Below are 115,343 nucleotides of genomic sequence, written 5' to 3' on the forward strand. Positions count from 1 at the left end.
CCTCAATGATGGCCGGGTTATCCTCTAGCTCGGTTTTAATATCCGTGAGGAATCCTTCTGCCTGGTCGGAACTATCAGAGAGGATGATCGGGTAATGTTTGTACTCATATACCACCGAGTGCAAAGTGTCCTTAAAGGTGAAGTTTGTCGACTTCGCATGCCCACGTGAGGCGGCTGTAGCACGGCGGCAGCCTTTCGCCCTTGATATCTTCTTCCCATCCGGCAAAGGGTTCAGGCCCTTCATGACTCCTTGAGTCCATATACTATCCAGCTCTTCGTGAAATTGCGGCGATTCCCTGACGAAGTAGTGGGGCAGATAAGCCCGCCCGAAATACCCCAGGTCAATGGCTCCTAGCTTCTTGCGCAAGCCATCCGGGCCTGTCAGTTCTGCGCCGCTTTGGTACTCCCTTAGCAACGTTTCCCGGTATTCGCGGTGGCTGCTCATTACGCATGACGTAGTTTTCAAAGAGCTGCTTCTGATACTCCAGACTGAGTAGTTCTTCTTTGTCTGCCTCATCCTCCAGTTGCCGGAGGTACTCGTCCAGGTTAATCATCGGCCATCATCTTTTCCTTCGCTTTTTGCAGTACCGCCTTCAGTTCTCCGGCAAGTTGAGGATCGGCCTTGATGGCTGCCATGAGTTCTGCCTCCATCCCTTGGAATGCTAGTTCGATCTTCTTCTGCATGTCCTGGCGGACGCGGTCTTTATAGACCTTTGTTCTGGAGAGCGCGACCATAACGCGGGGCCGCCTTATCCAGCGGCATGTAGTCCCATTCTTCCTGTGCTTGCGCCATCTTCTTCGTCAGCTCTCCGGCCATAATTTGTAGGCCGCCTTCGGTGTAATCGACGTCCGGATTTTTCCGGATCATCTCGACTAGCGCCTTTGTCTGTTCTTGCGCCTCCATAAGCCGCTGCGTCGCGTTCCCGACTCGGAGCGCATAGCGACCAATGGAACTCTTGGATACCTCGAATCCCTGGGCCTCCAGATACTCTGATATCTCCCAGTAGGTGTACCGTGTATCAAGAAGCATCGCGTCGACCTGATCCTTGATATGCAAAGGCAGGTCGTCAACTTTAGAGCGCGTGCGGTTTCTTCGTTTGCCGCTCATTAGATGGCGACTCCCGGATCATCCGGAGTTGAGCCCTCCAGTAAATCGATGCCCTTTACCGTTAGCCGGATTACGGCATCATTGGCATAAGCATTGTACGAATTCACACGCTCATTCGAATATTCGATGTAGCCCTTCTTGAATAAGTAATCCAGATGCTTGGAGATATCCGGGCTGATGATTACGCCATCGTTGACCATGACATTGACCAATTGCCTGCATAGGAGCGAATTGTTATGTCCTTTTGCGAGCGAGCGCATGATATAGCCCCGAACCGCTTTATTATGTTGCACACCGTGATAGGTTTGTTCATCCATCTACCTCTGTCCTCCCAGCATGCTATCGTGTATTTTGTCGAGCTTCTTGTCGACGTTGTTCATCGTTCTAATGAAATCCTCCCGGGTCGTGTAGATGAACGGGAGATCGGAACGTAAGTCATCCAATTCTTTTTCAATTCATCCACATCTTGAGCGTTTTTATTGATTTGCGTTTTGAGTTCTGCCATCGTCGTTTTTAAAAAGTAACCAATTGCTCCGATGCCTAGCATCGTCGCCGTCTGTATGATCCAATTCCACTCCACTAGCCAGCACGCTCCTTGAGCTCCAGCACCTTGGATTCAATCGTGCTCATGATGTACCCCTCTGCGTCGCCCAGGGTGTCATGTAGGGCCCGCATGTATTCGGGCTTGAGCTGGCGGACAATTTCCGAATACGCTTGAGGGGCAAGTTCCATTAATTCTTCTCTGGGTGACCATCCTTCCTTGACAGACTCCCGTAAATGACTGGCGACGGTCTGTTCAATTTGGTGGACGGTCTTGGTCGCAACATCATCCAATCGTTCAATAGCTGCCTGAACCAGCGCACGTTGCGCATCCGCATCAATTTTCGCCGTCTCTGCCGACAGCTTGGCGCTAGCCCGGCGTATGTAGTAAATCGCAAATGAAGACAGTAGAGTCAGGCCCGCCAGCGCCACATTCAATAACATCTCGTTAATTGCATCTTGCATCATGTAAGAGCCTCCTTTTTAGGCAATAAAAAAACCAGTAGGGCATAAGCCTCTACTGGTAGATTACCAAGTGTTTTCTTGCATGTCTGGAAGGGATTCCCCGATTTTTCGCCCCTCATTTTAGCTCGTCATCATCGAAAAGTTGGAGTTGATTCTCATCCCTCCGTGGAGAAACTGGAAGGATGCCGTCACAAATTTCTCTCACTCTACGTTCACTCAGTTCATACTTCTGTGCGATCTCTCGATGGTTATATCCATCATACTCTTGAATGATCCGCCTGTCACGTACCCGGCGGAAGAAGAAATCCAATGTGGGGATGTACACATGATCCCCTCCGGCCTTGCTGGCCAGCGTAATTAGGTTATCTAATCCTATCCATTCAGCATACTTACGGTATGGCATGGGCAGCATATCTGGCGTTAGCTCATCGAGCCATTCCATCCGGCGGATCACCTCCTCATATTATAGCAGGAGCTGAAAAAATCAATTTCTGCTCGTTGCGGCCTCCTTACGATACTGAATGGTCAGCATACGCCAGAAATCATAACTCCCGGTTTTCGTTTTCAGTTCATTCGCGTAATAGGCTGCCGCCTCTTTGGCCCATGAAGGAGGCTCGATGTCGCGCTTCTCCTCCAGCTCCTTCAGCCTCTTATCCTGCTTCTCTACGGTCTTGAGCAATTTGTCAAAGGCTTCTCTTTCTTCTTTGTTCATTCCTTGTTCATCCTTTCTGAGAAATGAGTTCACAAGTTCTTTAAACTGATGCCATCCAGTCCACTTGCCATTGTCATACATCAATCTGGGACATATTTTTCCGCTCCAATCGTAATGACGTCGCAGCCGTTCAACTCCCCAGCCCCTTTCAAGGAGCATCTTAGCGACAAGTTCAGCAGAATTCCGTAATGTTTGCTGATAGTTCCCAGATTCGCATATTTCAATTGCGATAGATGTACGATTGCCGCTTGCAGCGTTGCTGCCATCACCAGCATGCCATGCATTCTCAACGAGTGGGATACATTCAATAGCTTCGTGCTCGTCCACCACAATATGGTAGGATGCCGTTCGATCATTGTCTGGATTCGTCAGCCAACCACGTTCGTTCTTGGCGCTGCTCCCAGAATTACCTGTGTTATGAATAGTGATGGTGGTCGCATTCATCGGGTAACCAGGACGACGATTCTTCATTGTATTTTTCGGGATATGATCTTGACGATAAATCACGTTTAACTCTCCCTTCCTTTGCCAACTATTTTGATAATGGATTGAAAAGAATCTCCATTTTTCCGGACTCTTTATCCAAGTTGATAGACGAGACGGGACGCTCCCCCGGTTGTTTTTGTAATTGGTGGAGAAGGCTCTCCAGGCTGACCGCTGCTGATCTGGCCGTCAGGGCAGCGGTCGAGAAAAGTACAAAACATCGATCCGGATCGGGCGGTACGGCGACAAGGCTCGGCTTCTGGACGGGCTTTCTTGCCATCAGTTTACCGCCCGTTGCACAATCGATTTAATCATGTGGCCGTTCCCGATCTGGATTTCGTTATCGAGTAGTCGGCGAACGCGATAACGCAAGGTTGAAGACAGGCGATGCTTCTCAATTACTTCGGCCTCCACGAGCTTCCGTCCGTCCCGCTGGTACCCGCCGAATCGATTGGGCACAAGTTTTGGAACGCGCACAATGTCGCCAACATTTGCCGATTCTCGCATAATGTTGATTTCTTTGACCCGTATCATAACATCCCGTTTGAGGGCTGCCAGTTGTTTGTTCGTGATTTTTGATACATATAAACTATAGTCACGAAGCCGGACGACGCGAAGGGCATAATCAAATTTTGCGCCATCGGCACATTCTAGGGCCAAGGCTTCCACACAAGCGAGACGATTTGTCCATTCAAACTTTTTAGGCTGCTGCACGGTCATTCCTCCCATTAAAATTTTTAGCAGTACCATTCGCCGCCTTTTCGCAGGTATTTACCGTTATGGCCCAGTTGTGGGGCAAGGATAGCCGTTTTTCCTTTGTAATCCCTGGCCCTGGGCTTCAGCGCATCGAGCCGTTTACGCTCCGCTTCAAGTTGCTGCGGCGTCAGTGTGTAAGTCGTTATTTTCTTATAGTCGTATTCGGTCATTGTACAGGCCTCCTGCATCTTAAATCAGTCCATTAAATCGATAGTTCAAGGCCAGTGGGTCTTCGCCCACATCCAACAGCATTTTTCCGAGATACTTTTTCCCTTTCGGGCTCTTGGTTCGCTCGAACAAGCGGCCCGCTGTGGCTACGGATAAAAAACCAATCAATTCGGAAAAATACTCGCTTGTGTACACGATCGGTAATTGCTTTCGATACCGATAATCAACAATGCCATAAAACTCCTTAATCCAAGTGTCTTTTTGGCTTTCTTTGCAAATATCATCGACGAGAAGCAACTCGCAGTTGTAAATTCGCTTTCGGATTTCCTCCACCTTATACGCCTCGTCAGGGCTGTTGTAGTAGGAAAACCATTCCGTGAAGCTTTGTACCCAATTGAAAAACAGAGGATATATGCCCAGTTCGATGAGCGGCGCGACCGTAGCCGTAACCAGGTGCGTCTTGCCGCTGCCGGATGTGCCCAAAAGCCCGAACCAAGGAACGCCTTTCAAGCTTTGGCCCTTCTTGATCCGAGCGACCAATCCATCCGAATATTCCCGCGCCAACTCGTATGCATCTATGACGCGTTGATCCAGGCCGTCCAAGTTGAAATTGTCAAAGGTCTTTAATTGCGCATCCTCGCTCATATTGGTGGTTTGCATGATCCGCTTCAGCTTCTTGCGTTCCATGCAGGCACATTGATAGGCCACGTTGCGAGCAGGGTCGTGGATGACGCCCTCGTCCCGGCATTTCGGGCACTCATAAGCCGAGTTTTCGGCGGAAGGCAGCTTCGGCGCTGATATCGATATCGCGTTTGCCTTGGCTGCCTGCCTGGCTGCCTGGATGCGTTCGAGCAAGTCCGGCATGACCTCTTTCAGACCTTGCATGAGCGGCACCGCCTTTCTTCAGAAGGTTGCGGAGAATGCCCCGGGTGTAGTTCTCTTTGATATTTGGATATTTCTCGATATGGATGGAGAGCGCTCTGATTACAAGACTAGGCTCATAACGCTCCCAATACTCGTATTCACGCTGCTTGATTCCCTCGGATATTTTCCCTGTTGCTCGTGTCCAGCGTATCGTCTCCCAATAGGCAAAAATGATTTGCCGTTGCGCTGGAGAGTAGCGTTCAAGAGCGTCTGGCATTGGACTCCACTCCTCCCCGTCGCTTCATTGCTTTCAGAGCTTCGATGACCTTGCTGGCCTGGGCAGGTGAGAGGTAGCTCGTATGACTTACGCCCTGCTGCTTCTCCAGGAAACGACGCAAACGGCGAGGGTCAGATTTCCAGCCTAATTCCTCGGCCAGCTTGTTAATTTGCCAGATTTGATTCGGCGTTGCCCGGGATGATGGCTTGGCTTTACCCAGCATCTGATTCAATCGTTCGATTACTTTAATGCCCTGGGCCTTGCTTAGCGCCTTAATGCTCTCCGATCCGGTCATAGTCAAGACCAGGTCATGCAGCTCGTCGTTATTCATTCGGGCCTGCCTGGCAAGCCCGAATATGTTCTTGATTTGTGGATAGGTGATTTTGTCCATAAGGGCCCTCCTCACTCAGAAAAAGCTTCTAGGCCGACACTAATGCTGTCCTCGACGTACACCGAATTGCGTATCGTATCGATTTCTTCCGGGGTGAGATGGCCGAAGAAGCGTTCAACCAATTCGCCATGCTTCGCCAGGCGAATGGCGTCGAGCTCCTCTTCAAGCTCACCAGTTATGCCTACACTTCCGAGTAGCTGCTTGTCCTTCAGATAGTCGCCCTTTAGCTTCTTTTTTACTGCCTTTACTTTGTTGCTATCGAGCCCAAGGCCGCTCAGCACGTCATCAATAGAAGTGTCAAAGCAGTATTCGCCTTTGTAAAGGGCAATGAGCGCTTCCTTGAAACGTGCTTCTGTCTCGAATTTAACCTCATACTTCCGGCTGACTTTGGCTGCCACCACATCACCAAGCACTTCAACCAAGCGTTCATAATTATCAATTTCAAACTTTTCCTTGTATGTCAGGTTGAATCGGCCCTTGCTTCCAGGGATCTGATAGTGAGATAGGTTCTTATTGTCCATGACAAATATTCCAGCAGATGTAAGGGTGGCCTTCAGTTCATCCAGCCGCTTCTTGCTTCGCTTCATATCCTGTTCCAATCGGAGTGCTTCATCAACAAGGGGAACCAGTTCCGAATTCATCGCCCGTCCCCCCCTTCAAATGCATTGGCCGCTCTCCGTTCCGTAACATTGGCCTCCAGATTCTGAATGCACTGGGAGCACACAAACCGACCGGAATACACAACTAGCTCTTTATCGCTCCGGCAGAATAGGCAACTTCCTTGCGTCCGCTGTAACAGGATTGTGCCGTCTTCGCTATCGACGATAATATTGAACTTTTCGCCGCCTGATAGGCCATACTCCCGGCGTATTACGGCCGGGAGTGTTACGGAACCACTCTTGCTTAATTTTTTGTTATACGACTGCATACAACGCATCCTCCTCAATCATGTCTTCTACTGGCGTACCGTCCTCACAGGGGATTGCAATCCGATGCAGGTCATACAATGTAACAGCCTGCTCCAGCGTTAGCTCACCGATTAAAAGCGATAGTCTAGACGGCTTCTTCATGCTGCTGCTCCTCCATAAATGTATTGACAAGCTTGCCAGCAAGTTCACGATAGAGCCAGCACGCTTCCATAACGGTCATTTCCTCGCCGAGCCGCTGCCGCATATCCATCAATGCCTTTTCATAGGGAGTCCTGCTGCGGATGCTCTCACCGTCAACGACATAATCCGGCGAATCACGCAGGGCAAGGCGAACATCGTCTTCTGTCAGCCCGGATACGATGGCCGCTGGACGAACCGGGACGGGGAGCGTCACATGCTGCAAAAAGGAGAACAGGCGTGCAACCGGATGATTCGAATATTCATATGTCAGCATTGTCTCCGCCCCCTATAGCATCATCATGGAAGTAGCACTTCTGACAACGTCGAGCGTAATCATTCCATCCTTCAGGCTTGCTTCGTCCAGACACTTCTGGAGCAGCTTGGACAGCCAGCGAATGCCGCCCTTTGACGTGCGGGTAATTAAGCTGGCAATATATTTTCGGGCATCTTCGGTTGCTTGAAAGTCTTTCATAACGGTCATTATTTCGTCCTGCGTTAATCCTTCCGTCTTATACAGATAATCAATGCGGCTGTCGATTTGGCCGTAGTTTTCACCGACCGTTCGCTTCTTGAGCTTTTGCTCCACCCACACCGGGCCAGCTATGATAAGGCTGTTGCCAAATTCCTTCGTTTCATCATGTATTGTCCGGAGGATCTCGATCTTCGTGATATTCTTGGCAGGCATGAGCTGCTCGATTTCATCCACAATCAGCACGCGCGGCTGCTGTTGCAGTGTTTCAATGATTTCTTCCAGCATTTCTTCACCGCGTGCTTCTATCGTGGTTCCGATGGCCTTGCCGATTGCCTTCAGCAGTCCCCAGCGCGACATCATGCCGTTGGCCCGGATGAAGACGGCCTTCGGATTATGCTTTACATACTCCTTCAGCGCATGGGTCTTTCCTGTTCCCGCATTGCCAAGAACAGCTCCGATGCCATTCATTTTCTCCGTTGCAACACATAAGCCTAAAATATTTCCTGCATCCTTCGTCCGAACAAAATCCACATTCCCCATGAATGATGCATAGGACTTCGAACGGGATGCATTCATTTCGTCCATGTACTGCTCCAACCGCTGAAGAAATTCTTCGCTTGCTTTTCCTTCTTTGCGGAAGCTCCATATGTAGGTGTGTGACTTGCCGATCGCATCCGCAATGTCTTGCTGCTTAATGCCTCTCTTTTCGATAAGCTCCGTTAAGAACTGTTGCAATACTTCAATTCGCTGAGAGCGATTAATATCCACCAATGCCATAGTCATGTTCCGTTCCTCCTTGTCACTTCACGTTTTGTAAAAACGCCTCGCCCATCTTGCCGAAGAAACTGCTTGCTTCCGATGCTGCCGCCACTTCCAGTTGTTCATCCAGGGCTTTCTTCTCACTCGCTAACTTCGTGGCGCGGCCAAAGCGTACAACCTTATTCGATTGCAACTTGGCCTTGATATTCTTGCCGCATACGATATCCAGAATCTCTTCATCATCGGTATAATCTTCAAGCACCATCCGCCGAGCCTCGGCGGCCGATATACCATACCCGTCAAGCGCCTCCTTGGTTGCCTTGCGGGCCTTGGCCTTGCGCCGTTGTAACTCTTTGTGCTGTTCTTCCGTAGCGAACATAGGAAGCAGTTCCTTCGCTTGAGCCTTACAGTGCAATTCGCCATTATGGTAGACATACAGTTCATCTAGCCGATTCGGGTCATAACGTACCGTGACCGATTCACCCTGAAGGTTGTAGAGTGCCTCGTCGTGAAATACGACTCCGAATTTCTTGATGTCTCCGCCGGGCAAGATGGCTGCCTTGTCGGATTTCATCATCAACAAATCCAGTTCTTCCTCACGCACACTGTCATAACGGAATTTGGCTTCGGATTGATATACTTCTAGCGGCGTTTTTCCTTTTAGCCCAGCATGCGGCGTATTGTTGTACTTATTCATGTACCCCTCAACGATGGTAGCAACTTGTTCAACAGTCAGCCCGGAGATAAAGAGATCTCTCTCATTCAAATCATGGGGGCGTTCCGCCGGGCTTTCGCCGCAAAATCCCAACACATAGCGGCTCATCCGGTCACTGAATGTCTGGAAAGCCCGCTCAATCGGTTTCGCCTTCGCATTATAGGGGAGGGCAAAACGCGTCCCAATGTCCAAGGACTTGAACAATCCTTCCTGCTCAAGCGAAAAGTCGATTCGTGACGAGTGGTGTATACCACCATTTAAGTGTCTGTTCTTATACTCTTTTCCGTTGTCCATATATACGAAGCCCGGCAATCCTTGGATAGGAGAGTTCTCCTTCGGAAGGATGCCATGCCGGACAGCCAGTCCTACCGTTTGACTGCTTCCATGTGTGCCAATGCACCAACCAACCATGGCCCGCGAACGCATGTCCATCCATGCCGACATCGTAAAGCGCTTGATTCGATTGCGGTGCGGAATGAGAATGGCAATGGTATGACCATCACCGACCCATATCTCATTGACTTTAAGCAGTTCCAGATCGCGAGTGGCTTGCGGCAGGCATTTCGCCTCTAGCGCCTTCATGCCTTCTCTGGCGAGCACTTTTTCCGGCTTCGGTATCCGGGCGATCTCCCGGTACATCGTTGCCTGTGATATAGGCTCCCATCCTTCCTGCTTACACTTCTTGAGGTACTGCTCGTATACGACCGAACCTTTCGGCTGGAAAGATTGATTGTAGAATCCGCGTATGAACATGATCTCCGGCTTGGTCAGCTTGGTTGAACGCCCCCGGTTTTCATGAGGCTTGCGCATGAGAGCGGTTAAGCCGCCCTTCTCGTAATCATCCATCCAGCGATACAGGGAACGCTTGCTTATCCCTTTTTCCTTGCATAGTGCCTCAATGGCTTCGCCCTTCTCTCCATGAGGGAGAGCCTTGACCTGTTCTATCCAGTCAATCCGCTGGAATGCTTCCAGCAAATAGCGTTCCATCTTGTCTTCGCCGTAGATGAGCCGAAGCTCGCCTAACGTATATCGCTTTTGTTCATCCTCAAAATGTGCATTTTCAGCCGATTCAACCGACTGAACCTTTTGCAAGTATTCCTGCTGCATCTCCGTTGGGAGAGAGGTTAAATCAATCAAATACTGTTCCCGGTTCAAGTGGTTTGTTACCACCTTGAAGCGAAAACTTCCTTTTTGAAGGCGTATGCGGATTGCCCTTTCCGTTAATCCATATAAGTCTGCTACATCCTTCGTTGGCAGCCACACACTCACGAAAATCCCCCCTTTATTTCTCCGCTGATGTCGGATATACTGGGGGAAAGAGTAAAGCTTACGAGTTCGGGAAAAGGGTGCGTTCATCGCGAAATGGGGCATCCTTTTCGAGTCTCTGCTTGTACTCTTTTTTTCTTGCTCCCCCATAGCTATCCATGTCATGCGCTACGTTCCCTTATGATGTCTTTCAAGCCTAGCACCTGCGCAATCTTAGGTAGATAGCTTTTACCGGAACGTTCTCCAATCATAATCAGGTAGATGTAGTTGCTGCTGGTTCCAACTTCGGCAGCCAGCTCGTATTGCGTTTTCCCTGTTTCCGCCAGCCCTTTCTTTATCATGATGCCGATAGGAGACAGCTTCCGCTTTTTAAGCTTCCGCTTATTCATGATGGTTCACCCCCTTCTATTGCTGTCACCGATGGTTCTTCTGGAGCCGTCTCCTGATTTTCCATCGCTTCATGATGAATCGTTTCCAGTTGCTCTTGCAGTTGGCTAAGATGCCGTTCCAGCCCAACCAAGTACACCAACTTGCTGTTCGCTTGCGCCAGAAACTGCTTGATTTCCGCTTCCAGTGCAATTCGCTCGCTGCGAATTTGCTTCAAGAGGCGGCCATTAGTTTCTGAATAGGCATCTACCAAGATTTGCGCCGTCTCCGGTTTTAAACATTCCACTTGACTAACCGCACCAGCAACATGAGAAAATCCTTCCTTGTACATCGCGAGTAATCTTTTGTCTTCAATGAAACCTTCTGCTGTTCTGCTCAACTCTGTTCACCCCCTTCCTTGTAGGGTATCTTCCAGGTTTTTGCTATTCAGTTGTCAAGGAGCATGCTGCGGTCGCTGTACAAGGCAGCCGCTATTTTGCGTTTACAGGGTATATTGCATGATGCTGTTGGACACCATTGAAATTATCTTCAAATCACCATCCTTACTTTTTGGAATTTTTTCAGTGATTTATTGCTATTTAGTTGTCAAAGAGCAGGCGATTCATCTGTTTTTGCCTCTAGTTGTGTGCTAAGATTTTGATATGATTTACTATCTATCATCATATTACTGAAAATATCATGTGAGGTCAAGAGAAATATAGAAAATTTCATGTGAAAATAATCGATGAATGGTGATTGTATCGAAAATATCATGTGGAGGGTGGTTATTTTGAACACAATCGGAGAAAGAATCAAGTATTTACGAGATTTAAAAGGCCTTTCAATGGGTAAGCTTGAGAAGGCCCTGGGTGTTGCCGGGGGGAGTGTGGATAAATGGGAGAAGGATAAGAGCGTGCCAGGGGGTAAAGCTCTGATCAATTTATCGAATTATTTCAGTGTGTCTGTTGATTGGATTTTAAAAGGTGAAGAACCAGGGCTTGAAGAGAACGAAGCAAAGTCAGGCACACCATTTGAAATATCTCCATCTGACCTTGAGTTACTAGCGAAGTTCCACCAATTGACTGAGAAAGAACAAGGCAGAATTGAAGAACGCATCGAGATATATCTGTCAGAACGAAAGACTGACAGTTCTAGTAAACAATCGTACTCGACGAATGGAGACGGAAGAGAAGAAGCAGCCACTAGATCTGCTTAATTTTTTGGTTCGAATGATAGGATTTCATATCATTTATTGAGCACTGGCCTCTTAGAAATTATGGTATTATAGATAAAGAAAACGCAATTAAGGATCGGCGAATGGGTTTCGTCGATCCTTGGTTTTTATCTATTTTATTCCATTTCCGTATTTCCGATTAAAATTCCTAATTTATAGCTCCCGAAAATGGCGTTATCTTAATTGTATCAAGGGTTCGCGGACTTTTCCCATTAAAAAAATGGCTTGAGCACATATTTCCGATTAATCCAGACCGCAGGTTCAAGCATTCTAAGCTGTAGTTATCTTTACTGTGAGAGGGAAATCCTTTATTCGTGCGGGTCTAACGTATTTGTAACACCTCACTAACGATCTCTAACAATTCATTCACTCACTCAACAGCGGCGGCGAAATTTTATCCACATCTTATCCAGTGTCAAAATTCGTGAGAATATTTCCTACTCATCTCATCCCGTCTAATCCTTGATAATATCGGGATTTCCCCCGTTTTCCCACATCTTTTTATGACATCTCGTTTGTGTCACATTATTTGATAATCTACAAATCGGTTGGAAAATGAGCATCGGAACTCCTTTGCTCAAGGCCTCGAAGCAGGTGAGTCCGCCTGGTTTGGTAATTAATAGATCCGCTGCATCCAATAGCGTGTCAATCATGTCGACGAAGCCCAGAATCACGATATGTTGATGCTGAAAATGTGCGTTGCGCTGCAAGGCAAACCTTAGTGAATCGTTGTATCCGGTACAAATCAATATCTGAACGAACTCCCTCCATTTAATAAGCGAATGGGCCAACTCCTGAATTCCGCCCAGTCCCAGCCCTCCACCCATAATCATGACGGTAGGTAAGTCTTTCAAATGTAATCTTCTTCTTGCCTCTTGCTTGTCGGTTTTCTTCCAGAAATTCGACTTGACCGGTATTCCCGTCACCGCGATTCGATATTTAGGAATTCCCATCTTCCGTAATTGTTGATGAACGTCATCGTCGGATACCAGGTACAGGTCCACCTCGGGTTGGACCCACATTCCGTGAGCGTGAAAATCGGTGATCACCGTACAGAGGTTAATCGGATAGCCTCTTTTTTTTAAGCGTGCTATGGAAGAACTGTTAAAGGGATGTGTGCAGATGACCAAATCCGGTTGGATTTGGTCCAACATTTGTTCCAGCTTGCGATGAAACAACTGGTAGATCGTGAACTGAAGCCAGTCCGATATAGGCTGGCTTTGTTTTGATTCATAGATTTTTTTCCATAACCAAGGATACATCGTAATCAATTTTTTATACGAGTGAAAGAAGATAGCCGTGCTCTTCGGATGAAGCATCTTACCGATTTCAACAATTTGCGTATGTATGGACGGTTCCAACTGCGCAATGCCTTGCGCCAATGCTTCTGCCGCCTTCGTATGACCGCTCCCAAATAATTGGGAAAGGATTAATATCTTTTTTTTCATAATTCCTCTCATTCGCCCCTGAAGTTTCTCATTTATTTTGGTGCGATCAAGCGAAAATTATTCATTCATTCGAAGCGCGAACGTTAAGCTCTATCCTTTTGGTATACACGACCGGCAATTCGGAAAAAGTGTAGATAGATGGATAGGGGGAATTCGTATGTATCTATTTATTGTGAACAGAATATCCGGTAACGGTAAAGGAATGAAAACCTGGAAAAGAATCGAGCCAATACTTCACTACAGACAAGTTCATTATAAAGTCGAGTTTTCAGACAGCCCGTCCCATGCTGCCCTTCTTGTACGGCAATATATGATAGATCATGACAAGATGACAGCTTTTGTCATTGTAGGAGGGGACGGCACAATTCAAAGCGTAGCTCATGAAATCGCAGAAAGTAACATTCCATTGGGAATCATACCTGCAGGCTCCGGCAATGATTTGGCCAGGGGACTGCATATTCCTTTAAACGCAAAAAAAGCGCTCGAGTATTTAGGGCTTGCTGAACATATTGCCTTTTAGGCCACAGAGGCTGACGGCACAGATTCAGCAGCAGTCTGAAAATCGGCAAAAAGAGAACGCGCAGCTTGCGTTCGAGATTCATAACAAGCAGTTGCAGGGCAATGACCGTTTCGCTTGTCTCTCGAAGGCGTGCTCGAATACGCCCCAGTCCGTAGGAGCGTTTGCCTTCTCCGAATTTTCCTTCGATTGCGTTACGCATTGAAGCATCCTGTCTGGCCTGGTTCCGATCGGGTTCCGCTTCTTTCTTCGGACGCCCTAAGTTTGGACCACTCAAACGGATTCCATGCTCCTTACAATAGCGAAGGTTCTCCCGATTTCGGTAGATTTGGTCGGCTAGAATGGCTTCCGGATAACACCCATATCGCTGGACGAACGACTCCACGGAAGCTTTCAGTGTCATGCTTTCGTTGAAGTTATCCCAGGACAGCTTCTCCATCCGAGCGTAACCGTCCACCAGACTGATCGCCAGCTTTGCTCCAAACTCGACGGGAGCATTCACTTTCCCGCGGACAATCGGCCGTACATGCGGTTGGGAAAGACTGACGATTCGATCTTCCACCGAGTGTGTCCGTTTGTCGTACATCTCTTGCTGTTGACGATACAGCTCGGAAATGACGAGCAATTGCCGATACTGCTGCGAACCCAGTTGATTCAAGCTGCTTTTCGCTGCCAGCATTTCGATGATGCCAAGATTACGCGAAACATAACGAAGCTGTTTGCCAACCGCTTTCCGGATGGCTTTGGCACCCGTTCGCCGTTTCTTGGCGATCTCGAGGTAGCGTTTGCGGGCGGTTTGACGATACGTTCTCGGTTTCTTGGCCTTCCCGACGAAAGGCTCGTGCAGAACATCGATGATCGCTTCGAGTTTTTCCCGCGCCTCGTTCAATAATTTCAAATCGGTCGGATACGAGATGTCGGCCGGTGCGCAGGTCGCGTCGAGCATCAAGGTGCCTTTGTTGCATGGTTTCTCTTTGCTTTTGCCGTCTTCATTAACGGATGTTCCATCAGAGCCATGGCCGCTGCCTGGAGGATCTTGAGGATCGCTCTTGTTTTGTTCCTGCTTCTTTCGCTCTGCGTCCTCTTCCAAAATCCAATCGTTGATTCGTTCAATGACATCCGCACCCAATCGCTTGCGGAAATGGGTCAACAGCGAGTGATGGAACGGAGGCTTATCTTGGAACGCCGGCAGCCCAAGGAAGTACTGGTAGTACGGATTTTCGGCGATCTGCTGGACCGTCTCTCGATCATCGAGCTGCATACGTTCCTGAATGTACAGCGCTCCCAAAGCCATACGAACAGACAAAGGGATCTGACCGCGCATTGATTTCTTGAACGACTTCGCGTAGAATTCTTCTGCCCGCCACCACGGGATGATAGCGGCCAGTTGAACCCAACGGTTCTCCTTATTTAATTTACCGCCAAACGGCAAGTAGAAATCTTCGAACAACTGAAGCTGGCTTTCGGTTCTACGATACATGTCGGCTCACTCCACGTGCACGATTTTTTGCAAGAAATTCGCATTTTCCTTGCATTTTATTTCGAGTTAGAGTCCAGAAATCCTTGTAAAACCTTTGAAAAATGATTGTTCAGCAAGCCCTATTTATTGACGGGGACAACGAAAAAAATAGACATCGCCCGGATTGGAAGAAAATGCTATACCACCGTTATCGGTATCGGGATCGATGGGAAGGTCGCACAGACCGCTAACCTGTCACGCTATAAAAAATGGTTGAATCATTTGAAAATGGGTAATTTGTCTTACGTATTGAGCTTCATTCAAGTCGTATTGCGTTACAAGCCTGTCGATGTTCACATTAAAGTCGACGGTAAGGAAATGATCTATTCCGATGTCTGGCTAATCGCCGTCGCCAATTTACCTAACTATGCCGGTGGAATGAAGATTTGCCCGGAAGCTTGTTATACGGACGGTTTTTTTCATATTTGCATCGTTCAAGGAGTATCCCGCTGGACCTTAATGAGAATCTTTCCTAATGTATTTCGCGGCAATCACATTTTTCACCCCGCCGTAACCACGCTGCAAGGAAGAAAAGTAGAAGTCTATACGGAATCACCGATGATAGCACACGGAGATGGGGAAATGATCGGCGAGACGCCTCTTGAAGTGACCGTTTATCAGGATGCGATTCATGTTATTTACAATCCTCAGTTCATTCCGTCCTTAGCGTAACAAATAATCTGAAGCAGAAGAGTTACAGCCATGCCATCACCAATGACATGCTGTAACTCTTTATTTTTAAAAACCTTTATATTGTGGTTCCTCGTTTTCTAATTGCTTCACGCGGCTTTCTACTTGGTCCACGATTTGCTGCGTCTGCTGGGCAGCGTCTGTGTAGAGGGACTTTGCCTCTTGATTTTCAGTTGCCAATGCGAACTGTTCAAGACTGGCTTGTGCGCTTTTCAAGGAAGCCAGGCAAGTTTTCACTTGAGATCCTACCGTCATTGATGTCACCACCTTTCTGAAGTGCAGCGTTAAAATAATGACCCAACCCATTTTCCATTTATAACATACCGTATTGATTTTGAAATCATACATGGAAATTAATGATTGACCATTCAAGCCAATCGGGACCAACAATGGACAAAAATCATGTGATATCCGAAAGTTCGTCAAAAGTACCAACGCCGGACCTGTCATGGAAAATCTATAGTCGCATTTCGAACGCTGATTTAACAAATAATCTGGATCGACATGATGAAAGGAGGTAACTACGTGCCGCAATGGCTGGAGATCGCTTGGCGTACATTCATGGCAGTCATTGTTCTTTTCCTGATGACTAAGCTTTTGGGAAAAAGGCAAGTGACTCAGCTTTCCGTATTCGAATATATAACCGGAATTACCATAGGGAGCCTTGCCGCCTATGTTTCGATGGATTTGGAAGCCACATGGTATTTGGGGCTTGTCTCTTTAGGCGTATGGGTAGCTGTGGCATTAGGTATTGAATTTGTACAGCTGAAAAGTAAGACCATGAGGGATATTATCGAGGGCAAAGCGACGGTCGTAATTAAAGACGGAAAAATAATGGAAGACAACCTGAAAAAAGAACGGCTTACCATCGATGAACTGTTGGAGCAGCTGCGCCAAAAACAGGTATTCAAAGCGGCCGACGTTGAATTCGCGATTATGGAGCCGAGCGGAGAAGTCAATGTCCTGCTCAAGAGGGAAAATCAGCCGCTCACTGCCAAGCATCTTGGCATCAAGGTGGCACCGGAACAAGAACCGCAAACGGTAATCATGGATGGCAGTATTATGGACGAACCGCTTGCTACCATTGGATTGAACCGGCAATGGCTGAACACGGAACTGGAAAAAACGGGGGTTGCTCTCGAAAATGTGTTTCTTGGGCAAGTGGATGCGCACGGACAATTGTATGTCGATCTGTACGACAATCAAATCAAGGTTCCCGAGCCCCAAAAACGAGCTGTTCTATTCGCAACCTTAAAAAAATGCGAAGCGGATCTGGAAATGTTCGGACTGGCGACCCAGAACCGCGAAGCCAAACAAATGTATGAGCAGTGTTCGCAGCAGCTTCTAAACGTAATATCGGATCTAAAACCATTATTGCATCGGTAAGGAGAAAGGATATGGCGAATAACCAGAAGAAAAAATTGACCCCTGTGCAGCAGGAATACCAGGAACTTGCCAAGAAAAGAGAACCGGCGCGGCCGGTACTCAAAAATTGTGTCCGGGCCTTTATTTCTGGAGGAATTATTTGCTTCATCGGACAATGCATACAGGACATGTTCATTCATTGGGGAGGTTTCGACGAGAAGAAGGCGGGGAATCCGACCGTAGCCGTGCTGATCCTGACTTCCGTGATTCTGACCAGCCTCGGTGTATATGATAAAATTGCTCAGTGGGCCGGGGCAGGGTCGGCCGTACCGGTAACCGGATTCGCCAATTCGATGGCCTCGGCGGCGATCGAGCATCAGAGCGAAGGACTTGTATTGGGCGTTGGAGGCAAAATGTTCAAACTGGCCGGGCCGGTCATTGTATTCGGAACCGTAGCCGCGTTTATTATCGGGATTCTTACCTTAATTTTCAATCCCTCTGGAGGAGGTCATTGAAGATGCTCAAGGGACATCAAAGCTGGATATTCGAAAATCGGCCGACGATTCTTTCCACAGCTACCGTCGTTGGACCGTTTGAAGGACAAGGACCGCTTGCGAATGATTTCGACATCATTCACGGGGACCTGATGCTGGGGCAGGACAGCTGGGAAAAAGCGGAGAGGACGTTAGTGGAAGAAGCGGCCAAGCTTGCTATCGAAAATGCAGGCTTGACGAAAGAGCAGGTCAATTTCTTTATCGGAGGAGACTTGTTGAATCAAATCATCAGTACAAGCTTCGCCGCACGAACAATGTCCATTCCTTATATCGGCGTGTTCGGCGCATGTTCTACATCGATGGAAAGTCTGGCTCTCGCTTCCGCGCTTGTGAATTCCCGTTCAGCGAAGTTTGCGCTGGCCAGTGCCGGCAGCCATAACGCCTCTTCCGAAAAACAGTTCCGTTATCCGACCGAATACGGATCGCAAAAACCCCCAACCGCCCAGTTTACCGTCACCGGAGCCGGGGCGTCTGTCGTTGGGCAGCACGGAGAAGGACCATACGTCACATCGGCTACGATCGGCAGAGTCGTCGACATGGGAATCAATGACCCATTCAATATGGGAGCGGCAATGGCTCCGGCAGCCGTTGACACCATTCAGGCGCATCTTCGCGATTTGCAAATTCAACCTGGTTATTATGACCTGATTGTGACAGGAGATTTATCCAAGGTTGGATATGAGCTTGCCAACGATTTGTTCAAAAAACACAACATACCTATTCAGCAAACCGATTATAAGGACTGCGGAATGATGATGTACGATTACGATAAGCAGATGGTGCAAGCCGGAGCGAGCGGATGCGCATGTTCAGCTGTCGTCACATACGGCCATCTGTTGAACCGAATGCGAAAAGGCGAATTGAACCGATTGCTTGTGGTCGCTACCGGAGCGCTGTTGTCGCCGCTGTCTTATCAGCAAGGGGAAAGTATTCCATGCATTGCGCATGCCGTATCGATTGAGAATGGAGGGGCTAAGCGATGATTTATTTCTGGGCGGTCGTTGTTGGCGGTGCCATTTGCGTGTTCGGGCAAATCTGTTTTGATGTATTCAAGCTGACCCCCGCGCATACGATGACCCTTCTTGTTGTCCTGGGAGCGGTTCTGGATGGAATCGGACTATATGATCCGCTAATCAAATTCGCCGGAGCCGGGGCTACGGTCCCTATCACAAGTTTTGGCAACTCTTTGGTGCACGGGGCACTTCAAGAGCTGAAAAGCGACGGCTGGATCGGGATTATAACGGGCATATTCGAGGTTACCAGCGCAGGGATATCCTCAGCCATTATTTTCTCTTTCCTTGCCGCCTTGTTCGTAAAGCCGAAAGGATAAAGAACAATGTCCGAAGCAATTCGATGATGAATATCGATGGTTGGGACATAGCATAATAATGGTACTTAACTTGCGAATCGATAAGTATCCGGGAGAACCGGGTACCTTTTTTTTATCAAACGGAAAGGTAAGGTAACATGAAAAAGATTATTTTCCTTCTGATTGATTCATTAATGCCGAACATATTAGATGATTGCATACGCCATCGAACGGTACCTGCGCTAAAATTTTTGATAGATCGAGGAAAATATTGGTCCAATTGTGTGACTGTATTTCCAACGATGACGGCTACGGTCGACTGTTCATTAGTGACCGGTACTTTCCCTGACCAGCACCGGATTCCCGGGCTTATATGGTATGATCCCGAGACGAAAGAGATCGTAAACTACATTAACGGATGGAAATGCATAAAAAAGCTTGGCCTATCGAAGTGCGCTCAACATGTATTGTTCAATCTCAATGAAAAGCACTTAAGCACCCAGGTGTCGACGATATTCGAGGAACTGTACCGAAGAGGAAAGACATCGGCTTCGATCAATGCGATTGTTCACCGCAGTGTCAAACGGCATGCCATCAGCCTACCTTTACTTATGAATGTATCGACCGGCTTTCGATTTCGCAACAGCAGTACATTAGGACCTGATGTGATGACGTTGGGAGCCATGGTTGATTCAGAAATTAATAAAAACATCCCCAGGCCGATGCGGGGGTATAAACAAAAATGCGGAATCAATGACGCCTATGCCGCTCATGCCGTCAAAGCAATGATTCAATCGAATCAACTGCCCGATTTTATGCTCGTTTATTTTCCTGATAATGACCATGAAGTCCATAAAAAAAATCCCGCTCATGCTGAGGAAGCGCTCATTCGCGTAGATCGGCATATTCAGGAGATTTTGAATGCATTTGATTCATGGGAAGAGGCGGTTAACCAGTGTGTATTTATTGTAACCAGCGACCATGGACAGACAAGAATCGGGAACGAAGAACGATTTAATATCGATCTGGATCTGCTGCTTGATTCATTCCGCGTGCTGCAGTTGGGGGAAAAGGTTGGCAGCCATCACGATCTGGTGGTCTGCAATAACGAACGCATGGCTTATGTCTATCCTCTTCGCATAGATAAGCTCGCCAAGATCATCGAAATACTATCGAGCGAATCGCGGATTGACTTGATTGCGTGGAAAGAAAAAGGGCAAGTTACCGTCAAAGAGGGGGGATCGGGAAGAATCATGCAATATCAGCCTGATGGCCCGTATACCGATAGTTATGGCTCCGCATGGACCATAACGGGAGAAGAAGCGGTCGTTGATTTACGGATTCAGGAGCAAGAAATACAGTACGGCGATTATCCTGACGTGCTTGCCCGGTTATATGGGGCGTTACATTCTCAAGATGTCCCGATGATCGTGATCACCGCTCGGCCGCGCTATGAATTCAAAAGCCGCTTTTACCCGGTTCATTTGAATGGCGGCAGTCATGGCTCTTTGCACAAATACGATTCCGACATTCCGCTCATTGTAGCGGGCACGTCCCATGGCGTTAAAGAACCGCCCCGTTTGGTCGATTTGAAAGCTTATATTCTTGAGCTAATGGATGAGGGAAAAAATGATTAATTGTTAGAAATAATACTGAAACTTTCCACCCATGAATTTGATTTTCCCAAGGCAAAATAACATTAGATATTCGATAAAGGGGAACAGTTCATGTGGTTCAAATCCTTTGCACTCTCCATCTGGAGTGTCATTGATCCAGTGTACTATGCATGTACCAGATTGAAATGTATTGAACATGAAGATGGCAGCACGTTCCGAGTCAGACTTACTTCGTTCCGGGGCGGAGACGTACTCTTATCCGACGGCACCATCATTAAAAGAGGCGACATTTTGCTGAAAATTCATTTGCATAATGTCATGCTTTTGAAAAACATGCTTTCCATAAAAAGTGAGATTAAAAAAGGAAAGCTCCTCTATCGCCTTATTGAAAAATCGTTGCCTGATCTTGCCGAATATGTGCGAAATCATCCGAAGCACGATGATATTAAAGGAATTATCGGGATAACGATGTTAAATAGGGGAGGCAGCGGATTAGGGTTTGAAACGATACAGATACGCAGCGTGATGTACAAATGGATCAAGTACGTAACGATGATGCCGATCTATTTCGTCTCGGCAAACGATCCGTTAAGGAACTTAAAGAAACAAACCCCTGCCTATTTATTCATGTCCAAAAATGTACTAATGAATAAATACGGAACAAAATCACTGCCGAACTTGCATCATGGCCCAAAACTACTCTGACGCTTTATTGCCGCCAGAGTATTTTCTTTGTGCCGTGGGTAATTCAATCATGGAGAGAGTGTATGTATCAGTCTCACCGTGGCTTTTAGGGGCAAATGATCCGAGGCCGCAGGGAGGCTCGCAATGGCTTCCGTTGAAGCAATATGGAAATGCCGGCTGACAAATATATAATCCAGTCGAAATAGGGGGCGGCGGGACGGGAAGGTATAACAAGGAGTCATGCCGGCATGATGGCAAGCATCTGTAATGAGTTGCTGCAGTTTGTGCCAAGATTTCGTGCCCGGCCTCGTATTCAAATCGCCGGTTAAGATTACGGGGTGGTCCTCATTCCTAATTTTATCGGTAATAAAATCGACTTGCTTCGATCGGATGTATGGAACAAGACTTAAATGGGTGACATACATTTTGACGAGATGCCCCCGAATATGAATGCAGACTTCCAAGACAGCACGTTTTTCGAAATGGAAAGGGGAACTTTCCAAAACATGATTTTGCCGAGAAACGATCGGAAAACGGGACAAGACCGCATTTCCATACTGTCTAAGAACAGATCCGGTTGATGATGAAATGGACGCGCCAAAAAAAGAATCGCGCATGCCTAAACGTTCAGATAACCAACCCAATTGGTCCAGATAACCGCTTCTCCGGGAAAAATGTTTGTCCACTTCATTTAAAGCGATTACATCCGCTTGGCTATCTTCTAAGACTTGAGCGACTCGCTCCAGGTTCAGCTTCCCATCCATTCCTCTTCCATGATGAATGTTAAATGTTACGATATTCATTTCCATGTTTTCCGCACCTTCATACCGTTATTCCATTTATGATATATCCAGTTAGGTCGGAGAACATGCTGCGATAGCCCGATCATGCGGACCCATTTATGCTTTTTTCAGGACAAGCTCCAACTGCACGGACAGTTCGTTCTCCGTGTCCAGAAATTATGCTCCCGCATATCGACGGGTGGGAAGTTTGCATAATAACAGCGTACAGTCCAAGCATCCGGATCGTCCGCTCCAGATCGAGATTACGCTGCAAAGCAAAAACAGGTTCGCGGAAAGTGACCGTTTCCGACAATGGCTGCGGCATTCCTGAATCTGAGCAAAACCTTATATTTGAGCGGTTTTTTCGCGGGGAAAGGAAGAAACAGGAGATCCGCGGTCTAGGTCTCGGCCTTCCGTTCAGCAAGCTTATGGCACAAGCCCAAAAGGGCGATCTCGTCTTTCATCAAAGCTCGGAATACGGAACATCATTCGCTTTAATGCTGCCCCTTGCTGCCTCTCCGATGCAGGAAGAATTCACAACATGAATAGATTTTCCGCCCTCTTCTGAAAATAGGCCGCCTCAGACTGTCATCTGGGCGGCCGCTTTCGTTTGTATGCTTGCCTCTACCTTTGTTCCTTATTTGAATCGGCCGTACGCTCTGGCATAACGCAGAATCCGGCGATAGGCGGAAGGATTTAAGGTTCGGTAGACGTATATGGCTGGCCTTGTGTTCACTTCCAGGATCCAGGGCCGCATGTTTTTATCAAGCGCGATATCGAGTCCCAACTGTTTTAGACCTTTATAGTTTTTATTTAATTGCTTGCCTACCGATACTCCCATTTGGTTCAATTCATGGCGCAGCTTGCGAATGGAGGATTGATTCATACGAGGACGCAATAGGGTAGACAGCGATTCCATGCTCCCGCCATTACTGACATTCGTAACGATCTTATTGGCGGCTGCCTTGCGGCCGAGGATGTTCATTGCCTCCCATTGATTGTTCAGGTTCTTTTGAACCAATACCCGCAGATCGAATTTTCTCCCGCGGTGGCTCAGCAGATGAATCCCCCGTTGTACCAAATACTTCCGCTTCCCGATTCGGGACTTGATGCCGGACTGCAAATCGTTCATGGAGCGGAACACTTTGGTGGAAACTCCTTCTCTCAGCTCGAACGATGCTTTGGAGCGTTTTTTGGCGCGCATGACTCCTTTCCCGTGCGTACCCGTGTCCGGCTTCACATACACCATGTTGTAGCGGTTCAGCATCTCCTTCAAGCTGCTGGAATTGTATACGGCTGTTTTGGGGATGTACCGCTTCAACGATGAGTTTTGCAGAATGCGCGTCTTTTTCCATTTGCTGAATACATGTTGAATAGGCAAACTAGCATCACCCTTTTTCATGAATTTGATGTTATCTGGTTATTAGCAACGGATGTGATATCAATGTATGATGCCGATGACGATTAGGAATGGACAATTAACCTATGGGACGGCAATGGCGTAATAGGATGGCGGTTATAGAACTGGAGGGGCAGGATTATATATCAGCAGCGGCCGCACAAAAGAGAATGAAGAATGATTGAGAAAATATGTCCCGGTTTTACCGATGAGGTACAAGGTTTTGCTGATGAAGTAGAACCGGAGCCTGAAAAAATAATATGTTATGCGCTGCTCTCGGGATGCTGGGATCAGCAAATGCTGAAGGACGACCGCATTGCCTCCAGGCTGATTGGCGAGCATTTCCACAAGCTGTTCCAAAGCGCGGAGCGCAGAACGATCGTACCTGCCGTTAACCTTCAGCTTATCTGCCCTCCAATGCTGGATCCAGGCGATGATATTGCTCTTCCGTAAATAACGAATAGCGGGCCAAAACCTTTGGTATACGGAATCGCCTTATTTAGAGCGGATCGCATGGTAAGTACGTTAAAATCCGAAGATTCATTATTATACCTGCTAATGGCCGATAAATTATCCCAGACCGCCAGCTTGACGCTTAAAGTCGATCAGGAAGGAAAGCGCGAACCGGAAAAATATTTGGCCATGGACATTCAACAAGTAAGACGGACGATGAAAGTAGACGTCCAAAGCAACTGGAATATTAAAGTGACGCTGAAGGTGGAGTTTGATCCAAAAGTGAAAGTAGAGATCGTCAATCACGGAATCATGAACTGACCAGGAGCCTTATTAATTTGGAAAAGGGAGAGGAGGAGCGGTGGAAGCTCCTCTTCTCGCGTTATATAATCTGGCAGGTTACTCTGATTTTTCTGCCTGCTTATTGAACGTAAACGTTATGCCTGCGCCAACCTGGAAATTTAGCAGGCCGATCATGTCTTTCGTGTTTTGGCTCATTCCGCTTTGCACAGGTTGGGCTTCGTTAGGCGCACTCGGATCGTTTCCCATGGCTTCGGTCTCGAACGTTTGTTTTGCCTCGCTTAGCAGCACTCGGCTGCCATCGGGTCTGACGATATATTGCCTGATATATTCGCCTTCGCGAGCGGTAACCAGTCTTCCTTTTTTGTCTCCCTGTTTTTCTTCTTCTTGTTTCGCCGCATCTTTTAGTACGGCTTCAAATAATAAATCATTTTGTTGACTTTTCCGTAGGGTTGAAGACGGAAATCGATGGTTGGAATCAATACGCATGTGAAATCCTCCTGTCCCGATGTTCCCCTTCCATTGAATTGGGGGATGGTTCTATTATCGGAAGGAGGGCTTCGCTCCATTAGCTTTGAGGGGGAGATGATCCCAAGATGTATACTAAAATATATGAATTTCAAATAAATAACGGAACAATCTACTATTATGTGTTATATTTTGAAGAGAACAGCATCCGAATGACTTCACTAACGGAGAACGCTAACCATTAGCAGCCCGTTTTTATTTTTATCACTTTTCTTCCTAGATCTATCCTCCCAATGCTCATCGTGAGATTCGAACAGACCACTCCATAGAGCGCACACATCCATCAATGCGACAAGTATTTTTTTGGCCAAAGCTTCATAGTCATTTTTTTAAACTAATCAATGGAGGTTGTTATGCTGCTTAATGTTCAGAACCTGACCAAAGTTTTTTCCGGGAAAAAAAGTACGAAGACCGTTGCCAACGATAACCTTAGCTTCTGTGTGCAGGAAGGAGAAATTTATGGGTTACTGGGACATAACGGAGCAGGGAAAACGACCTTGGTCAATCAGATTATCGGACTGATGAAGCCGACTAGCGGCGAAATTTCGTTATTGGGCAGATCTGTAATCAAAGACCCTGCCTTTGCCCGTTCCATGTGCTCCGTCCAGCCGCAATCTCAATTGCCTCTCGGTTACTTGACGCCGGTACAGGCCGTATCCATCATGGGAAAAATGAGATCGGGCGAGAAGCAGGACGTAGCGAAGCGGATGAACATGCTTTTTGAAGCGCTTGATATCGGATAATGGGTGAACAAAGAAGGCGTTCATCTGTCAGGCGGGGTTCGCCGGCTGGTCGCCTTTTGCATGGCGGTGGTTGTGCCCGGCAAGCTGGTCATTCTTGATGAACCGACGAACGATGTGGATCCGATTCGGCGCCGCTATCTTTGGGATTTGATCCGCCAGTTAACTGTAGACGGAACATCCGTCATCTTGGTGACGCATAACGTGATTGAAGCCGAGAAAGCGGTGGACCGGGTAGCTATCTTGAATAAAGGCAGGTTTCTGGCGGAAGGCACCCCTGCAGAAATCAAAAGCACAGTAAACAACCTGATTCGGGTAGAGGTCAGCCATGTGACGAGCGTTCAGCAGCTGCAAACTCCCGCGTGGGCGTTATCCTCGCATTCTCACACTTCACGTTCCGTTTTTTCGGTTAATCCCGACTCCGTGCCCGATGTAATCGAATGGGCAAGAGACAAAGTAGACGAAGGTGAAATCATGGACTATACTTTATCGCCGACTACGCTTGAAGATGTTTATGTCGAGCTGACAAGCAAGGGGGAGATCGGTGCATGAAGATAGCGAACGATTTCAAGTATGTCTTTCAAATGCAGTTGTTTCGAAGTATCGGCCCGCTTATGTTTTTTACCGTCATTCAAATCTTCATGTCTCTGGGGATTGTAATCGGATTCAGGTATCTCTTTGATGATCTTGATAATCAGAGTCTGCTGTTTCTGGCAACCGGGGCTCCTACATTCATTCTCGTCCTCACCGGTCTTGTTATCTTGCCGATGCAGATCGGCAACGCCAAAGTAGAAGGCTATGTTGAATTTACCCGCACCTGGCCCGTTAACCGCGCCGTAATCATCGGAGCCGATACATCAATCTGGCTGGGAGTAACGATACCGGGATTATGCATCGCAACCCTGTTCGCGCATCTAATGTTTAATCCTGGATACGACATCTCATGGACAGTCATTCCGGCTCTGCTGTTAATTGCGTTAACATCCATCGGCGTAGGGTATGGATTTTCGTATTTGTTTCCGCAAGACGTGACATTTGCGGTATCCCAATTTATTGCATTCGGCGCCTTAATGTTTTCTCCTCTTAATTTTCCGATCGAGCGGCTGCCGGAATGGTTTCAGGCGGTGCATCACATTTTGCCGTTCTACTCCATGGCGGAGGTCATGCGCGCTTCATTGGCCGCGTCAACCTTCGAGGCTTCGATATGGAACTATGTCACCTTATGCATTTGGTGCGTAGCAGGATACGGCGGCGCGATCTGGATTCTGAACCGGAAGTAACTACGATGGAGTAAGGGGTGGCCTGCATGAGTGTGATTGCCGTAGTGGGGGCCGGAGTGATGGGTGTGGATGTTGCGTCCACACTCTCCTTTCACGGCTATAAGGTGATTGTAAAAGATATCGATGCGACAGCCTTGCAGCAAATACCACAAAAAATCGAACGCAATATTCGAAATTACCGCATGATTTCTTCGGCCTTGCGCGAATGGGACGCGGAAGACATCCTCAGCCGGATTACCGTAACGAATACATATGAGCATTTTTCACATGCCTCTTGGGTGATCGAAAACATTACCGAGGATTGGGAGGCCAAAAGCCGGCTGTACCGGGAATTGGGCGAGGTGTGCAGCGAAGACACATTTTACGGCGTGAATACAAGCTGCATCTCGCCAACCAAGATTGCCTCCTTGCTGGACAAGCCGGAGAAGGTGATCGGGATGCACTTCATGAATCCCGTCCCGCTCAGATGCCGGTTTTCGCCGGGCAGCTTCCGCCTATCCGCATCATGCGGCGCTGCGGTTCCGGGGACAATCGATCTCCTACTCGGAACTGGATGCCTGGTCCGACAGGCTCGCCGCGCTGATGAGCGCCCGCGGACTGGGACCGGATGCGGCAGCGGGCCTTCTGATGCCCCGCAGTCCGGAGCTCGTGGCATGCATTCTGGCGATTCTCAAGCTGGGGTCGGCCTATGTCCCGCTGGATCTGGCCAACTCTGACGACCGGCTTTGCTTTATGATCAAGGATGCGGACCTTCGGCTGCTGTGCACGCGGGAGGAGTATATATCCCGTGTTCCCGGCGACAGCCCTCTGCTGCTGGACAAGGAGCCCGGGGAAGGAAGCGGGGACTTGTCCGCCGCCGGAGCTTCCGCTCCTTCAAGCCAGGCTTATATCATGTACACTTCCGGCTCCACAGGCAAGCCCAAGGGATGCAAAATATCGCATCAAAATGTAATCAATCTGGTGTTTGGCCAAGATTTTATCGATTTCGGCGCTCATAAGGTCATCCTGCAGGCCGCATCTCCGGCGTTCGATGTGTCTACCTTCGAAATATGGGGACCGCTGCTTCACGGAGGAACGCTGGTGCTGCCCGGGGAGGGCGATCTGCTGGATGCGGGGCGCTTGAAGCGGCTGCTGGCGGAAGAGAAGGTGCAGAGCATGGTGCTGACCTCTTCGTTGTTTAACCGGCTTTGCGATCGGGATCCGGGTACGTTTGGCGCGTTGTCCCATCTGATTGTGGGCGGCGAGGCGCTGTCCGTGCCGCATATTGCCAAGGCGATGAACGCGAATCCCGGGCTGAGACTCATTAACGGATACGGCCCGGCCGAAAACTCCTTTCTAACCACCACCCATTTGATTGCCCCTGCAGACCTGGCCAGAGAACGCATTCCGATCGGCAAGCCGGTCGGGAATTCACGGGTCTACATCGTAGACAAGGGCATGAATCTGCTGCCGGCGGGCGCGATCGGGGAACTCTGCGTCAGCGGAGACGGAGTTGGCATGGGGTATCATGAGCGGCCTGAGCAGACAGCGCAGCAGTTCCTGCAGGACCGGTTCGTCCCGGGCGGCCGGATGTACCGGACGGGCGATCTGGCGCAATGGCTGCCGGACGGCACGATCGATTATCTGGGCAGGCTGGATACGGAGGTCAAGGTCAGGGGATACCGGGTAGAGCTCGGCGAGATCGAGCGCGCGTTGATGCGGCTGCCGGGGCTGCGTCAAGCGGCGGTTCAGTTCAGACAAGTGGGCATGGAGCGTCATGTCTGCGCTTATTATGTATCATCAGGCGCTTCCCGATCCGGAGAACGCAAGATGGAACGGGCCTGCGCCGGCCCGGCCGCTCAGCGAGCTGGAGGATCTGGTTGCCTCCATCTGCGCCTCTGTGCTCGGCATTAACAAGCAGGGAATTCAAGCGGACGACCAATTGTTCGAGATTGGTGCCAATTCGCTTAATATTTGCAGCAATCGGCACAGGAGGAACGAGTGCCGGAGGAATCGGTAACGGCACGATTGGAGAAGGAGAGGAATACGCTGCTTGCCACGGCGACGCTTATTCGAAGAATGGGGGAAAGGTAATGGCGGTCAAAACGGATTACACCGGATTGGAGATTGCGATTATCGGGATGTCGGGCCGCTTTCCCGGCGCCGAGAATGTGGAGCAATTGTGGAGCAATATGGTTGAAGGACAGGAATCGATTACTTTCTTCTCTAAAGAAGAATTGATCGCGGCGGGGGTGGAGCACGGTCTGCTGGAGGACCCGAATTTTGTGCGTGCCAAGGGCGTGATGCCGAGCCTGGAGCGGTTCGACGCCGAATTTTTCCAGTATACGCCGGGGGATGCCGCGCTGATGGATCCGCAGGTTCGCATCCTCCATGAAGTCGTATACCATGCGCTGGAGGATGCAGGGTATGCCTCCGCGCCGCCGCGGGAAACGATCGGTCTGTTTCTGGGGGCGACGAATAATTTCGCCTGGGAGCTGGAGAGCCTGCAGACCATCGTTGAGCACGGCGGACATCATATGACGGCGCTTCAATTCAATGATAAGGATTTTGCGGCCACCCGCATCTCCTACAGCCAGAATCTTCAAGGCCCCAGCGTGGCGGTCAGCAGCGCCTGCTCGACCTCGCTGTATGCGGTGGATATGGCCTGCAGGCATATTCTGACCGGCGCCTGCTCGATCGCGGTGGCGGGGGGAAGCGGCTTGTCGCTGCCCGGCCGCAACGGCTACCTGGGCCAGGATGGCCGAATTAATTCCCCGGACGGCCACTGCCGCCCCTTCGATCGGGATGCCGTGGGCACCGTCGAAGGCAACGGGGCGGGAATGGTGGTGCTGAAGCGCTTGAGGACGCTGTCAGGGACAGAGATCGCATCTACGCCGTCATTCGGGGAACGGCCTGCAATAATGACGGCAACCGCAAAGTAAGCTATACCGCGCCCAGCGTAGAGGGGCAGGCGGAGGTGATCCGAAGGGCGGTGGCAATGGCCAACGTGACTCCCGAGAGCGTGTCTTATATTGAAGCGCACGGGACGGGGACGATGATGGGCGATCCGATCGAGATCGCCGGCTTGACCAAAGTGTATTCGCCGGCCCGCATAGGCTCGATCGGCGTCGGTTCCCTGAAATCCAACATCGGTCATCTGGATGCAGGCGCCGGAGTATCGGCGCTTATCAAGACCGCATTGGCGCTGCAGCATAAAACCATTCCTGCAACGCTTCATTTTCGGAGCATTAATCCCCAGATCGACTTGGAGACTACTCCGTTCTATATCGTATCCCGCACCCAGAGCTGGGAGCGGAGCCTCTTGCCCGGCGGCCGGGACGAGTATGCTCCATTGCGGGCGGGAGTCAGCTCCTTCGGTATCGGCGGCACCAATGTACATATGTCAAGATCGCGAGCTGGTTCCCGATATTTCGCGTCAACGAGAGAGGGGGTGAGATGTGAGTTCACCGATAAAAATTGCCCAGGTGGGCACCTATTTGCCAGCCAAGATTCGATCCAACGAGGGGAAAGCCGCTAAATTTGGCTATGACCAGCATTTTTTGCATGAAAAATTGGGGTTTGCCAGCATTGCCGTGCGAGCGGAGGAGGAGACGACGCTCGATATGTGCTTGCAGGCCTTCCGCGACCTGAAGCGGAAGACGGAGCTCGACGTGAAGGAAATTCAACTCGTGACGGTGGTGACGCAAAACCCGACGCTCAAAATTCCGCACACCTCGGCGATGCTGCATAATCAGCTTGGGATGGACAAGGGCTGCATGACCTTCGATATCTCGCAAGGCTGCTCCGGTTATTGCCATGCGCTCTTTATTGTGAAGGCGCTGATGGAAGCGCAACACCTGGACCATGCGCTTATCTTCACCTGTGATTCGTACCGGAATCTGATTGATGAAGAGGATCGCAATGTAAGCATGATTTTCGGGGACGGCGCGACGGCTACGCTGCTGAGCCGGACGGCCGGTGAAGGATTTGAGCTTCGGGGCGCATCGTTCGGGACGGTTCCTGACAGTCATGATTGCCTGATCATTCAGGACCGATTTTTGCGGATGGAGGGAGGAAGAGTATTTCAATACGCTGCCCAGGAGATCCCGAAGAGCATCGCGGAGATGCTGGCACAGCATGGCCTGACGGCAGAGGAGGTGGATTTCTTCCTCTTCCATCAGGGGTCGAAATATGTCGTCGATTCGCTCGTGAAGCTGATGAGAATCCATCGGGAGAGAAGCGTATTTTCTTCCGGAACCTACGGCAATACGGTCTCTTCCTCCCTCCCTATTCTGCTGTCCGAATACCAGGGAGCGGGAGGGAAAGGCACGATTGTGCTCAGCGGGTTTGGCGTCGGTTTTACATGGGGACATTGTCTTTTAAAATATACGGAAACAGAGGAGTGACACACATGGCGGGATTGGCCGATCTATTGGAGGTATTGAATAAGGACGCGGGGTTCGCGAAGCTGCTCCAGGGAGCAACAGAAGACAACAGCTTGCTCTCGCTGGGCTTCGATTTGCTGGATGCGATGATGGTGGCGCACCTGCTTGGCGTTGAGTATGAAGCGGAGCTGCAGCTTACGAAAAATTCGACTCTGGGCGAAATTGTGGAGCAAATTAACCAGCATAAGCCTGAATGTGAAGAGAGATCGGTATGAGCGTGATCGATCTGTTCTGTATTCCTTATGCCGGAGGCTCAGCGCATGCCATCTATGGCAAATGGGTTGAAAAACTTGACCCCGGAATCAAGCTGCATCCTTTGGAATTGGCAGGGCATGGCCGAAGAATGGCAGAGCCCTTTCACGCGAATGTAGAGGAAGCGGTCCAAGACTTTTTGGACAAGATGCGTTCTTCGATTTTACAGCGTCCGTATGCCATATATGGCCATAGCATGGGAACGGGCTTAGCCTATGAGCTCGCAGTGGCGGCCCGGGCTTCCGGACTGCCGCAGCCAATGGCGCTATTTTTATCCGGCCGCATCCCTCCCCATCTGAAGTATGATGAAGAGCCCATGCACAAGCTGTCTGATGCGGACTTTTTGGAGAAAATCCGCAAGATAGGCGGAACGCCGGCACAGTTCTTTGAGTCCAAGGAGCTGCTGCAGCTCTTCCTGCCGATTCTGAGGCATGATTACCGTATGATCGAGCAGTACCGGGTGAACGGTAAGCCGCAGCCGGTGGATGGGGATATTATCTTTTTTCTCAGCGATGAGGATCAACATGTCAATTTGCCCGATATTTTGGAGTGGGAACAATACAGCAAGCGATTATTTGAATATCATTCCTTTCCGGGCGGGCATTTCTTCATTCATGAAGCATGGGAGCAAATCTGCATGCTGATTAACGGCAAGCTGCTGGGGCATGGCAGCGTAAACCAATCGAAAGGGTGATGTGCGTGAACGAAGTATTTGATGTGCTGGGCGATGTATACAATAAATATTGGCGCGAGATAACGTTGTTCCAATATCCTAACATCGAGGAACTGGTGCTCTCCAAGCTCCCGGGGAACGCGAGAATTTTGGATGTATGCTGCGGAACGGGGACCATCGCGGCCAAGCTGTGCGAGCAAGGGTTCACGGTAGAAGGGATTGATATTTCAAGCAAGGTGATTGAATACGCGCGGATCAACGCTCCCGAAGCGACGTTCACTGTGGGGGATGCACGCTCGTTCCGCTATGAGTCCCCTTTCGACGCGGCCATTACGACACTGGACAGCTTCAATGTGATGACGGATCCGAAGGATCTGAAAAATATTTTTATTCATGTTTATCAAGCGTTAAAGCCAGGGGGCATTTTCTATTTTGATATGAGAAATGAGGAAGGCTATCTTCGCTATTGGAATGGAAGCCAACTGTCCTTTATTGAAAGGAAGGGGTCGCCGCCTTTCACTCGGTGTATGACGAGGGCAGCCGGCTCGGACTGATGAAGGCGGCTTACTTTACCCGCAACGAGGCACAGGCATGGGATCGCAAAGATTTATATATTCCTCATAAATGCTACCTGGAGGAGGAGGTTGTCGCCCTGCTGGAAGAGGCGGGCTTCGGCCGCATCCAAACGGTTCGGAGGAGCGAGGGAGTGTACTCCGACGTGTGCGGCAGATCGCATTACACAAGCATGAAGGCAAGCTGACGATGGGCAGCGCAGCGAAATATACGATGAATACAGGCAGCACGATGTTCGTCAAGGATGGACGCAAGACGGATATGGGATCGCGGCCGGAGATCGTAAACGGAACCCTCTATGTTCCGCTTCTCTTCTACGCGGAAGCGCTGGATTACAACTTTGCGGCGGACGGAAAAAAGGGAACAGTGAGATTGACCAAAAGTAAGATGTGGCTTCAGAAGAGGAGAGGGGTGTCTCACAGGCACTGCAAAATGATGGAGATGACGAGGTAACAGAGAATGTGGATGCAGGAAAAACGGCGGCGCGCAAACCGATCGAAGATGGATGAAGCAGTGAAATGCTGCGTGGATGCATCAATTTCTGCTCTTTCAGCCGCTATTTGATGAAATTCCTGTAAAAGTACATTATTTCCAACGATTTTTGTCTTTTATCGATGGGATAGTCAGAAATTGATGCCGTTTTGCAGGATTCCCGGTAACGGAGTACACGTCATAAAGGAAAAGTGTAGTTTTGCAGTTTTTCGGCGAGTCGAGCTTTGAGAATCAGGGGGGCTATCACCCCCCTCTGATGTGATGATCATGGTTATGATTTAATCACTTGAATCCCTTTGACAATATTCCAAATAAAGAAGTATACGCTAATGATACCGCATAGCGCTACGGTGATAACCGAGCCAATCCCCAAGGTTACCTCTACCTCCCGCACGCTCAGGCTGATTACTCCCAACGCGGCGAACCCTACTATAGCTGTAACCGTTGGAAGAATATGCGTCCACAGTGCTCGTTTGGCATGGCTCTTGCTCTCAGAGTCTCCGACAATCCAGACGAGAATCGGGAATAAAATCGGAGCAAAGAGAACACTCCAGTAAGAAAGAGCAGATACTAGTTTGTTTCCGTTCATATCTATCACCTCAAGAAATAGCGTTGTTGTCCATGGCTTAAATATACAGCAGAAGATACTTGCACACTAATCGATCCAGCTTTCAAGAGGCTTATGAAATTGTAAGATTCCGAATGAGAGAGCAACATTTCAAAACTCTCCTTGTGATATAACTAAACGTGAATTCCAAACAAGGAGGTGAACCACAATGCGTAAGCTGAAAGGTAAATCGCTCTAGTAACCGGGGCAAGCTGCAGCCCTTCAAGAACGAACGGGTTGATTCAGGCAAGCTCGTGCCGCAGCAGATGTTTGAAAAGCGGGGTCAGCTTGTCGGCCATGCGCATAATCAGATACTTTTTTCTCAGTCCCATCGATTGGTTGGCCGGCCATGATGAAGATATGCCTCCTCGAACAGAAGTGTGATTCCTCATTGATCTTACCACAAGATTTCTGGAGTGCCTTCATTCACTTGTCTCGTCATAATTTCGTAACCGGAAAGATGATTTCACGTATAAAGTCTTAACCCCGATCCGACGATTGGCCGGGGCACGAATGAATCCATACGAGAAGCTGAGGGACATCCGATGAAATACGACATGACAGTTCAAGCCGAGAGTTGGTATCGGCAAGCGGAGCAGAAGGCCGCTCACTATTTTGCCTCCCTTTCTGCGCAGGTCAAGGCCAAGACTTATGCGCCTGCACTGACAGCAGATTTTGAAATATGGAAACAGGACCATATTCATTCTCCTTCATGGCTCTCCTTCTTGTCGAGAAGAGGGAGAAAACCGGACGCTTCGGATTATGATAAATATATACAATGGCTGAACGATGCCGGAAAATTGGACGCTTACTTGGATCGAAGCGTCTCCTACATGTATATGAGGGATCTGGGCAAAGCCCTGGATTCTCCTGACACGCAGACCCGAATTCAACGCTGCATTGCCGGCATCAAAAAGCACTTGCTTCATTCCTCCGCAACTAACGGGGGAGGGCAGCCCGAAGTTATGAGTCTGGCTAAGGCGTATCGGTGGGCGCAGAAGGAAGGGGTCGAAGACGCCGTGATATGGGTGATCGGGAAGCTGAGGAGCGTATCCGCCCATATTCCGGAAGGAATGGATGCGGAGCAAGCCCAGCGCAAGCTGATCAAAATCATTGTCGGGGTTGTTCTCCATGCCGCCGAAGAGATGGATGACGATATAGTGCCGGCCGAACGCGCCCGAAGACTGGATGAAGCCATCAGGCTAGGTTATTCTTATGGACTGACCTATCCCTTTATTGACGACCTGCTTGATTCCCAAGTGTTACAAGAGCATGAGAAGGAACAATATTCCGGTATGATACGTTCCGCCCTTGTCACGGGAACGGTGCCGGAATGGGAAGAATGGGCCGGCAAGAACAAGGATATGCTCCGTTTCATCCACTTGGAGCTTCGGGATGCTTTTGAGTATATTAAAGGCTATCAGCTACCGGACACGGAGAGAACATTTTTCGAGCAGTCTTATGTGTTTTTTCATTCCCAGGATCTGGACCGTGCAAAGGAACTGTCGAATCCGAATTACACCAATGAAGAACTGTACTTGCCTATCATCCTGAAATCCGCTTCTTCCCGATTGATCGTCCGCTCGGTCATTCGCGCGCCTGAGGATGAAGGCTTTCATCATCGCACCTTCTGTTATGGCATCTACAACCAGTTGGCCGATGATTTTGCGGATATGTTTGACGATATGAGAGACGGTGCCGTAACACCCTATACCTATTATTTAAAATACCGTGGTCAGCGCAAGGATCTGATCAATCCCTTTGAACTGTACTGGGCGGTCATTTCCCATTTGATCCATAACGTATATCACTCCGATGCCAAGTCCCGCGAGGTGATCCTGGATCGTGCCATCAACGGTCTAAAACGGTGCAAACAGCGCGTTGGAAACGAGAAATATAATGAACTTATGGATATGTTCGCCTCCGGAATTCCGGAATTCAATCGACTGATCCAACATATGGTTCGCAAAGCGGATGAGGTCGATTTTTTCGATAAATTGCTTCGTGACCAGATGGTAACCGCTCTAAAAAATGAGCGCAAAGAAAAGGAACAATTTTTCGATACAATCAAATCGGTTCGCCATCAGATTAACGAGCTGTTGCCGATACCGAAGCATCACGGAATTCCGGCGATGAAGGAAACGCTTATTGATGCCGCAAATTATAGTCTCGAGGGCGACGGCAAGCGGTTGAGACCGATACTGGCCTGGGTCATGGGCGTGCAGGAATATGGCTTGAAGGCTTCAGCGCTTGTGCCGCTGCTGCGATCATTGGAATATATGCACACCGCCTCCTTGATCTTTGATGATCTGCCTTCGCAGGATAATGCGGCTACGCGGAGAGGACGTCCAACCCTGCATCAGGCGCATAACAGCGCCACTGCCGAATTAACCGGCCTGTTCCTGATTCAGAAGGCCATTGAAGAACAAGCGTCCCTAGACGGGTTCGATCCGAACACCGTGCTTGCCTTGATGCGATATTCGTCCCAAAAGGCCGCCGAGATTTGCATGGGCCAGGCGATGGACTTGCAATCCAAAGGCCAAGCGTTGACGCTGGAGCAGATGAACATGATATGCTTTTACAAAACCGGGATTGCATTCGAGGCTTCTCTCCTCATGCCTGCCATTCTCGCTCAGGTGAACGAGACGGAAATGGAGGCGATGAAAAAATTCGCCTATCATGCGGGCATTGCGTTTCAGATTAAGGATGATCTGCTTGATTATGAAGGAGATCAGCAATTGCTCGGGAAGCCTGTCGGCAAGGATGCGGAAAACAACACTTCGACTTTTGTGACCATCCTCGGTCACGAAGGCGCCAGAAGAGAGATGTGGGAGCATTACTCCCTTGCCAGCGAAGCGTTGAGAGCGATGCCTCGCCCTATCGCTTTTTTGAAGCATTTATTGAATTATATGGTCCATCGCGACAGTTAAAAGCAGTAAGCAGCTCTTTTGCAAAAGCAAGAGCTGCTTTTTCTATCGTTTTAATCAGGCATCTGCGGGCTCTCGCGATGCATGTTCTTTTAAGATGGCGGAGATGCGTTCTCGCTCTTCGTCGGATGCGTGATAATAATAAATGACGTTAATCATCTGGTTGGAGCCGGCGATCTCCTCCGTCGTGATTTGATTGCGGCCCAAATCGCCTTTGGGGTCCGACTTGCGCATTCGGGTATAATGCAGCGCTCTTTCCCCGTCCAATTGAATGAATCCTTTGTCGTAATGATGCTTCTTCTTGCCATATTGCCGCCAAAGGCGTAGGCATGATTGATTTTATCCATTTTGTCTTTCCCGGCAATTTCGACTCGCCGGGGGGAATATTGAACATGACCTAACAGCCGAGATTGCCGCCGGTAGGGACGCCAAGCAAATTGGCGAATATCGTGTAGAAGCTGATTCGGTTATTCACGGCGCCAGGGTTTGCCCCATTGCATTCCTTCACGCCGTTGATCGATCGGATCGTCTCGCCGAATCCTGCGCCGTTCACCATTGCGTTATGCGGGGTCATCGTCCCTGCGCCGCTCTGTGTATTCCAGAACCACAAAGCCGTCTTCCAGGCTACGGAGGAATCCTGTGCCACCAGATCCGGATTGGTTAGAAGGGGGAGTCCCAGCGCAGCGCCGGCCGCGCCATAATTAAAGTTCCAGCTTAATTGAAGCGGACCTCGGCCGTAGTACTGCTTGCCTGGAGCGCATGGGTACAGGACGCTCGAATTATCGCAATAGAACGGATAGGTGGATGTATCCAGCTCTACGATGTACCGCAAATGTCCCGATTCTTGGGCAACGTTTCCTAGAAAAGCGGCTGCTTCTTGTTTTTTGATCGTGTCGCTCCCTGTATTGGCGAATGCGGGGTAGGCGGACAGGGCGGATACGAAGCCGGAGTACGTATAGAATGGATTGCGGTCAGGAAACATTTGGTTGAACTGCGCCTCGGTAACGACGAACCCGCCGCCGATACCGCTGCCCGTTGGCGTGCATGTTTTGCTGGCGCTTTGTGGAGAAGTAGTAACAGGAGTGGTGGTGTCATTCTGCGCGGCAACGGCATACGTGTACGTTGTCCCGTTGGTCAATCCGGTATCGGCGGCAGATAAAGCATTTGTCCAGCGATACCAGCTTCCGTTGCGATAAATATCATAACCTGTTGCGCCGGGAATCGAATTCCAACTCAGGGTGCAGGTTGCATTGGACGCGCTGACTTGCAGCGTAGGGGGGGATAAAGCTCCGAATGCGGTAAACGGAAATATAAGAACGGTTCCGATCATCATGACAAGCATGACGACGATTGGTTTAAGAACATTTCTTTTCATAGCAGACCTCCTTTTTATGCGAAGAGCCGTTACCTATTATTCAGTGAACTGGAAAAGGTAAACGCGGGTACAACCTTCACACCTTCATGTTCCATCACTCCTCCCTTGATTTTGACCCGAGCTTCCAGGCTAAATATGTTCGAATAAATGAAAAGAGCCCCGAATCTTAGTATAATTTTGCAAGAACAAAATGACCTAAGAAAAGGGGCGTCTCCGAGGTAAATATTAACACAACGAGTAAAAAAATCAAGAAAATTTTTCTGTAAAAGCTGCTAAGAAGCGAAGTCCCCGATCTAATTCCTTCATATCCCGGGCAGAGGTGAGCGAGATTCGCGCAAACTGGTTTTTTCGGTTCCTCCCGGGTCGGGAAGCGGACCGATTCCCTGCTTTAAGGCGCTTTCGTCGAACTCTTGCAAGTTTACGCTTACTTTTAAGCCCGATACCGTTTATAATAAATCAAGCACAAAGTATATAAGAAAAGGTGTCATGGATGAGCATATTAAACGTAGAACGACTAAGCCACGGCTTTGGTGACCGTGCAATCTTCAAGGATGTATCCTTCCGCCTGCTCAAAGGCGAGCACATTGGCCTAATCGGCGCCAACGGAGAAGGCAAGTCCACATTTATGAATATCATTACAGGCAAGCTTCAGCCGGATGAAGGCAAGGTTGAATGGTCCAAGCGCGTACGCGTCGGCTATCTCGATCAGCATGCCGTTCTGAGCAAGGGCTTAACGATTCGAGATGTCTTGAGGAGCGCCTTCCAATATTTATTTGACCTGGAACAAGAAATGAACGACATGTATGCCAAGATGGGGGACGTGTCTCCGGAAGAGCTGGAGAAGCTCCTTGAGGAAGTCGGCACGATTCAAGATACGTTGACGAATCAAGATTTCTATATGATTGACGCCAAGGTGGAAGAGACTGCCCGCGGACTCGGCCTGAATGATATCGGCCTGGATAAGGACGTCAACGATCTGAGCGGCGGTCAGCGCACGAAGGTGCTGCTGGCGAAGCTGCTGCTCGAGAAGCCGGATATCCTGCTGTTGGACGAGCCTACGAACTATCTGGATGAACAGCATATCGAATGGTTGAAGCGATATTTGCAAGCCTATGAGAACGCGTTTATTCTCATCTCGCACGATATTCCGTTCCTGAACAGCGTGATTAACCTGATCTACCATATGGAGAATCAGGAACTGACGCGCTATGTCGGCGACTATGACAAGTTCCAGCAAGTCTATGAAATGAAGAAGCAGCAGCTCGAAGCCGCTTATAAGCGTCAGCAGCAAGAGATTGCCGACCTGAAGGACTTCGTCGCACGCAACAAGGCGAGCGTAGCCACGCGCAACATGGCGATGTCGAGGCAGAAGAAGCTGGATAAGATGGAGATTATCGAGCTGGCGAAGGAAAAGCCGAAGCCGCAGTTCCATTTCAAAGACTCCCGGGCTTCCAGCAAGCTGGTGTTCGAGACCAGAGATCTGGTCATCGGTTACGATGAGCCGCTGTCCCGACCATTGAACCTCCGTATGGAGCGCGGCCAGAAGATCGCCTTGGTCGGTGCGAACGGCATCGGCAAGACGACGCTGCTGCGCAGTATTCTCGGCGAGATTCCGGCGATATCCGGCTCGGTTGAACGGGGAGACAATCTGGATATCGGTTATTTCGAACAGGAAGTCAAAGATGCGAACTATAATACGTGCATCGAAGAGATCTGGAACGAGTTCCCTTCCTTCACTCAATTCGAGGTGCGTGCGGCACTGGCGAAGTGCGGACTGACGACGAAGCATATCGAGAGCAAAATCGCCGTGCTCAGCGGCGGCGAGAAGGCGAAGGTTCGCCTCTGCAAGCTCGTCAATATAGAGACCAACCTGCTCGTGCTCGATGAGCCAACGAACCATCTGGATGTCGATGCGAAGGATGAATTGAAGCGCGCGCTCAAGACTTACAAGGGCAGCATCCTGCTCATTTCCCACGAACCTGAATTTTATCGCGATGTCGTGACGGAGACATGGAATTGTGAATCCTGGACGACGAAAGTATTTTAATGTAGAAGCGAGGCCGACTCTATCGCAATTGATGCGATAGAGTCTTTTTTACATATAGCAGCATTTGAGAGGGGTCCGGTATTCAAGAATCTTTCTGCACTTTCTCTATAATAGATGATAAAGGGTTCATTTTCCAGATCGTAGAATGACGTAAATAAGGGAGATAGCTCTGTAACATTGAGAAGTTATGGATAATAGGCTCGTCTATATCTATGAATAGACAACTATGAAGGAGGAGAGCCATGGGTTGCATCAAGTCGGACCAAGACATCATCGAGCAAATTCTAACCGGGCGCCAAGATCTATACGCAATCCTGGTCAACAAATACAAGCAGCAGATATACGGCTTGCTGAGCGGAATGGGGGCCAGCCATGAAGATGCTCAGGATACGGCGCAGGATGCGTTTATCAAGGCCTACCGGAAGCTTGCCGATCATGATCGGAGCCGGAGCTTTGTCGCATGGTTATATACCATTGCCATCCGTACGTATCAAGATCGATTCAAGCGTAAGCAAATGACGTTCGTCGAATGGGATCAGGAGACCCTGTTGGATGAGGCGATGCCGGAAACCTTATATCTTCGCTCGAATCGCAGCAGCAAATGCAGCACTTCATTCACAAATTGCCGCCAACCCAGCGAAGGGTCATATTGCTTCCGGTATACGAATGAATGCACGTACGAGGAAATATGCGAAATTACGGAGCTATCCATGCATCAAGTGAAAAATGCGCTTTATCGCGCCAAGCATGCGTTGAAAAAATGCATGTAGAAGGGACCGACCCATGCAGGCCAGTCCCGGTACATACAGCTTCGTCTTGCTATTATTCTACAAGCTTCCAGGAGTCATCGCTTCCCGGAATGCTCTGTGTCCACCACTTGGCTTGATAGAGCTTGCCTTCATAGCGAACCAAGTCGCCTCCTACATATATATTGCCCGGCACGTAATCGACACTGCCGTCTGCATTTGGAACCACTTCTTTTTGCCATGCTTGCGAGGTATCTGGCGCTTGGCCTTGCACCCACCATTTCGCCGTATATTTCTCTCCTTTGTAGATGACCGAATTGCCTTCGTAGTAGATCTTCGTCGGATCATACGTATCCGCAAGTCCATCAATAACGGTAATCTGGCGCTCTGCAGAGGCTTGCAGGCCTTGACTGTCTTCTACGCTGTACACCAGCTTGTAGGTTCCCGGAGTAGAGGAATCAACCGTTCCTTCGATCACAATGCGATCGGTCAGATCGCCATCCTCTTCATCCGTAGCGGTAACTCCTTCTCTCGGATCGAACTGCTCGCCAACGAGAATCGTTTTATCCGTTGTGCCGTGAATCACAGGCTTGTGATTGATCTTTTCTGCAACGGTGATAATGCGTTCAGTAACCGCTTGCTGCCCTTGGCTGTTCTCTACGGTGTACACCAGCTTATATGCTCCTGGAGTAGAGGAATCTACCGTTCCATCGATGACAATGCGATCGGTCAGGTCGCCGTCCTCTTTGTCCGTAGCGGTAACCCCTTCTCTCGGATCGAAGTGATCGCCAACGAAAATCGTTTTATCCGTGGCGCCATGAATCACGGGCTTTGAAGCTACCGGCGGAATGCTTCCATTTCCGAATGCTTTGAAAATATCGGTAAATTGATATTGCGCCGTTACGCCATTATTTTTTTCCAACATCGCATCCCGGTTCATCGACCAGAAGGAGGTCATCGCCAGCCCGTTCTCGATCGCATGATCGACAACCCATTGAGACCACTCTGTCGTAAAGACCGGATGTGCCGCGCCTTCAAAACCGATGGATGGCGTCGTTCCAATGATTCCATATGCCTCTTGATCGGTCAGATCGATGTTGGCAAATTGCTTGAAGTATTGCTTCACTTGGTTCTTCGTCGAATCAACGGCTCTCAGCGAAGCGGAACCATAGTTTTCGCCTGGCAGGAGCGTTCCGTTGCCATAACACATCGTCATGATGTTCACGACTCTGACATCCACGCCGGCAGACAGGTAAGCCTCCAATACATCCAATTGAACGGAAGTCAGACCGCTTGGCAGTACAGGGAGCGTTAATACGATATCGACTCCGGTTGCGTCTTGCAGCTTTTTAATCGCCTTCGCATTGGCGATATTCAGGGCTTTGTTCTGAGCGCCGCCCTCAATGTCGAGGTCTAATCGGGTCAGTCCATAGCCTTGAACAAGTTCCATATACGTATTGAACAACGTATCTGTATCTTGAGTCACTTCCCAGAACGTACGTTCAAACCGCCAAGGGAGATCGCGACGTCGCCGCCCATTTCGCGCAGTTCTCGGATAGACTGCTTAATTCCTTGATATTGGGCGTTGTCTGCATTCTTTTCATTCAGTTCGGGATATCCTCCCCAGCCCCATTGCACTTTACCATCAACGATTTTATTCGGAGTGGATTGAATAAAGCCAAGATTGAAGAATTTCACGCCCGTATCCTCGGAAATTCTGGCAAGGTTAGGGGCGCCGTTGTTGGAATAGCCCGGCTTGGTAACCCATGCCACCATATCGATGAACGGAGAATTGACTTGCTTCGGCCATTCGATTCCTTGACCAACCCCAAAGTCATGATCCGGAGCTGCCGCTTCGATAACTGTAATCATGCGTTCTTTTTGGGCCGTTAATCCTTGTGAATCCGTAACGGAGTAGGTCAGCTGATACTTCCCGGCCGCATTCGTGTTTACTTCTCCCGTCACGGTAATACGCGACGTTACATCTCCGTCTTCCGCGTCCGTAGCGGTTACGCCGGCCAGCTTATCGAAGACGTCGCCGACTTGAAGCGTCAGGTCCGTTACGCCATGCAATACAGGCGGTTGATTGTTGCTTGGCGCTTCGATAACGGTAATGATGCGTTTTTTCTCGGCCGTTAAACCTTGTGAATCCGTAACGGAGTAAGCAAGCTCATACTTGCCGGCCACATTCGTATTGACTTCTCCCGTCACGGTAATACGGGATGTCAAATTTCCGTCTTCGGCGTCCGTAGCGGTAACGCCGGCCAGCTTATCGAAGTGGTCGCCGACTTGAAGCGTCAGGTCCGTTACGCCATGCAATACGGGCGGTTGATTTTTGCTTTGAGCTTCATCGCCTAGAATGAGTTGTCTGTTCATCTCCGGGCTGTTATTCGAAACCCGCTGAACAAGCTCCATGCTTGTAATCTCGGCATCGCCCTTCAGTTTGAACGTATAGGATCTGCCGGGCTCAATCGTTTTGGCGTCATAAACCGATTTCAGATCGACGACGGTATAACCGTTCTCATTGGTTACGGTTCCCGCCAAGTAATCGCCGGCCGTGAACGATCCGTCGGCCTGGATGTAAAGCTTCGGCAGCTTAACCGTTTTCGCTCCTCTTTCCACGGCTCTCAGCACTTGATTCGATTCGGTCAAAGACTCGTTATTGAAGAGGGTGATTTCATACCCTTTATTGTTGCCCCAAGGCTCTGTATACGGTTTCACATCCACCGTAACGTCGAGCTTGGCATATTGGATTTCATGTGTTTTCAACGGCTGGCTTCCGAAGAGGCCTTCTTTCGTTGCCTTTGTTAATTTGTCACGCTTGGCAGGGTCCGTCGTAGGAGCATCATTGGAAGCCATCCAAGCAATAACGCCGCCCAGACCATTCTCAAGCACGTATTTCGTCTTCTCTTGAATGGATCTTTCATTGTCATACGTATAGAATACGCCGGTGGTCTCATCATACAGATATGGAGCCTTAGCCGCATCATCCCAATATTCTTTGAGATTCGGGTAAGTGGCCTTCAGCTTGTCGAGGTTGCGATAAGACCAAGTCCCTGTTCGGCGGCCGCCGTCCCCAAGGACGAGAGGGGATTCGCCAACCGCGCCGCGGGATGGAGTCTGATCTGCATCCTTGGCGGATAATGCGGCTTGACCGAATAACCCCGGATGATTCGGATCGGGTCCTTGCGACACTTGATCCCAGCCGCGAGTATAGTAGGCTGCCCCGATGACAATCTTGTTCGGTTCAGCACCTTGCTGAATCAAATAGTTCACGCTCTCATCGATAGAGAGGTTGTTGCCGGTCAGCGGGTCATTAGGATTCGGATATAAGCCGGTATGATGGCCGCTCACTTCATCCCATGCGCCGCGCATGTCATAAGTCATGATATTGGCAAAGTCCACAATATTAAATAACTTTGGCACATCAATGCCGATATCAATTTTTGCTTTGGGAGCGGGAAGGGCAACGGACAGTTCATACGTTTTGCCAAGCTCGGCTCCTTGTTGATTCAGTGCGTTTTTGAAGTCTTGCAGGAGCAAAATATAATTATTTTTATCCTCCGGCGTAGCGTATTTCGTGCCTTCATCGTTTTTATTATCGACAAGATCAGGCTGTCGAACTTCAGCCGGGAACTCCCAATCCACATCGACGAAGTCCATGTTCGTATACTTGATGAATTTCATAACATTCTGAACCAAATTCGCCCGTTTCGAAGCATCGGCCGCCACGACAGAGAAGTCGCCTGATTTCGACCATCCGCCAAGAGAGATGCCGACTTTCAGATTCGGGTTTTCTGCGCGCAATTGCTGCAGGGCGATAAGTGCGCCGGCATTGGCTGCGTCCCATTGTACGCCATCCTGGCCGACAGGCGCGCCTACAGCCGCATCCTTGTCGGTAAAGACGAGGTTGCCTTGGGCATCAAAATCAAGGAAGGCATAGTTCAAGTGGGTTAGTTGATCGGCGGGAATATCCTTGGGATAAAAGTTCCCTTGCCCTCCCCAGATCGACCAATCGCCATAGTACATGACATTCCGGATTTCCTGTGCTGAGTCCTGCTTGACATCAGGTTCCTTTGCTGCGGGAACAGTCGTTCCTGCATAAGCCGGCGCCAATGAAGAGACGAACATCATGATGGTCATTACCGTCATGGCGAACAATCTTCGGGCACTCTGCTTTCTCCTAGTCTTCATCCGTTATTCACTTCCTATCAATAGATTATATTAATAGGCAGCTAGGGAGGACTTGCGATGCGCATACGACGAATAGAGTGTGGTTTCTATTGGTCGGCAACTGGCTGGCATAGAATTTCTTCCTTAGCCCCTTTAGCTTTGCGTCACTAGATTTCCCTAGCTTTGCCTAGTAATACCGGGTCAAAAATGCATCCGCTTTTACTTTTAATTACAGCTATTTATCATGTATCTTGTATAACGATGCATGTTTGCACCGTTTAATATACAGTAATTTTACGTTTATTTAATGGGTCATGAGACTTATTTGTGAATAAATGGACATGAGTCTATTTTAGTATTCATTTGAAACATATCATGGTAACAATCGGATGCGATAAGGGGATGTATTCTGATTCCATATCGTTTGATGTTGTGCATCAGCCCAATAACTGCGCCATTCCCTTGGCATTCCTTGTTATACATTTTTACATATGTCAGATGTCCGAAAAGGTTTGGGCAATAGGTCTTAGGGAGGGGGTGAAGATATATCTTGGTTTGGATTAACTAGCCAGAGTTCGCATAATTATAACTGAATATAACTATCCTTATGGCACTAAATCGGTGGTATAATGCAGTTAATGAGGAAAGTAATACCTATTCAGAGGGATTCATCAAGTTGCCTCCACACTTGGATTTGTATTATAACGACAACGAAACCATGTAGGGGAAAATTTGCATTTCATCTTTACAGAGGATAGGAGTGTTACTACATGCTGACGCCACTGAAGGATAAGACGGTCGTCGTGACCGGAGCCAGCAAAGGAATCGGCAAGGGAATTGCGAGAACCTTCGCCGCACAGGGGGCGAAAATCGCAGTCGTCGCACGGAGCCTGACGAAAGCGGAGGAAACCGCGGTGGAAATCCGGAAGAACGGAGGCGTTGCTCATGCCTTCCAAGGCAATGTCGCCGATTTGGAGTCGATGAAGTGCGTTGCGAGCGAGACGGCCGGTACTTTCGGGGGGATCGACGTGCTGTGCGCCAATGCCGGTATTTTTCCGAATACGCCGATTGAGGAGATGACCGGCGAGCATTGGGATCATGTGATGAACACGAATGCGCGCGGAACGCTGTTTTCCCTTCAAGCCTGCCTGCCTTTTCTGAAGAGAGCGGAATACGGCCGGATCATTGTTACCTCTTCTATTACGGGGCCGGCCACCGGCTATGCCGGATGGTCGCACTACGGCGCAAGCAAAGCGGCTCAGCTTGGATTCATGCGCAGTGCGGCGCTCGAGCTCGCGCGTTACAATATTACAATTAACGCGGTCATGCCCGGCAACATTATGACGGAAGGCTTGGAAGGCCTTGGAGACCATTATCTGCAGGCGATGACGGCGTCCATCCCGCTCAAGCGGCTCGGAAGCGTCGAAGATATCGCTTACGCCGCTCTCTTTTTGGCTTCGAAGGAGGCAGGTTATATTACGGGCCAAACCATCATCGTGGATGGCGGTCAGATTATTCCAGAAAGTCTGGAAGCGATGGGGCAAACCTGATTCGATTACTATAGGACACAATTATCGAGACCCCGGGAAGAGAGGCAGGCACATGTCCTTGTCTTTTGAAGAACGACACATTTTATCATGAACCTCTGCTGGCCGAGCTCAAGGTAATCATCATAGCTTATATAAAGGGGAACGGAACAATCCAAGATGTACGTGGATAGCATCCAAACCCAGAGGTTCGAATCAGAGTGGCAGCAGTTTAGAGGCGCATATCACCGAAACGCAAAGCGAAGGAGTTGGCCAAATATCTCCGTGGGGAACGTCCAGATTATGCCTATCTCAAAACCTTGTTCGAGCATCTTAGAGCAGAACTGGAGGTTGAGGTTCCAAAAGCAGCAAAGAAGCTCTCCAATGTACCCCTACGGAAGAGGAGCTTAAACGCTACTACGACGTTGTTTGGCAGGTGAAAAACTTTCAAGACATGATCTACTTTGCGGGTGGTATCAGCTTCGCTGGTACTACTATCGGCGTAGTCACAGATGTAGACACCTTATATGCAACGGTTGAATATCAGGATTCGAAAGGAAACATTCAGACGGTAGAAATCGATTTTCCGAATGAAAGCAACAAGACCTTTGCAAAAGGAGACAAAGTTAAAGTTATCAATCAAGATAAGTGGGAAGTAATGGATTTCGGTTACTACAAAGCAACTGTAGCTCCTGTAGAATTTATTTCCAAGCTGACTGACGACTCAAAATAATTTCTGTAAACTCCAAATCTATTTAACTAAGAGAAAAACACAAACATACATGGGGGTGTCCCAAAAGTAGTATTTCACTACAGTGAGACAGCCCCCCTTGATTCTCAAAGCTCGACTCGCCGAAAACTGAAACATTACACTTTTCCTTTATGACGTGTACTCCGTTACAGGGAATCCTGCAAAACGGCATCAATTTCTGACTATCCAATCGATAAAAGACAAAAATGGATGAACATCATGTAATTTTGCAGGAATTTCATCAAATAGCGGTATAAAGAGCAGAAATTGATGTATCCACGCAGCATTTCACTGCTTCATCCATCTTCCACCAGTTTGCGCCGCCGTTTTTCCCGCATCCACATTCTCTGTTACCTCGTCATCTCCATCATTTTGCAGTGCCTGTGAGACACCCCCATTTTTTCTGTGCGACGGGCACTTCTATCTTTAATGTGCGAATCGCGAAAGCGTGATGCATGAGAGCTGCAGGATGAGTCGGCGTTCTACGACGGCTTAATTGCTATCGGCGCCATTTTCTCTCAGACATCTCCTGACACGGGAACGGTAACGTCTCGTTCTCTTTCTGTGAGACCATTGCTTTTTCGTCCGCCTTCTTTTTTCTGTGCTTCCGTATCATTCTTGTGCGGCGAGGCATTTGCGGGGGATGAACGTTCTCTGAAATCATCTGGATAAGAGGATGCTCCGGCATAGATAATTGCGTATTGTCTGCAGCGGTAAGTTGAACGGGGGAACTATCCGTTATTGATACGTATATCGTCTCTGCTTCGGCATTCAGGGCGGAGCGGATAGCAGGAAGCTATCCATAGTGAATCATTTGAAATATGCCATGGTTTGAAGTTCCGCGATGAATGCGGCAATCTGCGGTTCAAGGAACACGAGCACTTCCTCTTCCCTGGACATCTTCCAAGGGGACAGCCTGCGGACATCATCGTTAACAAAACCGGGATGAATCATAAGCTCCGTTATTCCTTCCCGCAGGATGTGCAAGATTTATCGCGATAGGATAAACATGTGCTCACAAGACATTATTTGACAAAGTATAACTGCGGCACTATCATAGAATCTAGAACTCCACATGATAAGTCTCATTTCTACATTTACCCGCCATCATGCTGCATCAGACTGCTTCAAACCATTCTTTCTCTATTGCTCACTGGTAACATGAAAGTTCCGTTTCATAAAATAAGCACTCGGGAGGAATCGGAATGGAAACCACGAAAGTACCAGATTATATTGAGAGCACTCAACAACAATGGGATGAGGAATACCGCTCCAAAGTATGGGACTACTTGACCGACATCACGGAATATGCCAGATACTCGGTCGTGTACGGCTACATCCGCAAATTCCTTGGCGAAGAAGGGATTCTCGATATGGGATGCGGCACTGGCATATTGTTCGATATGCTTCTTGACGAGGAAAAGGAAGGTTATCTTGGCGTAGATCTTTCGCAGGAAGCCATCAACATGGCGGCTGCCAAGATGACCAAGGACATTTTCCGTTGCGGAGACATCAATCAGTACATTGAATATTCCCGGTTCCTTACTCCAAATGGCGTAATCGTCTCATCACTGTATTCCCATAAAAACACGCAAGACCCGTCCTTTGCGATGATTGAACGCAAAATCGAAGAAATAGAGCAGTGTGGATATTTTGATATTGTGGACAAGGTTAGTCTGTTCAATCACAATGCTGGATTAAAGTGGTATCTTCATCTGTTGAAAAAGTAAATCATTGTTTGTCATATGCATCAGGATATGGTAAAATGTGGGTGTTGGATTTACATAGTCAAAGGAGGGTGAGTCCGTGAGTACCGTTGCCGCGAAGCCCAGGAGCTTGGGGGAGCTAATACAGTACTATCGCCAGAAGAAGAAAATGACTCTGTCGAAGCTGCAGGAAGCGGTCGGCGTAGATAAAGGCAGCCTGTCGAGAATTGAAAACAGCGAGGTCAAACGCCCTGATTTTCAATCCATCTTGTCAATCGCTGCGGTATTGGACATTCCCCATGACGCCATCGTAGAACAGTACATCGAAATTGGACATAAGTCTGAAGTCATGTACACTATATTACAGAACGAATTAACAACACTTGAACATCCTTCGCTGATACCGAAAATAGCCGCAAAGTTCCTTGAATCACCGAATGAAGACAGTCTGTATTTAGTAGGGAAATTGTATCGCGTTATCGACTCCATCGAAAATGACTCCATCAAACTTTCGTTGTATGACCTCATTCTTGATTACTCACGTTCCCATGGAATTATGCCTTACATAGCCAAAAGCATGTATCAACGTTATCTTATTGAACGAAATGATTTCAGCAGATTGAAGGAAACTTATTATAGCGGGAAGTATATTTTGCATTACATCGATTTCTTGCCGCAAGACGAGCAACTTGAGCTACACTACAAATTAGGGGTTCATGCTTATAATTTGAGATATTACAATGAGAGCATTGACCATTGTAAGAGAGTGCTGGCAGAAGATAGTGGTCAAAGTCTGCACAAAATATATTCGCTTGCTGTGCTTAGAGACGCGCATTTCGGCTTAGGGGAATACAAAGAGGCTGAGATGTACTCACTACAGTACAAACAGTTTAATTATCCGAACACACAAGAGCAAGTTGTTCTGATGGAAGCATTACTCAATGCTGTGAAGGGTAATACGGCTCAAGCCATTGAACAGCTATGGTCATTCCTCGATACTTGTAGCGATATCTTTGTTCTTTCTGCAACAAGGCATCTCATTCAATTGTACTTAGAACAGAACAACATCGAAGGCGTTAAAACCGTATTAGACAATAGCAAAATAAACTTATCCATATTAGATAATACAAATCCGTTGACTTATTATGGGTACGCTGAGTATCTTCGGCTTCAAGGGGAGTACTACTTAGCTATAGGTGATTATAACAACTATATAAGCCATTTGATGGAAGGGGCTTTATATTTCTCAAAGATTAACGATACTATCAAAGAGAAAGAATGTCTTAACATGATTGTACGTAGTCATATAGAACAAAATATCCCTATGCATAAGCCTACACTTGAAAAGTTAAGCACTTACTATATAAAAAGTGCTAAAGAAATGGAGGGTTAAGCATGAAGAACTTGATTAAAAAGCTATATTTCAAATCTCTTCTCTACACAGTTATCTTCGTAACAACAGCAGCGGCATTCTCTGGAGATACTGGAATCATTCATCCTTGGTAAAGCACCTTCATGGTGCTTTTTTTAATTTTGTTCATATCATGCCGGCTTTCTTCTCTTGGATAAAAGCACAAAAGTAGTACCAGGGGAGAAAATTGTGCTTATTACGTTCACAGTGATACCAATACGAACCGTAACTATTGTGTTAAACTAGTACGACACGTCAGGCTAAGCCTGGCCTGATCCAGCTTATTTTAATTTGGAGGCTTGTAAATGGCTAATGTGACCTTTTACCGGGACGAAGCGCTGCCTTTTCTGGAGGCAAAGCGATGCCATAAAAATAACCTGGCGTATCAGAAGCATTTTCACGAGGAGTATTCCATCGGTTTAATCGATGAAGGCGAGACGCAGGCATGGTATGATGGCGTCTTGTGGCGCGTAGAGACCAGCTTTCCACCGCTCATGCTCCATGCCTGCCAGCCTGCGGAAGATGCGCAATGGAAGTACAAAATGCTGTTCATCAAGCCGGAATGGTTCGCTCATCTTGAAATGCCCGACTCATGCGTATCAAAATCTGCTGCGCATCAATCATGCCAAGAGGGAATTGAAAAATCGGCGGCCTATTGCCGAAATTGCTGTGGACACCGGCTTCTATGATCAGAGCCATTTTGCCAAAGCTTTTGCCAAAATCGTCGGGGCACCACCACAAGCTTATGCCATGTCCGTATAGATAAGCGCAATTTTTTACAATCTTTCTCCTCCTGTCCTCTTGTACCATTGGATATATTAGACTAGAGGAGGGGACCGATTGATGGTGACAACGAGTAATTTGGAAAAAAAATTTGCCGAGGCGATGAAGTCCATTGCCCGCCGGCCCGATGTGAAGACTTATGTCGAGCAGACGCCGGCCATCTACCAGCTGCTGCAGCGCGCCGCGGCAAAGTATGTGACGGGGGACGAGCGGGAGGATGGTCTTGAGGCAGGACGACAGCTGGCTGATAAAGGGTACGCCATCTCGCTTGAATATATCGGCGAAAATACGACAGATGTCCAAGCATGCGAAGCGGCGGCACTGGAGCTGTCACTGCTCGTTCATACGCTGGCAGAGCGTGGAATACCGGCTCGCGTGTCGTTCGATCTTTCCCACATCGGCTTATCGCTTGACGGCGATCTGGCATATAAAAATCTGACAGCACTTGCCGCTCTAGCCCGGCAGGCCGGTATCGAGCTATTTATCAGCATGGAAGAGTCAGCCAAGACCGACGCGATACTCTCGATCTATGAAAGAGCTATAGCCGCATATGCGAACATCGGCATTACGCTGCAGGCCCACTTGAACCGGATGGCTCAGGACTTGAACGGCTTACAGCCCACCCCTGGCCGGATCCGCATCGTAAAGGGGGCGTACCAGGAACCGGGGCAGCTCGCGATACCGCGTTCATCCGCCCTAAATGAGCGATATGTTCAGCTTGTGGATCAGGCCATTCGCATAGGCCATCGCGTGTCGATCGCCACACATGATGAGTCTATCATTGATGAGGTCATCAAGCGGGGATGGATCCATGAGCCGGGCGTTGAGTTCGAGCTCTTATACGGGATTCGACCTGATTTGAGCAGCCGATTGAAGAAGGCGGGCTATCCTGTTCGCATCTATTTAACGTATGGCCGTGAATGGTATTTGTATCTATGCCACCGGATCGCCGAATATCCGCCTAATCTATTTCAAGCGTTCCTCGACATTACGGACGCCGGAAAGGTAGATCCATTGCTCGATTATGAATAAGTCTGACGATAACTTAATAAATGATAAGCGAAGGCTGCCGATAGAGATCGATCCGGCAGCCTTCGCTTATAAGAACTTGAGGACATTACCGATAACAATGTATGTGCCTGCGAGCCCCATTCTTTCATATCATATTGTTCTCAAGCGAAGTCCAGTCATCATCCTCTTATTCGTTCACCGACTGATTCCGCACCTTCTCGACATGAGAAGCTTTCACAAAGGCGAAGCGGTGATTGAAATAGATTCGATAGAACGTTTCCTTGCCCTTAATGTGCTTATTGGTCGCATATGGGTCATTCGTGTATACTGGGGCTTCGTAATAGTCTCCATTGACCTTATCGACGGCAACATACGATTGTCCCTGTGCAATCGTGTACTGCAGCGGAACAAGCTCATTCGGCTTCACATCTGCAGGATATGCCGCCTCTTCCGGATATGCCGCGCCATAGACTGGAATAGAAGCCGCGCCGGCTTTCGGGGTGATTAGCTCCCCTGTGCCAGCAACCGCATTACTTCCTTGCGGGTTATAAAACCAGGCTTTCTGTCCTCCGTGCCAAATTGCAGTCCAATTTCCAAGCTCACCTGCGAACGAGAAGGTCTGCCCTGTGGTAGCTTTAGCGCCTACGCTGAGCCCGTCTTTTTTATCTTGAGCGGCAAGGGCAGGATCATCAATCAGATCAGCGTCAAACCTAGGCTCCTTATACAAATAAACGAAGTTAGTCGGCTGAAGAGGAGCATCCTTCACATGTGGGAGATTAGATGTAAAATCAGGCTTGATCGTCACGATGTCCTTGAGGCGATGCACAGTGCCAAGCGGTGCCCCAACCAACTCCATGTAGTGCTCCCAATCCCAGAATGGGCCGGGATCCTGATGCATTACCCTTGTCGCTTCGGAGTAAGCCCCGGTATTTCATTGTGACCGATGATATGGGCACGATCAAGCGGAATATCATATTTCTCCGCCAAATAATGCACTAGTGCGGCAGAAGAGCGGTAAAGCCTTTCTGAGAACCAAGTTGCCCCCTTCCATTGCATAGCCTTCATGCTCGATTCCAATGGAATGTCGGCAAAATCCTGAGCGTAATACAATTCTTGAGAGCCGCTGTACTTGGCAACAGCTCCATACCAATCGGATTCCGAATCCGGCAGTTTGCCGACTGTTTCCTTCGCGTACTTCGCCAGAAGTGCAGCACCGCCTCTAATATTGCTCGCAGGATCCTGCTTCAGTCGGCTCGGATCAAGCTTCAATAGTTGAGCCGCTGCAGATAGGGTATGATGGCTGGAATCATCCGAAGGGGAAGGGGGGGCTTTGTCATCGGTACCCCTTGGAGCTTCCTTGCTCTGCTGCGATACGTCGGTCAAATGCATGACACCGTAGCCGCCTGATGTACTTGGCTCGCCATTATGATGTTCACACCGAGTAAGATTGTAGGAAACGGACATCAGAATATTCACAGGAACTCCGAACTCCTTAGCCGCGGATTCGAAGGCTTCTTGCAGCGAAATTGTTTCATCCTGCTCCGCATGTACTGAAGGCACGGCATTGAAAGGAACAGGAAGTGCAGGCGTGAATCCTGCCGCCGCCAATGAGGCGACAGCAAGTGTAAGCGACAGCTTTCTCCATTGGATTGTTTGAAGTAGTTTCAATCAATACCCTCCCGAATCATAATGATGGTACCGCTTTCAAATAAGCAGTGATATCTGGTTTTTCAAATCCCTTCCATCACCACCTTTCCATAATATGGGGAACAGTAACCATTATATTATCATCCAATTAAAAATCTATAAAACCGGAATTGCACAAAGGCTTCAAAATGTATTAAACGAATTACGACCAAGCGCGCTTATGAAGAGTTGGAGAAAGAGAAGCTAATCGACTCTGTCGTAGGCAAGGGTTGTTTCGTATCGGGAGCAAATAAAGATTTTATTCGGGAGCAGCGCATGAAACGACTAGAAGAGAAAATGATAGAACTCATTCGGGAAAGCAAGGAATTAAGCATGAGTCAACAAGATGTAGTCGATCATCTGACTTTATTGTTCGAGGAGGAAGAGGCACCATGAATGCAATAGAATTGCGTAATTTAACGAAAACATACCCTCAATTTACTCTCGATAATATAATCTTTGAATGTGAAACAAGGCTACATTACCGGACTCATTGGTCCGAATGGCGTTGGCAAAAGCACCTTGATCAAGATGATGCTCGGCATAATCCGTCCTGACTCCGGAAGCGTCAAAATACTAGGCTGCGATATGCCTAAACAAGAGGTTGACATTAAGCAGCGCATCGGCATTGTAGCGGATGATTGCTTCTATTATGAGCATCTTACGATTCGCGAGATGAAGAAGATGATCGCGCCTTTCTATAAGAAGTGGAACGAAAAAAAGTTTAACGGTTATCTTGAACAATTCGAGTTGTCTCCCAAGAAGAAGATCGAAGAGTTATCCAAGGGGATGAAAGTCAAGTTTTCCCTTGCCGTTGCCTTATCGCATGAGGCAGAGCTGTTAATCATGGATGAACCTACCTCCGGACTGGATCCTGTGTTTCGAAGGGAAATGCTCGATCTGCTTGCGGATATGATGCAGGAAGAGAGAAACTCGATTATTTTCTCTACTCATATCACAACCGATCTAGATCGCATTGCCGACTACATTGCTTTCATCAATCGCGGAAAGCTCGTATTCAATGGAGCGAAAGATGAAGTGCTCGAGAGATACGCCATCGTAAAAGGCGGCTCACAACTTCTCGATTCAGATATTCGGCACGTATTTGTCGGGATTCGCGAAACGGCTGTCGGTTTTGAGGGCTTAGTAGATAATAGACAGGAGGCTGAACGATTGTTCGGTAATTATGCTGTTTTTGACAAACCATCCTTAGAAGACATCATGTATTTCACCGCCAAGGGAGGACGCATTCATGCTTAACCTGCTTCGTAAAGACTTCATCGCTTTAAAAAGCTCACTATGGACGAGTCTCTTATATCTTGCTGTATTCAGTGTCGTTTTTATACCAAAGCATTCATCGTCTATTCACCTGGTGGGTATCTATACCGCTTTTACCACCCTTAGTCTCGGTACGATGATCGATATCAAAAACGATAATCATAATTTCCTGGTTACGCTTCCGATTATGCGCAAGCATATTGTGCAAGCCAAATACATAACAGCCATCATTTATATGCTTTTTGGAGTCCTTGCTTCTTACGGAGTTCACTGGCTTGTTAAACTAGCAATCCCAGAGCTTAATAAGCCGGATTTTACCGTGATGGATATATTGGGTCCAGCAGGCATCGTGCTTGTTCTAGCTTCCATCTATTTGCCGCTTTTTTACGCATTTAGCAAAAAAGGAACCTCTATTATCAATGTCGTATTCTTGATAGTCCTAATTGCTCTGGCGCAGCCTACGGCTATTTTTATGAATATGATAAACGAGAGGGGCTTTGGGAGTGCCCCAACCTTATTTTTGATCCTGATCGGTATCTTACTGTTATTCATTGCTTCCTGCTGCTTAACTGTAAATCTCTTCACTAGAAAGGACTTATAGGAGGCCGCACAGTTGGAAGGCCAAAGCGATAAATAAAACGCTATTTACAGAATGGTTCACTCCATATAACCAACCGGAATTTAATGCATTTCGGCCTTTTTCGCCGTCACCTTACTCCCATCTGTACTAATGGGGGCACTTTTCTAGACAATGAAATTGGCAATTCCGGGACGGAGCTGCAAAAATTCCTGGATAATGAGCATTAACTCAGGCTCTTGTTTGTGGACAAGAGCCTGTTTCCGGGCACGACATGAAACATGCAAATACGTTGCACAATAGAACCTGGAACTTGTCATTTGAGGAACCTGAGTCGGCTTCTATTGTTAACGGCGAAATAATTTCGCATGATGCTATCCTGTATATGTTTTTAAAAATGATAATGTTTTTTCAAAGCATTCCTTTGCCTCTGTTGTATCTAATTCAAACTGATATTCATGAGGAACCAGCTTAGTAGATGGGAAAAACAAGGTTTCAACAGGTACGTTCCTCGTCTCTAAACGATGTTGTAAATTTTTGGCTTTCTTTTCAAAAGAACCTGAATTTCCATCACTCAAAAATGTTGGAGGATAGTTCTCTGTCACTTGGCGACTTGTAGAAGCTTGATTGATTTCTTCGCTAGTTGCCCAATCCTTCATTCCTAAATAAGCCCAACCAATTTGATTAACAAAGAATGTAACGAATTTATTATCTGTATCTAGCATTCCTTGAATATCATATGGACCACAATATAGAACAGCTGCTTTTAACGATTGTTGTGGAATAGAAGGCTTCATATTCATTTCTGTGGCAAGCTTTGGATTTGTTTGTACGGCTACAAATTGTGAGGCAATTTGTGCCCCGGCAGAATCCCCGCCAATTACTACTCTAGATAAATCCATTTGATAATAGCTATCTTGTATTCTTTCTAAATAGCGATATGCCTCATCTAGCTGCTTTACTGGCCCTGGATAACGAGAAGCTGGAGCTACTTCATAGTTAATGGATACAACGACATATCCTTTGCTTGCCATCATTGTTGCCCAATCAGATGTTCCTGACTTATCTCCTCCTATAAATGAACCGCCATGAGTCCATATAATGGTAGGATATTTTTTATTTTTATCTTCTTTAGGCAAGAAAATATCTAACTTATTTGAACTGTATGTTGAGGGATAAGTCACATCTTTCACGATATCTACTTGAGCCGTATAACTCTCGATATCAGCAGGCCTTGGTGTAACCTCATTTAATCCAGGCATGTGATTTAAGAAAAAAATAAAAGGTTTAGGAGAGACATTAACAGCAATAACTCCTCCTAATGCAATAATAACAATAAGGGCAGCAATACCACCTAAAATATACTTTAATAATTTCAAAGCCTTTCCACTCCCTTTTATTTATATATTTTCTATCCTCTTATCATTTGCGGCTGAATAAAGTTGACTATTATATAATGTGAAAAAAAAGAACTATTCTTTTTATGATAATATAAAACCCAACTATTTTATTATAATTTTATAAGAAGAGAGAAAAAAGCAGCCAATAATTGGCTGTTTCAGAACCACGGAGGGTTTATGGAATTTGAAAATACTATTTCTAAGCTTGTTGACAGTCTAAAGCAAATAAACGGCGTGAAAGCTATAGTTCTCGGCGGTTCAAGAGCCAGAGGGACTCATAATGACAATTCAGATATCGATATTGGCATATATTACGATTCCAGGAATGGTTTAGATATTCCTGGGCTTCAAAAGGCTGCTACCGATATGGATGATGCTGGGAGAAATAACTTAGTTACGGAAATCGGTGAGTGGGGGCCATGGATTAATGGTGGCGGCTGGCTGGTTGTTAATCATTACTCTGTTGATTTTCTATATCGCGATCTGAATAAAGTATCTACCGTGATCCAGCAATGTCACTCGGGGGAACTTACAGTTGACTACCAGCCTGGTCATCCGCACGGATTTATCAACTCCATTTATTTCTCGGAGATTGCGTTATGCAAAGTGTTATGGGATCCTTCTGGTATTATTGGAGAAATGAAGACAAGAACGATTCCGTATCCAACTGAACTGAAAAAGGCAATCATCCAAAAGTTTTTTTGGGAAGCAACTTTTGCACTTGATACAGGGAGAAAGGGCATTTATAAAACTGATTTAGCGTACATCGCTGGATGTTGTTTTCGGTCGTTATCCTGTTTGAATCAGGTTTTGTTTGCAGTTAACGAATGTTATTTGATGAACGAAAAAGGGGCTGTTGCAATTGCAGATTCATTTCGAATGGCTCCAAGGCAATACTCCAAGAGAGTAAATAAAATAATCAGTCTAGTCACAGAGGAGCGGGAACATTTGGAAAAGTCTTTGAGTGAGCTGAGTAAGCTGATTGAAGAAACAAAGACCTTTGTAAAGTTCTAAATGTTATTGAACAAACGGGAACGTAGTTCAGTGTAAATTAGCTCAATAAGAACCCGACGCAACTACAGGATTTCCTTAGGCTGCATAGAACCGCTAGGGAACTATGCAGTGACGGAGTTCGGCTGCTCGAACCATGGTTTTTGATGTGACTAATGATAGCGGGAAAGCAAAAAAGAACCTGGATAGTTTTTTATCAGGTTCTTTTATATTGCATATAATCAGACACGGTGATATAATCAAATAGACTTTCACAAGTTTAACGGGCATAATTATTGCATCTTACAATTTAAGTGTACCATGCCGGTAAACTCTTGTCAAATGTTTTTTTCTTAATTTAGATGGTTAGGAGAGATATTGAATGAGTTCTTTGGTTCTCGGTTTTCAGGAAATGGAAAAAACACAGCTTTTGCTCGTTGGCGGAAAAGGGTTAAATTTAGGGGAATTATCAAAAATTCAAGGAATACAAGTACCAGAAGGATTTTGTGTTACAACAGTAGGATATCAAAAAGCCATCGAACAAAACGAAACGTATCATGCTTTGTTGGATCGACTAACAATGCTAAAAGTAGAAGATCGAGATCAAATTGGTGAAATCAGCAGGAAGATTCGACAAACCATTATGGAAGCAGAAATTCCTTCCGATGTTGTGAAAGCAGTTGCTCACTATCTCTCTCAGTTTGGTGATGAACATGCTTATGCAGTGCGTTCTAGTGCGACTGCTGAAGATTTGCCACATGCCTCTTTTGCTGGTCAACAAGACACCTATTTAAATATCATCGGCAAAGAAGCAATCTTGCAGCATATCAGCAAATGTTGGGCTTCCCTATTTACGGATCGCGCAGTAATCTACCGTATGCAAAATGTATTTGACCACAGTCAAGTTTATTTATCCGTTATCGTTCAAAGGATGGTTTTCCCACAGGCTTCAGGGATTTTATTTACCCCCGATCCAATTACTTACAACCGAAAGTTGCTATCAATCGATGCCAGTTTTGGACTTGGAGAAGCACTGGTCTCTGGTTTGGTATCTGCCGATTGTTATAAAGTACAGGAAGGGAAAATCGTCGATAAGAGAATAGCAACCAAAAAATTGGCTATCTATGGACGGAAAGAAGGCGGAACAGAGACCCAGCAGATCGATCCTGATCAGCAAAAGACTCAAACACTTACTGAACAACAAATTTTACAACTAGCACGCATGGGAAGACAGATCGAAGCTTATTTTGGTTGCCCACAAGATATCGAATGGTGTTTGGTTGATGATACATTTTATATTGTCCAGACTCGGCCAATCACTACTTTATATCCCGTCCCTGAAGCAAATGATCAGGAAAATCACGTATATGTATCTGTTGGTCACCAACAAATGATGACCGATCCCATGAAACCACTGGGATTGTCTTTTTACCTGTTAACGACTCCTGCACCCATGCGTAAAGCTGGTGGAAGGTTGTTTGTTGATATCACACATAATCTGGCTTCACCTGTTAGCAGAGAAAATTTATTAGATACCCTGGGACAATCCGATCCGCTCATAAAAGACGCACTTATGACCATAATAGAGCGAGGAGATTTTATAAAATCGTTACCAAATGATAAAGAAGAGCTGAGTCCCAGTAAAAGCAAAAAAGGTATGTCGTCTGCGGGTTTTCAAGCACAAATCGATAACGATCCGACAATCGTTACTGATTTGATTAAGAGAAGTCAAACATCGATAGAAGAGTTAAAACAAAACATCCAAACGAAGTCAGGATCAGATTTATTTGATTTTATTCTAGAAGATATCCAGCAATTAAAGCAGATTTTATTTGACCCACAAAGTTTGGGTGTGATTATGGCTGCTATGGATGCTTCAACATGGATCAATGAAAAAATGAACAAGTGGCTAGGTGAAAAAAACGTAGCAGATACGCTTTCTCAATCTGTACCAAACAATATTACTTCGGAAATGGGTCTGGCGCTATTGGATGTCGCAGATGTCATTCGTCCTTATCCAGAAGTAATTGATTATTTACAACATGTAAAAGATGATAACTTTTTGGATGAACTGGTTAAGTTTGATGGTGGACAGGAAACCCAAGACGCTATCTATGATTATCTCAGCAAATACGGAATGCGATGTACCGGAGAAATCGATATTACTAAAACTCGTTGGAGCGAAAAACCAACTACACTTGTCCCCATGATTCTTAGTAATATCAAAAACTTTGAGCCTAATGCTAGCAATCGGAAATTTGAGCAAGGCCGACAGGAAGCTTTGAAAAAAGAACAAGAATTATTAGATCGATTGAAGCAATTACCGGATGGTGAACAAAAAGCCCAAGAAACAAAACGAATGATCGACCTAATCCGGAATTTCATCGGTTATCGGGAATATCCAAAATACGGCATGGTTAATCGCTACTTCGTTTATAAGCAGGCTTTACTGAAAGAAGCCGAACAACTCGTACAAGCCAACGTTATTCATGAAAAAGAAGATATATACTATCTCACTTTGGAAGAACTTCACGAAGTCGTACGCACAAATAAACTAGATTACCAGATTATCAGCAAACGAAAAGACGAGTACAAATTATATGAAAAACTAACTCCACCACGTGTTATCACGTCTGATGGCGAAATCATTGTAGGTGAGTACAAACGAGAAAATCTCCCAGCAGAAGCTATTGTAGGTCTACCTGTTTCTTCCGGAGTTATAGAGGGACGAGCACGTGTCATCTTAAACATGGAAGATGCTGATCTAGAAGATGGAGATATATTAGTCACCTCCTTTACTGACCCTAGCTGGACACCATTGTTTGTATCCATAAAAGGCCTAGTCACCGAAGTTGGTGGACTGATGACCCATGGAGCAGTTATCGCGCGTGAATATGGCTTACCAGCAGTTGTCGGAGTGGAGAATGCTACCAAACTGATAAAAGATGGGCAACGAATTCGCGTGCATGGAACGGAAGGGTATATCGAAATATTGTAATGGCTGAATACGTCAAGTATGACATAAAATCAATAGTTGACACACATAGCTGACTGATAGTTTTCATGTGGAATTTAAAAATGTTGTTGACACGACACCAAATGGTGTCCAATTAGGAGTTAGTTATTTTAAGGAGATTGAAACCCCTAGTTTGTGATGAAATTAACGGCTGTCCCTTGGTAATACTATTTAGGAGAGGGTGTTGTGAACGAGAACAACCAGTTGCGGGATGTGTTTAATGTGATTGCAGATCCAACTAGGCGCCGACTGATTCGTCTGTTAGCAGAGGCAGAAGAGTTACCGCTTCATGAGTTAACGGCGCAGTTTCAAATGGGCCGGACAGCGGTCTCCAAGCATTTGACAATCCTTTAAAGAAGCCGGACTGGTACTTGACCGAAAAGCCGGCAGAGAAACGCGATTTAGGCTAAACGCCTCACCACGTCATGGAAAATGATTTTAAGCCCGTTGTAGGATACCGTTTTCAGTTTCGCACTCAGCCGAACGAATGGTGGGATGGAATTATTGAAGGCGAAGTTCTAATCGTGGACGCACCAAACTGTTTGTCCTATACTTGGGCCAGCGCAGGGGAGAAGCACACGGTTACCTGGACGCTGGAGGACTTAGGAGACGGGAACGGTAGATATTCTGCTCAAGCAGGAGCAGATAATCGAGCTCTGGTAAGATTGTTTGGTGATGAAGGTATAGGATTGAACACGATGTATCCCTCGCTTAACAGTTTCCAGCTATAGGTTAAAAAAGAAGCTGCCGAGAGAAGCCCTCGGCAGCCAGTTTATATTGGCGGAACTTATCTGTTGTAAATAAAGATCATTATGGCACGAGCGCGTCAGTTTCGCCTTAAAGCAGCCCTTGTGGTCCTTGAGGCCCTTGAGGTCCTTGCTGACCTTGAGTACCTTGAGGTCCTTGGTCGCCCTGAGGTCCTTGGTCACCCTGAGGCCCTTGAGCGCCAGTTGCTCCTTGAGGTCCCTGATCGCCTTGAGGTCCTTGGTCACCTTGTGGTCCTTGGTCGCCCTGAGGTCCTTGGTCGCCCTGAGGTCCTTGAGCGCCTTGGTCACCTTGAGGTCCTTGGTCGCCTTGAGGTCCTTGGTCGCCTTGAGGTCCCTGGTCGCCTTGAGGTCCCTGGTCACCTTGTGGTCCTTGGTCGCCTTGAGGTCCCTGGTCACCCTGAGGCCCTTGGTCGCCCTGAGGCCCTTGGTCGCCCTGAGGTCCTTGGTCGCCCTGAGGTCCTTGGTCGCCTTGAGGCCCTTGGTCGCCCTGAGGTCCTTGGTCGCCCTGAGGTCCTTGGTCGCCTTGAGGTCCTTGGTCGCCTTGAGGTCCCTGGTCGCCTTGAGGTCCTTGGTCGCCCTGAGGTCCTTGGTCACCCTGAGGCCCTTGGTCGCCCTGAGGTCCTTGGTCGCCCTGAGGTCCTTGGTCGCCCTGAGGTCCTTGGTCGCCTTGTGGCCCTTGTTCGCCCTGAGGTCCTTGAGGTCCTTGGTCGCCTTGTGGCCCTTGTTCGCCCTGAGGTCCTTGAGGTCCTTGGTCGCCTTGTGGCCCTTGTTCGCCCTGAGGTCCTTGAGGTCCTTGGTCGCCTAGTGGCCCTTGCTCGCCCTGAGGTCCTTGAGGTCCTTGGTCGCCTAGTGGCCCTTGCTCGCCCTGAGGTCCTTGAGGTCCTTGGTCGCCCTGAGGTCCTTGAACGCCTTGAGGTCCTTGAGGCCCTTGAACGCCTTGAACGCCCCGAGGTCCTTGAGTGCCTTGAGGCCCTTGGAAGCCTTGAACGCCGCGCTGTCCTTGAGGTCCTTGAGGTCCTTGAGCGCCTTGAACGCCCCGAGGTCCTTGAGTGCCTTGAGGCCCTTGGAAGCCTTGAACGCCGCGCTGTCCTTGAGGTCCTTGAGGTCCTTGAGCGCCTTGAGTGCCTTGAGGTCCTTGGAAGCCTTGAACGCCGCGCTGTCCTTGAGGTCCCTGAGGTCCCTGAGGTCCTCCTCCTTGAGGCCCTTGGACGCCTTGAGGTCCTTGAGGTCCTTGAGGCCCAACTGCTCCATCTGTCCGTGCAGCCTCCAAATGAGTAAAAATGGGATCGGCTACTACTCTAACCACTCCGGCGTTGGGTACAAGAGATACCCTCATACTGTCACCCGGAGCGAAATTCATTTGAGCTGTGAAGTTTACTGTGAAAGGCAGATCAGGTTGATCCGTATTTCGGATTAATATCTTTCCTGAGTTGTTAGGTCCTTCTAATACGACTACAATGAATTCCACAAGAGGGTTCGCCACAAGCAAAAGGCTGACGCTTATCGTATACACGCCACCCTCGCTGGCGACGAAGGTAGAAGTCGCTGGGTTGTACTCGCCGTTCAAATCATACTCAACGGTTTGAAAGAATAAATTGAACGGTCCTGGTTGTGTAATAATTTGATCTGCACTCGCACGAGCTCTAAATGCGGATTCGGCCAACTGGATGTCACCTCCGTATACTGATTCAGCTCCACTCTCAAAAAAAAAATTAAGATAGGGAAGCCATTAAATATAGTATGTGATAATGCGTGGCGAGCCTCGGCTTTTGAAGAGGTGAAATCGTATATTTGTGAAATGGCCGTAAAAGCTTCATTTGCCGGGTAACCTGTTTTTAACGAGAAAAGTAGGCTGGCACGAAGGGAGCAGTTTGGGGAAGCGCTCGGTCACAATGTCTGCAAAAGCATCTTCACCAAAGAAGCCTGGGGAGGAAATCGTGCTGTTCCTCGACGGAGACATGGTCATGTCAATGGGGGAGCTGATTCCGTTCATCCAGTCAGTTGAGCAAGGGATGGGCGTTGCCTTGAACCGACATTCCGGAGTAACAAACCGCAAGGATGTGGCGGGAAGCGACTCGCTATTCCCGACACCATTCGTACCGAGGTTGTTGGATTTTACTTTCTGATTAAACGCGAGCTGATGGAGTCGATCTGGTTTATGGACGAACCGTTTACGCCAAGCCATTTTGAGGATGACGATTACTGCTACTAGGCCAGATTGGCCGGATTTCAGTTAAAAATCGGGGGAGATACGTTCGCATACCATACGGCAGCGCCAGCTTTGGCCAGGAAAGCGAGGAACAGGGGAAGATGCCGATCCGCCGCAATTACGATGAATTTGTTGCCCGTTGGGACGTCAACCCGCACAGCTTTATTTAGCCGGAACGATGAGGGGGGATGACGGGGGAAGAAGACGGCCCGACGGGTTGGGAACCAAAGATCCCGCCCGGCTATGCGCCTATATTTCTAGCGCGTCAGGGGCATCCGCACGGCGATATGGTTTACCGGCGATTCCCCCGATCAAGGCTTCGATGTCCCGCTACGGGAAGGGGCTCTTGTCACCATTACTTGGCTTCCCGGAAGCAACCAAGACTTCGCCCGTTCACCCGCAAAAAAAAAGCCGTCTCCCAAGCGGCAGCCGGGCTCTTTGCTTTTAATCGCACTTGGGGGACAGTCGATTCATGGTGCGGGAACAGTCTGCTTGGTCCCGATATACAGCGTATCTTTCTCGGACAAACCGTACAGGTTTGCTTCCTCGACACCGTATTTTTCAGCCAAATTAAAAAGAACGACATGAAACCCGGCCGCTTCCAATCGGGCAACGAATCCTTTACGATTATAAATGCGTACATGATCGTCTTGGCCAAAGTGTTCTTTTCTTGCCTGCGGTGAGGTTACCGCCGGGTCCTCTAGAATCTCCTCGAAGTTTAAAGCGATCGGCACTTGCAGAATGCTCCAGCCGTTCGGTTTCAATACGCGGTAGATTTCCGCCATCGCTTTGCGATCTTTGGTAATATGTTCCAGTACATGGCTGCAAATAACGGCATCGAATGTTTCGTCAGCGTAAGGCATAGCCGTTAAGTCCACCCGTTCCATTTCCGTATCCTGAGGCATTAAATCGCCGCATGTATAGGAAATGTTCGGATATCCTTTTAACCATTCTCTTAAATTTTTCTCGGGTGCAATATGCAGTAATTTTTGCGGCCTTACGAGCAAATCCGTTTCTCTTTCAATATAGAATTTATACAACCTTTCCCTGTCGAAAGAGGAGCACACGGGACACATGGCGGTCTGCTTGTTCCACATTTCATACTGGCACTTGGGAAAATCGTAAATATCCGGCCACGGGCGAAATCGTACAATCGTATTATTGCAATAAGGACAATAGTAAGGACCCTGGTATTTGAGATGGTCAATCAAATGATTTTTCTCCTTTCCTAATTCGTATCAAGCCGTTTTTTAATGACGGCTGGCACCCCCGCAGCCATAGTAAAGTCAGGGATATCGGCTTTGACAAAGGCTCCGCCGCCAATCATAGACCAGCAGCCGATGCGGCATTTCTCCCGAACCGAGGAGCCGATGCCGATGTAGGCTCCTTCGCCTACGGCCACATTGCCCGCCAGATTCACGCCCGGGGCGATGGTGACATAATCGTCAATGACCGTATCATGACTGATGTTTGCGCTTCGATTGATGATCACATGGCATCCGATCCGGATATTATCGGTAAGGATGGCCCCTTCGCAGATCATGCTGCCTTGCCCCACGATATTTCTCCTCGACAAACGGACACGCGGATGGATCAGCGGCTCTGCGATGCGGAATCCCGACCGGATGGTATCGTAAGCGAACCGCTTCTTTAATGCCGGGGCTCCGACCCCTGCACAAACGATCTCGATCTCATGCCGCATTGCTTCGATATCACCAAGCGTTCCCAATACGGGAACTCCATTCACCAGTTGGCCTTTCATTTCAGGCCGTTCGTCCAGGAACCCCAGCACCCGCACTCCCAGCTCTTCGCAAAGCCAGTTGACCTCGCGGGCGTGTCCGCCCGATCCCCAAATGATGATCTTTCTCATATGGCATTCCCCTCAGTAATGCTTCCAAGCACCTTCACAATCCGCCCAACGGTGGCCTCATTCATTTCCTCCCAGAGGGGCAGACTGATTATACGGTCTGCAATCCGTTCCGTCACCTCAAGATCGGAATGGGGGTAGCTTTGAAACTGCTTCTGCTGATGGCATGCGGGGGAGAAGTAAGTCCGGGCTTCAATCGAATGGGAGGCTAACCGCCGGATGACTTCCCGGTTGCCGGGAGGGTCCGGGCTCAGCATAGAGAAAAATTGCAGGGGCACCCGGCCTTGCATCTTTTGGACAGACCATCCCCGCTGCATTAATTCCTGCTGCTGCAGTTCACGGCGATAATAGCCAATGATCGTTTTTCTTTTCTTCTGTACTGCCTGGAACCCTTCAAGAGTAGCCAAGGCGATAGCGGCGGTATATTCCGATATTTTGCTGTTTAAGCCTAACATTACGGATTCCCTGGAGCTGGAGAAGCCGAAGTTGCCGGCCCGGCGGATTCGCTGAATGAGATCCTGGTCCGCGCTATACACCAGCCCGCCTTCTCCGACGCCAAACGTTTTGGTCGCGTGAAAGCTGAACACCACGGCTCCACCGAAGCCTTTGCCGAATTGTGCGGCATCCTCCGCAACATCCTCCGCAACCGTCGTTCCAAAGCTGGCAGCCGCATCGATGACGACCGGAATTCCTTCCTGCAGCAGTTTATCGTATATGGATAAATCGATAGCCGAACCGAAAGTCGCGTAAGGGACGACGACCGCGATCTGCTCGCCCAGCCGCTCGACCGTTTCCGCCACTTGCGCTCTGTTCATTTGCCAATCGTCCGGTTCAATATCCAGAAAATATGGCTCAAGCCCGCACCACTCGGCGGCAAGAGGGGTCGCTGCAAAAGTAAAGCTGGGCATCACCGCATATTTTCCCCGGGGCCGCTTGCTTTGCGAAATCGCCAGCATCAGCCCGAGAGTAGCGTTATGCACCGTCACGGCTGCGCCGATGCCTCCGAACATTCGGGCAATCACGCGCGTTTCAAACAGATGATTTAAGGGTCCGTAATTGGAGTAAATCCGGCTTGCTTCTATTTTTTCAAAATAAGAAAGCAACCGCTCCTTTTTGACTAAATTCGGTCGCAAGACGGAATTTCATACATGAGGCAACCCCTTCTCACTGGAATCCTTTTTCCAACCAATGTGTATACCTTAGAGTATGAACCCCATGAACGGGGGGAACGGCGAATACCTGGCTCTCCGATTTTCGCGTGTCCTCATTCTATCGTATTCAAGATCGTATCGATCCGCTGAATGTCTTCTGCAAATTGCGGATATCCCTCGACGCGTTTGCGGTAAGCAAGAAGGGCGGTTTTGTACAACTCCTCCGTTTCCAGAAAACCCTCTTCTCTGGAGGCGATCATGATATCGAGCCATTCGCTGAACGCTTTAAAGCCAAGCGTGCTGTTGTTTTGGCTGGCATGTAATCGAAAGTAGCTGAGCGCTTCCGAAATATAAACCGCTTTTCCTTTGGACAAGAGCGATAACCAGGCAGCCATATCGTTAATCAGCGAGTATTGCTTCCCGCGGTATACCCCGAACGGTTCGGTAAGGTCCGCTTTTCTAAACAATACGGTCGTCGGTTCGCCGATAACATTTAAGCAGCGGGTTAATGCGATGTTACCCAGCGTTTTTCCATCCATCACTCTTGTCTCTTCGTAGAGGCTGACCGTTGCGGCGACAGGCGAAAGAAAGCTCCCCGATTCATTAATGGTTTGCCGGTAGGACGTGACGAGCGTGATGTTTTCGAATTCGTTAAAAAAGTAAAGCATTTTGGAGATCTTTTCTTTATGAAATACGTCGTCATCCATCAAGTAATTGATATATTTCCCCGAGGCCAGGTCGAAGCATTTGTGCCAGTTTTCAAGAAAAAGGTTTTTCTCGTTTTTATGGTATTTGATCTGGGGGTAAGACGGCAGATAAGCTGTTTCCAGCATTTGTTGCACTTCGTTATTGGAGCTGTCATCGCAAATGACGATTTCGATATTCGGGTAGGTTTGTTCAAGTACGCTGTCGATGGCGATTTTTAGCGTATGGGGCCGGTTATAAGCAGGAATCACGACACTAACCAACGGATATTCCAAGATAACTCCACCTTTCTTGAAAATGAGTTGTGTCCCGCATTGTATTATAGGATTTCTACCTCTCAGACTATGCGGTCTCAAGCGAATTGTGCGGCTTATACAAGGCTTTTGGGTGGACAAATAGGAGAGCAGCGGAATAGACTGCGTATGTGAAAGAAGAGAATGGATCGACACTTGGGCTCCAGCTTGTGTTCGACATTTGAGAAAGGGGAATCAACTCTTGTCATCGGACTTCATTCCTTTATTGACGGTTCATCTGTTTTTGACAGACAAGATTTCGAAGGATAAATTGAAAGAACCGATTTTGAGGTTGAAAGAAAACCACATCACCGTGAAAATGTATGGACCTGATGATCCATTAGTCGATGCCGGCCCCCGGAAGCCGCGTGTCTATGTGTCCATAGGAGATGAATGGGAACCTTTTACAACTCTAAGATCGCTGCCTATTCAGGAAAAAAAACGTTGGCTGCACTTCCATTCGCCGGATGAACTCGAATCGCATAAATTGTTTTATTGCTGGATCAGAGCGACGGATCCTCTCCCTGAAAACAAGGCCGTTCCTCCTACCCGTTTTTCTTCCGATACGCCTCTCATATCCGTGTTCACGGCCAGCTACAGGTCAAAAGAAAGAATTCAACGGCCTTATCGATCTCTATTAAATCAAACCTACCCGAACTGGGAATGGGTCATTGTGGACGATTCCGGAGATAACGAGAAAACTTACAAGAATGACTTGCTTCCTCTGAAAGACCCTCGCGTGCGCAGATACCGCCAGGATTCCCGCAATGGCTATATTGGGGCGCTGAAAAGGTATGCCGCAGGTCTTTGTACAGGGGAAATCTTAGTCGAGGTGGATCATGACGACGATCTGATGCCCGATTGCCTGGAGAAAATCGTTCGGGCTTTTCAGGAAAATCCCGAATGCGGCTTTGTTTTCGGGGATTGCACCGAGGTGTACGCAGAGAACCTTCATGCGCATTGGTACGGCTGGGATTGCGGTTTTGGATACAGCGTATCTTATCGGGTGTGGCTGCGTGAAATGAACCGCTGGCAAAATGCGCAGAGGCATACGACGATCAACGGCAATACCGTACGCCACTTGGTCGGGTTGCCGAATCATCCCCGCGCATGGTCTCGGGATTGTTATCATCTGGTCGGGGGTCATCGCGAGGAGTTGCTGGTGGCCGACGATTACGACATGCTGATCCGGACGTTTCTATGTTCCAAGTTTGCGGCCATTCCCGATTTACTCTATATCCAATATCGGAACGAAAGAGGAAACAACACCACTTTTCTAAGAAATAAGCAGATTCAGATCTTGGTCAGAGAACTGGAACGGGTTTACCACGATAGAATTCATTCGAGGCTGACCGAGCTGGATCTGCCGGAGCATCTGCCGTACAGCCGTATATGGGAGACCTCCGTATACGATCCCGCCCGCAAAACGGCTCATGTCATTCATGAAGACACTTCCCGAGTTTCGATATTGTTCCCGATTCCTTATTCTCATCCGGAAACGGAGCATACTCAATTAAGAAAGACCTTCCAAAGGGGGATGAAGTCGGGCTTTAAGAACATCGAGGTTATCGTTGTGGGCCGTATCCCCAAGGAAGTGGAGTTTTTCGCTTCGCAAGCGCCTGCGGGAGCGATCCGCTGGTGGCCGATGGAGCCGGACGATTCATTAGAGACTTGTATCCAGTATGCGAAGTACTGTGCATCCTGTAAAGAGAAAGTGGTTGTGATGCCTTAAAAGACCGGGCAGCATAAATGAAGCACACCCCTTAGAATGGACATTGGATAAAACCCGTGGTTACTCCGATGATTTCTAAGGGGTGTATTTTTATGGCGAGAAAAAGGACAGAAGAATCGTTCTTCATAAAATATATATTACCTCACTTTTGAAGAACTTTAAGAAGTCGTACGCACAAATGAACTAGATCACCGGATCATTAGCAAACGAAGAGCCGTATGAGCAAGTCCAGATATTCCACAGATCAGCACAGAAGCTCCACCTGCGCCTTATGAAAGAATTATAAGCATCCGAGAGAAAAACAACATCGATTTTTAAATTGTAGATGGTAAATTGATGTTAAAGCAAATAACGCCTGAAGCTGTAACAAAGGCAAATCATTCATCACCTCCACTGAAAGGTCTTTTTCAGTTTTTCTGAGACGAGATGATTAAATGTTGGTATATTTCATTTTTTTCATAGCTAACTTTGTAGTAGCTTACTTCTATATCTACGATAAAGCAGACTATATTAAACCTTTTTGGCAATCTGTTTTTGTGTTGATTATGGTTGCTCTTATGGATTTAATTAAGCACTACATGAATAAAAGAAAAAATCAATCGAAGTAGGAAGACAATGTTGTCTCTTATCAGATGGCAAGTTGATCACCATCCTTGATGGAGTTCATTGTGAAGTCCGTTGATTGTTGGATTAAACTCATCAGACCTTGGAATAGCCAGTAGGCCATTCCAAGGTCTTTGTTTAACTAAGGGGGGGTTCATACTTTAGTCAAGGTCATTGGCATTTTCTGGCAAATTACAAAGTAGAAAAAGATAAGAGGAGTGACGTATCAATGTTAAACAAGGTGGTTGTCATTTCAGTCCATAGAAGAAGGATGGTGCATGGAGAGATTGCAAACCAAAGAAAATATTTTGACTTAGAACGAAGTTGTTTTAATCGGTGATACCTAATACGGGAAGAAAGGTGTATATTGAGTATATTCTTCTTCGAGGGTGCAACGATTCGACGGAGCATGCGAAAGCGGTTGCCGCCCTGTTGAGGGGAAGGGGATCTTGGGAACATCTTTACCACGTGAACCTAATTCCCTACAATTCGGCAGAAGTGACGCCTCAAAGCTACTTGCCATCTGACCCCGAAAGGATCAAAATGTTCGTTCGGACATTGAAAATAAATGGTGTGAACGTTACGGTCCGAACTCAATTCGGATCAGACATTAATGCGGCATGCGGTCAGTTATACCGAACTGAATAGTCGACGTTTGAAATTTAACATACAATGCCTGCTGCAATGCATTTGCGACAGCTAAGAGAAACGGTTGCCGTGAAGAAGGCAGCCGTTTTCTGCTATGTTAAGAGGCGCAATAAAAAATTCATACAAAATTGTGCAGTAACTTTAAGGGATCTCGCAATGAATGGTCAATCGATATACTCTTTTAAAAAGAGGTATCCTTAAGGGCCCTCAGCAGACCGATTTGAAGCTCGCAAGGCATACGGTAACCTGCGGGTCGATGGATTTTTGCGAACATACGTGCTATAATCGATCCGCCATCTTGATTGATTTTTCCTTAGATTTGAAGCAATGAAAAGGCTTGTCCGATTTTCAAAACCATCATTTGGAGGAATGTAATGTGGCAACGATTGCGGAGGTCTCTCAGGACTTAGAAAGATTTACAGTTTTTGTTTCTAATTTAATCCCTTACTCTGATGATGTTCTATGCACACCAATAGTTGGTACATGGTCGATTCGGGACATTATTAGTCATATTATGGGTTGGGACAAAAACTTTAGCAAGACACTCACTCAGGTTATAAACAATGAAGAAGCAAAACTGGAAGAACATCACGATGTACAGGCCTTTAATGAAGCATCCGTGGCTTTCGGCAGAAAAATGAAACTGCAAGATTTACTACAGGAAGCAATCTCCCAACGCAAACAACTGACAGTAAAACTCAATATGGTGTCTGAATCAGCATTCGTCAGACAATTCCATAAGAGCGCGTATACGCTGGAAACTTTTTTGCAAGAAATGTTTATTAACCATGACAAGTACCACGAAGAACAAATAAGAAAATATCTTCAAACGGTTCGATAAAATAAGGTCAATCAGCGTCTTCTTATTGGGCAGTTTTCTCGTGTTCCCGGATGACAAAAGCATAAAGACATTTCATACCGCGTAAATCGCGGTTTTTTATTTTATATCCCCAGGCGGGTATAATAACTTTGACGGTTACAGTTTTTGCCATTCTGTTGTTATCAAGCGGAATTTTCACAAGTTCACGTTATTTGGAGCCTTGGGAAAAGAACCACTCCCTAATCATTACACAGAATAATAGCCGAGTTCAGCAATTTCTATCCGGAATGATGTACAGCAGGTTGACTTTGACTGCGAATTGACCGACCTAGAAAGGACAAGCGGATTGTTCTTCTTGGCGAAAACTCATCACATGGGTTAGGGGAGCTGTTTACTGGAAGCAACCCTGTCAGTACCATCGTCATAAATATCAAAGGAGGCAAAAACAGTATGAAAATCATTGTTACCAGTATATTCGTACAAAATCAAGACAAGGCACTGGAGTTTTATTCAGAAAAACTGGGGTTTCTAAAAAAGGAGGACGTCCCCATGGGGAAATTTAGGTGGATAACGCTTGTTTCTCCCGATGATCAAGAGGGTACCGAGCTTTTACTTGAACCGAATGACCATCCAGCCGCAAAGGAGTATCAAAAGAAGCTATTTGCCGAAGGCATCCCAGTAACAATGTTTGGCGTTGCAGATATTCGCAAAGAGTACAAACGATTAATGGAAAAAGACGTAAAATTCACTATGGAACCGACAGAAATGGGCAAGGTCACAATAGCTGTCTTCGACGATACATGCGGCAACCTAATTCAGATAGTGCAGAAGTAATTGATGACGAAGTTTGAAGCGCTGGTTTTTGCACTTCATGGATGGCTAACGGGGGGGCGTTAGTGTGAGATTACAGCATTTAGAAATTGAAAATCTGAAAACAAGAAGGCAATATAAAACCCTGATTCTTCTGCTTAATGTAGAAAAATCAGGGTTTTAACTTACTAAACCATTAAGGAAACCCCTGTTTTAGGGTCATAAAAAAGCTAAGGAAGAACCTCAGCACGACTGCAAAGTGATGATTCAGCAATTCATAAATAATGAATCCCGAAATTTATTCGAGCGACCATCCCAGCTATGGATCCGCCAAACTCTTACACTAGTTAAAAGGTGGGGGCGGTTTGACGCTTGCCAACTAACCGGCCATCTCCCTGCTTTACAAGCCCTTTCAAGTAGTCCAGGAGCAGGGGATAGAAATCCGGCTTGAAGTGAACGCCGTTGTCCGCGTAATGGATTTTGTTGGCCGCGAAGAGGGGTGACAAGTCCACGTATTCGACGTTGACTTCATCGGCCAACTGTTCAAGCGCTTGGTTGAAGTCCGTAATGTTCGCATACCGAGGCTCTAGCTTCTGGGCTTCCTCGGCGACTGCCGGGATCGACAAGATGTGGAGCTTGGCCTTCGGCAGCTTGTTCCGGATGCTGCCGATCAGTTGGCGATACCGCTCCACGAATTCCTGCTTGTTCGAGAACCGAATGTCATTGCTGCCCAGCAGAATGAATACATGCTCCGGCGCCTGGATGGCGAGTTTCTCGACGTTCAGGAGGGCGAGATCGAGCGTCGCGCCGCTCGGGGCGATGACATTCGCCGGATCCAGTTTGTTCAGATACGATAACGCCCCCAGGATGGAATCCCCCAGGAAAACACTGTCCCTGAACGCTGCTTTGTAGGCTTCGTTCGAATCGGTGACCGCCGGACCGCGCGGCTGATGGGCCAGATCCGTCCACTCCTTCAAATATCCCAGCAGGATTGGGTAGAATGCGTTCGTGAAATGAGAGCCGTCTTCATCGTATTGAATCTTATGCTGCCGGAAAATGGGGGCAAGATCGATGTAGTATACTCCCTTCTCTATTGCCATCTTCTGCAGGGCTGCGTTGAACGTTTCAATCTGCGGGTTCCTGAACGCACCGACCGGCGATGCGGCATCTACCGGCGTAATCGACAGCACGTAGACGCGCGTCGCCGGCAGCAGTTCCTTTATACGATCGACCAGCCGGCTATATTGCTGTAGGAACGTCTTTTTCGCTTCCTCCAGCGGTTCAGCGAGATCGTTTTGCCCCATTGACAGGAACACATAAGACGGCTTGCGGATCTTGATCTCTTCGACGTTGTCCAGCGTAGATTGGACTGTTGCGCCCAATCCTCCCATAACGTTCGCTTCAGGCAGTTGGTCATCGTTCGTCAGTCCGCCGATAATGGAGTCGCCTACGAACAAGCTGCTGCCGAACAATTCCTGGACGCTGCCCGCGGGCGCCTGCGTCCCAGCGAGCTGAGTCTGACCCTTGTCGTCGGCCGTGCTGCAGGCGACGAGGGTCGATAGTATCGCCGCGGACAGAAAAATGCTCACCCATCGTTGTACCATTTTCATACAATTACTCCTTTTTGCGCAAGTTACCCATATCATAGAATAGAGAAATCAATATCGGGTGCAGATGAGATCAATGGATGAGGCACATTTGCGGGACGGGACGAAGTTCGGTTTGACGCACACGCGGGGAAATGTTGTATCAAATGTCGACGAGGTTCAAGGGAGTTTTGAACATTGTGGTTCTCAAAAATCCTGAGATGCTTCATGCATGTATAACCATATTAAAGCGCTAAGGATTGAAGCCAATTTAAAGACGAGAATTCAGGATGGGTTAGACGATGGAAGTTGCGCTGCCACCATTTTACATTTATAAAATGTGACACATCGTATTGTCGAAGGACAAGAACATGTATAGATTATGATCCGCGTAATATTAAACCAGAATGGATATAAGCCGTTATCCAGATAAAAGGGCTAGAATAATGTAGGATGGAGGTGAGTACATGAAACATAAATTCATCAATAGCAAAATGCTAAAAGGAAAGCCCTTGTCACAGGATCACGTCCTATCTCGTCACGTTCCGGAAACCCATTGGTATCATGCTGCGACTCTTGCCAAGATGCTCAAATCCTTCCCTGTAATATATATCAAACCCGATAAAGGTTCCTCAGGAACGGGGATTATCCGGGTCAAGAGGCTTAATAACTCCGAAAGCCTGGTTTCATTCAAGGCATCCTCCAAAAAGTACCCCAATACAAAAATCGCATCCGAAGCAGCAAAGAGAATGCACCGCGGAAAAAAGTACATTATCCAGCAAGGGATTCCACTAGCGACCTATCGAAAGAAACCTTTTGATCTGCGGATTGTGCTGCAGAAACCCTCCAACCAGTGGTTGCTTACCTGGATGAGCGCCAAAGTCGCGCCTAGATCCAATTCCATCGTCACGAATGTGGCAAAAGGAGCTCGCGATGCAAAGATAAAGGAAGTCCTTCGAGGAGCCGACCAACAGCTAAACGTACCCACAGTTCTGAAAGAGTTAAGCAGTGTTTCCTACAAAATCGCACGTAAATTGGGTTCTCGTTTCCCCCTTCGAATCGTCGGATTGGATATGGGGATCGACAAGAAAGGAAAGGTATGGTTTATCGAGGCTAACACGAGACCTAGCTTTCACGGATTAAACAAGTTCGATCCCGTGCAATACCGAAGATATCTTCGTGCAAAGAAGCAGACAGAAGCAAATAGCTGAAAAGTTCGTGTATCCAAATTGGTGTCTACATTTTCCAACCAGCTGAGCCATCCACATTACGCGTACGAGTTTGGAGAAATCTTAAATCATTGGGAATCGTATATATTCAACAATCAGTATGTGTAGCAACAGCTCGTAATCAACAACCACATCAATGCCTTGCTCTTGGATCAGTTGATTTACATCTTTTCCTCCACACATATAGGGGTAGTACCAGCGTAGCCACCACCCGCGAACAAATGGATAAACTTGCAAGAACCCTCCGCTTCTGGAGAGTTCTTTTTATGAGCGATAAATGTACCAATGCAGCCCTGTTAGTCGGGGTACAGCCAACCAAACACGAAAAACGCACGGTAAGAGAAAATTAGAACAAACATGTTTTTTTAATGGATTGCGGTCGAATGCTTATACTGTACTCTTAAGTGGGTTATACAAGACCAGCATGGAACGGCAGGATATGAAAAGGGATTTTCCTTGCGATCCTAAATCAGAAACTCATACCACATATTTTCAAAGAACAAGCTGAAATTGATATACTTAAAGCATGGGGACAAGAATCGTATATCCAAAATACTGAGGTAAGAGTACATTATATTTTGGATAGATACGCTCAATATCTTGTCGAAATACAAAGTTACCCTTTGGCTTGGAAATTGACACCAGGCTACCCGCTAGAAATGGCTGTGGTATGGCATCTATTCGCATCAACGTTGAAGAATGTTCACAAAATAGTTTGGGTTTATCTATTGTAAATAGCTAGTTAGAGGATAAAATGAAAGGGAGCATGCAATTTGAATCTACAGCGTGTGGAACAACAGTTTCATTCACGTTTAAAATGGAATAGCGGACTACAAAGGCGTAGTCTACTAAAGCAAAGAGGCTTAAGGTTATAGCATTCCTGCTTGATAGGAAGCGATATAACTTTAGGCCTCTTTATGTTTATTTTCTGGTATGGGAAATGAGGAAATGGCAGAAGATCAACACAACTTGTCCTATCCAAACTTTATATCCAGAATATGGCGTCATCGTTTTCCGTTCCGCGTATTGTGATTACGGAGCAAGAAGTCATATAGCGTAGTGAAGTTTGTTTCATACCTCCTTTTAGCCGAGAACAGAATCGATGTTCAAAAGTGGATCAGAGCTGTAATGGTTGCTATGCTCATTGCAAGTAAAATGCTTCCAAAAAACTGAATCTAAGAAGTAGAGGAGGATACCCATGAGTATCGATAAAAAGATGATTGAAGAGATGGTTCGTAAAATCATCATGGAAAAAGTAGGGGCTGATGCTATTGAACAGAACGTTCATAGAGGTCCTGGAGGGATTACTTCTGTTAAAGTGCCAAATATGAAAGTAACAGAAGAGGATCGTCTCAATACAGGCAACCCTAATGATATCGTCTATTGTAAAGATCTTTTTTCGCTAAAGGAAAGTCCAAGACTTGGCTGCGGTATCATGGAGATGAAAGAAACAACCTTTGACTGGACACTTAACTATGATGAAATTGATTATGTGATTGAGGGACATCTGGATGTTATCATTGATGGTACAAAGGTGTCGGCTGGTCCAGGAGAAGTGATCCTGATTCCAAAAGGAAGTAAGATTCAATTTTCTGTGCCAGAATATGCACGATTTATCTATGTAACATATCCGGCTAACTGGGCAGAACAAGCGTAACATTCTAATTTCTACTCGCCGGAGGAAAAGCGGTTTATATCGGAGTATACGTATGAAGGGGAACTGACAAACTCGCTGAGTTTGAATCGGTATACGTATGTGCAGAATAATCCGCTGATCTTCGTTATGTGTGCGCCATCTTTGAATGGTTTTTTACAGTCAGTAAACTAAGCATTAGCTTTAAAAGAAGTGTCAGTATATCAGAACCACAATTTACAAAAGTTTTTTGGTTGGTTAATTTAAGCGAGTAATAAATACTTCAATCAAAATGTTGTCACAGTACAAGAACATAGTCCTTTAAGAAACTGCGCCCCGCGCGGTTTTTTTAATTTAAAGGATCAAGTTCTTGTCCTTTGCTCGAGACAAGAACTTGTACCGATTGTCATGAGTCTTAGTTTGGTAGAGTAAAACCAAAAAATGCAAATCTCCTTTGAGTTCACGACGGTCGTTCTACTCAAAGTTTAGAAATAGTACTTATTAACGTATGAAACCGTATAACATACTTCCCGTAATGATACTGAGTACATAGTTTTTAAAAATAACCCACCGAATTTTGAAAGAAAGATAACTCAATTTAGAGAGAGGGATGTTACTTGAAAAGAAACGTATGATTCGGCGGGCATAGTCCAGACTGTGCGATAGAAACGCTGCCGCTTCTTTTTGCACATGCATGCTGCCTTCGCGCAGATTGACGTTGATGCCATAGCCTTCCTGCCCTAGATAGGCAAAAAACGGCGCATAGCCGTCCACCTTTTTGTACGTCAGGGACACACCTTCTTTCCGGGTATGACTATTGTCGAACGGCGAGACGTCCAGGTCCAGGGGGAGCCAGGACAACGTTTTCCCTTCAGGGAGTGTGACCTGAACAGGGGTCAGCGGTGCGTTCAGAGCATGCAGCAAGTCCGCCGACTCTTCGAGCAGAATCGTCTGCCAATCGTAGCTGTGGGCGGCGGCTAAATCCAGCCGCTGCCGAAGAGTGGGAGAGGACGGGACATGTTTCAGGCCTAAGGATTTCGCGAAAAACCGGTCCTCCCGAAAGGGCTCGATCTGGTCGAAATCGCTTTTCCCCTGGCACAGCAATCCAAGATAAGCCAGGACCACATCCGGGTGAGTGACGGTAGGGTGCTGTGCACCGGGCAGAGAGTACCGAATGAGACGTGTGGCAATTCGAGTATGAGAAAGAAGCAGGCCAATGAGAGCCAAACCGGAGTGAGCGGTGAGCCACTCCACGGACTGATCGAGTTGAAAACGTATAGGGTTCATGTGTGCACCTCCCAGGTGAATTCAAGACATACGGGAATTCTTCCCTTTTCGTTAGTTTACTTCACCGGGGGCTTTTTTTTCTAACCTTTTCAGTTTTTTGTTTCACGGATTCAGGGATACTTCAATGTTCCAATCTTTACAATATCGTAACATATTATATATTCCTCCTATTTTATTTCGTGGTATGATTTACCTGAAAGAAGGATTACATCCAAATTGGGAGGGATAGTTTTGAAAACAAAAAGACCAAAATCGCTAGAGCGTGTATGCAAACCTTAAGCCAACCAGATCATGGAAGAGGCCAGCTTTATGAAGGCAACAAAAGTACAGGCCAATTTATCGTAGCGAGTTGCCAGCCGACGATTATGTTTGAGTTTGTTGAATAGGCATTCGACCAGATGACGCTCTTTATACAACCACCAGTCGGTTGTACGTTGGATCGTGCGATTCTTCTTACTGGGAATGACGGAATGGGCCCGTTTCTCTTCCAAAAGTGCAATGATTTTATCGGTATCGTATCCGCGATCCGCCAAAACCTGTTTCCCTTGTCTGTCTAGGGTTTGCAAGATCTCATAACCCGTTACGCAATCATTGATGTTGCCTGCGGTTACTTCGAAGCGCAACGGATTGCCAAGGCCGTCTACAACGGCATGAATCTTGCTGGTTAAGCCTCCGCGTGATCGTCCGATGGCTTCGAATTGCTGCCCCCTTTTGCCCCTGCGCCGTGTTGGTGAACACGAACGATGAAGCATCGAGCATAACGCTTTCGTCATCGGGATCGGCAGCCAGAACGTCTAGCATTCGATCAAAGATGCCTGCTTTCTCCCAGCGGCGGAAACGGCTGTAGACACTGCTCTAGGAGCCATAATATTCTGGCAAGTCTCGCCAAGGCGCACCAGAACGAATCACCCAAAGCATGGCATTGAACATTTTTCGGTTGTCGATTGCCGGACGTCCACCCTGTGGTTTCCGTTCCGGTGGCAAAAGGTCTTTGAGTCGTTCCCATTGGTCATCTCGTATCTCATATCGTCTTCTCATAGGATAAGTTTACCAGATATTTGGCTATTTTGATAGTTTGCATACACGCCCTAGTGAAAAAATGTACAGGAATTGCGTTAGCAAGTGTAATTGGATTTAGTAGTCTTGGTGTCTTCGCAACGAGTGTAAGTGCCGCTGAAAATAAGAACCAGGTTAATGTGAACCAATCACTTAAAGCAGAAGAAATAACGATTACTCAGTTACGGGTTACTATCCAGCATAAAGATGATCCCTTTATTAATCATGTTAAAATATTCATTGATAAACACCTGGAAGAATCGGAATTTTTATGGGGGAAAGTTAGTAATTCATTAAAAAGAGATATCGTGGATCTACTTACAGGAGATAAAAAAGACTACTCTTACAAAGTTAGTAGAGCTCTTATTGTGCACTTTTTAGAGGTCCCGTCCCTATTAAAATCATCAAGTGCAGAATTTAAAAAAGAAATCCTTCAATTACTCAAATACTTATAGATATATGTAATAAGGTCTACTCATCTAATGGAGTAGACCTTATTATATTCTTGGATAGGCGAAGTTTCCGGGAAAACCAGAATATCCGTAAGCGGTTACAAAACACGAACAGGGCCGAGGAAAACGGATTGAGCTCAAATTGTTCCTGTACAATCGCGGCCAGTCCGTCGATCGATTTGCGCATGTCTGTTGCGCCGCAAGCAAGATAAACAGGTGAAGCAGCGGTGAAATTCAGCATAACGGCGTAAGGGCGGCAACAACGTCACGAAGCAGTCCGGGTTCAAAACCGGGACGAACGTCGATCCGGGCAATGCCGACTTGGATCTGAAGGGACTCGGTTGCTTCGAATTTAGACCAAAATAAAAAGGGGAACTTTGTGTCACTGTACAAAGTAGAATAGAGATAAATTCAACCGACTGACATATGTACAAAATACGGGTTTTGTGAAACAGTATGGTCTGAAATAACGGGAGCTGCGATTTTAGCTCTATTAGCTAATCTCAAACTAACGCCCCCGTTAGCCATCCATGAAGCGCAAAAATAGCGCTTCAAACTTCGTCATGAAGTTACTTCTGCACTATCTGAATAAGGTTGCCGCATGTATCGTCGAAGACAGCTATTGTGACTTTGCCCATTTCTGTCGGTTCCATAGTAAACTTTACGCCTTTTTCCATTAATCGTTTGTACTCTTTGCGAATATCTGCAACGCCGAACATTGTTGCTGGGATGCCATCGGCAAATATCTTCTTTTGATACTCCTTTGCGGCAGGATGGTCATTCGGTTCGAGCAAAAGCTCGGTACCGTCTTGATCATCGGGAGAAACAAGCGTTATCCACCTAAATTCTCCGACAGGAACGTCCTCCTTTTTTACAAACCCCAGCTTTTCTGAATAAAACTCCAGTGCCTTGTCTTGATCTTGTACGAATATACTGGTAACAATGATTTTCATACTGTTTTTGCCTCCTTTGATATTGTGACGCATGGTGCTGTGCTAACAATCTGGCTGCAAGCAAAACAATCGACACATTCGTCATAGTCTGTTCCGATTTTATAAAATTACTCTATCCAACCTTTCAGCAAATTTTTAAGTGGTTCGTTGTTGAATATAACGACTCGATATTTTCCCTTTCGTTTTGATATTACGAGTCCTGCATCTTCCAATGCAGAAAGATGTTTAGCTATCGCTTGTCGCGAAATGGAAAGGTCGTGCTTCATAATGAGACGTACCGTAAGTTCATACAACGTCAGCTCGTTGCGTTCGGATAGTTCATCTAATATAAGCCGCCGAGTCGAGTCGCCAAGTGCTTTGAATATAGCGTCTTTGTCCCAATTCATATAGCGAGTATAAGCAACCATACGGTTGCATGTCAAGCATAAGCAACTGTATAGTTGCGTAATAAAGAAACCGTATCTTGCAATCTTAACAAGTTAGTTCGGACTCAATGTTACAATTTTAGGCATAAGAAAACCGCCTTCCTGAGAAGACGGTCAATTAAAATATTCATGCAGCGTATAACTCAAAGTAAATATGTTTCTCGTCCATTAGTTACTTTACAAGTCACCCGCTAACTATAACCTCCAAGATCAACTGAAATTTACGTAAGTGCCCCCACCCTTTTATATTTTATGCATCGAAAATATAGTTTTTGGGGCTGACAACTTTAATTAATGCTGAGGCGAAAGGGCGAGCAAATATTTCTCGAGAATGCGAAATCGTTGAGGGATGGATGAAGCGTATAATAGTTCATCACGCAACTCGCTGGCGACCGCGCCCCACAAGTCATGCAAAGACATATGCAAATTATACACTTCATGGGAAGGACTCTAAGAAAGGCGCCAGCACCACCGCATCTGAAATGTGCGCCCATCATGACCCGCTTGTTCGAGTTTTGCGTCACGAAATAATCAGACTGGGGACCGCAAACGACGATAGGGTGAAATTTCATGTCATGTCGGTGTCGATTATGTATTCGGAATTTGTCTTCACAGAGATCGATAATAAGATCGACCGCAGCTTCCGGAAGATTTAGTTCCTTGGCTCCCGGAGGGTTGTAACCTGAGTAGAACCACAAATAGTCAATAAACGTTGACAACGGCTTATGAGGAATATAGGTTTGGAATACCATGGTTGCCTTTACGGCTGGAACGTTCTCGCAATGATGCAAGGAAAGCCGCATCCTCCCTTTTGCAAATTCTCCATATCCAGAATACAGGTTTCGTTTTGTTTGCTATTCATCCAGTAATGAAATTCAATTATCAAAAAGAAAATCTCCCCAAATCAATGGGAAGATTTTCAGATATGACTAGTGACTAATGGATGCTGACGGATTTAACGTTGTACCCCAAATCGAAACTTTTATATTGCTGGTTAACGGAACGTTAGGTTCATCTAAAATTGTTCTCCACCATTCCCAGGCAAGACCTGTGCATTCTCTTGCAAAAATTTTTATGTTCTTGGCATTAGGCGGAAGTGGAATCTCTGTCGAGAAATGCGCTGTTTTATCTTGCCAATTTCCTTCCCAGTTTTTATGAGTAATGATTTCTTTTCCATTTTCATCAAAGGTAAACTCGTCCCAAGACACTTCAAACTGAGCTACATATGCACCGCTATGATCAAGCGTTATTTTACCTTTCGTATATTCGGTCGTTTTCGTCTCGATATAGTCTGTATTGTTGTGAACCGCAGCAATGGAATTGTCTTTCAAGAAGACACTTGTATAGGAAATAGGGTAACCTGGATTCTTGCTGCTAAATTCTGCATTGTCCTTGATTACATCTTGGATGACATTGAAGTCTTTCGTGACGACCTGGTTATGGGTTTGGGCATCGCCGCCTAATACGACAGCCGTAAACGAACTGTTTTCATAAATATCTTTGTACTGTCCGCTAGCTTGTATGCTCGGATTGTTGAGCAATAATTTAAATGCGGTTTGTACATCATTGCTCTTTGAGGTCGTCTCCAATTTCACGTAAATGGTTCTGCCATAAGCTACGTTAGATACCATCAGCGGCGGAGCCTCATTACTTACCCCTTTACGGACTAATTCAGCAAATGTCACACTGTCATCAAACAAGTCCGACGGATTGTTAGGAAGCGCTGCGCTTACGGTATAAAAGATTTGCTTATAAGCGGCTACCATCACTTTTTTCTCCCCGCTTGCGACCGCTTTAAAGTCGATTCCGAGCGTGCCGCTAAGCACTTTAGAATTCACATTCAGTTCAGTGGCAATTTGATTTTGGCTGTAAACCATGGATTCTGCGTACTGTAATCTCGCAGGCAGGGTATGCGTGTCGGAATACTTCTCGCTCCAAGTCGACACGAGTTTATCAACGGCACTGGAAACACTGCTGTAAGTTGGATTTTGAACGGTAATTGTATTTTCATCCTTCAACCCGGGTAAATCAATGGTAATATCTAATGGTTTTCTCGCGGCCAGAACCAGACTAGGCTGATTATCCGCAAAATCCTGGTTTGCAAGCTGTATTGCGCCCGGATAAGTACGATTCGTGATCGAATCAATAATTGAAATATCTACGGGCGAGGTTGTGAGCGATTTTTTCTCCCGTTCAACCACGATAAATTTATCACTGGAATGGATGCCTTCTTTGGGAACATAACTACTGATTTGATCGCCTTTTACGGCCAAAACTTCATTACGATCATAATTCAGGCTTGCGATCCCGGCATCAATGTCATTAAGTTCGTTTGCTGCAGCGTAGGAAATACTTGAATAAGTGAACACATTTAAACTGATTAATAGACTTGCAAGCACTTTTACTCCTTTCCCGCGTTTTGTTTGCCTCTGTTTTAATATCCTCATATAAGATCTCCTCCTTTATTTATGTAAAAATTGTATCGGTATTTTGGTATAATATTATGAGACTTCTAGAAAAATTACAAAGCCCCGTAACTTTTATAACACTAGTTATAATGTTTTTGAGGCTGGTTAAGATGGCGTAATTATGCCTATTCTCGGGCTTTCCGAATAATTTTTTAATCGTAAATGAAACATGATATTTCCAAAAAGACGAAGACTGAATGGATTGCAAATTTCCATTTTTACATGTGAGAAATGGAAATTTGCCTAGTAATCCATCCAATTCCGCCAATTCCATATGCCGGGATTCTCATTCATGATAGAACCAGGCGCGGTTCATAATCCCGGCTGATTCGGCGGATTGGCCTGGATATAGGCAATAAACTCACGGGATGCATAAGAAAGGTATTTATCCCGGGGATAAATAAGCGCCAACTCCCAAGCAATCTCCGGATGGGAAATCGAAACGGGATAAACGGCAAGATGATGCAGACGGTTCGCCATCGATCGGGGGATCAATGAAATTCCCAATTGAGACGCCACCATCTCGCAACAGATATCCCACAGGGAGGTCATATGAGCTACCTCGGGTTCGAACCCGGCCTGCAAGCAAGCTTGCCGAACGACGTCATGAAGGGCGAATTCCTTGGTGAACAGAATAAACGGCTCATTCTTTAATTCAACCAAACTGACGGATTTTCTTCCGACAAGCCAATGGTGACTGCTTACAATGACAACCAGCTCTTCAGTTAACAAGGAAACCGTTCCATACAGCCGAGTGTTCACCGGCAGCACCGTGACCCCAAAATCGATATTTCCTTGCTCCATCTGCGTCTCTACCTGCTTCGCGCTGTATTCTGCCATTTGAATCTCAATCCTCGGATATCTCTTCTTGAAGCCGGCAATAATTTTGGGGAATAGCAATGCGCCGATGGTAGGCATGATTCCCATCTTCACCTTTCCTCGTTGCACTTGAACCAGCTCATTAACAGAAGAAGATAACTCCTCCAGCAGCTGCAAAATGGTTAAAGCCTTTTCATTTACCAGCTTTCCTGTATCCGTGAGCACAACCTCCCTCTCGGAACGATCAAGCAAAGTAACTCCCAGTTCGTCTTCGAGGCTTTTGATCATCTTGCTGATGGATGGCTGAGAAACAAACAGGACCTGCGAAGCTTTTGTAAAATTTTTATGTTTGGCCACTTCGGTAAAATAATGAAGCTGTCGAATATCCATCTGATCCGGATCTCCTTCCCCTATAGGCAAAGCGGTATCCAAACCATTCATCCTCTGGCTCAAGATTATGATATGCCGTCCACGCAAAAAACAGCACCGGCGCGCCGTTAAACGCGTGGTGCTGTTCGGAAAGGCCAGCAATTAAACCGGATATACCGGGTGCTTGCGCTCAGAGAAGACGACAACCTTTGATGAATAAGCCTCTAATCGATTCACTAACTCATCGCGCAGCGAATCGGCTGGAATGATCCCGTCAATAATCATTTCGGAGGCTAGCCGGTAAATATCAATATCCTGCTTATATTTCTCCCGCTGTTCTTCAATAAAAGAGGCCCGCTCGTGTTCAGGCAGTTGAGCGATTTTATTGGCATAGACGGCGTTGACCGCAGCTTCTGGCCCCATCACGGCAATTTGAGCCGTAGGCAATGCGAGACAGCAATCCGGTTCAAACGCAGGACCAGCCATCGCATAGAGGCCTGCTCCGTATGCTTTACGGATGATCACCGAGATTTTAGGCACGGTCGCTTCGGACATGGCAGAAATCATTTTCGCGCCATGGCGGATAATTCCTGCCCGCTCCACCTTGGTGCCGATCATAAAACCGGGAACGTCGGCGAGAAACAGAAGCGGGATATGAAACGCGTCGCAAAGGGTAATAAATCGGGCTGCCTTATCCGCCGAATCGTGAAACAGCACGCCTCCTTTCACCCGCGGCTGATTGGCAATGATCCCGACCGGTCTTCCGTTCATTCGGGCCAATCCCGTAATCAGTTCGCCGGCAAACAGCTTCTTTATCTCAAAGAATGACCCCTCGTCAATGATCCGGTCAATCAGGTCATACATATTAAACGGGGCATTCTGATTGGACGGGATGAGCTCTTCTAATGATTTCTCAAAGTATTGCGGTGCCGCTGCCTCCACGACCGGCGGTTTTTCGGAAAAATTGGCGGGAAAATAGGAGAGATATCGTCGTGCCATCGCAATGGCTTCTTCTTCGTTTTGGGCCAGCACATCGCCGCATCCGGATACCGAGCAATGCATGCGCGCGCCGCCCATTTCTTCTAACGTCACCTTTTCTCCGATCACCATCTCCGCCATCCGCGGGGAACCGAGATACATGGATGCATTTCCATCCACCATAATCACGATATCGCAAAATGCCGGAATGTATGCTCCGCCTGCAGCCGAAGGACCAAAGAGCAGGCAGATTTGAGGAATTTTACCCGACAATTTGACCTGATTGTAAAAAATACGGCCAGCCCCGCGCCTGCCGGGGAACATCTCGACCTGGTCCGTAATGCGGGCGCCTGCTGAATCCACCAAGTAAATCAACGGCACTCGCATTTTGTCGGCCGTCTCTTGGATGCGAATGATTTTCTCTACCGTACGCGATCCCCAAGAACCGGCTTTTACGGTGGAATCATTGGCCATCACGCACACGATTCTCCCATTAATCTTTCCCATCGCCGTAACCACGCCATCCGCCGGAAGGTCTTCTGCCATGCAGTTGGCAAATAACGCATCCTCCAGCTCGAAACCCGGATCAAACAATAGCTTCAAACGGTCGCGAACAAATCGTTTTCCTCGCTCCGCATTCTTTTGATGATAAGCCCGCGCCCCCCCTTTGAGGATCCGTGAACTGCGTTCCTGCAGCTCCTCCCGATTTATTTCCATGGACATCCCCTATTCCTCCTTATCTCCAAATGCATGTTACTCGCCCTTAAATATGGGGGGACGCTTATCTTTGAACGCCTGCAGTCCTTCCAGGCGATCCTTTGTCGGAATCGTTACTTCATAGGCATTTTGCTCAATCGCAAGCCCGGTGCTCAGATCCGCATCACATCCCTTATCGATGGCGAACTTGGCCTCCGCCACGGCGATAGGAGCATTTCGAACAATTTGGCCCGCTATTTCCAGCGCTTTATCGAGAAGGGATTCAAGCGGGGCCACATACTCTACCACCCCCATGTCCCTCGCCTCTTTGGCACCGATTTTTCTTGCCGTGAAGATGAGCTCTTTGGCGCGCCCCTTCCCGATCAGCCTCGGCAACCGCTGCGTTCCGCCGGCGCCGGGAATAATCCCAAGCGAAGTCTCCGTAAGGGCGAAAGTTGCCGTTTCGGAGGCGATCCGAATATCACAGGCCAACGCCAATTCCATTCCCCCGCCCAATGCGGCTCCGTTCACGGCGGCAATGACCGGTTGGGGCAAGGCTTCTAGATCATTGATGCTCTGGCGAATCAAAGAAACCGTCCTGCGCACCCGGTTCATGTCCATTCCTGCGCGCTCTTTTAAATCAGCGCCTGCGCAAAAGGCTTTCTCTCCAGCCCCTGTGACCACGATACAGCGAACAGAGCGGTCAAATTTGCATGTCGCGACAGCATCCCGCAATTGTTCCAGCATCTTTATCGAAAGCGCATTGGCGGCTTCCGGCCGGTTTAACGTCATGAGCACAATACCATTTCCCATGCTGGACACCAATACGGCTTTTTCCACGCTCCCCCTCCTTCCCTGAACCGAATCATGAGCCTGCCTATCCGTTCGAGCTGCCGGCCTGAAGATTACGGCTTGGCAACTCTCTTCCTATCTTTTCCCGAATAAAACGGGCCGCGGAGAGCAGCTTTTCCCGATTTACCCCCGTGTGAATCCCCATCGCCTCCAGCATGTAAAGCAAATCCTCCGAAGCCACATTGCCCGAGGCTCCAGGCGCATACGGGCATCCGCCTAACCCGCCAACGGAAGCATCAAACGTCGTGATCCCCATGTCCATGGACACCAGGATATTAGCCAGGGCCGTCCCGCGCGTATCGTGAAAGTGCAGGGCCAGTTTTTTGGCATCAAACCGCTTTAAAAGAATGTCCAAAACCTCTTGCACCTGCTTCGGATTTGCTATGCCAATCGTATCCCCGAGAGATAATTCGCCAATCCCCATGTCGAACAACGTTTCCGCTACCCGGATCACCTCGTCGATGGACACAGGACCTTCATAGGGACAACCGAAGACAGTGGACACATAACCGCGGACTGACTTTCCTGCTGCAAGCGCTTCGTGCGCCACTTCTCTTAGAATGGGAAAGGTAGCGTAAATCGACTTGTTAATGTTTCTGTGATTATGGGTTTCGCTGACGGACATAAAGACGGCTGCTTCATCCACATCGGCTTCCAGCGCTCGTTCCAGACCCTGCCGATTCGGAACGAGAGCCGAATACACGATGCCGGATATCCGTTCAATTCCTGCCGCAACTTCAGCGGCATCTGCCAGCGCCGGGATCCACTTGGGATTCACAAACGAAGTGATTTCAATGGAATTGAGTCCGGTGCCGGACAATTGGTTGATCCAAGCGATTTTATCCTCTGTTGGAACAAAGACCTTCTCATTCTGTAATCCATCCCTCGGACCCACCTCTTTGATCGTCACACTCGCCGGCCAGTTCATCTCTCCAACCCCCAGCATACGTTTACTCCAGCTCGATCAATAGATCTCCTTCATTAACAAAGTCGCCTTCGTTCACGATGACTTCCTTTACCGTCCCGCCGGAACCAACCGTAATCGCGATCTCCATTTTCATCGATTCCAACACGGCCACGTTTTGTCCCGCTTCGACTTGATCCCCAGGCTTGACAAGAATTTTATATACATTCCCCGCCATAACCGCCACGATTTTGCTCATCTGAATAACCTCCTGTTCTACGAATAGCCTTTCGGTAACTCGCCGAGGCCCTCCCCGCCCGATCAAGTCATGTCTTCTCCATTACATATTTCGCAACGAAATTCGTTGTCGTATCGCCTGAACGGAATGCGGGATGCGCGATGACTTCTTGCAGCATCGGGATGTTTGTTTTGATCCCCTCAACCTGATAATCGGCCAGCGCCTGTCGAATCCGGTCAATCGCTTCGTCGCGATCCTTCCCTTTGACTATGAGCTTAGCAATCATCGGATCATAGAAAGGAGTGACCATGGAACCATCATGTACAGCCAACTCATGGCGGATTCCGTCTCCTTCAGGTATAGCAAACTTCGTAATCACTCCCGGAGATGGGAAGAACGTCTTCGGATCCTCCGCATAAATCCGCACTTCAATCGCATGGCCCTCGCGTGTCACATCGGATTGCCCAAAATTCAAGGAATGTCCGGCCGCAATTCGCAATTGCTCGGCAACCAAGTCCAAGCCGGTAATCTCTTCTGTAATCGTATGCTCCACCTGCAGACGAGTATTCATTTCAAGGAAATAGAAATTTTTATTCCCGTCCACTAAAAACTCGATGGTTCCTGCATTCCGGTATCCGATGGACTGAGCCGCCCTTACCGCCGCTTCTCCCATTTTGCTTCTCGTGAGTTCATCCAAATAGGGAGAAGGGGCTTCCTCCACTACTTTTTGATGACGGCGTTGAATGGAACATTCCCGTTCCCCTAAGTGGACGGTATTCCCATAGGAATCGGCCAAAATCTGAATTTCGATGTGCCGGGGATTTGCCAGGACCTTCTCTATATACATGGCCCCGTCTCCGAAGAAATCAGAGGCACGTTTCTGGTTCCCTTCAAATGCTTGCTTCATTTCCGATTCGTTATAAACGATCTGCATGCCGATCCCGCCGCCGCCGGCCGAAGCCTTGAGCATGACCGGATAGCCGATACGATGGGCTGCCCGTGCCGCTTCTTCCGCATCCGCTAATGGATAGGAAATGCCGGGGACGACAGGGACACCCGCTTTTTCCATGATATTCCGGGATTCGATTTTACTGCCCATGCGGGAGATGATATCCGCCGATGGACCGATGAATACGATACCGGCCTCCTCACAGCGGCGGGCAAATTCGGCATTTTCCGACAGAAGGCCGTATCCGGGGTGAATCGCATCCGCTTTTGAAAGACGGGCGAGTTCTAAAATTTTCTCGATTTTTAAATAGCTATCGGTTACTTTGGGATTTCCGACCTCGTAGGCCTCATCCGCCATTTTGACATGAGGGGCTTCCTTATCCACTTTCGAGTATATGCTGACGGTGGCAATGCCCAGCGATTGGCAAGTACGGATCACTCGAGCCGCAATCTCCCCCCGGTTCGCGATTAGAATCTTCTTGAACATAGCACCAACCCCCTTTAACAGCCGATCTGGCGTGCAATTACCATACGTTGCACTTCCGAAGTTCCTTCCCCGATCTCCAAAAGCTTGGCGTCCCGGAAAAACCGCTCCACCTGGTATTCCTTCATATAACCATAGCCGCCATGGATCTGAACGGCCTGATCGCAAGCCTTCATGCAGATTTCCGAAGCAAATAATTTGGCCATCGCCGCTTCCTTCTTAAATCGTCTTCCTTGATCCTTAAGCCATGCCGCTTTATACACCATGTTGCGGGCGAGTTCAATATTCATGGCCATGTCGGCCAGTTTAAACTGGATGGCTTGAAAGGAAGATAAGCTGTGGCCAAATTGTTTTCTTACTTTGGCATATTGGAGCGATTTTTCGTAAGCTCCTTGCGCGATCCCGACCGCCATGGCCCCGATCCCGATTCTCCCTCCGTCAAGCGTAGCTAAAAATTGCTTGTATCCATGTCCTTCTTTCCCCAGGAGATTTTTTCTGGGAACGGTTACATTTTCCAATACCAACTCCGTCGTATTCGATGCGTGAAGACCCATCTTTTCATAATTGCTAAGGACCGTAAATCCTGGCGCATCGGTAGGCACGATAAACGCGCTGATTCCATCCGTCCCTTTGGAGCGATCCGTTACGGCGGTGAGCGACAGGTTTTTGGCAAAGCTTGCGTTGGTAATAAAGCATTTGGAACCGGAAATGATCCATTGATCCCCATCCAGCTTCGCTGTCGTTCGGGTTCCGCCCGCATCGGAACCCGCATTCGGTTCCGTCAGCCCAAACGCCCCCAAGTATTCTCCTGTACAAAGGGGGATTAAGTATTGTTCCTTTTGCTCGTGCGTTCCGAATAAATGGATGGGCGCCCCGCCTAACGAAATATGGGCAGAATAGGTGATCCCCGTGGAGGCGCATACCCGGCTTAACTCTTCGACAGCGATAGCAAAGCTTATCGTATCTGCTCCCCCGCCGCCGTATTGTTCGGGAAAAGGCAGACCCATGACTCCCAGCTTCGTTAATTTTTCGAAAACCTCCTCCGGAAATTGCTTTGTGCGATCCCGTTCATCTGCGCCCGGAGCCACCTCGCCTTCCGCAAAATCACGCATCGTCTTCTTTATCAACGCTTGTTCTTCGGTTAAATCAAAATGCATGATTTCATCGCCCCTTTCCTTTAATCGAGTCCGATGCCGGTGTCCGTGCCGTAACCTTCCATCTTTTGCTTGACTCTCTGCAAGAAGCGGCCGCACACCAGACCGTCCAACACCCGGTGATCCAGGGAAAGACAGATGTTCATCATATCGCGAACCGTAATCTGGTTATCCAGGACGACCGGACGTTTTACGATGGCTTCGAGACTCAAAATGGCCACTTGCGGAGGATTGATGATCGGGGCTGACAGAACGGAGCCGAAAGAGCCTGTGTTATTCACGGTAAAAGTTCCGCCGGTGGTATCCTCTGCCGTTAACCTGCCCTCCCTCGTCTTCTTGGCCAATTCATTGACTGCTTTGGCAAGACCGGAAATGCTTTGTTGGTCGGCGTCCTTAATGACGGGAACGAATAGCGCTTGATCGGCGGCAACGGCAAGCGAGATATGAACCGCTTTCTTGACGATAATGCGATCATCTGCCCACTGCGAATTTAAGACGGGGAATTCCTTCAAGGCTTCGGCAACCGACTTGATAAAGAACGGCAAATAAGTTAAAGGGACGCCTTCTTTTTTCTGAAACTCCTCTTTGATCCGGTCGCGATAACGTACCAGATTGGTGACATCGCATTCCACCATAAGCCAGGCGTGGGGGATCTCCCGCTTGCTCTCCAGCATTCGCTTGGCAATCGTTTTGCGGATGGCGGTAACCGGGATCGTCTCTTCATTTCCTTGCAAAATCTCCAAGATGTCTTTTCTGGTGATGCGTCCGCCAGCGCCCGATCCTTCGATACGGGAAAGATCCAGGTTGTTTTCTTGCGCCAGCTTAAGCACGGCCGGCGAATACCGTTGGTTCACGTCGGCTTGTGCCGCCGCGTCATCGGCTCCCTGATCTTGAGCGGCAGTCTTTGCTTCAACCGGCGCGCCCGCTTGATCTTCAGCCGCAATATAGCAAATCAGAGTTCCTACCGCCACCGTTTCGCCTTCTTGAACGACAATGTCGGAGATCGTGCCGCTCACCGTAGAAGGAACCTCCGCAGTAACTTTATCGGTAATCACTTCGCATACGGGATCGTATTTTTTGACTTTATCCCCGATGTTTACGAGCCACTTGGAGATGGTTCCTTCCGTTACACTTTCCCCTAACTGGGGCATAACGATCTTCTCAGCCATATTCTCCTCCCGTTCCGATCATAATTGGGCCAGTTCTTTCATAGCCTGATAAACTTTATCCGGATTGAGCATGAAGAATTTCTCCATCGGCGAGCTATACGGCATTGCAGGGACGTCCGGACCGCACAGACGTTTGATCGGAGCATCCAATTCAAACAGGCATTCCTCTGCAAGCACAGCAGCTACTTCCGCCCCAACGCCTCCCTCTTTGTTGTCTTCATGAATAATGAGCACTTTACCGGTTTTTCGAGCAGCCTCCACAATCGATTCCTTATCCAGAGGATAGAGGGTACGCAGGTCCAGAATGTGAGCGCTGTATCCTTCTCGGGAGAGTTTTTCTGCCGCTTCCAACGCAAAATGCAAGGCAAGTCCGTAAGAAATCACCGTGAGGTCTTCTCCTTGCCGCTTAATATCCGACTTCCCAATGGGAACAATGTAGTCCGAGTCCGGCACTTCTCCCTTGATCGATCGATAGCATCGCTTATGTTCAAAGTAAAGAACAGGATCTTCATCGCGAATGGCCGCTTTAAGCAGTCCTTTGGCATCATAAGGAGTGGAAGGTGTAACCACTTTTATGCCGGGAATATTGCAGAACATAGCTTCGACGCTTTGCGAATGATAGAGGGCGCCGCGAACTCCGCCTCCATAAGGAGCACGAATGACCAAGGGGCAGTTCCAATCTCCGTTCGAGCGGTATCTCATCTTGGCTGCTTCATTCACGATTTGATTGATGGCAGGCATGATATACTCGGCAAACTGAATTTCTGCCACAGGGCGCAAGCCATAAGCGGCTGCCCCAACCGACACGCCTGCAATGGCCGCTTCCGACAGCGGCGTATCGATAACCCGTTGTTCGCCAAATTCCTCATAGAATCCCTGTGTAACCCGAAACACTCCCCCGCGTACCCCGACGTCTTCTCCTAAGACAAATACCCTATTATCTCGCTGCATTTCCTCCCGAAGAGCTTGGGTCACGGCATCAACATAAGAAATTACGGCCATTTCTCACTCCCCCTATTCTGAATAGACGTGCTTCAGGGCATCTTCCGGAGCCGAATCCGGGGCATTCTCCGCATAATCCGTGGCCTCATCGACTTCCATGAGCATCCGGTCATGGATTTCCTTCTCGGTAGGTTCATCTAATATCCCCACATCTTTGAGATAATTGCTGAAGGATACGAGCGGATCCTTCTTCTTGGCTTCTTCCACCTCTTCACGGGAACGATAGGTTCGATCATCGTCGTCGCTGGAATGAGGGACTAAACGATAGACGACCGCCTCGATAAGCGTTGGCCCTTCTCCTCTTCTCGCTCGATCGGCCGCCTCTTTCACAACCTTATATACTTCCAAGGGATCATTTCCATCCACGCTGATGCCGGGAAACCCGTAACCTTTTGCCCGATCCGCGATACTTTCGCAAGCCGCCTGCTTTGCAAAAGGGACAGAGATGGCATACTTGTTATTCTCGCAGAAGAAAATGACAGGAAGCTTATGCACCCCCGCAAAGTTCGCCGCTTCGTGAAACTCCCCTTGATTGCTGCCCCCGTCCCCAAAGGCCGTTAACACGACAAGCTTTTCTCCTTGCATTTTTCCAGATAAAGCGATTCCAACAGCATGCGGCACTTGACTCGATACGACACTGGACCCGGAAAGAATATTCAGTCTTTTACTCCCGAAATGCCCTGGCATTTGACGTCCGCCGCTGTTGGGATCTCCCGCCTTGGCAAAAGCAGACAGCATCAATTCCTGTGCCGTCATCCCGAAAACAATGGCCATCCCCATGTCCCGATAATACGGACACAGAAAATCTTTCGTTCGCTCCAACGCATAAACCGCTCCTATCTGCGCTGCTTCATGACCTTGGCAAGACACGAGAAAAGGGATCTTTCCCGCACGATTTAGAATCCACATCCGTTCATCTACTTTTCGCGCCAAAACCATATTCCGATACATTTCAAGAACCTGTTGATCCGATAAACCTAGGGCTTGGTGCCGGTTCTCGACTTGGCCATTTCCGGTTTTAATCATAACCGTATCCCTCCGACATTTGTGCCGCTGCATACTGCGGTTCCCTTTATTTTACATACCGTCATTCCCATCGTGAAATATATATTGTGCATAGAAACTATGCCTAAAAAATATAGGCAGTTTCAGTACGCCCATTATGGGCGTTTAGGTTGAAACTCCTGAACGGGGCTGGGAAGAATGCTATTTGAAAAAGTTTTATATAACTCCGGGACAATTCCGTAAGCAAACCAACATGAAAGAAACCTTGTTCCGGATGACGGAATCAAAACCATTAGATCATGGACGTTTGCAGTATTTACAAGAGGGACTGACCATGGATCCTGTGTTTGTAGAAAAACAGAGTTTTCAAGTAGTTGGAATGGAGATGCATAGTTCGGAAGGCTATGAATTTGGAAGCGTACGGGAGCGGTTTGTTCCACGCATGGAAGAAATCGAAAAGAAAGCAAATCCCGACCCTATATTTTATGGGGTAATTGAACCCACAGGGGTAAAGAGGGAATTTACGTATATGGCTTGCGTGGAGGTCAGCGGAAAGGCAAATATCCCCAAAGGGATGGTGTATAAAGTTATTCCCTCTAGTTCATATGCTGTATTTACTCATAAGGGTTCATTGAACGGGTTTGTCGTAGGCATGCCCTTCGTTCCCTTATGAGTCTGCGGACGGGCAGTCTCATCTCATCCAAGTTACGCCTGATCCCAGAATCAAATCATTGGTTCTGTTGGCACCGGCTTCAGTCTGGTTTCAAGCCGATGGAGCATTGAATGCGGTGGACATCCCCATTTTCATGCTTGTTGGAGAAAAGGATCAATATACGCCCTCTTTTCATGCACAAAGTATTTTGAACGGGATCCCTGACCATGAGAAGGTTCAACACAGAATTGTCGAGATTGCCGGGCATTTTTCATTTCTGAGCCCATTTCCGGAAGCCATGACGAATGCGTCATTTCCTCCCTCACCAGATCCGCTTGGCTTTAATCGCGAGAGTTTCCAGCATGAACGAAACGAGGAGATTACAAGATTTTTTGTTGCGCAACACATAAAACGATAGCGTAATAACAGAAAAATACAGACCAAGACTGTATTATTACAGTTTTGGTCTGTTTTTGTTGATGCTCATACCATCGCTGTGCGAATATCATAATCATGGATATCGATATCCGGATCCATTCCTAATGCCAGCTTGGCGAGCTGGAATCCAATAAACGGGCCCATCGTCAATCCGGACGCTCCAAGTCCGTTGGCCGCGATCAAGCCATCCCAGCCAGGAACAGCGCCTATCACCGGAAGAAAGCCGGGCGTAAAAGGACGAAAACCGACTCTCACCTCTTGAACCGTGCTGTTCGCCAAGCCCGGCGCCAATCCCAAGCCTTTATTCAAAATCTCCTGGATTCCCCCTGCGGTTACCCTTGTATCATAGCCTTCGATATCATCTTCGTGAGTCGCTCCCATCACGATCTTTTGTTGGTCAAAAGCCAACAGATATTGATCGGAAGGCGGCATCACTACAGGCCAGGTGCCCGTGTCTTGTCTAGCCGGAACCTGTAAATGCATGATTTGCGCTTTTTGGTAACTTACCTTAAAGTGAATGCCTAAAGGCTGCAGCAGTTGATTGGCCCACGCCCCTGCACACACGATGACTTCGTCAGACGAGAAGCTTTGGGCACCGACTGCGATTCCGGTTACGCGGTTCGGCTGATATTGAAGCACAGCATCCCCATTGATCAGGATGGCTCCGTTTCTTTGAGCCGATCGGACCAACGCATCGCGCAGCGCACGGCCGTCGACACGGGCGGCCCCGCGAATATGAACCGAATGATACCCTTCCGCCAACAGAGGAAACAGCTCCTGGGTTGCTTGTTCATTTAGCCAGGTAATGTCACCGATTTCCGGCGCATCCGTCTTTCGCAACTGTGCCCGCTCCTCCATCTTTCTGATTTTCTCCATATCATCATGGATACTAAGAGCGCCAACTTGAGCATAGCCGGTCTCCGTTTCTCCCTCGCTGGTGAGTTCTTTGATCAGCCCGGGGTAAAAACGCGCGCCGGCTTTGGCCAGCCGGTACCAAGCCTGATTGCGCCGCTGTGACAGCCAGGGGCAGATATGCCGGCCGCGGCATCCGTAGCCTGTCCTTTATCTTTGCGGTCTACGATAAGGACATCCGCCCCCATTTTTGCTAACTGATAGGCTGTCGATGCCCCCAGAATCCCTGCTCCGATGACGATGACTTTCTTCATGAACACGTCCCTTTCCTCAATCACTGTATCCATTATAGCGAATCCTGCCTTCGTTCCTCTACTCCGTCCTTTCTTGCACCCCCCCGTAAACGTAAGCGAAGCTGCCGATCATGCTGGCAGCTTCGTCCGAACTGTTCATGGAACAATTCAGTTACGTTGGAAAAGTCCCTATGTAATTCATCTGGATTTTCCGTAAAAAATAGTAATGAAGGGGTTCCCCGATTTAATCCAGGTGACATTTTAGCGGCGAATTCCTTATTGTGCAGAATGATGCTTGTTTCGGCGCCCTTTATTGGGGCAATTTCACTCCATCTCATTCCTTGACCGTTATTTTCTTCAGAAATCACCCGAAAGCCTAATTTTTCGGTCCAAAACTTCACGGCCTGCAACCATCCCCCCTCTCGCCATTCCGCCATCATTACGCCTGGAATAAAACTTCCTGAAATATGTAAACTAAAAGCAAATTTCATTAAGGAGCTGCCCATGAAGACGAGTCTCAAATCGTTCCTGTCCATCCTAATGATTACGTTCGCCGCGGTCACGCCTCAATCGCTGGCTTATGCGCTGTCTCCACATAATAAACAACAATTAGACAACCTTGAACCGCCATCTCCCGTTACATTGCCTAATCCGCCCTTCCAGCAGTCACAGCCGCCCGAAAATTTACTGCCAATCTCTGATGTCATGAAGAAAGGAAAGCCAATCGCCTATGACGTGATTGCCGATCTTCCCCAATGGAATCGACCGTCTTATTTGCCTTATTGGCACAGCACCTATGGGCGCTGGTCGTACGTTCCCAATCGAATCCACTTCGCCAAGCATCGATTGTTTACGTCTCCCACCAACGCTTCCGCTCTGTATGACTTTATACATAACGTAGGCATTGTGAAAGAGATGGAGAACGCTTATAACCAATTATCTTCGCTGCAACTGGATAAAATCCTCGTCGTGGTTATGAACACCGAAATTAAAAAGATAAGGTTTCATAATCGGCAGGTTGTCATTGAAGGAAAGCCCGTGCATTCCGGCCTGAAAATCGTTACGATCGATAATCCGGCTCCCGGTAAATCGATCTATTTTCAGTTATCGACTTCAACCGGCGACGAGATCGACTACAGTATTTTTTAACCAAAAACGCCGCTATGCTCCCACACGTGGAAGTCAGCGGCGTTTGTAGGCATCCAAAGTGCCCTAATCAATTACGGTATAACTAAATTTCTTTTTGCCGAATTGAATTGCAGCCTTGTAGTTGGCGGTAGAATATTTTCCAAAATACACATCCACCCATCGGTAGGAAAGTCCCTTCGTATTATTAAGATCCCCGGTGTCTTCCACAATAAACGTGTTCAAGGAAGAACCATCCGGAGTCACAATCCGGTTATTCCCTGTTAACACCAACATGGTGCCGAAGGGATAAATGGGCTTGTTCCAGTTGCTGCTCCCCCAGGAGGATGGATGTACTGCAACCCCTCCAATATAGGCGGAAGCGCCGCTGGCAAATACGGGCTTGCTCACGCCGGATGGACCGATATAAGCCGTGAAATCTTGATTCGTATACGTCGTGGCAGCGGAGGCTGAAGTGGTTGGCGATAAAGTTACAATAGCAGCGAGAAGAATGGCCATTAGACTTTTTTTCATTACATTCCCTCCCAATCAAATTCGTTTAATTCATCGTTATACTTGATGAGGATTCAAATACGATTTTTTTCTGTTGTAATGTCTTAGCCAAGCCAATGACCGTTATCGTTGCTTTCCCATCCAACACTTGCAATACAAAGTGATAGCCATTCGCCCAATCCTTGCCCGGCAGCAAATCATGCTCTGCCTTGCTTCTGGACAATAGTTCGGGACTGTCGAACACCACCTCTTCCCTCTTGATTACATGAGTGTCTACAAACGGACCGACACCGGGATAAACCCCTTCGACAACGCCCTTGCGAATCGCGATAACCGCTCGTTTGTTATCCGGAGTTCCAACTTGCAAATTCCATCGTTCTCTTCTGCCTTGATGTCCGCTAGTTGTGCCGAATTCATCGTCTACGCTGGTCAAATAAAACGGCACTGCGGACGAATCCCATTCCAGTGCTTTCGCCATTCCAAGCTCAAGGGCTTCTTGCACGTTACATCTTCGGATTCGGATCGAGAAGACATGGGGCTACTAGCTTGCAAGTATACCGTGGCGATAACCGCTGCGATGAAAAGAATGATCGAAACCATGATTTTTTTACTCAAGATCATCACCAACCTTCGGAACTAGTAAATTTTACTATTACTAGTTTCAATTTACTATTTCTATTAGGTAGATTCAATAGCTAAAAATGTTAGAAATCGTCGGATTTGATTTTTCTATATCAAGTGATATGCCCCGCTTACAGTAAACAGGTGAAATAATAAAACCTGTGTAAGGGGAGCTTTTTTATGCCTAATAAAAAATCATGATGCGTCAGTGAAACTCATTATCCTTGAAGAAATCGCAAGTGGCGAAATTGTTGTTAAGGCTGCAGCCAAGAAATACGGTATCAGCAAAACGACTTTGGCGAAATGGCGTCTTCGTGACAAGGTGTATGGTTACGAGGGGTTAGAAAAACGAAAACATAAAGATTGCGAGTAGAACGCAGATTTCCAACTGGATTAAGGAGTATCATCGTCATAGTAGCTTAAAAGCTCATTCAGGGGGAGCGAAAGCGATGACGAAGGCGCGTTCGACACGGATCGATATGGTGTAATACTGTCTTGCTCATCAGCATGACTACCGTAAGACAGTGGACCATTTTCAGGTCTCCTACCACATGGTATCCATAGTGTCGTGTGTTGCATTAGTATACTTTGGAGCAATGGAATATCTAATAGACGAGGAAAATGGAAAGACGGGTTGGCTTGTGGCTGCATTCTTGGGATGGGGTCTAGGAGTGATAAGTAGGCTATTTGTAAAGGACGAGCCACAAAACGGGTGACTGGTCTCGGGTAAGTGCCCCTTGACAGGACACAACAGTAGTTACAAAGCAATTTAAAAGGAACACCTAAAAGGAGTCTGTAAAATAGTTTGTGTAAACTCCAAAACCTATTAAAATAGAATCAACAGAAAGGTTGGGAGAACACAATGGGATTGTGGACGAAAGAGCAACTGCGAGCCTTTATTAAGGAGAACAAGCTGGTGACCGCTCAGGACGCTCAGAATGCCTTGAAGGATTTGTTCGCCGAGACGATCCAGGAAATGCTGGAGGCCGAGATGGATACCCATTTGGGCTACGAGAAGCATGAGAAATCGGATAAATCCACTACAAATTCTCGTAACGCTTCAGAGCCGTAAGAAGATCACCAGCGAATATGGCGAACAGGAAATTGCCGTACCACGCGACCGTCAAGGCGAGTTTGAGCCGCTGGTCAAGGAGTGGCAGAATCGGCCGTTGCATAGCGTCTACGCCGTGGTTTTTCTGGATGCCATTCATTTCAAGGTGAAGCAGGATGGTGCCATCGTGAATAAGGCTGCTTACATGGTCATTGGCATCGCTCTGGATGGCAACAAGGATGTGCTGGGCATCTGGATTGGCGAAAACGAGTCAGCCAAGTTTTGGCTCAGCGTGCTGAATGAACTGAAAAATCGTGGCGTTCAGGATATTCTTATTACCTGTGTGGACAACCTGACAGGCTTCTCTCAGGCCATCACCGCCTGCTATCCCCAGACCGAGATTCAGAAGTGTATTATCCACCAAATTCGCAACTCGACGCGCTACGTGTCCTACAAGGACCTCAAGAAAGTAACTGCCGATCTGAAGCCGATTTACAAAGCAGCTACGGAAGAAGCGGCGCTCGTCGAACTGGACCGCTTTGAAGAAGTCTGGGGATCCAAGTACGCGCTCATTGTCCAATACTGGCGCAGGAACTGGGATGAGCTTGCAACCTTTTTCAAGTACCCGCCGGAGATACGCAAGCTGATCTATACGACCAATATCATCGAGCGCTATCACCGTCAACTTCGCAAGGTGACGAAAGGCAAGAGCATTTTCCCTTCAGACGAAGCTTTGCTCAAAATGCTCTACCTCTCCACGATGGATGTTGTTCGCAAATGGACCGGTCGTGCACTAGCCTTGCATAGAACCTGACATGAAGAAGACTTCAAGTTCCTGATGTGGAACGAACAATAATTATTTATAAATATTTACAGTTTCTTTTTTCCTAGCAAGGCCAAAAGTTGATCTCCCACTAAACCATAGGGACGTGTTACCAGCAAATGTATATATGCCATTATTAGCTATTTAACCACCACTTTAACGGTCTTATACTGCTTTGGGTGTTTTCGCGTCCGACCACCCCTTCGTTTCTTTCGCCTGCCCTTCGAGTGCTTGGTCGGTTTGCGGTGCAGCGCCATCAGAAATTGGTCCCACGTCTTGTTCATGTAGGCTCGAAGCAGCTTTAGAAATGACCATAGCGTTTGAGTGGTGTCGGCCTCCTTGCGGACCAACATGACCAAACCATACGCGATCAAGGCTAAAAAAATCTGATTCCATACTGCCTCTGGATGTGAACTGTACAAATGGACTAAGCTCATATGCTGCTTCATCCACTTAAAGAACAATTCAATCATCCAGCGGCACCGGTAGATCTCGCAGATTTGGGCTGCGGACTTATCCCAGACATTCGTAAGCACACGGTACTGGCGATTCTTCTCATCGGTATACTCCACTAACCGGAGCTGGACTTCTATTACATGGCCTTCTTCATCCTTGTAGCTTACGATCACATCAGCATCCCGCAACACCGGTAAAGGCAACGCTCTGAGCGTACGTACGAGTTGGGAAGCGCTAATGGATTTCAGGTTGATCGCCTGCTGCAGCTGTTCGTTCGCACGCAACGCATTGCAAATATCTTCGCGGTCCGTGCGTTTGTTCAATTGGGCATCAATGAGTAGTTTGACCGCTCTCACGAGTGTAAACTTTCGTCGATAATTAAAGATTGGGAATTCGTCGTCCGAGAGTTGAATCAAATTTAGGCATTAACAAATGACGGTCTGATCTGGTATATTACCCATGGTCTTTTCTCCTTTTGGTGAAGGAATGGGTAACATGCCTATCCTTCAACATGAGGAGATTTTTTTATGAGTTACCAGACTATTCATTCAAGAAATTCAATAAAAAGTAATTTGCGAGAACTATTTTTCTCATGTTAGGTTTGGTGCAAGGCTAGTGCCGGTCGTGTCCAAAACTGGGGACAGATGCTCCTCCAACCTTCCGTCTTCTTTCCGGATCGGGTCGGGCAACATTTAAGCTAAGAGCTCATTCGCCCCCCCCCCTCGGGGGCTCTATCCTTCAAAATGCGTTTACTCAAAATTCTTGACAGACCCTCACAGACCCCTCAGGGGTCGAGGATTGCGAGTGTTTTAAAAATTTTCAGGAGGATAAATATAATATTTTTAATCAAATAAATGTCCTAAAATAATCCAAACTATCAAAAGTAAAATGATAATTGAAATTATTTGTCGTAATTTCATTTGGATTCTCCTTTTCTACGTTTTCTATCACGCCTGTTTATTATCAACATGTTTTCAATAATAAGCGAACCTTCTCTATTAATCTTTCAGAGAAGGTTCGCTTATTATATTAATTAGGGCTTGCTGAACAATCATTTTTCAAAGGTTTTACAAGGATTTCTGGACTCTAACTCGAAATAAAATGCAAGGAGAATGCGAATTTCTTGCAAAAAATCGTGCACGTGGAGTGAGCCGACATGTATCGTAGAACCGAAAGCCAGCTTCAGTTGTTCGAAGATTTCTACTTGCCGTTTGGCGGTAAATTAAATAAGGAGAACCGTTGGGTGCAACTGGCCGCTATCATCCCGTGGTGGCGGGCAGAAGAATTCTACGCGAAGTCGTTCAAGAAATCAATGCGCGGTCAGATCCCTTTGTCTGTTCGTATGGCTTTGGGAGCGCTGTACATTCAGGAACGTATGCAGCTCGATGATCGAGAGACGGTCCAGCAGATCACCGAAAATCCGTACTACCAGTACTTCCTTGGGCTGCCGGCGTTCCAAGATAAGCCTCCGTTTCATCACTCGCTGTTGACCCATTTCCGCAAGCGATTGGGTGCGGATGTCATTGAACGAATCAACGATTGGATTTTGGAAGAGGACGCAGAGCGAAAGAAGCAGGAACAAAACAAGAACGATCCTCAAGATCCTCCAGGCAGCGGCCATGGCTCTGATGGAACATCCGTTAATGAAGACGGCAAAAGCAAAGAGAAACCATGCAACAAAGGCACCTTGATGCTCGACGCGACCTGCGCACCGGCCGACATCTCGTATCCGACCGATTTGAAATTATTGAACGAGGCGCGGGAAAAACTCGAAGCGATCATCGATGTTCTGCACGAGCCTTTCGTCGGGAAGGCCAAGAAACCGAGAACGTATCGTCAAACCGCCCGCAAACGCTACCTCGAGATCGCCAAGAAACGGCGAACGGGTGCCAAAGCCATCCGGAAAGCGGTTGGCAAACAGCTTCGTTATGTTTCGCGTAATCTTCGCATCATCGAAATGCTGGCAGCGAAAAGCAGCTTGAATCAACTGGGTTCGCAGCAGTATCGGCAATTGCTCGTCATTTCCGAGCTGTATCGTCAACAGCAAGAGATGTACGACAAACGGACACACTCGGTGGAAGATCGAATCGTCAGTCTTTCCCAACCGCATGTACGGCCGATTGTCCGCGGGAAAGTGAATGCTCCCGTCGAGTTTGGAGCAAAGCTGGCGATCAGTCTGGTGGATGGTTACGCTCGGATGGAGAAGCTGTCCTGGGATAACTTCAACGAAAGCATGACACTGAAAGCTTCCGTGGAGTCGTTCGTCCAGCGATATGGGTGTTATCCGGAAGCCATTCTAGCCGACCAAATCTACCGAAACCGGGAGAACCTTCGCTATTGTAAGGAGCACGGCATCCGTCTGAGTGGTCCAAACTTAGGACGTCCGAAGAAAGAAGCGGAACCAGAACGGAACCAGGCCAGACAGGATGCTTCAACGCGTAACGCGATCGAAGGAAAATTCGGAGAAGGCAAACGCTCCTACGGACTGGGGCGTATTCGAGCACGCCTTCGAGAGACAAGCGAAACGGTCATTGCTCTACAACTGCTTGTTATGAATCTCGAACGCAAGCTGCGCGTTCTCTTTTTGCCGATTTTCAGACTGTTGCTGAATCTGTGCCGTCAGCCTCTGTGGCCTAAAAGGCAATATGTTCAGCAAGCCCTAATTAATTTAGTAAGTACTGAAGGAATCTCCATCGACTAATCCACGAACATCTACATTATAATACGCAACAGTTGCAAAAAAATTATCGCTAAAATTATGTGAGGTAACCATAGTATTAGTATCTTCTTTTTTGTAATCTTGGGAGTATACAAGTCCTATTTTAGTGCCTCCTTCGCCAAAAACGCCAAAACAACGTAATTCAGTAATACTACCTAAGCTTTTGTGTTTTTTACCTTTTGTATCTTGTACGACGAAAAAGCCATTAATACTATTGTTGAAAAAACCTAAATCTACAGTTACTGTTCCTGACAACTGTACATTGCCTAAACTGCCATGTAAAGTTGCTGATTTAGTGCCATGTAAAGTTGTTGCTGATTTAGCTTGAGCAGTTTCTGAATTATGTGCTGCAGATTCTTTTGTTTGAGGAACTAGACTTGCGTATGTTCTTACAAAATCAGCGTCTTTATCTGATAGAAACTCACCAACTTCATATTTATTTCCAATTTCAGCTAATTTTTTTTGTCTTTCATGTTGACTGTTATTATCACTTTTTGTTTCAATCGTAGGAGTTAAATTTTTTTCTTCTTTGAGAATTGGTGAAGCTGATACTGTTGTTACGGATGCAACCATAGCAAAAGCTGCTATTGCGGAAACAACTGTTTTTTTCATACAAATCTCCTCCTAATTGTTTTAGGTAAAGATATCTCTTCATAAAGTAGCAGACTGCGCATCATGTTTTTATGCGGAGGAAAACATTATGTAATGACACACCCTCTATTTCTATTGATGAATGAAGATTATCTCCACAAGTAATAGATTACCATATCTTACGAAATATAGCAAGACCAAATATTCATATATTTTAAACTTATTTTGTTGCAACCCTTGCATGGTGCATGTTCTTCGATTTGCTTTTATTTAAACTTCTTTTTATGTACTCTTTTTGAACCTCAAGTATATATGTATCTATATAAATTGAATTAAAGTTTTAGAGAATTATGGTAAGGAATTTCATACCTGCATGTCGAATGAATAAAGGACCACAAAAAGACAGGTAGGGAGTAGAACATGGAAAACCCAACGAAGCTTGACGAAGTGAAGCAAGCCATGAGAAAAGCAAAGGATCGCCGAATGTACGAGCGCTACCAGGCATTATATTTACATCTCCAAGGGGCTCCGGTAAAAGAGATTGCCCATACGTTGGACCGAAGCGTTCAAACGGTAAAGGCATATATCAAGGCTTATGATCAGGGCGGACTTTCCGGACTGCAAATGAATCATTCGCCGGGCGCGCCTGTTCGCTTAACAAAAGAGCAGCAGGAAAAGCTGAAGCAGACCATAGCTCATTGTGTTCCTCATGAGGTGGGCTTTACCGCTCGCCATAACTGGACGCTGGAACTGATTGCAGCCTTTATTAAGCGTGAATTTGGGCAAACGTATTCGCTTCGCGGGGTCTCGAAGATGATGCACCGCCAAGGGTTAAGCTACACCAAACCGACATACACTTTAGCTGCAGCAGACGAGGAGAAGCAACGCCAGTTCTCGGAAACCATTTTTCCTGCGTTAAAAAAAGACTGATGAATGATGAGATCGACCATTTGCTATTTGAAGATGAGTCCATGATCCGTGACTACCAAGCCATTCAAAAAACATGGTTTCTTAGGGGCAAACAGCGAATGATTCGAACGGCAGGCAAACACCGTGGAGTCAAGCTGCTGGCCACGCTTGACTATTCCACCGGCAAGGTGGTTTGGCAGGAAGACGAGCAATACACAGCCGAGACCTTTTTGAGTTTTCTCCAAAAGGTTGTTGCTCACTATCCTGCAGGCAAAATCGTCATCGTGTTAGATAATGCTCGCATTCATCATGCCAAGCTGCTCCGGCCGTTTTTGGACGAAATGAAAAGGCGGCTTGAACTTGTTTTCCTGCCCCCTTACAGCCCTCAACTCAATATTGTTGAAGGGCTATGGAAATGGCTGAAGTCCGATGTCATTAACAATGTGTTCTATCACACGGTTGCCGATATTCGCAAGAATGTCCTGCAGTTTATGAACGAGATCATGAAATCTCCATGGTCCATTATTGATCGCCTGTGTATTAGGTTCTAGTTGAATGGTTCAATAGTTCAACTTATATAGTTGTTGACTAACTCGAACTAATTCGTCATCTGTAAATTTACCTTTTTCATTTGCGATCCTGATTAATTCTTGCCTAAGTCCATTAACTTTATTTAGTGCATCATCACAGCGCACAATGGTCTCTCACCTCACATCACAGTTCTTGATAATGGGGTTATGTATAATAGGGGTCGTAGGAAATACCATTAAATTCAATTGAAGGAAACGGAGGGGAAACTAGAGTAAAGGGCAGATAATTTTCTGCCCCTCCTCATCAAACCGTACGTGAGTTTTTCCCTCATACGGCTTTCCGATGTTCGTCATTCATGTGCGTGCAGATTACAGGAGCGTTTTGAGTCCAAATTGACTGGTCAAGATTTTAATCTCGCGGAACGAACTGATCCATCTTCTACGTTGGCGTTTCTTGGCGTACCATCTTGCAAACCTTTGCAAGATGTACCAATCCAATTTTGCCATCTTACGCTGACTGTAATAGCCGTATAGTAGTAATTCCTCCATCCCTGAATCTTGGGATTCAGCCAGTTCACAATGCTCTAATAATGACTTATGTCTCATGTTCGGTGGAGCCAATCGTTCCTTAACGACTTCCCGGATGCGTTCTTCCGCTTTCCGGTTCAACGATTGCTGCGTGATGTAGTACACCCGCCCTTTGGAGGTTTCAGCCTTCGTCTTGCGATGATGCATCCCTAGAAAGTCGAAGCCTTCTTCTCCTGTCCAAAGACCGACAATGCGTGTTTTGGTCGGATGCAAGGTGAGTTCGAGTCGTTCCATAATCGCACGGATCAGCTCGTAGGCTCGCTCTGCGTCCTTCTTTGTTTTGCACACAACCACGAAGTCGTCTGCATAACGCGTAAGTTCTCCAATCCCGCCGCCATGTCGTTCCCACAGAATGTCAAAGTAGTTTGTAGATGTTCGCTAACAGCGGAGAAATGACCCCGCCTTGCGGTATTCCTAAATCTGAGCGCCTCACCTTTCCTTCTTCCATTACTCCCGCGTTTAACCACTTCCGTATTAACTTCAAGATGCGTCTGTCGCTGACTCGCATTTCCACAAGCTTCATAAGCTTCTCTTGATTAATGTTGTCGAAGTAGCCTTGGATGTCGACGTCGACCACCCAATTGCCTTTACGGTTGCATGCCTTCCGGATTCGATCGAGCGCTTGCTTCGCGCTTCTCTTCGGTCGGAACCCAAATGAGGATTCCTGAAAATCCGTTTCAAAGATCGGTTCTATGACCAGCTTCGTTGCCATCTGTATGACGCGGTCTCGGACAGTGGGTATGCCGAGCGGCCTTTGCTTCCCGTCTTTCTTCGGGATGTAGTGCCGTCGAACAGGCTGCGGATGGTAGTTGCCTTTCTTAAGGATGCGGTGACATTCTTGCAGGAAATGATTCTCTCCCTGCTTCTAGATGTCCGTCAATGTTTCGCCGTCCACTCCCGCTGACCCTTTGTTGGCCGCTGCCGCTCCAAGTTCCAGGCAACTTCCTTGGCCTTCGTCCATAACCACGGGACTCGGCATCCTCTCTTCCCTCTTGCGAGGCCTTTTTGATGACGCGGCAGGATTCACTTTATGTTACGTCCTGGTATGTCGCTCGCCCTGTCTCCGACAGGTACTTTCGTCGATACGCTTCTACGCACAGATTTCGCCGTACACAGGTATAACAGTTTGTGCTTGTGAGACATTGTGAGCGTCCCAAGTGAGTGCCGCACCGCTCGGGACGAGTCAACAGACTCAAGCACGACGCGGCAAAGGCGCGAGATGCGCTAGGCACCTTGAAAACCAGATACACCAAACATGCGCGACATAAGCAATATATTCGTCTGTGCATGGGATGTTGTAATGCCGTACTTATGTACGAGACTTTGAGGTTGAACTATGGCAACAGCCTACGCTATACGGTTCATGCCCAACAAGGCGAGAATGTCACGGGGAAGCTACCATTACCAAGCTCCCGAACTCTAGTAACGTCATTGCATGACAAGTCTGATGTTTAGATAGAAGAGAACAGTCATTTTGTATCCAGTTTCTTGCAAAAGCACAGCATGCCGCTCAATAGATGAGCGGCATGCTGCACACAATTATTTATTCCGTTGTCATCGCTTGAACGACGAGGTGGCTGTCAACGTATTGCTTGAATCTCACGATCTTCCCGTTCTCCAGCTCCCATACATGGACGAAGTCAGCCCGGATGGATTTTCCCGTTGCCTTATAGACGCCGGTATAGATGCCTTCCGCAATCACGATTTCCTTGCCCTTCACCTCATGATACGTATGCACGGTGGCCGTAAAGCCATCCCATTCCGTACCGAGGCGTTCCAATACATTCGCCTTGATGCTGTCCACGCCATAATAAGTGCCCCCATAGGGATATCCTGCGGCCTCGGTCCACTCCGTGCGGTCGCTCAGAGCGGCCAGGAGATGCTTGGGGCCGTCATAGGTACGGCGGATAATATCGACATTCTGCGGTTGATTAGACATAGTCAGCTTTCCCTTATTGATGGAACTTCACGACATCTTCGAACGGCAGGAAGCTGCGCTCGCCCGGCTCCTCGTTCGGCTCGCCGAACGGCATTTGCGCGATCAAGCTCCATTCCTGCGGAATCCCCCACGTGCGCTTCACTTCTTCATCGATAATCGGGTTGTAATGCTGCAGGGAGGCGCCGATCCCATCCGCTTCCAACGACATCCATACCGCATATTGCAGCATGGCGCTGCCTTGGTGGGACCAGAACGGGAATTGCTCCTTGTAGCTAGGGGCATTTTCCTGCATCCGTTGAATCGTCGCTTGATCCTCGAAGAACAAGATCGTTCCCGAGCCGTCGCGGAAGCCCTGGAGTCTTTGGACCGTCGCTTCAAAATTCTCGGCCGGTACCCGGGAACGAAGCGTCTCCTTGACGATATCCCACAATTTCTCATGCTCGCCGTCCATCAGAACGACCATGCGCCCGCTTTGCATATTGAACGAGGACGGAGCATGCAGCGATGTCTTCAAAATCTCGGCGATGCGCTCCGAAGTAATCGCGGCATTATTCGTCACTTTGCGGATGGAGCGGCGGTTGATGATAGCGTCTTTTAATGTTGCGGCAGTTGTCATAGTGAATTCCTCCAATGTAATAGGTGTAAGTTTAATGCAGGTAAAAATTGATATGATTAACAATGCCCATCAATACTGCATTGCAATCCTTCGACCGATGGAGCTGGCTCCTTGGATGCTTCCCGCTCAATGGCCTGAGCCAACCGCTCTTTGCTGGCCAGTCCCTGAATGACCTGGTCGCCGATAATGAAGGTCGGCACGGCCGTAATGCGGGCTTCCTCATAGGCATGCTTGATCGCCGCCTGGTGAGCTTCCCGGTATTTGCGGGAGACAAGAGCCTCGCGGAAGGCGCCGGTGTCCAGCTCCACTTCCCCTGCCAGCTTCGTCAGCACGTCGATATCTTCAATGTTCTGCTCCTCCTGGAAAAAGGCGGCGAACACGCGATTCATATAGGCGTTGCCTTTCCTCTGCTCTTTCGCAAATTGATATCCTTCAAATGCCAAGTAAGTATAAGGATGCGGAGAAACGCGAGGCAAGCGCATGTCAAGCCCAAGCTTCTCGGCAGTCGGCAAAATAAAGGCGTCCCATGAGCTCAGCTTATCCGGCTCGTTCCAAGGATCGATCTTCGGATAAGGCGCCGGGCGCAGCTCAAATGGCATCCACTCTACCTCGACATCCTTCTCTTTCACGATCTCGTCCAACGGACCTTTTCCCAGATAGCAAAATGGACATATAAAATCGGAATAGGCTTTGATTTTCACCGTCATTATCGTTCCCTCCCCTTCTGAACATTCCGTGATGTAACGACATTAGTTACAACTAACTGAAAAAGAGCAGCCGACATTCGCGGCTAGATGTAACCATTATAGTTACAACCCATTAAAAAGTCAACCTCTTCATTTTTGTAAAAATACGATGAATATGTATTACATTTAAACGCATTTTTTTGCAAAAATAGCCCCCTTGAATCTTGAAATTTTGACACTTGCGCTTTAAAGTGTTTATGTAGCCTATTTATGGCATATTCCCAAAAAATTGAAGGAGGAACTTGTTGATGATCGAATTTTTAAGGAGGAACGTGTGGGCATCCGTGCTGCTTTTGGTAATCCGCATATATGTGGGCTACACCTGGATATCAGCAGGCATTCACAAACTATTCGCCGGAAGCTTTGATGCGAGCGGATTTTTGAAAAGCGCCGTGGCGAAAGCCGGCGGAGAAAGCCCCGTCGTCGAAGGCTGGTGGGCGTCGTTTCTGGAGCATGTTGCGCTCCCCCATGCCAATATTTTCAGCCTCATGGTGCAATGGGGAGAGCTTCTCGTAGGCATTGGACTTATCCTGGGCGTACTGACCCGGACCTCCGCTTTCTTCGGCATCGTGATGAATACGTCGTTTCTGCTAAGCGGCTCCATCAGCATCAACCCGGTGATGATGCTCCTAACGATGTTCATCCTGGTCGCCTATACGAACGCCGGCCGCTTCGGTCTCGATCGCTACTTGCTCAGCAAGCTGAAGCCGGCTCGAAGCCAATCGCCTCATTACGCCGCACCATCGGCATAATCCGATCACGAATTTCCATGACAGGCGGCCATTCCACCTCAGACCCTCTTTTCGGCGCATAGTTTAAAGCGTATATATTCCTGTCAAAGATAAGCCCATCATACCATGCGCGTTTACACTCATCCAGCCATAACCGAGCGATGCCCGTGAAGGAACACTTTGATCGCAAAAGTGAGCTTCTTCACGGGTAATTTTATGAACGCAACGAGCGCTTGATTCCAACGTATCCGCCATCTTGGTGTCGGGAGCCCTATTCGGCATCTTTCTGTCCCCCTATGCGGGCAAAATCATTGACAGCTTTCATCCCAAGCGAATCTTGCTGTTCAGCGGAATCATCCGAATGCTCTCCATCGCGTTTATGATGTGGGCCATTTGGAGCTCCAACGTCTGGTTTATGGTTGCATTATTTGGATTAACTTTGATGCTGCGCATGGAGCATGCTCCCCATCCGCATACGAACAAGAACCGTCAAAAGCCGGCCTTTTCCGAGCTGTTTCAACTCATGCGGGCAGAGCCTGCCTCGCTCATTATACAAACAAGCCGGCTGCCCGATACAAACACGGTGCCGGCTAGGTTTGATTCAGATGTTATTGCTGGACTGCTCGATATTTTGCGCAGCGGCCGCTTCCTTTCTTTTGAGATACCTTTTGCGAAGCAGCAGGAATACCACAATAATCGGGACGGCGATAAAGAAAATGTAAAGGGAGACCTTGTGAACCATCCCTTCCGCCGAACGGCCATAGAGGTAGAACAAGATGCCGATAGCATAGAACTTGACCGCTCTTCCCAAGGCAGCATACGCGATAAGGCGCCATAACGGGAAGTTGAGGCAGCCGGACAATATCGTGAACACTTTAAACGGAATCGGCGTGAACGAACCGATCAGAATGGCCGCCTCTCCCTTCTTCTTGAACATCGCGGTGGCGGAATCGACCCATTCCTTTTTCAGAAATTTGTACATAATGGAATGGCCGAGCCCCTTGCCGATCAGATACCCGATTGGCGTGCCGAGAAGACAGGCGATATAGCCGATCGTCGCCAGCCATAGCGCATTGGACGGATCGAGCAAGCTGAGCGACACCTGCAGGAAAAAAGCGGGTATCGGAAAAATAACCGCATCGGCGAACGCGTGGATGAACAATCCCCAGGCTCCATAATTCATAAAGAAATCCATGATTTGCTGAAACATACTTTGCTCCTATCCGGAAACCCACTTATTTATGCTGGCATCCTTCCCCGCCCTTTCCTTCCTCTCTATTGGCTCTATTTGGATGGAAAGGGGAACAAATGTAACCTGACGCGGATCCGGGGCGATCGAATGAATAGACGAATCAGGAAGGCGGTTCCCCTTCATACTGACTACTGACTATGATTTTTCCCACAGATCCGATCCTGATATGGCCGGCATGCCAGCTCTATTTAAAAATAACATTATCGCAGCCAGAAGAGAACCGTTTTTATGTGAAATGGTCATGCGCCGCATGGCAGTCGCTATCCCCTGCCCTTTGCGGTACAATGACTACAATAGCAACTTTTTCTGAAGTCCGAATAAAAGAAATGTGAAAAATTATGAAGGCACCACCTGGCCCCGTTTCACAATTCTTCATTATCGCTTTATTCTTTTTATAGTTTTTTCGCTTACAGTAGTATAGGAAAGGATAGCTGCAAAGTGAGGAAGAATAGATGACCAAGCCATGCGTATTAATTGCCGATGATGATAAGGAGATCGTCGATTTGATTGCGGACAGCCTGGAGGACGAAGGCTTTGCCACCGTCAAGGCCTATTCCGGACAGGATGTATTGGAGCTGACGAAGGACCGCTCCTATGCGCTGCTGCTCCTTGACATCATGATGCCGAACGGGAGCGGGATCGAGATATGCCGCGCCATTCGGGACCGGGTAACGGCTCCGATCGTGTTCATCACGGCCAAGAGCCGCGATCTGGATAAGGTCGTCGGCTTCGAGATCGGCGCGGATGATTATATTACGAAGCCGTTCAGCATCGATGAACTGGTCGCCCGGGTGAAGGCCCATATCCGAAGAGACCATCGGAGCCAGGCGCGCCGGCAGGAGCGGATTTACGGCAATCTTATCATTGATAAAGACACCTACGAGGTGATCAAGGACGGCGTCAAGATCGATCTGTCGACCAAAGAATTTCAAATCCTGTCTTATCTTGCCGATCATCACAATAAAGTGCTGTCCCGGGAGCAAATCTATGACGCCGTATGGGGGCAGAGCGAATTGGGCGATATGAATACCGTCACCGTACATATCAAAAATATTCGCAACAAAATCGACCCGGAAAACCGGCTCATTGTTACGGTCTGGGGTGTAGGCTATAAATTTACGGGAGGACTGGCTCCTTGAAATTCAGCATCAAAACGAAAATCGTCCTCGCCTTTTTCATCGTCGCCCTGCTTAACGGCGCTTTCGCCTTCGGCTATTATCAATTCTACTTGGCGGATAAGTTCATGGAGAGCACACAGATCATCGGCAAGGAAAATGCTCAATACCGGCAGCGGCTCATCGAGAAAGTGGTGGCGCTGTATCCCGACGAGAGAGCCATCGCCGCCTTGATCCGGACGGAAGCCGACAATCAAGGCATTCAGATGACGATGACCGATCTCGATGGCCGCGACATCGCGGCTGCGGCGGAACAAAGGGAAGGCAGCGCCCTGTTCCAAACCAAGGAAGTCGTTCGGATTCAGGGCGAAGCCGTCTATCTGATCGACTTCCAATACCCGGACTGGTACGAGCAGGTGAAGCCGATGAAGAGCCTGCTGCTGGTCATTGCCGTGCTCGTCATCTCGGTAATCGGGCTCATTTTTTATTTGCAGAACCACATCGTCAAGCCGCTCACGATGCTTCATACCTATATGAAGACGTTCCATTTCAAAAATATGAAGCTTCCCAAGCTGGAGCGGCGCCAGGACGAGATCGGCGAGCTGATGAAGGATTTCGCGGAAATGGGACAACGCCTGGAAACGTCGCATAACGAGCAGGTCGATATGATCGCGGCCGTCTCCCATGACATCAAGACGCCGCTCACCTCCATTATCGGCTATGTGGAACGGCTGTCCGGAAGCAAGACGCTGACCGAGGCCAAAAAAGAGGACTATTACCGGATTATTCACCTGAAAGCGAAAGATATCGAGAAGCTGGTCGAGGATTTCTCCGCCTTCAGCGACATGGAGCATGAGACGCTCAAAATCGCGACGGAGCGCATTCATGTGCGGAGCTTCATCCAGAGCATCTGCACGGAGTACGAGGAAGAGCTGCAAGCGCATCAAGCCCGGCTGGAATGGACCTGTCAGGTGCCTGAGGATGTCCATGTGGAATTGGATATCAAGAAAATAAGACGGGTGTTTGCGAACATCGTGCATAACGCGCTTATCTACGTCAGTCCGCCGGTTCACCTCCGGCTGAGCTGCGATCTTCAGGACGGCAGCCTGCGCATCGCTTTCGAGGACAATGGCGAAGGCGTGCCGGACGAGGAGCTGGAACGGATATTCGACAAGCTGTACCGGGTCGATCCATCCCGCTCCCGCGCCGGCGGCGGCAGCGGACTGGGTCTGGCCACATGCAAGAGCATGATCGAAGCTCACGGCGGCAGAATTCATGCGTACCGCAATCCGCTGGGAGGCTTGGGAATCTATTTCACCCTCCCGCTATAGCGGTTCCGCTCCCTTCCCTTCCGCAAGCGCGGACAAGGCAAGAGGCTGTCCTATAGGCAGTGCGCCAAGGATGCGGGACAAGCCGGGACAACAGAGAATATAGAAGCGGGAAGGCGGCGGCGGGAAAAGCAGCGGAAGATGGAGGAGGCAGTGAAATCCTGCGTCAATGCAGGAATTTACGCCATTTGAACCGATATTTTATAGAATTCCTGTAAAATCACAACTTTTCTGCACTAGCGTTGCATAGAACCTGACATGAAGAAGACTTTAAACTCCAGATACGGAACTAATAATCATTATTTATATATATTTACAGTTTCTTTTTTCCTAGCAAAGCCAAAAGTCGATCTCCTACTAAACCATAGGAACATGTTACCATCAAATGTTAATATGCCATTATTACCTATTTAATCACCACTTTAACGGTCTTACATTGCTTTGGGTGTTTTCGTGGTCGACCACCCTTTCGTTTCTTCCGCCTGCCCTTCGAGTGCTTGGTTGGTTTGCGGTGCAGTGCCATCAAAAATTGATCCCACGTTTTATTCATATAGACCCGAAGCAGCTTTAGAAATGACCATAGCGTTTGAGTGGTGTCAGCCTCCTTCCGGACCAACATGACTAAACCATATGCGATGAAGGCTAAAAAAATCTGGTTCCATACTGCCTCTGGATGGAAACTGTACAAATGGACTAAGCTCATATGTTGCTTCATCCATTTAAAGAATAATTCAATCATCCAGCGGCGCCGATAAATCTCGCAGATTTGGGCTGCGGACTTATCCCAGACATTCGTAAGCACACGGTACTGGCGGTTCTTCTCATCGGTATACTCCACTAACCGGAGCTG

122 protein-coding genes, 13 pseudogenes and 1 riboswitch (1 of these 136 running past the window's edge) are annotated in these 115,343 nt (G+C 47.7%); of the genes and pseudogenes, 63 read left to right on the top strand and 72 right to left on the bottom strand.

Going from position 1 to position 115,343, the window contains the following annotated elements; translation table 11 throughout:
• The 20 genes and pseudogenes from OCY70_RS17615 to OCY70_RS17705 form a co-directional block, all read right to left on the bottom strand.
• Positions 1–466 (bottom strand): annotated as a pseudogene (locus tag OCY70_RS17615) (phage terminase large subunit); the annotation flags it as partial.
• Between the two features lie 80 nt (positions 467–546).
• A pseudogene (locus OCY70_RS17620) lies at positions 547–1,108 on the bottom strand (DUF3486 family protein).
• Entirely contained in the window at positions 1,108–1,425 is a 318-nt protein-coding gene (locus tag OCY70_RS17625) for a hypothetical protein (protein WP_213431480.1), read from the bottom strand. The pseudogene OCY70_RS17620 and the gene OCY70_RS17625 overlap by 1 nt, the downstream one beginning before the upstream one ends.
• A gap of 59 nt (positions 1,426–1,484) precedes the next feature.
• Positions 1,485–1,688: a hypothetical protein gene (locus tag OCY70_RS17630; RefSeq protein ID WP_261948779.1), complete on the bottom strand. Its 204-nt coding sequence runs from the start codon at positions 1,686–1,688 to the stop codon at positions 1,485–1,487.
• The gene (locus OCY70_RS17635; RefSeq protein WP_306433995.1) at positions 1,688–2,116 is read right to left on the bottom strand and encodes a guanylate kinase; all 429 of its coding nucleotides are present in this window, start codon (positions 2,114–2,116) and stop codon (positions 1,688–1,690) included. Before OCY70_RS17635 ends, OCY70_RS17630 begins: the two co-directional genes overlap by 1 nt.
• A gap of 112 nt (positions 2,117–2,228) precedes the next feature.
• Positions 2,229–2,555 carry a Mor transcription activator family protein gene (locus OCY70_RS17640; protein ID WP_213431483.1) on the bottom strand — a complete coding sequence of 109 codons (327 nt, stop codon included), beginning with the start codon at positions 2,553–2,555 and terminating at the stop codon, positions 2,229–2,231.
• Positions 2,556–2,597: 42 nt separating this feature from the next.
• The gene (locus OCY70_RS17645) at positions 2,598–3,332 is read right to left on the bottom strand and encodes a peptidoglycan recognition protein family protein (protein WP_261945067.1); all 735 of its coding nucleotides are present in this window, start codon (positions 3,330–3,332) and stop codon (positions 2,598–2,600) included.
• 25 nt (positions 3,333–3,357) lie between these two features.
• Complete coding sequence (locus tag OCY70_RS17650; RefSeq protein WP_213431371.1) at positions 3,358–3,588, bottom strand: hypothetical protein; 231 nt, start codon at positions 3,586–3,588, stop codon at positions 3,358–3,360.
• A complete protein-coding gene (locus tag OCY70_RS17655) occupies positions 3,588–4,022 on the bottom strand; it encodes a hypothetical protein (RefSeq protein WP_261945068.1) in 435 nt (144 codons plus the stop codon). The genes OCY70_RS17650 and OCY70_RS17655 overlap by 1 nt, the downstream gene beginning before the upstream one ends.
• Positions 4,023–4,045: 23 nt before the next feature.
• On the bottom strand, positions 4,046–4,234 hold the full coding sequence (locus OCY70_RS17660) for a hypothetical protein (protein WP_213431369.1): 189 nt from the start codon (positions 4,232–4,234) through the stop codon (positions 4,046–4,048).
• Positions 4,235–4,253: 19 nt separating this feature from the next.
• On the bottom strand, positions 4,254–5,117 hold the full coding sequence (locus OCY70_RS17665) for an ATP-binding protein (RefSeq protein WP_213431368.1): 864 nt from the start codon (positions 5,115–5,117) through the stop codon (positions 4,254–4,256).
• A 239-nt stretch (positions 5,118–5,356) separates the two neighbouring features.
• Positions 5,357–5,764 carry a regulatory protein GemA gene (locus OCY70_RS17670; protein ID WP_213431367.1) on the bottom strand — a complete coding sequence of 136 codons (408 nt, stop codon included), beginning with the start codon at positions 5,762–5,764 and terminating at the stop codon, positions 5,357–5,359.
• Between the two features lie 11 nt (positions 5,765–5,775).
• Positions 5,776–6,405 (bottom strand): ABC transporter permease, encoded by a 630-nt coding sequence (locus OCY70_RS17675; protein WP_261945070.1) that lies wholly within the window; start codon positions 6,403–6,405, stop codon positions 5,776–5,778.
• The gene (locus OCY70_RS36185; RefSeq protein WP_390905277.1) at positions 6,402–6,701 is read right to left on the bottom strand and encodes an AbrB/MazE/SpoVT family DNA-binding domain-containing protein; all 300 of its coding nucleotides are present in this window, start codon (positions 6,699–6,701) and stop codon (positions 6,402–6,404) included. Before OCY70_RS36185 ends, OCY70_RS17675 begins: the two co-directional genes overlap by 4 nt.
• Positions 6,679–6,834 (bottom strand): hypothetical protein, encoded by a 156-nt coding sequence (locus tag OCY70_RS17680; protein ID WP_261945071.1) that lies wholly within the window; start codon positions 6,832–6,834, stop codon positions 6,679–6,681. Before OCY70_RS17680 ends, OCY70_RS36185 begins: the two co-directional genes overlap by 23 nt.
• Positions 6,818–7,147, bottom strand: coding sequence for a hypothetical protein (locus OCY70_RS17685; protein ID WP_213431190.1), 330 nt, complete (start codon positions 7,145–7,147; stop codon positions 6,818–6,820). The genes OCY70_RS17680 and OCY70_RS17685 overlap by 17 nt, the downstream gene beginning before the upstream one ends.
• Before the next feature lie 12 nt (positions 7,148–7,159).
• The gene (locus tag OCY70_RS17690; protein WP_213431191.1) at positions 7,160–8,128 is read right to left on the bottom strand and encodes an AAA family ATPase; all 969 of its coding nucleotides are present in this window, start codon (positions 8,126–8,128) and stop codon (positions 7,160–7,162) included.
• 16 nt (positions 8,129–8,144) lie between these two features.
• Positions 8,145–10,175, bottom strand: coding sequence for a Mu transposase C-terminal domain-containing protein (locus OCY70_RS17695; RefSeq protein WP_261945072.1), 2,031 nt, complete (start codon positions 10,173–10,175; stop codon positions 8,145–8,147).
• 71 nt (positions 10,176–10,246) lie between these two features.
• Complete coding sequence (locus tag OCY70_RS17700) at positions 10,247–10,474, bottom strand: helix-turn-helix domain-containing protein (RefSeq protein WP_213427615.1); 228 nt, start codon at positions 10,472–10,474, stop codon at positions 10,247–10,249.
• On the bottom strand, positions 10,471–10,851 hold the full coding sequence (locus OCY70_RS17705; protein ID WP_213431193.1) for a hypothetical protein: 381 nt from the start codon (positions 10,849–10,851) through the stop codon (positions 10,471–10,473). The genes OCY70_RS17700 and OCY70_RS17705 overlap by 4 nt, the downstream gene beginning before the upstream one ends.
• Positions 10,852–11,241: 390 nt before the next feature.
• Between OCY70_RS17705 and OCY70_RS17710 the strand changes: the two genes are divergently transcribed.
• The gene (locus OCY70_RS17710) at positions 11,242–11,667 is read left to right on the top strand and encodes a helix-turn-helix domain-containing protein (protein WP_213431194.1); all 426 of its coding nucleotides are present in this window, start codon (positions 11,242–11,244) and stop codon (positions 11,665–11,667) included.
• 473 nt (positions 11,668–12,140) lie between these two features.
• Here the strand turns inward: OCY70_RS17710 and OCY70_RS17715 are convergent, their stop codons facing one another.
• Positions 12,141–13,133, bottom strand: a complete 993-nt coding sequence (locus OCY70_RS17715; protein WP_249725646.1) for an MGDG synthase family glycosyltransferase — start codon at positions 13,131–13,133, stop codon at positions 12,141–12,143.
• A gap of 202 nt (positions 13,134–13,335) precedes the next feature.
• Between OCY70_RS17715 and OCY70_RS17720 the strand changes: the two genes are divergently transcribed.
• Positions 13,336–13,653 (top strand): acylglycerol kinase family protein, encoded by a 318-nt coding sequence (locus OCY70_RS17720; RefSeq protein WP_261945135.1) that lies wholly within the window; start codon positions 13,336–13,338, stop codon positions 13,651–13,653.
• Here OCY70_RS17720 and OCY70_RS17725 read toward each other — a convergent pair.
• Entirely contained in the window at positions 13,547–15,130 is a 1,584-nt protein-coding gene (locus OCY70_RS17725) for an IS5 family transposase (protein ID WP_390905278.1), read from the bottom strand. The genes OCY70_RS17720 and OCY70_RS17725 overlap by 107 nt on opposite strands.
• Before the next feature lie 126 nt (positions 15,131–15,256).
• On the opposite strand from OCY70_RS17725, the gene OCY70_RS17730 reads away from it, so the two are divergent.
• Positions 15,257–15,841 carry a diacylglycerol/lipid kinase family protein gene (locus tag OCY70_RS17730; RefSeq protein ID WP_213427298.1) on the top strand — a complete coding sequence of 195 codons (585 nt, stop codon included), beginning with the start codon at positions 15,257–15,259 and terminating at the stop codon, positions 15,839–15,841.
• Positions 15,842–15,907: 66 nt separating this feature from the next.
• On the opposite strand, the gene OCY70_RS17735 is transcribed toward OCY70_RS17730, so the two are convergent.
• Positions 15,908–16,114 carry a DUF1657 domain-containing protein gene (locus OCY70_RS17735; protein WP_213427303.1) on the bottom strand — a complete coding sequence of 69 codons (207 nt, stop codon included), beginning with the start codon at positions 16,112–16,114 and terminating at the stop codon, positions 15,908–15,910.
• A gap of 270 nt (positions 16,115–16,384) precedes the next feature.
• On the opposite strand from OCY70_RS17735, the gene OCY70_RS17740 reads away from it, so the two are divergent.
• The 6 genes from OCY70_RS17740 to OCY70_RS17765 all read left to right on the top strand — a co-directional run bounded on the left by OCY70_RS17740 (position 16,385) and on the right by OCY70_RS17765 (position 21,408).
• Complete coding sequence (locus tag OCY70_RS17740) at positions 16,385–17,245, top strand: DUF421 domain-containing protein (protein ID WP_261945073.1); 861 nt, start codon at positions 16,385–16,387, stop codon at positions 17,243–17,245.
• A gap of 11 nt (positions 17,246–17,256) precedes the next feature.
• A complete protein-coding gene (spoVAC, locus tag OCY70_RS17745; protein ID WP_213427296.1) occupies positions 17,257–17,739 on the top strand; it encodes a stage V sporulation protein AC in 483 nt (160 codons plus the stop codon).
• Positions 17,740–17,741: 2 nt separating this feature from the next.
• Positions 17,742–18,761 (top strand): stage V sporulation protein AD, encoded by a 1,020-nt coding sequence (gene spoVAD / locus OCY70_RS17750; protein ID WP_213427295.1) that lies wholly within the window; start codon positions 17,742–17,744, stop codon positions 18,759–18,761.
• Complete coding sequence (gene spoVAE / locus OCY70_RS17755; protein ID WP_213427294.1) at positions 18,758–19,108, top strand: stage V sporulation protein AE; 351 nt, start codon at positions 18,758–18,760, stop codon at positions 19,106–19,108. The genes spoVAD and spoVAE overlap by 4 nt, the downstream gene beginning before the upstream one ends.
• Before the next feature lie 137 nt (positions 19,109–19,245).
• Entirely contained in the window at positions 19,246–20,724 is a 1,479-nt protein-coding gene (locus OCY70_RS17760) for an alkaline phosphatase family protein (RefSeq protein ID WP_213427293.1), read from the top strand.
• Between the two features lie 90 nt (positions 20,725–20,814).
• Positions 20,815–21,408 carry a YkoP family protein gene (locus tag OCY70_RS17765; protein ID WP_213427292.1) on the top strand — a complete coding sequence of 198 codons (594 nt, stop codon included), beginning with the start codon at positions 20,815–20,817 and terminating at the stop codon, positions 21,406–21,408.
• Positions 21,409–21,455: 47 nt separating this feature from the next.
• Here the strand turns inward: OCY70_RS17765 and OCY70_RS17770 are convergent, their stop codons facing one another.
• A complete protein-coding gene (locus OCY70_RS17770; protein WP_213427291.1) occupies positions 21,456–22,196 on the bottom strand; it encodes an endonuclease/exonuclease/phosphatase family protein in 741 nt (246 codons plus the stop codon).
• A 152-nt stretch (positions 22,197–22,348) separates the two neighbouring features.
• Here OCY70_RS17770 and OCY70_RS17775 point away from each other — a divergent pair, with 152 nt between their 5' ends.
• Positions 22,349–22,714, top strand: a complete 366-nt coding sequence (locus tag OCY70_RS17775; protein ID WP_261945136.1) for an ATP-binding protein — start codon at positions 22,349–22,351, stop codon at positions 22,712–22,714.
• A 92-nt stretch (positions 22,715–22,806) separates the two neighbouring features.
• Here OCY70_RS17775 and OCY70_RS17780 read toward each other — a convergent pair whose 3' ends face one another.
• Positions 22,807–23,550, bottom strand: coding sequence for a YheC/YheD family protein (locus OCY70_RS17780; protein WP_213427289.1), 744 nt, complete (start codon positions 23,548–23,550; stop codon positions 22,807–22,809).
• Positions 23,551–23,745: 195 nt separating this feature from the next.
• Here OCY70_RS17780 and OCY70_RS17785 point away from each other — a divergent pair, with 195 nt between their 5' ends.
• Together OCY70_RS17785 and OCY70_RS17790 are read left to right on the top strand one after the other, a co-directional pair.
• On the top strand, positions 23,746–24,021 hold the full coding sequence (locus OCY70_RS17785; protein WP_249724743.1) for a hypothetical protein: 276 nt from the start codon (positions 23,746–23,748) through the stop codon (positions 24,019–24,021).
• A gap of 24 nt (positions 24,022–24,045) precedes the next feature.
• A complete protein-coding gene (locus tag OCY70_RS17790) occupies positions 24,046–24,342 on the top strand; it encodes a Ger(x)C family spore germination C-terminal domain-containing protein (protein WP_261945074.1) in 297 nt (98 codons plus the stop codon).
• 78 nt (positions 24,343–24,420) lie between these two features.
• On the opposite strand, the gene OCY70_RS17795 is transcribed toward OCY70_RS17790, so the two are convergent.
• Positions 24,421–24,810 (bottom strand): hypothetical protein, encoded by a 390-nt coding sequence (locus OCY70_RS17795; protein WP_213427287.1) that lies wholly within the window; start codon positions 24,808–24,810, stop codon positions 24,421–24,423.
• A 392-nt stretch (positions 24,811–25,202) separates the two neighbouring features.
• Between OCY70_RS17795 and OCY70_RS17800 the strand changes: the two genes are divergently transcribed.
• The 14 genes and pseudogenes from OCY70_RS17800 (at position 25,203) to OCY70_RS17860 (ending at position 33,244) form a co-directional block, all read left to right on the top strand.
• A complete protein-coding gene (locus OCY70_RS17800; protein WP_249724741.1) occupies positions 25,203–25,592 on the top strand; it encodes an ATP-binding cassette domain-containing protein in 390 nt (129 codons plus the stop codon).
• Positions 25,593–25,595: 3 nt separating this feature from the next.
• The gene (locus OCY70_RS17805) at positions 25,596–26,141 is read left to right on the top strand and encodes an AAA family ATPase (RefSeq protein ID WP_249724739.1); all 546 of its coding nucleotides are present in this window, start codon (positions 25,596–25,598) and stop codon (positions 26,139–26,141) included.
• Positions 26,138–26,869, top strand: a complete 732-nt coding sequence (locus OCY70_RS17810; RefSeq protein WP_213427286.1) for an ABC transporter permease — start codon at positions 26,138–26,140, stop codon at positions 26,867–26,869. Before OCY70_RS17805 ends, OCY70_RS17810 begins: the two co-directional genes overlap by 4 nt.
• Before the next feature lie 26 nt (positions 26,870–26,895).
• Positions 26,896–27,321 (top strand): annotated as a pseudogene (locus OCY70_RS17815) (3-hydroxyacyl-CoA dehydrogenase family protein); the annotation flags it as partial.
• An 82-nt stretch (positions 27,322–27,403) separates the two neighbouring features.
• Complete coding sequence (locus OCY70_RS17820) at positions 27,404–28,762, top strand: amino acid adenylation domain-containing protein (RefSeq protein WP_249724752.1); 1,359 nt, start codon at positions 27,404–27,406, stop codon at positions 28,760–28,762.
• The gene (locus OCY70_RS36190; RefSeq protein ID WP_373871434.1) at positions 28,749–28,868 is read left to right on the top strand and encodes a hypothetical protein; all 120 of its coding nucleotides are present in this window, start codon (positions 28,749–28,751) and stop codon (positions 28,866–28,868) included. The genes OCY70_RS17820 and OCY70_RS36190 overlap by 14 nt, the downstream gene beginning before the upstream one ends.
• Before the next feature lie 73 nt (positions 28,869–28,941).
• Positions 28,942–29,790: a beta-ketoacyl synthase N-terminal-like domain-containing protein gene (locus tag OCY70_RS17825; RefSeq protein WP_213427283.1), complete on the top strand. Its 849-nt coding sequence runs from the start codon at positions 28,942–28,944 to the stop codon at positions 29,788–29,790.
• Complete coding sequence (locus tag OCY70_RS17830) at positions 29,748–30,386, top strand: polyketide synthase (RefSeq protein WP_249724749.1); 639 nt, start codon at positions 29,748–29,750, stop codon at positions 30,384–30,386. Before OCY70_RS17825 ends, OCY70_RS17830 begins: the two co-directional genes overlap by 43 nt.
• Positions 30,307–31,254 (top strand): 3-oxoacyl-ACP synthase III family protein, encoded by a 948-nt coding sequence (locus OCY70_RS17835; protein WP_213427281.1) that lies wholly within the window; start codon positions 30,307–30,309, stop codon positions 31,252–31,254. Before OCY70_RS17830 ends, OCY70_RS17835 begins: the two co-directional genes overlap by 80 nt.
• A gap of 5 nt (positions 31,255–31,259) precedes the next feature.
• Entirely contained in the window at positions 31,260–31,508 is a 249-nt protein-coding gene (locus OCY70_RS17840) for a hypothetical protein (protein WP_213427280.1), read from the top strand.
• Entirely contained in the window at positions 31,505–32,239 is a 735-nt protein-coding gene (locus tag OCY70_RS17845) for a thioesterase II family protein (RefSeq protein WP_213427279.1), read from the top strand. Before OCY70_RS17840 ends, OCY70_RS17845 begins: the two co-directional genes overlap by 4 nt.
• A 5-nt stretch (positions 32,240–32,244) precedes the next feature.
• Positions 32,245–32,772, top strand: a complete 528-nt coding sequence (locus tag OCY70_RS17850; protein WP_213427278.1) for a class I SAM-dependent DNA methyltransferase — start codon at positions 32,245–32,247, stop codon at positions 32,770–32,772.
• The gene (locus OCY70_RS17855; RefSeq protein WP_213427277.1) at positions 32,772–32,978 is read left to right on the top strand and encodes a hypothetical protein; all 207 of its coding nucleotides are present in this window, start codon (positions 32,772–32,774) and stop codon (positions 32,976–32,978) included. The genes OCY70_RS17850 and OCY70_RS17855 overlap by 1 nt, the downstream gene beginning before the upstream one ends.
• Positions 32,939–33,244: a stalk domain-containing protein gene (locus OCY70_RS17860; protein WP_213427276.1), complete on the top strand. Its 306-nt coding sequence runs from the start codon at positions 32,939–32,941 to the stop codon at positions 33,242–33,244. The genes OCY70_RS17855 and OCY70_RS17860 overlap by 40 nt, the downstream gene beginning before the upstream one ends.
• A 310-nt stretch (positions 33,245–33,554) precedes the next feature.
• Here the strand turns inward: OCY70_RS17860 and OCY70_RS17865 are convergent, their stop codons facing one another.
• The gene (locus OCY70_RS17865; RefSeq protein ID WP_213427275.1) at positions 33,555–33,872 is read right to left on the bottom strand and encodes a DUF4870 domain-containing protein; all 318 of its coding nucleotides are present in this window, start codon (positions 33,870–33,872) and stop codon (positions 33,555–33,557) included.
• 563 nt (positions 33,873–34,435) lie between these two features.
• Between OCY70_RS17865 and OCY70_RS17870 the strand changes: the two genes are divergently transcribed.
• Positions 34,436–36,820: a polyprenyl synthetase family protein gene (locus OCY70_RS17870; RefSeq protein WP_213427274.1), complete on the top strand. Its 2,385-nt coding sequence runs from the start codon at positions 34,436–34,438 to the stop codon at positions 36,818–36,820.
• A gap of 54 nt (positions 36,821–36,874) precedes the next feature.
• Here OCY70_RS17870 and OCY70_RS35775 read toward each other — a convergent pair whose 3' ends face one another.
• Positions 36,875–37,084 (bottom strand): hypothetical protein, encoded by a 210-nt coding sequence (locus OCY70_RS35775; protein WP_306433915.1) that lies wholly within the window; start codon positions 37,082–37,084, stop codon positions 36,875–36,877.
• A 130-nt stretch (positions 37,085–37,214) separates the two neighbouring features.
• Positions 37,215–38,192: a glycoside hydrolase family 19 protein gene (locus OCY70_RS17880; RefSeq protein WP_213427273.1), complete on the bottom strand. Its 978-nt coding sequence runs from the start codon at positions 38,190–38,192 to the stop codon at positions 37,215–37,217.
• Positions 38,193–38,682: 490 nt separating this feature from the next.
• Between OCY70_RS17880 and OCY70_RS17885 the strand changes: the two genes are divergently transcribed.
• A complete protein-coding gene (locus tag OCY70_RS17885) occupies positions 38,683–40,239 on the top strand; it encodes an ABC-F family ATP-binding cassette domain-containing protein (protein ID WP_213427272.1) in 1,557 nt (518 codons plus the stop codon).
• Between the two features lie 242 nt (positions 40,240–40,481).
• Positions 40,482–41,009: an RNA polymerase sigma factor gene (locus tag OCY70_RS17890; RefSeq protein ID WP_213427271.1), complete on the top strand. Its 528-nt coding sequence runs from the start codon at positions 40,482–40,484 to the stop codon at positions 41,007–41,009.
• Positions 41,010–41,061: 52 nt separating this feature from the next.
• Here the strand turns inward: OCY70_RS17890 and OCY70_RS17895 are convergent, their stop codons facing one another.
• Both OCY70_RS17895 and OCY70_RS17900 read right to left on the bottom strand, forming a co-directional pair.
• Entirely contained in the window at positions 41,062–42,450 is a 1,389-nt protein-coding gene (locus OCY70_RS17895; protein WP_261945075.1) for an immunoglobulin-like domain-containing protein, read from the bottom strand.
• 17 nt (positions 42,451–42,467) lie between these two features.
• Positions 42,468–45,179 (bottom strand): glycosyl hydrolase family 18 protein, encoded by a 2,712-nt coding sequence (locus OCY70_RS17900; RefSeq protein ID WP_315973921.1) that lies wholly within the window; start codon positions 45,177–45,179, stop codon positions 42,468–42,470.
• Positions 45,180–45,271: 92 nt separating this feature from the next.
• Positions 45,272–45,356: riboswitch (cyclic di-GMP riboswitch) on the bottom strand.
• A 572-nt stretch (positions 45,357–45,928) separates the two neighbouring features.
• Here OCY70_RS17900 and fabG point away from each other — a divergent pair.
• The 7 genes from fabG (at position 45,929) to OCY70_RS17930 (ending at position 52,367) form a co-directional block, all read left to right on the top strand.
• Entirely contained in the window at positions 45,929–46,708 is a 780-nt protein-coding gene (fabG, locus tag OCY70_RS17905) for a 3-oxoacyl-ACP reductase FabG (protein WP_213427270.1), read from the top strand.
• A gap of 412 nt (positions 46,709–47,120) precedes the next feature.
• Entirely contained in the window at positions 47,121–47,417 is a 297-nt protein-coding gene (locus OCY70_RS17910) for a hypothetical protein (protein WP_261948780.1), read from the top strand.
• Between the two features lie 1,223 nt (positions 47,418–48,640).
• Positions 48,641–49,165, top strand: coding sequence for a class I SAM-dependent methyltransferase (locus OCY70_RS17915; RefSeq protein ID WP_213427269.1), 525 nt, complete (start codon positions 48,641–48,643; stop codon positions 49,163–49,165).
• 76 nt (positions 49,166–49,241) lie between these two features.
• Positions 49,242–50,534: a helix-turn-helix domain-containing protein gene (locus tag OCY70_RS17920; RefSeq protein ID WP_213427268.1), complete on the top strand. Its 1,293-nt coding sequence runs from the start codon at positions 49,242–49,244 to the stop codon at positions 50,532–50,534.
• Positions 50,535–50,857: 323 nt separating this feature from the next.
• Complete coding sequence (locus OCY70_RS17925) at positions 50,858–51,241, top strand: AraC family ligand binding domain-containing protein (protein WP_306433914.1); 384 nt, start codon at positions 50,858–50,860, stop codon at positions 51,239–51,241.
• Positions 51,189–51,314 (top strand): helix-turn-helix domain-containing protein, encoded by a 126-nt coding sequence (locus OCY70_RS35780; RefSeq protein WP_306433913.1) that lies wholly within the window; start codon positions 51,189–51,191, stop codon positions 51,312–51,314. Before OCY70_RS17925 ends, OCY70_RS35780 begins: the two co-directional genes overlap by 53 nt.
• A gap of 81 nt (positions 51,315–51,395) precedes the next feature.
• A complete protein-coding gene (locus OCY70_RS17930) occupies positions 51,396–52,367 on the top strand; it encodes a proline dehydrogenase family protein (RefSeq protein ID WP_213427302.1) in 972 nt (323 codons plus the stop codon).
• Positions 52,368–52,533: 166 nt separating this feature from the next.
• On the opposite strand, the gene OCY70_RS17935 is transcribed toward OCY70_RS17930, so the two are convergent.
• Together OCY70_RS17935 and OCY70_RS17940 are read right to left on the bottom strand one after the other, a co-directional pair.
• Complete coding sequence (locus tag OCY70_RS17935) at positions 52,534–53,202, bottom strand: hypothetical protein (protein ID WP_249724735.1); 669 nt, start codon at positions 53,200–53,202, stop codon at positions 52,534–52,536.
• 41 nt (positions 53,203–53,243) lie between these two features.
• Positions 53,244–54,014 (bottom strand): peptidoglycan recognition protein family protein, encoded by a 771-nt coding sequence (locus OCY70_RS17940; protein ID WP_249724733.1) that lies wholly within the window; start codon positions 54,012–54,014, stop codon positions 53,244–53,246.
• A 171-nt stretch (positions 54,015–54,185) separates the two neighbouring features.
• Between OCY70_RS17940 and OCY70_RS17945 the strand changes: the two genes are divergently transcribed.
• The 4 genes and pseudogenes from OCY70_RS17945 to OCY70_RS36195 all read left to right on the top strand — a co-directional run.
• On the top strand, positions 54,186–54,428 hold the full coding sequence (locus OCY70_RS17945) for a GntR family transcriptional regulator (protein WP_213427301.1): 243 nt from the start codon (positions 54,186–54,188) through the stop codon (positions 54,426–54,428).
• A pseudogene (locus tag OCY70_RS17950) lies at positions 54,425–55,292 on the top strand (ABC transporter ATP-binding protein). The gene OCY70_RS17945 and the pseudogene OCY70_RS17950 overlap by 4 nt, the downstream one beginning before the upstream one ends.
• Positions 55,285–55,911, top strand: a complete 627-nt coding sequence (locus tag OCY70_RS17955) for an ABC-2 transporter permease (RefSeq protein WP_213427267.1) — start codon at positions 55,285–55,287, stop codon at positions 55,909–55,911. The pseudogene OCY70_RS17950 and the gene OCY70_RS17955 overlap by 8 nt, the downstream one beginning before the upstream one ends.
• A gap of 37 nt (positions 55,912–55,948) precedes the next feature.
• A pseudogene (locus OCY70_RS36195) lies at positions 55,949–56,058 on the top strand (YfzA family protein); the annotation flags it as partial.
• 203 nt (positions 56,059–56,261) lie between these two features.
• Here the strand turns inward: OCY70_RS36195 and OCY70_RS17960 are convergent.
• On the bottom strand, positions 56,262–57,266 hold the full coding sequence (locus OCY70_RS17960; RefSeq protein WP_213427266.1) for an alpha/beta hydrolase: 1,005 nt from the start codon (positions 57,264–57,266) through the stop codon (positions 56,262–56,264).
• Between the two features lie 198 nt (positions 57,267–57,464).
• Between OCY70_RS17960 and OCY70_RS17965 the strand changes: the two genes are divergently transcribed.
• The 4 genes and pseudogenes from OCY70_RS17965 to OCY70_RS17980 form a co-directional block, all read left to right on the top strand.
• Complete coding sequence (locus tag OCY70_RS17965) at positions 57,465–58,301, top strand: nucleotidyltransferase domain-containing protein (protein ID WP_213427265.1); 837 nt, start codon at positions 57,465–57,467, stop codon at positions 58,299–58,301.
• 358 nt (positions 58,302–58,659) lie between these two features.
• Entirely contained in the window at positions 58,660–61,275 is a 2,616-nt protein-coding gene (ppsA, locus tag OCY70_RS17970) for a phosphoenolpyruvate synthase (RefSeq protein WP_213427264.1), read from the top strand.
• Between the two features lie 204 nt (positions 61,276–61,479).
• Positions 61,480–61,714 (top strand): annotated as a pseudogene (locus tag OCY70_RS17975) (ArsR/SmtB family transcription factor); the annotation flags it as partial.
• A 4-nt stretch (positions 61,715–61,718) separates the two neighbouring features.
• Positions 61,719–61,907: pseudogene (locus OCY70_RS17980) on the top strand (SRPBCC domain-containing protein); the annotation flags it as partial.
• A gap of 111 nt (positions 61,908–62,018) precedes the next feature.
• On the opposite strand, the gene OCY70_RS17985 reads toward OCY70_RS17980, so the two are convergent.
• A complete protein-coding gene (locus OCY70_RS17985) occupies positions 62,019–62,654 on the bottom strand; it encodes a hypothetical protein (RefSeq protein ID WP_261945076.1) in 636 nt (211 codons plus the stop codon).
• A 252-nt stretch (positions 62,655–62,906) separates the two neighbouring features.
• The gene (locus tag OCY70_RS17990) at positions 62,907–63,311 is read right to left on the bottom strand and encodes a hypothetical protein (RefSeq protein ID WP_213427261.1); all 405 of its coding nucleotides are present in this window, start codon (positions 63,309–63,311) and stop codon (positions 62,907–62,909) included.
• A gap of 641 nt (positions 63,312–63,952) precedes the next feature.
• Here OCY70_RS17990 and OCY70_RS17995 point away from each other — a divergent pair.
• Positions 63,953–64,186, top strand: coding sequence for a hypothetical protein (locus OCY70_RS17995; protein WP_213427260.1), 234 nt, complete (start codon positions 63,953–63,955; stop codon positions 64,184–64,186).
• A gap of 553 nt (positions 64,187–64,739) precedes the next feature.
• Here OCY70_RS17995 and OCY70_RS18000 read toward each other — a convergent pair.
• From OCY70_RS18000 to OCY70_RS18015, 4 genes and pseudogenes are all read right to left on the bottom strand, one after another.
• A complete protein-coding gene (locus tag OCY70_RS18000) occupies positions 64,740–65,480 on the bottom strand; it encodes a methyltransferase domain-containing protein (RefSeq protein WP_213427259.1) in 741 nt (246 codons plus the stop codon).
• Positions 65,481–65,497: 17 nt separating this feature from the next.
• On the bottom strand, positions 65,498–66,139 hold the full coding sequence (locus tag OCY70_RS18005) for an acetyltransferase (RefSeq protein WP_213427258.1): 642 nt from the start codon (positions 66,137–66,139) through the stop codon (positions 65,498–65,500).
• Positions 66,136–67,286 (bottom strand): annotated as a pseudogene (locus OCY70_RS18010) (DegT/DnrJ/EryC1/StrS family aminotransferase). Before OCY70_RS18010 ends, OCY70_RS18005 begins: the two are co-directional and overlap by 4 nt.
• A gap of 114 nt (positions 67,287–67,400) precedes the next feature.
• A complete protein-coding gene (locus OCY70_RS18015) occupies positions 67,401–68,267 on the bottom strand; it encodes a glycosyltransferase family 2 protein (protein ID WP_213427257.1) in 867 nt (288 codons plus the stop codon).
• Positions 68,268–68,487: 220 nt separating this feature from the next.
• Between OCY70_RS18015 and OCY70_RS18020 the strand changes: the two genes are divergently transcribed.
• From OCY70_RS18020 to OCY70_RS18035, 4 genes and pseudogenes are all read left to right on the top strand, one after another.
• On the top strand, positions 68,488–70,017 hold the full coding sequence (locus OCY70_RS18020; protein WP_213427256.1) for a glycosyltransferase: 1,530 nt from the start codon (positions 68,488–68,490) through the stop codon (positions 70,015–70,017).
• Between the two features lie 942 nt (positions 70,018–70,959).
• Positions 70,960–71,268 (top strand): annotated as a pseudogene (locus tag OCY70_RS18025) (23S rRNA (adenine(2503)-C(8))-methyltransferase ClbB); the annotation flags it as partial.
• 376 nt (positions 71,269–71,644) lie between these two features.
• The gene (locus tag OCY70_RS18030) at positions 71,645–72,109 is read left to right on the top strand and encodes a maleylpyruvate isomerase N-terminal domain-containing protein (RefSeq protein ID WP_213427255.1); all 465 of its coding nucleotides are present in this window, start codon (positions 71,645–71,647) and stop codon (positions 72,107–72,109) included.
• A gap of 429 nt (positions 72,110–72,538) precedes the next feature.
• Positions 72,539–72,922, top strand: coding sequence for a VOC family protein (locus tag OCY70_RS18035; protein ID WP_213427254.1), 384 nt, complete (start codon positions 72,539–72,541; stop codon positions 72,920–72,922).
• A 323-nt stretch (positions 72,923–73,245) separates the two neighbouring features.
• Here the strand turns inward: OCY70_RS18035 and OCY70_RS18040 are convergent, their stop codons facing one another.
• Positions 73,246–74,508 carry a GDSL-type esterase/lipase family protein gene (locus OCY70_RS18040; protein WP_213427253.1) on the bottom strand — a complete coding sequence of 421 codons (1,263 nt, stop codon included), beginning with the start codon at positions 74,506–74,508 and terminating at the stop codon, positions 73,246–73,248.
• A gap of 443 nt (positions 74,509–74,951) precedes the next feature.
• Here OCY70_RS18040 and OCY70_RS18045 point away from each other — a divergent pair, with 443 nt between their 5' ends.
• From OCY70_RS18045 to OCY70_RS18055, 3 genes and pseudogenes are all read left to right on the top strand, one after another.
• Positions 74,952–75,695, top strand: a complete 744-nt coding sequence (locus tag OCY70_RS18045) for a YheC/YheD family protein (protein WP_213427252.1) — start codon at positions 74,952–74,954, stop codon at positions 75,693–75,695.
• 1,016 nt (positions 75,696–76,711) lie between these two features.
• Positions 76,712–76,765, top strand: a pseudogene (locus OCY70_RS35785) (hypothetical protein); the annotation flags it as partial.
• A gap of 146 nt (positions 76,766–76,911) precedes the next feature.
• Complete coding sequence (locus OCY70_RS18055) at positions 76,912–77,370, top strand: cupin domain-containing protein (RefSeq protein WP_213427251.1); 459 nt, start codon at positions 76,912–76,914, stop codon at positions 77,368–77,370.
• Between the two features lie 477 nt (positions 77,371–77,847).
• On the opposite strand, the gene OCY70_RS18060 is transcribed toward OCY70_RS18055, so the two are convergent.
• Positions 77,848–78,633, bottom strand: a complete 786-nt coding sequence (locus tag OCY70_RS18060) for a transposase (RefSeq protein ID WP_213427250.1) — start codon at positions 78,631–78,633, stop codon at positions 77,848–77,850.
• A 275-nt stretch (positions 78,634–78,908) separates the two neighbouring features.
• Positions 78,909–79,671, bottom strand: a pseudogene (locus tag OCY70_RS18065) (IS5 family transposase).
• 26 nt (positions 79,672–79,697) lie between these two features.
• Here OCY70_RS18065 and OCY70_RS18070 point away from each other — a divergent pair.
• Positions 79,698–80,144, top strand: coding sequence for a hypothetical protein (locus OCY70_RS18070; protein ID WP_213430088.1), 447 nt, complete (start codon positions 79,698–79,700; stop codon positions 80,142–80,144).
• 16 nt (positions 80,145–80,160) lie between these two features.
• On the opposite strand, the gene tnpB is transcribed toward OCY70_RS18070, so the two are convergent.
• From tnpB to OCY70_RS18135, 15 genes are all read right to left on the bottom strand, one after another.
• Positions 80,161–80,382 (bottom strand): IS66 family insertion sequence element accessory protein TnpB, encoded by a 222-nt coding sequence (gene tnpB, locus OCY70_RS36200; protein WP_119794009.1) that lies wholly within the window; start codon positions 80,380–80,382, stop codon positions 80,161–80,163.
• A 328-nt stretch (positions 80,383–80,710) separates the two neighbouring features.
• Positions 80,711–81,094 (bottom strand): VOC family protein, encoded by a 384-nt coding sequence (locus OCY70_RS18075; protein ID WP_213430068.1) that lies wholly within the window; start codon positions 81,092–81,094, stop codon positions 80,711–80,713.
• A 107-nt stretch (positions 81,095–81,201) separates the two neighbouring features.
• Complete coding sequence (locus OCY70_RS18080) at positions 81,202–81,480, bottom strand: ArsR/SmtB family transcription factor (RefSeq protein ID WP_213430069.1); 279 nt, start codon at positions 81,478–81,480, stop codon at positions 81,202–81,204.
• A 326-nt stretch (positions 81,481–81,806) separates the two neighbouring features.
• Positions 81,807–82,322, bottom strand: a complete 516-nt coding sequence (locus tag OCY70_RS36205) for a DUF6597 domain-containing transcriptional factor (protein ID WP_373871505.1) — start codon at positions 82,320–82,322, stop codon at positions 81,807–81,809.
• Between the two features lie 126 nt (positions 82,323–82,448).
• The gene (locus tag OCY70_RS18085) at positions 82,449–83,966 is read right to left on the bottom strand and encodes a thiol-activated cytolysin family protein (RefSeq protein WP_213430070.1); all 1,518 of its coding nucleotides are present in this window, start codon (positions 83,964–83,966) and stop codon (positions 82,449–82,451) included.
• 333 nt (positions 83,967–84,299) lie between these two features.
• A complete protein-coding gene (locus OCY70_RS18090) occupies positions 84,300–85,196 on the bottom strand; it encodes a LysR family transcriptional regulator (protein WP_213430071.1) in 897 nt (298 codons plus the stop codon).
• Positions 85,197–85,337: 141 nt separating this feature from the next.
• Positions 85,338–86,876 (bottom strand): acyl-CoA carboxylase subunit beta, encoded by a 1,539-nt coding sequence (locus OCY70_RS18095; protein WP_213430072.1) that lies wholly within the window; start codon positions 86,874–86,876, stop codon positions 85,338–85,340.
• Positions 86,877–86,906: 30 nt separating this feature from the next.
• Positions 86,907–87,689 (bottom strand): enoyl-CoA hydratase, encoded by a 783-nt coding sequence (locus OCY70_RS18100; protein WP_213430073.1) that lies wholly within the window; start codon positions 87,687–87,689, stop codon positions 86,907–86,909.
• Between the two features lie 37 nt (positions 87,690–87,726).
• Positions 87,727–88,629, bottom strand: a complete 903-nt coding sequence (locus OCY70_RS18105; RefSeq protein WP_213430074.1) for a hydroxymethylglutaryl-CoA lyase — start codon at positions 88,627–88,629, stop codon at positions 87,727–87,729.
• Positions 88,630–88,651: 22 nt separating this feature from the next.
• On the bottom strand, positions 88,652–88,864 hold the full coding sequence (locus OCY70_RS18110) for an acetyl-CoA carboxylase biotin carboxyl carrier protein subunit (protein ID WP_213430075.1): 213 nt from the start codon (positions 88,862–88,864) through the stop codon (positions 88,652–88,654).
• A 67-nt stretch (positions 88,865–88,931) separates the two neighbouring features.
• Positions 88,932–90,278 carry an acetyl-CoA carboxylase biotin carboxylase subunit gene (locus OCY70_RS18115; RefSeq protein ID WP_213430076.1) on the bottom strand — a complete coding sequence of 449 codons (1,347 nt, stop codon included), beginning with the start codon at positions 90,276–90,278 and terminating at the stop codon, positions 88,932–88,934.
• A gap of 14 nt (positions 90,279–90,292) precedes the next feature.
• A complete protein-coding gene (locus OCY70_RS18120) occupies positions 90,293–91,432 on the bottom strand; it encodes an acyl-CoA dehydrogenase (RefSeq protein WP_213430077.1) in 1,140 nt (379 codons plus the stop codon).
• 20 nt (positions 91,433–91,452) lie between these two features.
• Positions 91,453–92,598 carry a dihydrolipoamide acetyltransferase family protein gene (locus tag OCY70_RS18125; protein WP_261945078.1) on the bottom strand — a complete coding sequence of 382 codons (1,146 nt, stop codon included), beginning with the start codon at positions 92,596–92,598 and terminating at the stop codon, positions 91,453–91,455.
• 18 nt (positions 92,599–92,616) lie between these two features.
• Positions 92,617–93,600, bottom strand: coding sequence for an alpha-ketoacid dehydrogenase subunit beta (locus OCY70_RS18130; RefSeq protein ID WP_213430079.1), 984 nt, complete (start codon positions 93,598–93,600; stop codon positions 92,617–92,619).
• Between the two features lie 12 nt (positions 93,601–93,612).
• Positions 93,613–94,626 carry a thiamine pyrophosphate-dependent dehydrogenase E1 component subunit alpha gene (locus tag OCY70_RS18135; protein ID WP_213430080.1) on the bottom strand — a complete coding sequence of 338 codons (1,014 nt, stop codon included), beginning with the start codon at positions 94,624–94,626 and terminating at the stop codon, positions 93,613–93,615.
• 184 nt (positions 94,627–94,810) lie between these two features.
• Here OCY70_RS18135 and OCY70_RS18140 point away from each other — a divergent pair, with 184 nt between their 5' ends.
• Positions 94,811–95,278, top strand: coding sequence for a GyrI-like domain-containing protein (locus OCY70_RS18140; protein ID WP_213430081.1), 468 nt, complete (start codon positions 94,811–94,813; stop codon positions 95,276–95,278).
• A gap of 58 nt (positions 95,279–95,336) precedes the next feature.
• Entirely contained in the window at positions 95,337–95,675 is a 339-nt protein-coding gene (locus tag OCY70_RS18145; RefSeq protein ID WP_213430082.1) for an alpha/beta fold hydrolase, read from the top strand.
• Positions 95,676–95,740: 65 nt separating this feature from the next.
• Here OCY70_RS18145 and OCY70_RS18150 read toward each other — a convergent pair.
• Together OCY70_RS18150 and OCY70_RS18155 are read right to left on the bottom strand one after the other, a co-directional pair.
• Positions 95,741–96,861, bottom strand: a pseudogene (locus OCY70_RS18150) (NAD(P)/FAD-dependent oxidoreductase).
• Positions 96,862–96,893: 32 nt separating this feature from the next.
• A complete protein-coding gene (locus tag OCY70_RS18155) occupies positions 96,894–97,280 on the bottom strand; it encodes a VOC family protein (protein ID WP_249725463.1) in 387 nt (128 codons plus the stop codon).
• 64 nt (positions 97,281–97,344) lie between these two features.
• Here OCY70_RS18155 and OCY70_RS18160 point away from each other — a divergent pair, with 64 nt between their 5' ends.
• Positions 97,345–97,989: a hypothetical protein gene (locus OCY70_RS18160; RefSeq protein WP_213430083.1), complete on the top strand. Its 645-nt coding sequence runs from the start codon at positions 97,345–97,347 to the stop codon at positions 97,987–97,989.
• 63 nt (positions 97,990–98,052) lie between these two features.
• Here the strand turns inward: OCY70_RS18160 and OCY70_RS18165 are convergent, their stop codons facing one another.
• Entirely contained in the window at positions 98,053–98,499 is a 447-nt protein-coding gene (locus tag OCY70_RS18165; protein WP_213430084.1) for a hypothetical protein, read from the bottom strand.
• Between the two features lie 25 nt (positions 98,500–98,524).
• Positions 98,525–98,980 (bottom strand): hypothetical protein, encoded by a 456-nt coding sequence (locus OCY70_RS18170; protein WP_213430085.1) that lies wholly within the window; start codon positions 98,978–98,980, stop codon positions 98,525–98,527.
• A gap of 327 nt (positions 98,981–99,307) precedes the next feature.
• Between OCY70_RS18170 and OCY70_RS18175 the strand changes: the two genes are divergently transcribed.
• Together OCY70_RS18175 and OCY70_RS18180 are read left to right on the top strand one after the other, a co-directional pair.
• Positions 99,308–99,472, top strand: a complete 165-nt coding sequence (locus tag OCY70_RS18175; protein WP_213430086.1) for a helix-turn-helix domain-containing protein — start codon at positions 99,308–99,310, stop codon at positions 99,470–99,472.
• Between the two features lie 489 nt (positions 99,473–99,961).
• Positions 99,962–100,964, top strand: a pseudogene (locus tag OCY70_RS18180) (IS256 family transposase).
• Between the two features lie 149 nt (positions 100,965–101,113).
• Here the strand turns inward: OCY70_RS18180 and OCY70_RS18185 are convergent.
• Positions 101,114–101,785: a transposase gene (locus OCY70_RS18185; RefSeq protein ID WP_213430087.1), complete on the bottom strand. Its 672-nt coding sequence runs from the start codon at positions 101,783–101,785 to the stop codon at positions 101,114–101,116.
• Positions 101,786–102,585: 800 nt separating this feature from the next.
• Between OCY70_RS18185 and OCY70_RS18190 the strand changes: the two genes are divergently transcribed.
• Complete coding sequence (locus OCY70_RS18190; protein WP_390905280.1) at positions 102,586–104,130, top strand: IS5 family transposase; 1,545 nt, start codon at positions 102,586–102,588, stop codon at positions 104,128–104,130.
• Here the strand turns inward: OCY70_RS18190 and OCY70_RS18195 are convergent.
• A complete protein-coding gene (locus OCY70_RS18195; protein WP_213431519.1) occupies positions 104,098–104,760 on the bottom strand; it encodes a hypothetical protein in 663 nt (220 codons plus the stop codon). The genes OCY70_RS18190 and OCY70_RS18195 overlap by 33 nt on opposite strands.
• Positions 104,761–105,159: 399 nt before the next feature.
• Here OCY70_RS18195 and OCY70_RS18200 point away from each other — a divergent pair.
• Positions 105,160–106,199, top strand: a protein-coding gene (locus tag OCY70_RS18200; protein WP_213431522.1) for an IS630 family transposase whose coding sequence is annotated in 2 segments (ribosomal slippage) — positions 105,160–105,663 and positions 105,666–106,199 — 1,038 coding nt in all. Because the reading frame shifts where the segments join, the coding sequence is not laid out codon by codon here.
• 9 nt (positions 106,200–106,208) lie between these two features.
• Here OCY70_RS18200 and OCY70_RS36210 read toward each other — a convergent pair.
• The 6 genes from OCY70_RS36210 to OCY70_RS18225 all read right to left on the bottom strand — a co-directional run bounded on the left by OCY70_RS36210 (position 106,209) and on the right by OCY70_RS18225 (position 110,028).
• On the bottom strand, positions 106,209–106,343 hold the full coding sequence (locus OCY70_RS36210; RefSeq protein WP_213431070.1) for an aspartyl-phosphate phosphatase Spo0E family protein: 135 nt from the start codon (positions 106,341–106,343) through the stop codon (positions 106,209–106,211).
• A 204-nt stretch (positions 106,344–106,547) separates the two neighbouring features.
• Entirely contained in the window at positions 106,548–107,060 is a 513-nt protein-coding gene (locus OCY70_RS18205) for a hypothetical protein (RefSeq protein WP_261945079.1), read from the bottom strand.
• Between the two features lie 61 nt (positions 107,061–107,121).
• Positions 107,122–107,610 (bottom strand): reverse transcriptase domain-containing protein, encoded by a 489-nt coding sequence (locus tag OCY70_RS18210; RefSeq protein WP_306433988.1) that lies wholly within the window; start codon positions 107,608–107,610, stop codon positions 107,122–107,124.
• 699 nt (positions 107,611–108,309) lie between these two features.
• Positions 108,310–108,705, bottom strand: coding sequence for a nuclear transport factor 2 family protein (locus OCY70_RS18215; RefSeq protein ID WP_213431071.1), 396 nt, complete (start codon positions 108,703–108,705; stop codon positions 108,310–108,312).
• A gap of 13 nt (positions 108,706–108,718) precedes the next feature.
• Positions 108,719–109,321 (bottom strand): nitroreductase family protein, encoded by a 603-nt coding sequence (locus tag OCY70_RS18220; protein WP_213431072.1) that lies wholly within the window; start codon positions 109,319–109,321, stop codon positions 108,719–108,721.
• A gap of 56 nt (positions 109,322–109,377) precedes the next feature.
• The gene (locus OCY70_RS18225) at positions 109,378–110,028 is read right to left on the bottom strand and encodes a DsbA family oxidoreductase (protein WP_213431073.1); all 651 of its coding nucleotides are present in this window, start codon (positions 110,026–110,028) and stop codon (positions 109,378–109,380) included.
• Positions 110,029–110,312: 284 nt separating this feature from the next.
• Between OCY70_RS18225 and OCY70_RS18230 the strand changes: the two genes are divergently transcribed.
• Complete coding sequence (locus OCY70_RS18230; protein ID WP_261945080.1) at positions 110,313–110,819, top strand: DoxX family protein; 507 nt, start codon at positions 110,313–110,315, stop codon at positions 110,817–110,819.
• Between the two features lie 580 nt (positions 110,820–111,399).
• Here the strand turns inward: OCY70_RS18230 and OCY70_RS18235 are convergent.
• Positions 111,400–112,008 carry a YqaA family protein gene (locus tag OCY70_RS18235; protein ID WP_213431075.1) on the bottom strand — a complete coding sequence of 203 codons (609 nt, stop codon included), beginning with the start codon at positions 112,006–112,008 and terminating at the stop codon, positions 111,400–111,402.
• Between the two features lie 494 nt (positions 112,009–112,502).
• Between OCY70_RS18235 and OCY70_RS18240 the strand changes: the two genes are divergently transcribed.
• Positions 112,503–113,189, top strand: a complete 687-nt coding sequence (locus OCY70_RS18240) for a response regulator transcription factor (protein WP_213431076.1) — start codon at positions 112,503–112,505, stop codon at positions 113,187–113,189.
• A complete protein-coding gene (locus OCY70_RS18245; protein WP_261945081.1) occupies positions 113,186–114,496 on the top strand; it encodes a HAMP domain-containing sensor histidine kinase in 1,311 nt (436 codons plus the stop codon). The genes OCY70_RS18240 and OCY70_RS18245 overlap by 4 nt, the downstream gene beginning before the upstream one ends.
• 403 nt (positions 114,497–114,899) lie before the next feature.
• Here OCY70_RS18245 and OCY70_RS18250 read toward each other — a convergent pair whose 3' ends face one another.
• Positions 114,900–115,343: the 3' portion of an IS4 family transposase gene (locus OCY70_RS18250; RefSeq protein WP_261944490.1), read on the bottom strand. Its footprint extends 762 nt past the window's final position; 444 of the gene's 1,206 nt are visible here — the last part of the coding sequence; its start codon lies off the right edge, out of view; the stop codon is at positions 114,900–114,902.

Origin of the sequence: Paenibacillus melissococcoides (assembly GCA_944800085.1) — a bacterium.
Taxonomy (GTDB): domain Bacteria; phylum Bacillota; class Bacilli; order Paenibacillales; family Paenibacillaceae; genus Paenibacillus_B; species Paenibacillus_B melissococcoides.

Coding starts and splice junctions, on each gene's coding strand:
- OCY70_RS17625 (WP_213431480.1), bottom strand. CDS start 1,425: ATGGATGAACAAACCTATCACGGTGTGCAACATAATAAAGCGGTTCGG.
- OCY70_RS17635 (WP_306433995.1), bottom strand. CDS start 2,116: ATGATGCAAGATGCAATTAACGAGATGTTATTGAATGTGGCGCTGGCG.
- OCY70_RS17640 (WP_213431483.1), bottom strand. CDS start 2,555: ATGGAATGGCTCGATGAGCTAACGCCAGATATGCTGCCCATGCCATAC.
- OCY70_RS17650 (WP_213431371.1), bottom strand. CDS start 3,588: ATGGCAAGAAAGCCCGTCCAGAAGCCGAGCCTTGTCGCCGTACCGCCC.
- OCY70_RS17660 (WP_213431369.1), bottom strand. CDS start 4,234: ATGACCGAATACGACTATAAGAAAATAACGACTTACACACTGACGCCG.
- OCY70_RS17665 (WP_213431368.1), bottom strand. CDS start 5,117: ATGCAAGGTCTGAAAGAGGTCATGCCGGACTTGCTCGAACGCATCCAG.
- OCY70_RS17670 (WP_213431367.1), bottom strand. CDS start 5,764: ATGGACAAAATCACCTATCCACAAATCAAGAACATATTCGGGCTTGCC.
- OCY70_RS17675 (WP_261945070.1), bottom strand. CDS start 6,405: ATGAATTCGGAACTGGTTCCCCTTGTTGATGAAGCACTCCGATTGGAA.
- OCY70_RS36185 (WP_390905277.1), bottom strand. CDS start 6,701: ATGCGTTGTATGCAGTCGTATAACAAAAAATTAAGCAAGAGTGGTTCC.
- OCY70_RS17680 (WP_261945071.1), bottom strand. CDS start 6,834: ATGAAGAAGCCGTCTAGACTATCGCTTTTAATCGGTGAGCTAACGCTG.
- OCY70_RS17685 (WP_213431190.1), bottom strand. CDS start 7,147: ATGCTGACATATGAATATTCGAATCATCCGGTTGCACGCCTGTTCTCC.
- OCY70_RS17690 (WP_213431191.1), bottom strand. CDS start 8,128: ATGACTATGGCATTGGTGGATATTAATCGCTCTCAGCGAATTGAAGTA.
- OCY70_RS17695 (WP_261945072.1), bottom strand. CDS start 10,175: ATGAACGCACCCTTTTCCCGAACTCGTAAGCTTTACTCTTTCCCCCAG.
- OCY70_RS17700 (WP_213427615.1), bottom strand. CDS start 10,474: ATGAATAAGCGGAAGCTTAAAAAGCGGAAGCTGTCTCCTATCGGCATC.
- OCY70_RS17715 (WP_249725646.1), bottom strand. CDS start 13,133: ATGAAAAAAAAGATATTAATCCTTTCCCAATTATTTGGGAGCGGTCAT.
- OCY70_RS17720 (WP_261945135.1), top strand. CDS start 13,336: ATGAAAACCTGGAAAAGAATCGAGCCAATACTTCACTACAGACAAGTT.
- OCY70_RS17725 (WP_390905278.1), bottom strand. CDS start 15,130: ATGTATCGTAGAACCGAAAGCCAGCTTCAGTTGTTCGAAGATTTCTAC.
- OCY70_RS17735 (WP_213427303.1), bottom strand. CDS start 16,114: ATGACGGTAGGATCTCAAGTGAAAACTTGCCTGGCTTCCTTGAAAAGC.
- spoVAC (WP_213427296.1), top strand. CDS start 17,257: ATGGCGAATAACCAGAAGAAAAAATTGACCCCTGTGCAGCAGGAATAC.
- spoVAD (WP_213427295.1), top strand. CDS start 17,742: ATGCTCAAGGGACATCAAAGCTGGATATTCGAAAATCGGCCGACGATT.
- spoVAE (WP_213427294.1), top strand. CDS start 18,758: ATGATTTATTTCTGGGCGGTCGTTGTTGGCGGTGCCATTTGCGTGTTC.
- OCY70_RS17760 (WP_213427293.1), top strand. CDS start 19,246: ATGAAAAAGATTATTTTCCTTCTGATTGATTCATTAATGCCGAACATA.
- OCY70_RS17765 (WP_213427292.1), top strand. CDS start 20,815: ATGTGGTTCAAATCCTTTGCACTCTCCATCTGGAGTGTCATTGATCCA.
- OCY70_RS17770 (WP_213427291.1), bottom strand. CDS start 22,196: ATGGAAATGAATATCGTAACATTTAACATTCATCATGGAAGAGGAATG.
- OCY70_RS17775 (WP_261945136.1), top strand. CDS start 22,349: ATGCTCCCGCATATCGACGGGTGGGAAGTTTGCATAATAACAGCGTAC.
- OCY70_RS17785 (WP_249724743.1), top strand. CDS start 23,746: ATGATTGAGAAAATATGTCCCGGTTTTACCGATGAGGTACAAGGTTTT.
- OCY70_RS17795 (WP_213427287.1), bottom strand. CDS start 24,810: ATGCGTATTGATTCCAACCATCGATTTCCGTCTTCAACCCTACGGAAA.
- OCY70_RS17800 (WP_249724741.1), top strand. CDS start 25,203: ATGCTGCTTAATGTTCAGAACCTGACCAAAGTTTTTTCCGGGAAAAAA.
- OCY70_RS17810 (WP_213427286.1), top strand. CDS start 26,138: ATGAAGATAGCGAACGATTTCAAGTATGTCTTTCAAATGCAGTTGTTT.
- OCY70_RS17825 (WP_213427283.1), top strand. CDS start 28,942: ATGGCGGTCAAAACGGATTACACCGGATTGGAGATTGCGATTATCGGG.
- OCY70_RS17840 (WP_213427280.1), top strand. CDS start 31,260: ATGGCGGGATTGGCCGATCTATTGGAGGTATTGAATAAGGACGCGGGG.
- OCY70_RS17845 (WP_213427279.1), top strand. CDS start 31,505: ATGAGCGTGATCGATCTGTTCTGTATTCCTTATGCCGGAGGCTCAGCG.
- OCY70_RS17855 (WP_213427277.1), top strand. CDS start 32,772: ATGAAGGCGGCTTACTTTACCCGCAACGAGGCACAGGCATGGGATCGC.
- OCY70_RS17865 (WP_213427275.1), bottom strand. CDS start 33,872: ATGAACGGAAACAAACTAGTATCTGCTCTTTCTTACTGGAGTGTTCTC.
- OCY70_RS17870 (WP_213427274.1), top strand. CDS start 34,436: ATGAAATACGACATGACAGTTCAAGCCGAGAGTTGGTATCGGCAAGCG.
- OCY70_RS17880 (WP_213427273.1), bottom strand. CDS start 38,192: ATGAAAAGAAATGTTCTTAAACCAATCGTCGTCATGCTTGTCATGATG.
- OCY70_RS17885 (WP_213427272.1), top strand. CDS start 38,683: ATGAGCATATTAAACGTAGAACGACTAAGCCACGGCTTTGGTGACCGT.
- OCY70_RS17890 (WP_213427271.1), top strand. CDS start 40,482: ATGGGTTGCATCAAGTCGGACCAAGACATCATCGAGCAAATTCTAACC.
- OCY70_RS17900 (WP_315973921.1), bottom strand. CDS start 45,179: ATGAAGACTAGGAGAAAGCAGAGTGCCCGAAGATTGTTCGCCATGACG.
- fabG (WP_213427270.1), top strand. CDS start 45,929: ATGCTGACGCCACTGAAGGATAAGACGGTCGTCGTGACCGGAGCCAGC.
- OCY70_RS17915 (WP_213427269.1), top strand. CDS start 48,641: ATGGAAACCACGAAAGTACCAGATTATATTGAGAGCACTCAACAACAA.
- OCY70_RS17925 (WP_306433914.1), top strand. CDS start 50,858: ATGGCTAATGTGACCTTTTACCGGGACGAAGCGCTGCCTTTTCTGGAG.
- OCY70_RS17930 (WP_213427302.1), top strand. CDS start 51,396: ATGGTGACAACGAGTAATTTGGAAAAAAAATTTGCCGAGGCGATGAAG.
- OCY70_RS17935 (WP_249724735.1), bottom strand. CDS start 53,202: ATGGAGTTGGTTGGGGCACCGCTTGGCACTGTGCATCGCCTCAAGGAC.
- OCY70_RS17955 (WP_213427267.1), top strand. CDS start 55,285: ATGCTTAACCTGCTTCGTAAAGACTTCATCGCTTTAAAAAGCTCACTA.
- OCY70_RS17965 (WP_213427265.1), top strand. CDS start 57,465: ATGGAATTTGAAAATACTATTTCTAAGCTTGTTGACAGTCTAAAGCAA.
- ppsA (WP_213427264.1), top strand. CDS start 58,660: ATGAGTTCTTTGGTTCTCGGTTTTCAGGAAATGGAAAAAACACAGCTT.
- OCY70_RS17990 (WP_213427261.1), bottom strand. CDS start 63,311: ATGGAGCAGTTGGGCCTCAAGGACCTCAAGGACCTCAAGGCGTCCAAG.
- OCY70_RS17995 (WP_213427260.1), top strand. CDS start 63,953: ATGTCTGCAAAAGCATCTTCACCAAAGAAGCCTGGGGAGGAAATCGTG.
- OCY70_RS18005 (WP_213427258.1), bottom strand. CDS start 66,139: ATGAGAAAGATCATCATTTGGGGATCGGGCGGACACGCCCGCGAGGTC.
- OCY70_RS18035 (WP_213427254.1), top strand. CDS start 72,539: ATGAAAATCATTGTTACCAGTATATTCGTACAAAATCAAGACAAGGCA.
- OCY70_RS18040 (WP_213427253.1), bottom strand. CDS start 74,508: ATGAAAATGGTACAACGATGGGTGAGCATTTTTCTGTCCGCGGCGATA.
- OCY70_RS18045 (WP_213427252.1), top strand. CDS start 74,952: ATGAAACATAAATTCATCAATAGCAAAATGCTAAAAGGAAAGCCCTTG.
- OCY70_RS18055 (WP_213427251.1), top strand. CDS start 76,912: ATGAGTATCGATAAAAAGATGATTGAAGAGATGGTTCGTAAAATCATC.
- OCY70_RS18060 (WP_213427250.1), bottom strand. CDS start 78,633: ATGAACCCTATACGTTTTCAACTCGATCAGTCCGTGGAGTGGCTCACC.
- tnpB (WP_119794009.1), bottom strand. CDS start 80,382: ATGCTGAATTTCACCGCTGCTTCACCTGTTTATCTTGCTTGCGGCGCA.
- OCY70_RS18075 (WP_213430068.1), bottom strand. CDS start 81,094: ATGAAAATCATTGTTACCAGTATATTCGTACAAGATCAAGACAAGGCA.
- OCY70_RS18080 (WP_213430069.1), bottom strand. CDS start 81,480: ATGAATTGGGACAAAGACGCTATATTCAAAGCACTTGGCGACTCGACT.
- OCY70_RS36205 (WP_373871505.1), bottom strand. CDS start 82,322: ATGCGGCTTTCCTTGCATCATTGCGAGAACGTTCCAGCCGTAAAGGCA.
- OCY70_RS18085 (WP_213430070.1), bottom strand. CDS start 83,966: ATGAGGATATTAAAACAGAGGCAAACAAAACGCGGGAAAGGAGTAAAA.
- OCY70_RS18090 (WP_213430071.1), bottom strand. CDS start 85,196: ATGGATATTCGACAGCTTCATTATTTTACCGAAGTGGCCAAACATAAA.
- OCY70_RS18095 (WP_213430072.1), bottom strand. CDS start 86,876: ATGTCCATGGAAATAAATCGGGAGGAGCTGCAGGAACGCAGTTCACGG.
- OCY70_RS18105 (WP_213430074.1), bottom strand. CDS start 88,629: ATGAACTGGCCGGCGAGTGTGACGATCAAAGAGGTGGGTCCGAGGGAT.
- OCY70_RS18110 (WP_213430075.1), bottom strand. CDS start 88,864: ATGAGCAAAATCGTGGCGGTTATGGCGGGGAATGTATATAAAATTCTT.
- OCY70_RS18115 (WP_213430076.1), bottom strand. CDS start 90,278: ATGTTCAAGAAGATTCTAATCGCGAACCGGGGGGAGATTGCGGCTCGA.
- OCY70_RS18120 (WP_213430077.1), bottom strand. CDS start 91,432: ATGCATTTTGATTTAACCGAAGAACAAGCGTTGATAAAGAAGACGATG.
- OCY70_RS18125 (WP_261945078.1), bottom strand. CDS start 92,598: ATGGCTGAGAAGATCGTTATGCCCCAGTTAGGGGAAAGTGTAACGGAA.
- OCY70_RS18130 (WP_213430079.1), bottom strand. CDS start 93,600: ATGGCCGTAATTTCTTATGTTGATGCCGTGACCCAAGCTCTTCGGGAG.
- OCY70_RS18135 (WP_213430080.1), bottom strand. CDS start 94,626: ATGATTAAAACCGGAAATGGCCAAGTCGAGAACCGGCACCAAGCCCTA.
- OCY70_RS18155 (WP_249725463.1), bottom strand. CDS start 97,280: ATGATGGCGGAATGGCGAGAGGGGGGATGGTTGCAGGCCGTGAAGTTT.
- OCY70_RS18160 (WP_213430083.1), top strand. CDS start 97,345: ATGAAGACGAGTCTCAAATCGTTCCTGTCCATCCTAATGATTACGTTC.
- OCY70_RS18165 (WP_213430084.1), bottom strand. CDS start 98,499: ATGAAAAAAAGTCTAATGGCCATTCTTCTCGCTGCTATTGTAACTTTA.
- OCY70_RS18190 (WP_390905280.1), top strand. CDS start 102,586: ATGTATCGTAGAACCGAAAGCCAGCTTCAGTTGTTCGAAGATTTCTAC.
- OCY70_RS18195 (WP_213431519.1), bottom strand. CDS start 104,760: ATGAAAAAAACAGTTGTTTCCGCAATAGCAGCTTTTGCTATGGTTGCA.
- OCY70_RS18215 (WP_213431071.1), bottom strand. CDS start 108,705: ATGTCTAATCAACCGCAGAATGTCGATATTATCCGCCGTACCTATGAC.
- OCY70_RS18220 (WP_213431072.1), bottom strand. CDS start 109,321: ATGACAACTGCCGCAACATTAAAAGACGCTATCATCAACCGCCGCTCC.
- OCY70_RS18225 (WP_213431073.1), bottom strand. CDS start 110,028: ATGACGGTGAAAATCAAAGCCTATTCCGATTTTATATGTCCATTTTGC.
- OCY70_RS18235 (WP_213431075.1), bottom strand. CDS start 112,008: ATGTTTCAGCAAATCATGGATTTCTTTATGAATTATGGAGCCTGGGGA.
- OCY70_RS18240 (WP_213431076.1), top strand. CDS start 112,503: ATGACCAAGCCATGCGTATTAATTGCCGATGATGATAAGGAGATCGTC.